The organism is Mongoliibacter ruber (genome assembly GCF_003003005.1).
GTDB classification, from domain to species: Bacteria; Bacteroidota; Bacteroidia; order Cytophagales; family Cyclobacteriaceae; genus Mongoliibacter; species Mongoliibacter ruber.
On record NZ_PVTR01000001.1, the window covers coordinates 173,015 to 286,382 of the forward strand.

General features: G+C 40.0%; 122 protein-coding genes, 2 tRNA genes and 1 pseudogene (2 of these 125 cut by a window edge). 37 read left to right on the forward strand and 88 right to left on the reverse strand.

Annotated elements, in window-relative coordinates:
• Nucleotides 1–1,253: the end of a S41 family peptidase gene (locus tag CLW00_RS00730; protein ID WP_106131733.1), read on the forward strand. 1,987 nt of this gene lie to the left of the window's left edge; the window shows 1,253 of its 3,240 coding nt (coding positions 1,988–3,240); its start codon lies beyond the left edge, outside the window; its stop codon occupies nt 1,251–1,253.
• Nucleotides 1,254–1,441: 188 nt separating this feature from the next.
• Nucleotides 1,442–2,521: a 3-oxoacyl-ACP synthase III family protein gene (locus CLW00_RS00735; protein WP_106131734.1), complete on the forward strand. Its 1,080-nt coding sequence runs from the start codon at nt 1,442–1,444 to the stop codon at nt 2,519–2,521.
• Nucleotides 2,522–2,568: 47 nt separating this feature from the next.
• Here the strand turns inward: CLW00_RS00735 and CLW00_RS00740 are convergent, their stop codons facing one another.
• From CLW00_RS00740 to CLW00_RS00770, 6 genes are all read right to left on the reverse strand, one after another.
• Entirely contained in the window at nt 2,569–3,918 is a 1,350-nt protein-coding gene (locus CLW00_RS00740) for a TolB family protein (protein WP_106131735.1), read from the reverse strand.
• Between the two features lie 93 nt (nt 3,919–4,011).
• On the reverse strand, nt 4,012–4,800 hold the full coding sequence (locus CLW00_RS00745; RefSeq protein ID WP_106131736.1) for a PhzF family phenazine biosynthesis protein: 789 nt from the start codon (nt 4,798–4,800) through the stop codon (nt 4,012–4,014).
• A 4-nt stretch (nt 4,801–4,804) separates the two neighbouring features.
• A complete protein-coding gene (locus CLW00_RS00750; RefSeq protein WP_106131737.1) occupies nt 4,805–5,329 on the reverse strand; it encodes an META domain-containing protein in 525 nt (174 codons plus the stop codon).
• Between the two features lie 119 nt (nt 5,330–5,448).
• Entirely contained in the window at nt 5,449–7,818 is a 2,370-nt protein-coding gene (locus CLW00_RS00755) for an ABC transporter permease (protein WP_106131738.1), read from the reverse strand.
• A 326-nt stretch (nt 7,819–8,144) separates the two neighbouring features.
• Entirely contained in the window at nt 8,145–8,843 is a 699-nt protein-coding gene (locus tag CLW00_RS00765; RefSeq protein WP_106131740.1) for an ABC transporter ATP-binding protein, read from the reverse strand.
• Between the two features lie 348 nt (nt 8,844–9,191).
• Nucleotides 9,192–10,442 (reverse strand): efflux RND transporter periplasmic adaptor subunit, encoded by a 1,251-nt coding sequence (locus CLW00_RS00770; protein WP_106131741.1) that lies wholly within the window; start codon nt 10,440–10,442, stop codon nt 9,192–9,194.
• A gap of 500 nt (nt 10,443–10,942) precedes the next feature.
• Here CLW00_RS00770 and CLW00_RS00775 point away from each other — a divergent pair, with 500 nt between their 5' ends.
• The 5 genes from CLW00_RS00775 (at nt 10,943) to CLW00_RS00795 (ending at nt 17,414) form a co-directional block, all read left to right on the forward strand.
• Nucleotides 10,943–12,331, forward strand: coding sequence for a sigma-54-dependent transcriptional regulator (locus tag CLW00_RS00775; RefSeq protein ID WP_106131742.1), 1,389 nt, complete (start codon nt 10,943–10,945; stop codon nt 12,329–12,331).
• Complete coding sequence (locus CLW00_RS00780; protein ID WP_106131743.1) at nt 12,321–13,676, forward strand: sensor histidine kinase; 1,356 nt, start codon at nt 12,321–12,323, stop codon at nt 13,674–13,676. Before CLW00_RS00775 ends, CLW00_RS00780 begins: the two co-directional genes overlap by 11 nt.
• 15 nt (nt 13,677–13,691) lie before the next feature.
• On the forward strand, nt 13,692–14,246 hold the full coding sequence (locus CLW00_RS00785) for a GNAT family protein (protein ID WP_106131744.1): 555 nt from the start codon (nt 13,692–13,694) through the stop codon (nt 14,244–14,246).
• A 457-nt stretch (nt 14,247–14,703) separates the two neighbouring features.
• Entirely contained in the window at nt 14,704–16,287 is a 1,584-nt protein-coding gene (locus tag CLW00_RS00790) for a PKD domain-containing protein (RefSeq protein WP_106131745.1), read from the forward strand.
• Between the two features lie 131 nt (nt 16,288–16,418).
• On the forward strand, nt 16,419–17,414 hold the full coding sequence (locus tag CLW00_RS00795; protein WP_170073153.1) for a bestrophin family protein: 996 nt from the start codon (nt 16,419–16,421) through the stop codon (nt 17,412–17,414).
• Here CLW00_RS00795 and CLW00_RS00800 read toward each other — a convergent pair whose 3' ends face one another.
• Nucleotides 17,415–18,410 (reverse strand): bile acid:sodium symporter family protein, encoded by a 996-nt coding sequence (locus tag CLW00_RS00800; protein WP_106131746.1) that lies wholly within the window; start codon nt 18,408–18,410, stop codon nt 17,415–17,417.
• Between the two features lie 17 nt (nt 18,411–18,427).
• Nucleotides 18,428–19,174: an RNA methyltransferase gene (locus CLW00_RS00805; protein WP_106131747.1), complete on the reverse strand. Its 747-nt coding sequence runs from the start codon at nt 19,172–19,174 to the stop codon at nt 18,428–18,430.
• A 17-nt stretch (nt 19,175–19,191) separates the two neighbouring features.
• Here CLW00_RS00805 and tamL point away from each other — a divergent pair, with 17 nt between their 5' ends.
• Nucleotides 19,192–21,603 (forward strand): translocation and assembly module lipoprotein TamL, encoded by a 2,412-nt coding sequence (gene tamL / locus CLW00_RS00810; protein ID WP_106131748.1) that lies wholly within the window; start codon nt 19,192–19,194, stop codon nt 21,601–21,603.
• 9 nt (nt 21,604–21,612) lie between these two features.
• A complete protein-coding gene (locus CLW00_RS00815) occupies nt 21,613–21,912 on the forward strand; it encodes a tetratricopeptide repeat protein (protein ID WP_106131749.1) in 300 nt (99 codons plus the stop codon).
• Nucleotides 21,913–21,993: 81 nt separating this feature from the next.
• On the opposite strand, the gene CLW00_RS00820 is transcribed toward CLW00_RS00815, so the two are convergent.
• The 4 genes from CLW00_RS00820 to CLW00_RS00835 form a co-directional block, all read right to left on the reverse strand.
• Complete coding sequence (locus CLW00_RS00820) at nt 21,994–22,914, reverse strand: YihY/virulence factor BrkB family protein (protein WP_106132197.1); 921 nt, start codon at nt 22,912–22,914, stop codon at nt 21,994–21,996.
• A gap of 7 nt (nt 22,915–22,921) precedes the next feature.
• Nucleotides 22,922–23,875 (reverse strand): aldo/keto reductase, encoded by a 954-nt coding sequence (locus tag CLW00_RS00825; RefSeq protein ID WP_106131750.1) that lies wholly within the window; start codon nt 23,873–23,875, stop codon nt 22,922–22,924.
• A 214-nt stretch (nt 23,876–24,089) separates the two neighbouring features.
• A complete protein-coding gene (locus tag CLW00_RS00830; RefSeq protein ID WP_106131751.1) occupies nt 24,090–25,481 on the reverse strand; it encodes an NAD(P)H-binding protein in 1,392 nt (463 codons plus the stop codon).
• A 1-nt stretch (nt 25,482) separates the two neighbouring features.
• Entirely contained in the window at nt 25,483–26,736 is a 1,254-nt protein-coding gene (locus CLW00_RS00835; RefSeq protein WP_106131752.1) for an NAD(P)/FAD-dependent oxidoreductase, read from the reverse strand.
• Between the two features lie 162 nt (nt 26,737–26,898).
• Between CLW00_RS00835 and CLW00_RS00840 the strand changes: the two genes are divergently transcribed.
• Nucleotides 26,899–28,134, forward strand: coding sequence for a serine hydrolase domain-containing protein (locus tag CLW00_RS00840; protein ID WP_106131753.1), 1,236 nt, complete (start codon nt 26,899–26,901; stop codon nt 28,132–28,134).
• 75 nt (nt 28,135–28,209) lie between these two features.
• Here the strand turns inward: CLW00_RS00840 and CLW00_RS00845 are convergent, their stop codons facing one another.
• Entirely contained in the window at nt 28,210–29,658 is a 1,449-nt protein-coding gene (locus tag CLW00_RS00845) for a DEAD/DEAH box helicase (protein ID WP_425437935.1), read from the reverse strand.
• A 4-nt stretch (nt 29,659–29,662) separates the two neighbouring features.
• Nucleotides 29,663–30,007: a DoxX family protein gene (locus CLW00_RS00850; RefSeq protein WP_106131754.1), complete on the reverse strand. Its 345-nt coding sequence runs from the start codon at nt 30,005–30,007 to the stop codon at nt 29,663–29,665.
• 110 nt (nt 30,008–30,117) lie between these two features.
• Between CLW00_RS00850 and CLW00_RS00855 the strand changes: the two genes are divergently transcribed.
• On the forward strand, nt 30,118–31,197 hold the full coding sequence (locus tag CLW00_RS00855) for a peptidase associated/transthyretin-like domain-containing protein (protein ID WP_245917135.1): 1,080 nt from the start codon (nt 30,118–30,120) through the stop codon (nt 31,195–31,197).
• Between the two features lie 3 nt (nt 31,198–31,200).
• Complete coding sequence (locus tag CLW00_RS00860; protein WP_106131755.1) at nt 31,201–33,045, forward strand: gamma-glutamyltransferase family protein; 1,845 nt, start codon at nt 31,201–31,203, stop codon at nt 33,043–33,045.
• 54 nt (nt 33,046–33,099) lie between these two features.
• On the opposite strand, the gene CLW00_RS00865 is transcribed toward CLW00_RS00860, so the two are convergent.
• Nucleotides 33,100–33,891 carry a hypothetical protein gene (locus CLW00_RS00865; protein ID WP_106131756.1) on the reverse strand — a complete coding sequence of 264 codons (792 nt, stop codon included), beginning with the start codon at nt 33,889–33,891 and terminating at the stop codon, nt 33,100–33,102.
• A gap of 220 nt (nt 33,892–34,111) precedes the next feature.
• Between CLW00_RS00865 and CLW00_RS00870 the strand changes: the two genes are divergently transcribed.
• The 3 genes from CLW00_RS00870 to CLW00_RS00880 are packed head-to-tail and all read left to right on the forward strand — an operon-like array spanning nt 34,112 to nt 36,454.
• Nucleotides 34,112–35,236: a pyridoxal phosphate-dependent aminotransferase gene (locus CLW00_RS00870; protein ID WP_106131757.1), complete on the forward strand. Its 1,125-nt coding sequence runs from the start codon at nt 34,112–34,114 to the stop codon at nt 35,234–35,236.
• Nucleotides 35,237–35,241: 5 nt separating this feature from the next.
• A complete protein-coding gene (locus tag CLW00_RS00875; protein WP_106131758.1) occupies nt 35,242–35,802 on the forward strand; it encodes a GNAT family N-acetyltransferase in 561 nt (186 codons plus the stop codon).
• Nucleotides 35,777–36,454: a hypothetical protein gene (locus CLW00_RS00880; RefSeq protein ID WP_106131759.1), complete on the forward strand. Its 678-nt coding sequence runs from the start codon at nt 35,777–35,779 to the stop codon at nt 36,452–36,454. The genes CLW00_RS00875 and CLW00_RS00880 overlap by 26 nt, the downstream gene beginning before the upstream one ends.
• Here the strand turns inward: CLW00_RS00880 and CLW00_RS00885 are convergent, their stop codons facing one another.
• Complete coding sequence (locus CLW00_RS00885) at nt 36,455–37,795, reverse strand: Gfo/Idh/MocA family protein (RefSeq protein WP_106131760.1); 1,341 nt, start codon at nt 37,793–37,795, stop codon at nt 36,455–36,457.
• A 223-nt stretch (nt 37,796–38,018) separates the two neighbouring features.
• On the opposite strand from CLW00_RS00885, the gene CLW00_RS00890 reads away from it, so the two are divergent.
• The 4 genes from CLW00_RS00890 (at nt 38,019) to CLW00_RS00905 (ending at nt 41,118) form a co-directional block, all read left to right on the forward strand.
• On the forward strand, nt 38,019–38,564 hold the full coding sequence (locus CLW00_RS00890; protein ID WP_106132200.1) for a ferritin: 546 nt from the start codon (nt 38,019–38,021) through the stop codon (nt 38,562–38,564).
• Between the two features lie 90 nt (nt 38,565–38,654).
• Nucleotides 38,655–39,059, forward strand: coding sequence for a DUF417 family protein (locus CLW00_RS00895; protein ID WP_106131761.1), 405 nt, complete (start codon nt 38,655–38,657; stop codon nt 39,057–39,059).
• A 173-nt stretch (nt 39,060–39,232) separates the two neighbouring features.
• A complete protein-coding gene (locus CLW00_RS00900) occupies nt 39,233–40,285 on the forward strand; it encodes a formylglycine-generating enzyme family protein (protein ID WP_106131762.1) in 1,053 nt (350 codons plus the stop codon).
• Nucleotides 40,286–40,479: 194 nt separating this feature from the next.
• On the forward strand, nt 40,480–41,118 hold the full coding sequence (locus CLW00_RS00905; RefSeq protein WP_106131763.1) for a hypothetical protein: 639 nt from the start codon (nt 40,480–40,482) through the stop codon (nt 41,116–41,118).
• Nucleotides 41,119–41,228: 110 nt separating this feature from the next.
• Here the strand turns inward: CLW00_RS00905 and CLW00_RS00910 are convergent, their stop codons facing one another.
• Complete coding sequence (locus tag CLW00_RS00910; RefSeq protein WP_245917136.1) at nt 41,229–43,775, reverse strand: glycogen/starch/alpha-glucan phosphorylase; 2,547 nt, start codon at nt 43,773–43,775, stop codon at nt 41,229–41,231.
• Between the two features lie 381 nt (nt 43,776–44,156).
• On the opposite strand from CLW00_RS00910, the gene CLW00_RS00915 reads away from it, so the two are divergent.
• Nucleotides 44,157–44,624, forward strand: a complete 468-nt coding sequence (locus CLW00_RS00915) for a copper resistance protein NlpE (protein WP_106131765.1) — start codon at nt 44,157–44,159, stop codon at nt 44,622–44,624.
• Nucleotides 44,625–44,703: 79 nt separating this feature from the next.
• Here CLW00_RS00915 and CLW00_RS00920 read toward each other — a convergent pair whose 3' ends face one another.
• On the reverse strand, nt 44,704–45,456 hold the full coding sequence (locus CLW00_RS00920) for a DUF2490 domain-containing protein (protein WP_106131766.1): 753 nt from the start codon (nt 45,454–45,456) through the stop codon (nt 44,704–44,706).
• 96 nt (nt 45,457–45,552) lie between these two features.
• Here CLW00_RS00920 and CLW00_RS00925 point away from each other — a divergent pair, with 96 nt between their 5' ends.
• Nucleotides 45,553–45,999, forward strand: a complete 447-nt coding sequence (locus CLW00_RS00925) for a hypothetical protein (RefSeq protein WP_146131349.1) — start codon at nt 45,553–45,555, stop codon at nt 45,997–45,999.
• 3 nt (nt 46,000–46,002) lie between these two features.
• Here CLW00_RS00925 and CLW00_RS00930 read toward each other — a convergent pair whose 3' ends face one another.
• The 5 genes from CLW00_RS00930 to CLW00_RS00950 are packed head-to-tail and all read right to left on the reverse strand — an operon-like array spanning nt 46,003 to nt 50,478.
• Nucleotides 46,003–47,298 (reverse strand): TRAP transporter large permease, encoded by a 1,296-nt coding sequence (locus CLW00_RS00930; RefSeq protein WP_106131768.1) that lies wholly within the window; start codon nt 47,296–47,298, stop codon nt 46,003–46,005.
• Nucleotides 47,298–47,783 (reverse strand): TRAP transporter small permease, encoded by a 486-nt coding sequence (locus CLW00_RS00935; RefSeq protein WP_106131769.1) that lies wholly within the window; start codon nt 47,781–47,783, stop codon nt 47,298–47,300. The genes CLW00_RS00930 and CLW00_RS00935 overlap by 1 nt, the downstream gene beginning before the upstream one ends.
• 14 nt (nt 47,784–47,797) lie before the next feature.
• Nucleotides 47,798–48,811 carry a TRAP transporter substrate-binding protein gene (locus CLW00_RS00940; protein WP_106131770.1) on the reverse strand — a complete coding sequence of 338 codons (1,014 nt, stop codon included), beginning with the start codon at nt 48,809–48,811 and terminating at the stop codon, nt 47,798–47,800.
• Nucleotides 48,808–49,464: a beta/alpha barrel domain-containing protein gene (locus tag CLW00_RS00945; RefSeq protein WP_106131771.1), complete on the reverse strand. Its 657-nt coding sequence runs from the start codon at nt 49,462–49,464 to the stop codon at nt 48,808–48,810. Before CLW00_RS00945 ends, CLW00_RS00940 begins: the two co-directional genes overlap by 4 nt.
• Nucleotides 49,465–49,482: 18 nt before the next feature.
• Nucleotides 49,483–50,478 (reverse strand): sugar kinase, encoded by a 996-nt coding sequence (locus CLW00_RS00950; RefSeq protein ID WP_106131772.1) that lies wholly within the window; start codon nt 50,476–50,478, stop codon nt 49,483–49,485.
• Nucleotides 50,479–50,584: 106 nt separating this feature from the next.
• On the opposite strand from CLW00_RS00950, the gene CLW00_RS00955 reads away from it, so the two are divergent.
• Nucleotides 50,585–52,231: a UxaA family hydrolase gene (locus tag CLW00_RS00955; protein WP_106132201.1), complete on the forward strand. Its 1,647-nt coding sequence runs from the start codon at nt 50,585–50,587 to the stop codon at nt 52,229–52,231.
• A 9-nt stretch (nt 52,232–52,240) separates the two neighbouring features.
• Here CLW00_RS00955 and CLW00_RS00960 read toward each other — a convergent pair whose 3' ends face one another.
• Nucleotides 52,241–52,528 carry a DUF1330 domain-containing protein gene (locus CLW00_RS00960; RefSeq protein ID WP_106131773.1) on the reverse strand — a complete coding sequence of 96 codons (288 nt, stop codon included), beginning with the start codon at nt 52,526–52,528 and terminating at the stop codon, nt 52,241–52,243.
• A 237-nt stretch (nt 52,529–52,765) separates the two neighbouring features.
• Between CLW00_RS00960 and CLW00_RS00965 the strand changes: the two genes are divergently transcribed.
• A complete protein-coding gene (locus CLW00_RS00965) occupies nt 52,766–53,224 on the forward strand; it encodes a hypothetical protein (RefSeq protein WP_106131774.1) in 459 nt (152 codons plus the stop codon).
• Between the two features lie 104 nt (nt 53,225–53,328).
• Here CLW00_RS00965 and CLW00_RS00970 read toward each other — a convergent pair whose 3' ends face one another.
• The 5 genes from CLW00_RS00970 to CLW00_RS00990 all read right to left on the reverse strand — a co-directional run bounded on the left by CLW00_RS00970 (nt 53,329) and on the right by CLW00_RS00990 (nt 58,090).
• Entirely contained in the window at nt 53,329–54,090 is a 762-nt protein-coding gene (locus tag CLW00_RS00970; protein WP_106131775.1) for a DUF2490 domain-containing protein, read from the reverse strand.
• An 85-nt stretch (nt 54,091–54,175) separates the two neighbouring features.
• The gene (pncA, locus tag CLW00_RS00975) at nt 54,176–54,787 is read right to left on the reverse strand and encodes a bifunctional nicotinamidase/pyrazinamidase (RefSeq protein ID WP_106131776.1); all 612 of its coding nucleotides are present in this window, start codon (nt 54,785–54,787) and stop codon (nt 54,176–54,178) included.
• A gap of 15 nt (nt 54,788–54,802) precedes the next feature.
• Entirely contained in the window at nt 54,803–55,720 is a 918-nt protein-coding gene (locus CLW00_RS00980) for a ribose-phosphate diphosphokinase (RefSeq protein WP_106132202.1), read from the reverse strand.
• Nucleotides 55,713–57,191, reverse strand: a complete 1,479-nt coding sequence (locus CLW00_RS00985) for a nicotinate phosphoribosyltransferase (RefSeq protein WP_106131777.1) — start codon at nt 57,189–57,191, stop codon at nt 55,713–55,715. Before CLW00_RS00985 ends, CLW00_RS00980 begins: the two co-directional genes overlap by 8 nt.
• A gap of 98 nt (nt 57,192–57,289) precedes the next feature.
• The gene (locus tag CLW00_RS00990) at nt 57,290–58,090 is read right to left on the reverse strand and encodes a DMT family transporter (protein WP_106131778.1); all 801 of its coding nucleotides are present in this window, start codon (nt 58,088–58,090) and stop codon (nt 57,290–57,292) included.
• 176 nt (nt 58,091–58,266) lie between these two features.
• Here CLW00_RS00990 and CLW00_RS00995 point away from each other — a divergent pair, with 176 nt between their 5' ends.
• Both CLW00_RS00995 and CLW00_RS01000 read left to right on the forward strand, forming a co-directional pair.
• Entirely contained in the window at nt 58,267–58,713 is a 447-nt protein-coding gene (locus tag CLW00_RS00995; RefSeq protein WP_106131779.1) for a peroxiredoxin, read from the forward strand.
• Nucleotides 58,714–58,800: 87 nt separating this feature from the next.
• Nucleotides 58,801–59,250, forward strand: coding sequence for a DUF6252 domain-containing protein (locus tag CLW00_RS01000; RefSeq protein ID WP_146131350.1), 450 nt, complete (start codon nt 58,801–58,803; stop codon nt 59,248–59,250).
• Nucleotides 59,251–59,255: 5 nt separating this feature from the next.
• Here CLW00_RS01000 and CLW00_RS01005 read toward each other — a convergent pair whose 3' ends face one another.
• Entirely contained in the window at nt 59,256–59,924 is a 669-nt protein-coding gene (locus tag CLW00_RS01005) for an ABC transporter ATP-binding protein (RefSeq protein WP_106131781.1), read from the reverse strand.
• A 139-nt stretch (nt 59,925–60,063) separates the two neighbouring features.
• On the opposite strand from CLW00_RS01005, the gene sucC reads away from it, so the two are divergent.
• The 3 genes from sucC to CLW00_RS01020 all read left to right on the forward strand — a co-directional run bounded on the left by sucC (nt 60,064) and on the right by CLW00_RS01020 (nt 62,656).
• Nucleotides 60,064–61,275: an ADP-forming succinate--CoA ligase subunit beta gene (sucC, locus tag CLW00_RS01010; protein ID WP_106131782.1), complete on the forward strand. Its 1,212-nt coding sequence runs from the start codon at nt 60,064–60,066 to the stop codon at nt 61,273–61,275.
• 33 nt (nt 61,276–61,308) lie between these two features.
• Nucleotides 61,309–61,382, forward strand: a tRNA-Arg gene (locus CLW00_RS01015).
• 104 nt (nt 61,383–61,486) lie between these two features.
• Nucleotides 61,487–62,656, forward strand: coding sequence for a tyrosine-type recombinase/integrase (locus tag CLW00_RS01020; RefSeq protein ID WP_106131783.1), 1,170 nt, complete (start codon nt 61,487–61,489; stop codon nt 62,654–62,656).
• A gap of 261 nt (nt 62,657–62,917) precedes the next feature.
• Here the strand turns inward: CLW00_RS01020 and CLW00_RS01025 are convergent, their stop codons facing one another.
• The 5 genes from CLW00_RS01025 to CLW00_RS21505 all read right to left on the reverse strand — a co-directional run bounded on the left by CLW00_RS01025 (nt 62,918) and on the right by CLW00_RS21505 (nt 68,077).
• Entirely contained in the window at nt 62,918–63,697 is a 780-nt protein-coding gene (locus CLW00_RS01025; protein ID WP_106131784.1) for a hypothetical protein, read from the reverse strand.
• A 25-nt stretch (nt 63,698–63,722) separates the two neighbouring features.
• Nucleotides 63,723–64,061 carry a hypothetical protein gene (locus CLW00_RS01030; RefSeq protein WP_106131785.1) on the reverse strand — a complete coding sequence of 113 codons (339 nt, stop codon included), beginning with the start codon at nt 64,059–64,061 and terminating at the stop codon, nt 63,723–63,725.
• A 52-nt stretch (nt 64,062–64,113) separates the two neighbouring features.
• The gene (locus CLW00_RS01035; protein ID WP_106131786.1) at nt 64,114–67,449 is read right to left on the reverse strand and encodes a phage tail tape measure protein; all 3,336 of its coding nucleotides are present in this window, start codon (nt 67,447–67,449) and stop codon (nt 64,114–64,116) included.
• Nucleotides 67,450–67,537: 88 nt separating this feature from the next.
• Nucleotides 67,538–67,771, reverse strand: coding sequence for a hypothetical protein (locus CLW00_RS01040; protein WP_146131351.1), 234 nt, complete (start codon nt 67,769–67,771; stop codon nt 67,538–67,540).
• 117 nt (nt 67,772–67,888) lie between these two features.
• Entirely contained in the window at nt 67,889–68,077 is a 189-nt protein-coding gene (locus tag CLW00_RS21505; RefSeq protein WP_211300129.1) for a hypothetical protein, read from the reverse strand.
• 308 nt (nt 68,078–68,385) lie between these two features.
• Here CLW00_RS21505 and CLW00_RS01050 point away from each other — a divergent pair, with 308 nt between their 5' ends.
• The 3 genes from CLW00_RS01050 to CLW00_RS01060 all read left to right on the forward strand — a co-directional run bounded on the left by CLW00_RS01050 (nt 68,386) and on the right by CLW00_RS01060 (nt 70,235).
• Entirely contained in the window at nt 68,386–68,646 is a 261-nt protein-coding gene (locus tag CLW00_RS01050; RefSeq protein WP_106131789.1) for a hypothetical protein, read from the forward strand.
• The gene (locus tag CLW00_RS01055; protein WP_106131790.1) at nt 68,633–69,385 is read left to right on the forward strand and encodes a hypothetical protein; all 753 of its coding nucleotides are present in this window, start codon (nt 68,633–68,635) and stop codon (nt 69,383–69,385) included. The genes CLW00_RS01050 and CLW00_RS01055 overlap by 14 nt, the downstream gene beginning before the upstream one ends.
• A 226-nt stretch (nt 69,386–69,611) precedes the next feature.
• Nucleotides 69,612–70,235, forward strand: coding sequence for a hypothetical protein (locus CLW00_RS01060; RefSeq protein WP_106131791.1), 624 nt, complete (start codon nt 69,612–69,614; stop codon nt 70,233–70,235).
• A 15-nt stretch (nt 70,236–70,250) separates the two neighbouring features.
• Here the strand turns inward: CLW00_RS01060 and CLW00_RS01065 are convergent, their stop codons facing one another.
• Genes CLW00_RS01065 through CLW00_RS21225 form a run of 4 tightly spaced genes read right to left on the reverse strand, consistent with a single transcriptional unit; the run spans nt 70,251 to nt 74,446 of the window.
• Complete coding sequence (locus CLW00_RS01065) at nt 70,251–70,565, reverse strand: hypothetical protein (RefSeq protein WP_106131792.1); 315 nt, start codon at nt 70,563–70,565, stop codon at nt 70,251–70,253.
• Nucleotides 70,552–70,947, reverse strand: coding sequence for a hypothetical protein (locus CLW00_RS01070; RefSeq protein WP_106131793.1), 396 nt, complete (start codon nt 70,945–70,947; stop codon nt 70,552–70,554). The genes CLW00_RS01065 and CLW00_RS01070 overlap by 14 nt, the downstream gene beginning before the upstream one ends.
• A gap of 2 nt (nt 70,948–70,949) precedes the next feature.
• A complete protein-coding gene (locus CLW00_RS01075) occupies nt 70,950–72,824 on the reverse strand; it encodes a hypothetical protein (RefSeq protein ID WP_106131794.1) in 1,875 nt (624 codons plus the stop codon).
• Nucleotides 72,821–74,446: a hypothetical protein gene (locus tag CLW00_RS21225; RefSeq protein WP_146131352.1), complete on the reverse strand. Its 1,626-nt coding sequence runs from the start codon at nt 74,444–74,446 to the stop codon at nt 72,821–72,823. Before CLW00_RS21225 ends, CLW00_RS01075 begins: the two co-directional genes overlap by 4 nt.
• Nucleotides 74,447–74,470: 24 nt before the next feature.
• Between CLW00_RS21225 and CLW00_RS21230 the strand changes: the two genes are divergently transcribed.
• Nucleotides 74,471–74,794, forward strand: a complete 324-nt coding sequence (locus CLW00_RS21230) for a hypothetical protein (RefSeq protein WP_146131353.1) — start codon at nt 74,471–74,473, stop codon at nt 74,792–74,794.
• Between the two features lie 144 nt (nt 74,795–74,938).
• Here the strand turns inward: CLW00_RS21230 and CLW00_RS21830 are convergent.
• From CLW00_RS21830 to CLW00_RS01115, 7 genes and pseudogenes are all read right to left on the reverse strand, one after another.
• Nucleotides 74,939–75,433, reverse strand: a pseudogene (locus CLW00_RS21830) (InlB B-repeat-containing protein); the annotation flags it as partial.
• Nucleotides 75,430–76,545, reverse strand: coding sequence for a hypothetical protein (locus CLW00_RS01085; RefSeq protein WP_106131796.1), 1,116 nt, complete (start codon nt 76,543–76,545; stop codon nt 75,430–75,432). The gene CLW00_RS01085 and the pseudogene CLW00_RS21830, both read right to left, overlap by 4 nt.
• 214 nt (nt 76,546–76,759) lie before the next feature.
• Nucleotides 76,760–76,981, reverse strand: a complete 222-nt coding sequence (locus CLW00_RS21310; protein ID WP_106131797.1) for a hypothetical protein — start codon at nt 76,979–76,981, stop codon at nt 76,760–76,762.
• Between the two features lie 1,021 nt (nt 76,982–78,002).
• Nucleotides 78,003–78,491: a hypothetical protein gene (locus tag CLW00_RS01100; protein WP_106131799.1), complete on the reverse strand. Its 489-nt coding sequence runs from the start codon at nt 78,489–78,491 to the stop codon at nt 78,003–78,005.
• The gene (locus CLW00_RS01105) at nt 78,472–78,852 is read right to left on the reverse strand and encodes a hypothetical protein (protein WP_106131800.1); all 381 of its coding nucleotides are present in this window, start codon (nt 78,850–78,852) and stop codon (nt 78,472–78,474) included. Before CLW00_RS01105 ends, CLW00_RS01100 begins: the two co-directional genes overlap by 20 nt.
• 12 nt (nt 78,853–78,864) lie before the next feature.
• Complete coding sequence (locus CLW00_RS01110; RefSeq protein WP_170073154.1) at nt 78,865–79,161, reverse strand: hypothetical protein; 297 nt, start codon at nt 79,159–79,161, stop codon at nt 78,865–78,867.
• A gap of 221 nt (nt 79,162–79,382) precedes the next feature.
• Nucleotides 79,383–79,751 carry a hypothetical protein gene (locus CLW00_RS01115; protein ID WP_106131802.1) on the reverse strand — a complete coding sequence of 123 codons (369 nt, stop codon included), beginning with the start codon at nt 79,749–79,751 and terminating at the stop codon, nt 79,383–79,385.
• Nucleotides 79,752–79,768: 17 nt separating this feature from the next.
• Here CLW00_RS01115 and CLW00_RS01120 point away from each other — a divergent pair, with 17 nt between their 5' ends.
• Nucleotides 79,769–80,080, forward strand: coding sequence for a hypothetical protein (locus CLW00_RS01120; protein ID WP_106131803.1), 312 nt, complete (start codon nt 79,769–79,771; stop codon nt 80,078–80,080).
• Between the two features lie 132 nt (nt 80,081–80,212).
• Here CLW00_RS01120 and CLW00_RS01125 read toward each other — a convergent pair.
• From CLW00_RS01125 to CLW00_RS01225, 21 genes are all read right to left on the reverse strand, one after another.
• A tRNA-Trp gene (locus CLW00_RS01125) sits at nt 80,213–80,285 on the reverse strand.
• Between the two features lie 240 nt (nt 80,286–80,525).
• Nucleotides 80,526–80,957, reverse strand: a complete 432-nt coding sequence (locus CLW00_RS01130) for a hypothetical protein (RefSeq protein ID WP_106131804.1) — start codon at nt 80,955–80,957, stop codon at nt 80,526–80,528.
• Complete coding sequence (locus CLW00_RS01135) at nt 80,954–81,490, reverse strand: hypothetical protein (RefSeq protein WP_106131805.1); 537 nt, start codon at nt 81,488–81,490, stop codon at nt 80,954–80,956. The genes CLW00_RS01130 and CLW00_RS01135 overlap by 4 nt, the downstream gene beginning before the upstream one ends.
• Entirely contained in the window at nt 81,487–82,341 is an 855-nt protein-coding gene (locus CLW00_RS01140; protein ID WP_106131806.1) for a hypothetical protein, read from the reverse strand. Before CLW00_RS01140 ends, CLW00_RS01135 begins: the two co-directional genes overlap by 4 nt.
• Complete coding sequence (locus tag CLW00_RS01145; protein ID WP_106131807.1) at nt 82,338–82,547, reverse strand: hypothetical protein; 210 nt, start codon at nt 82,545–82,547, stop codon at nt 82,338–82,340. The genes CLW00_RS01140 and CLW00_RS01145 overlap by 4 nt, the downstream gene beginning before the upstream one ends.
• Before the next feature lie 11 nt (nt 82,548–82,558).
• Entirely contained in the window at nt 82,559–82,897 is a 339-nt protein-coding gene (locus CLW00_RS01150) for a hypothetical protein (protein ID WP_146131355.1), read from the reverse strand.
• Nucleotides 82,897–83,151: a hypothetical protein gene (locus tag CLW00_RS01155; RefSeq protein ID WP_106131809.1), complete on the reverse strand. Its 255-nt coding sequence runs from the start codon at nt 83,149–83,151 to the stop codon at nt 82,897–82,899. Before CLW00_RS01155 ends, CLW00_RS01150 begins: the two co-directional genes overlap by 1 nt.
• A gap of 12 nt (nt 83,152–83,163) precedes the next feature.
• Nucleotides 83,164–83,355: a hypothetical protein gene (locus tag CLW00_RS01160; RefSeq protein ID WP_106131810.1), complete on the reverse strand. Its 192-nt coding sequence runs from the start codon at nt 83,353–83,355 to the stop codon at nt 83,164–83,166.
• Nucleotides 83,352–83,564: a hypothetical protein gene (locus CLW00_RS01165; RefSeq protein ID WP_106131811.1), complete on the reverse strand. Its 213-nt coding sequence runs from the start codon at nt 83,562–83,564 to the stop codon at nt 83,352–83,354. Before CLW00_RS01165 ends, CLW00_RS01160 begins: the two co-directional genes overlap by 4 nt.
• On the reverse strand, nt 83,543–84,241 hold the full coding sequence (locus tag CLW00_RS01170) for a glycoside hydrolase family 19 protein (RefSeq protein WP_211300130.1): 699 nt from the start codon (nt 84,239–84,241) through the stop codon (nt 83,543–83,545). The genes CLW00_RS01165 and CLW00_RS01170 overlap by 22 nt, the downstream gene beginning before the upstream one ends.
• Complete coding sequence (locus CLW00_RS01175; protein WP_106131812.1) at nt 84,231–84,728, reverse strand: hypothetical protein; 498 nt, start codon at nt 84,726–84,728, stop codon at nt 84,231–84,233. The genes CLW00_RS01170 and CLW00_RS01175 overlap by 11 nt, the downstream gene beginning before the upstream one ends.
• 2 nt (nt 84,729–84,730) lie before the next feature.
• Nucleotides 84,731–85,708, reverse strand: a complete 978-nt coding sequence (locus CLW00_RS01180; protein ID WP_106131813.1) for a DUF6712 family protein — start codon at nt 85,706–85,708, stop codon at nt 84,731–84,733.
• Nucleotides 85,698–87,059 (reverse strand): hypothetical protein, encoded by a 1,362-nt coding sequence (locus CLW00_RS01185; protein WP_106131814.1) that lies wholly within the window; start codon nt 87,057–87,059, stop codon nt 85,698–85,700. Before CLW00_RS01185 ends, CLW00_RS01180 begins: the two co-directional genes overlap by 11 nt.
• The gene (locus tag CLW00_RS01190) at nt 87,053–87,388 is read right to left on the reverse strand and encodes a hypothetical protein (protein WP_106131815.1); all 336 of its coding nucleotides are present in this window, start codon (nt 87,386–87,388) and stop codon (nt 87,053–87,055) included. The genes CLW00_RS01185 and CLW00_RS01190 overlap by 7 nt, the downstream gene beginning before the upstream one ends.
• A 352-nt stretch (nt 87,389–87,740) precedes the next feature.
• Entirely contained in the window at nt 87,741–89,363 is a 1,623-nt protein-coding gene (locus CLW00_RS01195; protein ID WP_106131816.1) for a hypothetical protein, read from the reverse strand.
• On the reverse strand, nt 89,350–89,991 hold the full coding sequence (locus CLW00_RS01200) for a hypothetical protein (protein ID WP_106131817.1): 642 nt from the start codon (nt 89,989–89,991) through the stop codon (nt 89,350–89,352). The genes CLW00_RS01195 and CLW00_RS01200 overlap by 14 nt, the downstream gene beginning before the upstream one ends.
• Complete coding sequence (locus CLW00_RS01205) at nt 89,991–90,257, reverse strand: hypothetical protein (RefSeq protein ID WP_106131818.1); 267 nt, start codon at nt 90,255–90,257, stop codon at nt 89,991–89,993. Before CLW00_RS01205 ends, CLW00_RS01200 begins: the two co-directional genes overlap by 1 nt.
• Nucleotides 90,229–90,822 carry a phospholipase D-like domain-containing protein gene (locus CLW00_RS01210; protein ID WP_106131819.1) on the reverse strand — a complete coding sequence of 198 codons (594 nt, stop codon included), beginning with the start codon at nt 90,820–90,822 and terminating at the stop codon, nt 90,229–90,231. The genes CLW00_RS01205 and CLW00_RS01210 overlap by 29 nt, the downstream gene beginning before the upstream one ends.
• Nucleotides 90,819–92,081 (reverse strand): P-loop nucleotide/nucleoside kinase family protein, encoded by a 1,263-nt coding sequence (locus CLW00_RS01215; RefSeq protein ID WP_106131820.1) that lies wholly within the window; start codon nt 92,079–92,081, stop codon nt 90,819–90,821. The genes CLW00_RS01210 and CLW00_RS01215 overlap by 4 nt, the downstream gene beginning before the upstream one ends.
• A 62-nt stretch (nt 92,082–92,143) precedes the next feature.
• Nucleotides 92,144–92,581 (reverse strand): DUF6943 family protein, encoded by a 438-nt coding sequence (locus CLW00_RS01220; protein ID WP_106131821.1) that lies wholly within the window; start codon nt 92,579–92,581, stop codon nt 92,144–92,146.
• A 238-nt stretch (nt 92,582–92,819) separates the two neighbouring features.
• Entirely contained in the window at nt 92,820–93,080 is a 261-nt protein-coding gene (locus tag CLW00_RS01225; RefSeq protein ID WP_106131822.1) for a hypothetical protein, read from the reverse strand.
• 32 nt (nt 93,081–93,112) lie between these two features.
• On the opposite strand from CLW00_RS01225, the gene CLW00_RS01230 reads away from it, so the two are divergent.
• The gene (locus CLW00_RS01230; protein ID WP_106131823.1) at nt 93,113–93,295 is read left to right on the forward strand and encodes a hypothetical protein; all 183 of its coding nucleotides are present in this window, start codon (nt 93,113–93,115) and stop codon (nt 93,293–93,295) included.
• Between the two features lie 310 nt (nt 93,296–93,605).
• Here the strand turns inward: CLW00_RS01230 and CLW00_RS01235 are convergent, their stop codons facing one another.
• The 11 genes from CLW00_RS01235 to CLW00_RS01290 form a co-directional block, all read right to left on the reverse strand.
• Nucleotides 93,606–94,292, reverse strand: coding sequence for a type I phosphoribosyltransferase (locus CLW00_RS01235; RefSeq protein ID WP_106131824.1), 687 nt, complete (start codon nt 94,290–94,292; stop codon nt 93,606–93,608).
• A gap of 46 nt (nt 94,293–94,338) precedes the next feature.
• Entirely contained in the window at nt 94,339–94,998 is a 660-nt protein-coding gene (locus CLW00_RS01240) for a JAB domain-containing protein (protein WP_245917137.1), read from the reverse strand.
• Between the two features lie 364 nt (nt 94,999–95,362).
• Nucleotides 95,363–95,710, reverse strand: coding sequence for a hypothetical protein (locus CLW00_RS01250; RefSeq protein ID WP_106131826.1), 348 nt, complete (start codon nt 95,708–95,710; stop codon nt 95,363–95,365).
• A 120-nt stretch (nt 95,711–95,830) separates the two neighbouring features.
• Nucleotides 95,831–96,067 (reverse strand): hypothetical protein, encoded by a 237-nt coding sequence (locus CLW00_RS01255; protein ID WP_106131827.1) that lies wholly within the window; start codon nt 96,065–96,067, stop codon nt 95,831–95,833.
• A gap of 2 nt (nt 96,068–96,069) precedes the next feature.
• Nucleotides 96,070–96,612, reverse strand: coding sequence for a hypothetical protein (locus CLW00_RS01260; protein WP_106131828.1), 543 nt, complete (start codon nt 96,610–96,612; stop codon nt 96,070–96,072).
• A gap of 10 nt (nt 96,613–96,622) precedes the next feature.
• Nucleotides 96,623–96,988 carry a hypothetical protein gene (locus CLW00_RS01265; protein ID WP_106131829.1) on the reverse strand — a complete coding sequence of 122 codons (366 nt, stop codon included), beginning with the start codon at nt 96,986–96,988 and terminating at the stop codon, nt 96,623–96,625.
• A 1-nt stretch (nt 96,989) separates the two neighbouring features.
• Nucleotides 96,990–98,060 carry a hypothetical protein gene (locus tag CLW00_RS01270; RefSeq protein WP_106131830.1) on the reverse strand — a complete coding sequence of 357 codons (1,071 nt, stop codon included), beginning with the start codon at nt 98,058–98,060 and terminating at the stop codon, nt 96,990–96,992.
• Nucleotides 98,061–98,109: 49 nt separating this feature from the next.
• Nucleotides 98,110–99,339, reverse strand: coding sequence for a head maturation protease, ClpP-related (locus CLW00_RS01275; RefSeq protein WP_106131831.1), 1,230 nt, complete (start codon nt 99,337–99,339; stop codon nt 98,110–98,112).
• Between the two features lie 62 nt (nt 99,340–99,401).
• Nucleotides 99,402–99,809 (reverse strand): hypothetical protein, encoded by a 408-nt coding sequence (locus tag CLW00_RS01280; RefSeq protein ID WP_106131832.1) that lies wholly within the window; start codon nt 99,807–99,809, stop codon nt 99,402–99,404.
• A gap of 39 nt (nt 99,810–99,848) precedes the next feature.
• Nucleotides 99,849–100,283 carry a hypothetical protein gene (locus CLW00_RS01285; RefSeq protein WP_106131833.1) on the reverse strand — a complete coding sequence of 145 codons (435 nt, stop codon included), beginning with the start codon at nt 100,281–100,283 and terminating at the stop codon, nt 99,849–99,851.
• A gap of 58 nt (nt 100,284–100,341) precedes the next feature.
• On the reverse strand, nt 100,342–100,626 hold the full coding sequence (locus CLW00_RS01290) for a hypothetical protein (RefSeq protein ID WP_106131834.1): 285 nt from the start codon (nt 100,624–100,626) through the stop codon (nt 100,342–100,344).
• Nucleotides 100,627–101,070: 444 nt separating this feature from the next.
• Between CLW00_RS01290 and CLW00_RS01295 the strand changes: the two genes are divergently transcribed.
• From CLW00_RS01295 to CLW00_RS01305, 3 genes are read left to right on the forward strand one after another with little or no spacing between them, the layout of a single operon-like run.
• Complete coding sequence (locus tag CLW00_RS01295; protein ID WP_106131835.1) at nt 101,071–104,301, forward strand: type ISP restriction/modification enzyme; 3,231 nt, start codon at nt 101,071–101,073, stop codon at nt 104,299–104,301.
• A gap of 11 nt (nt 104,302–104,312) precedes the next feature.
• Nucleotides 104,313–105,155 carry a hypothetical protein gene (locus CLW00_RS01300; protein WP_106131836.1) on the forward strand — a complete coding sequence of 281 codons (843 nt, stop codon included), beginning with the start codon at nt 104,313–104,315 and terminating at the stop codon, nt 105,153–105,155.
• 5 nt (nt 105,156–105,160) lie between these two features.
• Nucleotides 105,161–106,645, forward strand: coding sequence for a DNA/RNA helicase domain-containing protein (locus tag CLW00_RS01305; RefSeq protein WP_106131837.1), 1,485 nt, complete (start codon nt 105,161–105,163; stop codon nt 106,643–106,645).
• Between the two features lie 13 nt (nt 106,646–106,658).
• Here CLW00_RS01305 and CLW00_RS01310 read toward each other — a convergent pair whose 3' ends face one another.
• The 10 genes from CLW00_RS01310 to CLW00_RS01360 form a co-directional block, all read right to left on the reverse strand.
• On the reverse strand, nt 106,659–108,224 hold the full coding sequence (locus tag CLW00_RS01310) for a DNA cytosine methyltransferase (protein ID WP_106131838.1): 1,566 nt from the start codon (nt 108,222–108,224) through the stop codon (nt 106,659–106,661).
• A 53-nt stretch (nt 108,225–108,277) separates the two neighbouring features.
• Nucleotides 108,278–108,688, reverse strand: a complete 411-nt coding sequence (locus tag CLW00_RS01315) for a hypothetical protein (protein ID WP_106131839.1) — start codon at nt 108,686–108,688, stop codon at nt 108,278–108,280.
• Nucleotides 108,685–110,193, reverse strand: coding sequence for a DUF4942 domain-containing protein (locus CLW00_RS01320; RefSeq protein ID WP_106131840.1), 1,509 nt, complete (start codon nt 110,191–110,193; stop codon nt 108,685–108,687). Before CLW00_RS01320 ends, CLW00_RS01315 begins: the two co-directional genes overlap by 4 nt.
• 246 nt (nt 110,194–110,439) lie before the next feature.
• Complete coding sequence (locus CLW00_RS01325) at nt 110,440–111,027, reverse strand: DNA N-6-adenine-methyltransferase (protein ID WP_106131841.1); 588 nt, start codon at nt 111,025–111,027, stop codon at nt 110,440–110,442.
• A gap of 2 nt (nt 111,028–111,029) precedes the next feature.
• On the reverse strand, nt 111,030–111,272 hold the full coding sequence (locus tag CLW00_RS01330; protein ID WP_106131842.1) for a hypothetical protein: 243 nt from the start codon (nt 111,270–111,272) through the stop codon (nt 111,030–111,032).
• 11 nt (nt 111,273–111,283) lie between these two features.
• A complete protein-coding gene (locus CLW00_RS01335; protein ID WP_106131843.1) occupies nt 111,284–111,580 on the reverse strand; it encodes a hypothetical protein in 297 nt (98 codons plus the stop codon).
• A gap of 277 nt (nt 111,581–111,857) precedes the next feature.
• Nucleotides 111,858–112,421 carry a DUF2829 domain-containing protein gene (locus CLW00_RS01345; protein WP_106131845.1) on the reverse strand — a complete coding sequence of 188 codons (564 nt, stop codon included), beginning with the start codon at nt 112,419–112,421 and terminating at the stop codon, nt 111,858–111,860.
• A 44-nt stretch (nt 112,422–112,465) separates the two neighbouring features.
• Complete coding sequence (locus tag CLW00_RS01350; RefSeq protein ID WP_106131846.1) at nt 112,466–112,888, reverse strand: hypothetical protein; 423 nt, start codon at nt 112,886–112,888, stop codon at nt 112,466–112,468.
• A 13-nt stretch (nt 112,889–112,901) separates the two neighbouring features.
• Entirely contained in the window at nt 112,902–113,249 is a 348-nt protein-coding gene (locus CLW00_RS01355; RefSeq protein ID WP_106131847.1) for a hypothetical protein, read from the reverse strand.
• Nucleotides 113,250–113,260: 11 nt separating this feature from the next.
• Nucleotides 113,261–113,368, reverse strand: partial view of a primase-helicase family protein gene (locus CLW00_RS01360; protein WP_106131848.1) — the 3' end only. Its footprint extends 2,421 nt past the window's final position; only the last 108 of its 2,529 coding nucleotides appear in the window; its start codon lies beyond the right edge, outside the window; its stop codon occupies nt 113,261–113,263.

Sequence of the window (113,368 nt, forward strand, 5' to 3'; positions counted from 1 at the left end):
CACTGAGTGGGTTTAAAGTAAAAGTAAAACCGCAAGAAGAATGGCATCAAATCTACCGTGAAGGATGGAGGTACCAACGGGATTTTCTCTATGTGGACAATGTACACGGGGCGCCATGGGATGAGATATACGAATGGTACAAGCCTTGGGTAGACCATGTGAAACACAGGACCGACATGAACTATGTGATTGATATCCTTGGAGGAGAAGTAGCTGTAGGCCATAGCTATACATCGGGAGGAGATTTTCCATCCATAAAAACAGTCGATATTGGATTACTTGGTGCTGATTTCGAATTTACCAACGGAAAGTATAGAATATCAAAAATCTACAATGGAGAAAGCTGGAATCCAAGCATTAAAGCACCATTGGCAGTTCCTGGATTGAAAATAAAAGAAGGTGATTATTTATTGGAAGTAGAGGGAAAAGAAATCAAAGAGGGAGAAAATTTCTATAGTTACTTTGAGAATACTGCCAACAAACAAATCCGTATCAGAGTCAATGAAAAGCCCCAATATGAAGGTTCAAGAGTGCTGACTGTGGTGCCTGTTCCCAACGAGAACAGCCTTAGAATGATAGATTGGGTAGAAGGAAACAGAAGAAAAGTTGACGAACTTTCCGATGGCAAATTGGCCTATGTTTACATTCCCAATACGAGTCAACCTGGCTATACCTATTTTAACCGATATTATTTTGCACAACAGGACAAAAAAGGTGCTGTAATCGATGAAAGAAACAATGGTGGTGGATCGGCAGCCGATTATATGGTAGATATTATGGCAAGGGAGCTTCATGGCTATTTCAATTCACGTGCAGGTGACAGAAAGCCATTTACCACTCCTATGTCAGGTATTTGGGGACCAAAAGTGATGCTGATCAATGAAAGGGCTGGTTCAGGAGGAGACCTTCTCCCCTACCTTTTTAATAAAATGGAAATAGGTCCTTTGATCGGAACCCAAACGTGGGGTGGATTGGTAGGTACTTGGGATACACCTCCCTTTATTGACGGTGGAAGGATGGTAGCACCTAGAGGAGGTTTCTTCGATGTAGATGGAGAATGGGCTGTAGAAGGCGTTGGTATATCCCCTGATATTGAAGTAGAACAAGAACCTAAATTGGTCATTGAAGGGAGTGATCCCCAATTGGAAAAAGCTGTAATGGAAGCGCTAAGACTGTTGGAAACTGAAGGCGTGGAATTGAAACCAGAACCCGCTGCACCGATAAGGTATTTCAGACCTGAGAAAAAAGATTAAGTTTAGTTAAAAGCCAGTTCATAATGGACTGGCTTTTTTAATGATTATCATCAGGGAAATGGTCAAATATTTCTTTGAATGGTTAAAATTACGGTTAAGATTACGAATTTTTCAAAAGAGTGTAAAATCGATTGGATATAATTCGTTACTTTTCAAATTCAAAAATTTAACCACCAAGCATCTGATATATGAGTATCCGTTCTGTCATTACAGGGTCAGGAAAGTATATTCCTGAGCGTATTGTAAAAAATGAAGAGTTTTTAAAAAGGGATTTTGTCAACGACAAAGGAGAAAAAATTCCCAAGTCAAATGAAGAAATAGTCAATAAGTTTCAAGAAATCACGGATATTCAAGAAAGAAGGTATCTCACTGATGAGTACAACACTTCTGATATGGGGTATTTTGCTGCAAAGGGAGCTATAGAATCTGCTGGCATCGACCCAGAAACTCTTGACTACATTATTGTTGCCCACAACTTTGGAGATATCCTCTACAACAATAAAAAATCAGATATGGTACCGGCTTTGGCCTCTAGAGTCAAGCATTTATTGAGGATACAAAATCCGGACTGTGTCGCTTATGACCTTCCTTTTGGCTGCCCTGGCTGGGTTCAGGGTGTTATTCAGGCGCATTATTATATCCAATCCGGAGATGCCAAAAAAGTCTTGGTGATAGGGGCTGAAAGTCTTTCTAGGATTTCAGATCCACATGACATAGACAGCATGATCTATTCAGATGGTGCCGGGGCGATTTTACTAGAAGCAAAAGAAACTGAAGAGCAAGTAGGAATCCTTGCCCACAAAACTAGATCTGATACTTATAATGAAGCTCATTTTCTCAAAATGGACGTTTCGTACCATCCTGATTTCAAGGATGACACACTTTTCATGAAAATGAACGGGAGGAAGCTTTACGAATATGCATTGAATACAGTGCCTAATCTGGTGCTTGAAACAATAAAAAAATCAGGCGTTCCTTTTGAAAAAATAAAGAAAGTATTGATCCATCAAGCCAATGCAAAAATGGATGAAGCAATCATTCAGAGAGTCTTCAAGAATGCAGGTGTTTCAGGCGTAGAATCAAAGGATATTATGCCAATGACCATATCCAAACTTGGAAATAATTCTGTTGCTACTGTTCCAATTTTGTATGATATGATAATGAGAAATGAATTGAATGGCCATCATATCAAATCCGGAGACCATTTGGTTTTTGCCTCAGTTGGTGCTGGGATGAATGTAAATGCCTTTGTGTATTTGGTGCCTTAACTAAGTAAGTCCCTTGGTTTTTTTTAGACCAAGGGACTCATATTGATTTATTTTTTTGTTGCAGGAGACCATTCAGGATTAATTCTTATTGCTCTCTCTGGAAAATTAATATTTTGAGAAGAGCCATTGATCTTAGTTTTACCAAAGTAAAAATTCAACCCTTGTGCTACATAGAAAATCAAATCCTCTTTGTCAGGAGATATAGAGAATGATTGAAGTAATTCATTTTCAGCAAAGCCTAACTTTCCGCTAACATTTTTATCCTCAGTACCATCTAAATTCATTTGCCAAAATTCATTAAAAAAACCAGGACCATTTCTTCTTTGAAGATAGACAATCGTGTTTCCACTGAACAATCGAGGATTAAAAAAAACTAAATCAGTGCTTTCCTTTAAAAGCTTCAAATCAGAACCATCAGAGTTCATGGTAGCCACATATCGGATCACAGGCTCATTTGGAACGGAAACCATATATATCCCTAAAAATTTATTTCCATTTTCGAAGACCTCTGTCACTGAAAAAAAACGCCCTGGCTCTAGCTCAAATTCTTTCCTCTCACCGGTTTCAAGATCATACGTCACTGTTTTAAAACCACTTCTAAAAGTTAGTTTTTTACCATCTGGATGCCACACTTGGTTAAACTGATTTATTTGCCCAACATTTGCGGCTTGATCATAAGGAATCATTTCTAGATTTTGTCCATCGGCATCCATGACAAATACCTGAATCATATTTGTACCTTCTACCCTATCAGTAATTGAAATCCTCGTACCGTCGGGAGAAATCCTTAAAGAACTTGGAAAATTGATTACTTGATCTAATATCACCTTTTCATTTGATCCATCGAGTTTTGAAGAATAAAACTTAAACGCCGTAAAGTTATCTAAGCCTTTAGCATATGTAATTCGATCTTTCAAAATTGCTTTGCAGCTCACTTCGAACTCTACAGTGACAGTACTATCAGCAGTTACAGTGACTTCTTTGATCATATTTCCATTACCAGTACAATGTTGTGAGATATTTGTCAACTCTACATTGTACCTTCCTGCTTTTTTGTTGCCAATGCTGTACTCGCCATTAGCTTCCACTTGTCGAAGAGCTGAGCCTTCTACGTTCAGTGTGTACCCATCTGGCTCATCATCAAGCCCTATAGTTGAAATTTTAACCAAAATACTTCCTGTAGGTGCTGGTTCATTTGCAATTGGCGGTGTTTTTTCTTCTTCGGCACAAGAAAACAGAACAAATGTTACACAAAATAAAATTAAAAAGAATGCAAGTCCCTTTTGGATCCTTAGGTGAAGGAGTTCAATAGTTGAACCAAATGAAGAATGATTTTTTTTGCTCTGAACATTAAAATTAACCAATTGAAATGTTCCATTTTTTTTCACGGTTTTCATAAGTTTTAACAGTTAGGTTGAAAATTTAATCCAACCATACATCCAGCTTATGAAATCTTGTTACCTATATTCTTTAATTATTTGTTCAAATATTTATAAAAAAATATTCCCTATAAGATAAGTAATTGCTTTTCCACTTATAAAAACCCTATCTCCTTTGAGTTCACATTCCAAAACTCCCCCTCTATGGGAGACTTGAAGGGCATTGAGTTTTTCTTTGTTTAATTTTTCGGCCCAAAGTGGGGTCAGACTTGTATGGGCTGATCCCGTCACGGGATCTTCTGGAACTCCTACCATTGGCCCAAAGAATCTTGAAACAAAATCCACTTCATCTCCCTTGGCTGTCACGATTACTCCTCTGGCTTTTATCAATGAAATTTTATGTAAATCATAGTGCAATGTTCTGATGATCCGCTCATTTTCGAAAATCAAAATGACATCAGATTTCCCTTTATATGCCTCAACCGGTACAGGCTGGAATGGTGCTGTAAATGTAGGCGTCATGTCCACCTTTTCTAACTGATCAGTGGGGAAATCCAATTCCAATGATCCATCACCTTTTTTGCTCACAGATAATTTTCCTGATCTATCGGAAAAAAAAGAAATGTTGTCTCCTTCAAATCCCTCATGTTCAAAAAGTACATGTGCAGTAGCCAAAGTAGCATGCCCGCACAAGTCGACTTCAATACTCGGAGTAAACCATCTGATCAAAACTCTTTCCCCATCAATAATGTAGAATGCAGTTTCTGAAAGGTTATTTTCAAGGGCTATTTTTTGAAGGGTATCATTGTCCAGCCATGTTGTCAATGGTACAACAGCCGCAGGATTGCCTCCAAAAACGTGGTCTGTAAACGCATCAACTTGGTATATTTTAAGCTCCATTTTTTCAAGATTCTATTAATACGAAAATCATTTCTTCCAAATCACCATTAAAAGCTATCATCAACATATTGTTTTGTATCCTATAGCTTTCCATATTTCTAAGTCCCTGAAGATAGCGATTTTCGTAATTAGAAAGAACTTCATTTCCTGCAATTAATGTAATTGCAAGTCTATTTAAAGCTTCAATTCTCCCATTTCCAAATGTTCTATAACTTCCAGTAAAGCTGTTTACAACAGAGGCGCCAGCAAATTCAAAGAAACCGTTCTCCTGCGAAGATGGGTTTTGGGTAAAAGTGAGGTTAACCTTGCCTAAAGTGACCGCAGCACCTGCATAAGTATCACATGGGGGGAAATCTATCCCCCCAGCACCTTTAGTCCTGAATCCAACAAATGCCCAGGAATTGGTAAGGTCAAAATCTCCGGTTTTAACAGTATAGCTTAATGGACATCCTTCAAATTCGTCGGTATTACAAGCATTCATCAAAATTATAGCAAGCGACAATAAAAATATCCTGCGTAATGTTTTCATAGTTCATGGTTTTGTTTGCTTTCACAATTTTGATACCTAATTCTTAACCATATAGAAAATGAACGCTAGAGCTTTGCATATTAAAAAAAAAAGACCGGTAAACCCCGGCCTTTTTAAATTTATTCAGATTTCAGAGAGTTGACAGGATTGACCTGTGATGCCTTTAGGGCCTGCAAAGTCACCGTCATATAGGCTATAAGCAAAATGATACCTGCTGCAAATGGAATAAACCACCAGGAGAAATTTATCCTATATGCAAAATTAGAAAGCCAATCTTGTACCAGCCAATAGGCCAAGCCAGAACCGATCACTATGGAAATTGCAACAATGCTTATAAACTCTTTGTTGATAACATTAAGTATAGAAAAAGTCGAAGCTCCCAGCACCTTTCGGATTCCGATCTCTTTGGTCTTTTGCTCTGCGATGTGCGAAGACAAGCCCAGAAGCCCTAAACAAGATATCAAGATGGTCAAAATGCTGAAATATTTTGCTAAATCTCTTGTCCTTACATCTTCATTGTACATGCGGGCATAGTTTTCATCCATAAAACTGTAAGTGAAAGGAAAATCAGGGTTCAAGTTTTCGGCAATGTTTTGAATAGAGGCTATTGTTTTTTCGATGTCAGCTGTATTGATTTTGGCATAAGCCTGACTGGCAAAAGATGGGTCCAATAGTAATATTACCGGCTCCATGGACTGATGTAGGCTTTGGAAATGAAAGTCTTCTACCACCCCAGTGATATTTCTGTCCTCATCCCAAAGGGTAAATGACACCGCTTCTGAATGATCTTGGGTTACCAGCTCATATGCACGTCGGTTGAGAATAGCTCCCTGAATTGAATCAGAACCTCTATCACGTGAAAAATCCTCTCCTTTGATCAATTGAAATCCCATCGTTTCTAAATAATCATAATCTACACGCATGATTTCGAAAAGCGATGAAAAGTCAGGGTCTTTCCCCTCCCATCTCACATCTCCTGTATTGGAATTTCTTCCCATCATGCTGTGTGTTGATCTACTTAAGGAAACTACTCCGGGGTTATTGTCAAGTGCTGTTTTGAATACATCAAAGTTATCTATCAGTTTACCGTCCAATTCAATAAGAATCAATTGATCTTTATCATAGCCCAGATTCTGTTTCAATGCAAAATTGATCTGTTGGTACACAACTATAGTTCCCACAATCAAAATAGAGGCCAGAATAAACTGAAATGTAACAAGTCCTTTTCTCGCCCATACCACAGTACTTCCTGATTTCATATGACTCTTGAAAACAGAGACTACCTTTGTTGCAGAAAGGTAAAATGCTGGATAGCTTCCGGCAACTAAGCCTGTAAATAGTATTATAGTTGTCAATTGTACCCAAAAAGCAAATTCATCAAAAGGGATCGACATTGACTTTCCCGTGATATTGTTGAAAGTTGGCAAGGTCAATTGGACCAAAAGAAGTGCGAAAAAACCAGCAAAAACACTCAGAATCAATGATTCGCTCAAAAACTGACCAACCAAAGCTCCTCTCTCTGCACCCACCACTTTTCTTACCCCCACTTCTTTTGCCCTTTTCTGTGACCTTGCTGTAGAAAGGTTCATAAAGTTGATACAAGCGATCAGGAGAATGAATATTCCTATCACAGAAAACATCCTTACATATTCTATACGACCACCTTGCTGTAGTCCATCTGTGAATTTTCCATAGAGATAAAGGTCTGCTTGTGGATAAGCAAAAAGCGTAACGTTAGAACCTTCGTTTCTTTCCTTGATAAAATCCTGAATATTCTTCGAAAACACTTGGTAATCTGCAGATGGATTAAGTTTTAATATTGTGTTTGGTCCGTTGTTCCCCCATTGTTGTAGCCATGTATTAAATGGCTTATCAAACATAAATTGATAAGGTAAAATGTAATCGAACTTGCCTGATAAATCTGAAGAAAATGGCGCTAGAACAGCCTGTACAATGAATGAACTTTCTCCTTCTGTTTCTACAAGCGTAATGTCCTCTCCTATTACATTGGTTTTTCCAAACATGCGAATTGCTGCTTCTGAGGATAAAACCACGTGTGATTTACGAGATAATGCCAGATCACGATCCCCGTAAAGTAAAGGGTACTGAAGGATATGCAGGTAATCTTCTCCTGCGTAGAATCCATTTAACCTGTGACGGTTTTCCTCCTTGACAAAAAGAACTTCTTCATTCCAGGTATATGTTGCAGCTTTTTCAACCTCAGGATATTGTTCCTTCAGTTCTTTTGCCAAGATCCCAGGTGTAGAGGTAGTGGTAAAGATCTCGGAACCATAACGCTGATGTTCCATGATGCGATAGACTTGTTCGTTGTCTGCAAAGGTTCTATTCATCGATAGCTCTGAACGGACCCACAAACCAATCAGGATGGCGGCCCATAGGCCTAAGGCCAAACCAAACAAGTTGATAAAAAAGGTCAGCTTATGCTTAGAAAAGCCCCGGAGTGCGATTTTGAGGTAGTTTGTGAACATATGGAGAAGGTTGAATAAGGAATTTTGAGATACGGGCTATTAGATATTAGATGCGAGAAACGAGAAAAGAGATTGTGCTACACAAATATCCGAACCCTACACGCAATGCAGACTTTTGATTGTGTCATTTATACAAACTTGAAATCGGTACAATTTGCCTTTGTTACAAAAAGACTTCTAGGCAAGAAGGAATTCGCTATGATGTTAGGTTTTTATATCGCCGAAGGCTTATTTCAATTTATATCGCAAAGCATATATCAGCCAAAAACTAACCAAATGTCAGTTTAAATGAAACCTCAAGCTTCAATTAATCCTCTGATTTCAGACTACACGTGAAACTGCTCCCTGATATTCTCAGTCACTACTTTACCATCAAACAGATTGATGATACGGTGGGCATAGTTGGCGTCGTGTGGAGAGTGGGTTACCATCACTATCGTAGTACCTTCATTATTCAACTCTTCTAAAAGCCTCATGACTTCCTCACCATTTGCCGAATCCAGGTTACCAGTAGGTTCATCGGCAAGGATTACAGCCGGCTTGGCTACAATTGCCCGTGCTATAGCTACCCTTTGCTGTTGCCCCCCGGATAGTTGCTGAGGAAAGTGGTCTTTTCTATGCATAATGTTCATTCGGGTCAAAACTTCTTCAACCCTTCTCTTGCGCTCGTCTGAAGGTATTTTCAGGTATAAAAGTGGTAGTTCTACATTTTCAAAACAGGTTAGTTCGTCAATCAGGTTGAAGCTTTGGAATACAAAACCAATATTTCCTTTTCTCAATTGTGAACGCTGTCTTTCCGAGTATTTTGCTACTTCTTCGTTTAAGAAAAAATACTGTCCATCATCAGGGTTGTCAAGTAGCCCTATGATATTGAGCAAAGTAGATTTTCCGCAACCAGATGGACCCATTATGGCTACAAATTCTCCTTTTTTTATCTCTACATTGATGTCATCCAATGCAGTGGTTTCAACCTCCTCTGTGGTGTAGAGTTTTTTGAGGTTTACAGTTTTAATGATATTTTCCATATGATTGATGTTTGTATTGAGATAGTTATGTTGTTTTGTTTATTAGATGCTTTTTTTCTTAAAGTTGCTTGATGTGGGAAGTCCGAAGTTAGAAGTCCGAAGTCTGAGGATTGACTAATAATTTCTAAAATACTATTTATTTAAGGTTAGTTTCTCAAATTTAAATTTCATGTTTTCTATGGTTTAAATAGTAAATAGATTGAAACCTAATTTACATAAACCACTATTATGAAAATATAAACAGGTTAATCTTAATCGTTTATTTTCAGGAATAACTTATCATCAAATTATAACTGAATTGCTGGTTGATCTAAAATCACTTCCTTCTTCAAACTCCCCACTTCCAACTTACTTCAAATTAAGTACTTCATTTTTGCCAAAGTTTTCATATCCGCTGACTATCACTTTTTCTCCTACTCCAAGTCCTTCTATCACTTCGTAGAACTCAGGGTTTTTCCTTCCTAACCTGATATTTCTCCTTTCTGCTTTAGCTGTAGATTGGTTGACGACAAAAACCCAGTTTCCACCTGTATCCTTGTAAAATCCTCCGGTCGGCAGTAAAACGGCTTGTTCGCTTTCGCCCAGCTCCAATCTTATCCGGACTGTCTGACCCCGCCTGATGCCTGTAGGTACTTCGTCGGTGAAAAACATGTCTACTTCAAATCTGCCTGATGTCACATTTGGGTATATTTTCCCAATCTCCAACTCATAAGAGGACCCCGAAAAGTTGAATGTTCCTTTCAAGCCTGTGCCCACTCTTGGCAGATAAAGCTCATCAATCTGTACCCTTACCTTAAATTTATCGAGAATATCAATCTGACCGTAGCGCTGCCCGGGAATAATGGATTGCCCTACTTCAATCTGTTCTGTGGCCAATTGACCCGTGATGGGTGCTTTGACAGCAAGGTTATCCAAAATGTGTCCTACCCCATCCAGAGATTGATTCATTCTCCTTTCTGAATCAGAAAGTTGCTTTTTCTGAATACCTCTTGACATAGAATCATTTCTGTAGGCCTCATAGGTCAGTTTTCTTCTTTTTACATTGTATTCATATTGCTCCTTTACTTCCTCAAACTCCCTCTCAGATACCAGTTTTTTTTCAAACAATTCCTTGAAACGCTCATACTGAGGTTTCAATAAGCTGATTTGGTAATCAATTTCTGCCAATTGTGCTTGTTGATTTAGGTCGTTTTGATCTAGTTGAAGCCTCACCTGCCTGAGGTTATTGATCTGAAAATAAAGTCCCGATTCCCTTTCCATGACTTCCAATTGAAGTTTGGAGTTAGCCAATAAAAGGATGGTATCACCCGCTTCCACAAATGCTCCTGATTCACGGACAATTTTTTGGATGTTTCCTCCTTCAAGGGCATCCAAGTAGAATGTTTCACCAGGTTCTATATTGCCACTTACAGGAATGTAATCTGTAAACTCACCCTCTTTGACAGTTGAGATGGTAATCCTCTCCATATTGACATTCATGGTCGACCTGGCATCTGCAAAACCCAATTGGTACACAATAAAACCTACCAATAATACTCCCGCTGTAACGAGAGCAATTAATTTGGGTGTCCAAGTCTTCTTCTTAATTTTTCTATCCATTGTTGATTGACTCAATTTTCTTCTGATACTTATTTTCCAATATATATGCCATGCACAAAACAGCCTTTTTTAGGTCATTCGGGCTCTCATGCCAAAAAATGTCATAATTTTCCGAACAAGTTTGTCCGCCAGCGACCAAAAATGACATGTAGCAATACAGGTTCTAATTTAATCCCTACGGTATAAAAAAAGATAAAAATGCTTCTAAGTACTCATTTGAGGGATTTTGAGAGTTCATCTATAACTTGTATCAAAACGGTACAAGTTTTGGCTATTAAAAAGAGATTTATGATTGACGCCATACGAATTCGGATGACTTAATTAAACGATATTCAGCAATCGATATTTAGTATTAATATAAAAGATCAGATTCATGACCAGCAATAATTACCAGGTATTTGCGAGGTGCAAGAATATTGGTAAAGCCGATTTGGGTCTTGTATCTTTTGTCTTGCTTCTTGTCTCTAATCTCGTATCTCCACATTCTTTAAACCACTCCCATGAAAGAACAAAAATCAGGTAAAATTTTAATTGTTGATGACAATGAGGATCTACTTAAAGCTGCTAAAATTTTTCTCAAAAGGCACTTTGGGCAAGTAGATACCGAAACCAATCCAGGTTTACTGCCCGTGTTGATAGTCAATGAGCAGTATGATGTCATCCTCCTTGACATGAACTTCACCAAGGATGTGAGCAGTGGCCAGGAAGGTTTCTACTGGTTGGATAGAATATTGGAATTAGACTCATCAGCAGTTGTGGTTTTGATTACAGCCTATGGAGATGTGAATACAGCAGTAAAAGCGATAAAAGAAGGCGCCACTGATTTTGTTCTCAAACCTTGGGAAAATGAAAAACTGCTAGCCACCCTAAATTCAGCATTACAATTGCGACAATCTAAACTTGAAGTATCACAGCTCAAAAACCAACAACAACAACTTTATCAGGATATCGATAGCAAATACAAAGATATCATTGGTCAAAGTCCAGCTATGGTTAAAGTGTTTGAAACTATAGAAAGGGTGGCGGGTACCGATGCCAATGTGTTGATTTTAGGTGAAAATGGAACAGGTAAAGAATTGATTGCAAGGGCTATACACAGAAACTCCAAACGACATAGAGAGGCTTTTGTCGGCGTTGACCTTGGGTCAATTACCAGCACTCTGTTTGAGTCAGAACTATTTGGCCACAAAAGGGGCTCATTTACAGATGCCAAGGAAGATCGAGCGGGAAGGTTTGAACAAGCCAATAAAGGGACCTTGTTCTTGGATGAAATCGGAAACCTGCCTTTGGCGCTACAATCCAAATTGTTGGCGGCGCTACAAAATAGAGAAGTGACCCGAGTAGGTGCCAATAAGGCTATTCCAGTCAATATCAGGTTGATTTCAGCAACCAATATGCCCATTCATACAATGGTATATGACAATTCATTTCGGCAAGATCTGTTGTACCGAATCAATACCATAGAAGTCACCCTACCTTCTCTCAGAGACCGAATGGAAGACATTCCTTTACTGGCCAATCATTTTATTGAATTGTATTCAAAAAAATACAACAAAGAAATTCGCAAAGCAGGCGAAGCCTTAATCAAAAGGATGCAAAAGTACCATTGGCCAGGAAATATCCGAGAATTGCAGCATAGTATAGAAAGAGCAGTTATCATGACTTCTCATTCAGTATTGCAACCTGAGGATCTTTTTATGCAAAAGCAATTGGCTCCTGAAAAACAGGAGGAAATGGTAAGCTTGGACCACCTGAACATAGAGGATGTAGAAAAAATTCTCATCAGAAAGGCATTACAAAAGCACAATGGGCATATAACCCGGGCTGCGGAAGAACTTGGGCTCACAAGGTCATCACTTTATAGAAGGTTAGAGCGGTATGGGTTATAAAACGTTTGCTTTTGGTATCATTTGGAGAGTCAGCGCCATTATAGGAATTGCCTATCTGAGTATTTACTTTTTCCTACAGGCATACAACCTTGTTCAGGGACTTATGTTCTTGCTCATTGTCCTGTTTTTGACTTTCAATTTGATTTCCTACGCAACCACTACAAATAAAAAAATCACAAGGTTTTTAGAATCTATACGCTACTCTGATTTTTCTTCCTCCTTTACCAAAGACAGTAAACTAGGCACTTCATTTAAAGAAATGAATATGTCATTCAATGAAGTGATAGATGCATTTAAGAAGACAAGGGCTGAAAAAGAGGAGCAAATGTTGTTTCTCCAGATCATGATTCAGCACATCAATACTGGTATAATTTCCTTTGATAGTAATGGTAAAATCGGTGTGATCAATGGGGCTGCCAAACAATTATTACAAATCCCGCAATTCAAGGATATCCATGACCTTGGAAAACTTTCAGTGGATTTATTGAAAAAAGTACTGGCCCTAAAGCCAGGCGGCATATTCTCTTTGAAAATCAATTCGGAACTACACCTCAATGTGCAATCTGCTGCATTCAAGATGGAAGGCAATAGTTGGACTTTGTTATCATTTCAGAACATCAAATCTGAGTTGCAGCGCAATGAATTGGAAGCTTGGCAAAACCTTACCAAAGTGTTGAGACATGAAATCATGAATTCGATGACCCCTATAGCCAGTTTGGCAAATTCACTGGGAATCATTCTGGAAGAAGACACAAAAGAAAACGAAGACGGAACTTTGCATTTGGAAAAAGATAGCTTTTTGGACCTTTCAGAGGGATTGGAGACCATTTCAAAAAGAAGTTCCGGTCTAGTCTATTTTGTAAATGCTTACAGAGACTACACCAACATTCCCCAACCGGTATTGAAAAAATTCGAAGTCAAAAACCTCATCGAAAATATCTGTGTATTGCTCAAAGAGGAAATGCAAAAAGCAAATATCAAAATCATCCCTCAAATTCATCCTGAGGACCTCAAAATATTGGCCGATCAAGATTTGATACAGATGATATTGATCAACTTGATAAAAAATGCAAAAGAGGCAATGGAGCTTGCAAAAACGAGAGAGATCAGGATCTATGCTGGTAATGATAGTCAGACTGTCCCTTTTATTCAGGTTATTGATTATGGAGAAGGTATCGTCCCTGAAGCAGTGGATAGGATTTTTGTCCCATTTTTCACCACCAAAAAGACCGGTAGTGGTATAGGACTTGCCATTTCTCGACAAATTATGAATTTGCACAAAGGGAGTTTGGAAGTAGATTCAAAATTGGGTGAAAAAACAATTTTTACACTTAGATTTGGATGATCTTTTAATGACTTTATGAACAAAGCACTCGCCATTAAAACCTCCGATACTGAGGAAGAGCTTAAGGGAATTTTAGAGCTTCAAAAAGCCAATCATGCAGCTTCTTTGTCTTCTATTGCCGACGGCTTTGTGACAGTCAAACATAGATTAGTGGATTTGAAAAAAATGAATGAGATTGCCCCTCACATTATAGTCAAGGATGGCTCTAAAGTAGTGGCTTACATATTGGCTATGACTCCGGAAAGCAAGGAAGACATACCTGTACTCAAACCGATGTTTGAGCAATTCAATCAAATTCTATATAATGGTCATAAAGTGTCTGATTATGAATATGTAGTAATAGGTCAGGTTTGCGTAGATATTGACTATAGAGGTAAGGGATTGCTGGATATGGCTTATGCTTTTTATAGAAAAACCCATGAAATAAATTTTCAATTTGCAATCACTGAAATTGCCACTAGAAATCAAAGGTCATTAAGGGCTCATCAAAGGATTGGTTTCAAGGAAATCCATCAATTTACAGATGAACTTCCGGAAAATTGGAGCATTGTTCTTTGGGATTGGTCTTGATATACCCCTCACTGTCATTTTTTAGGGTCTGGAAAGAAGACTAGCTGTTACGTAATCTTCAATAACCAAATCATGTTCTAATGTATTTGTTTACTTATTTTTCTTCAATAAAAATTGAGACTTGACAAAGTAACAAATAGGAAATCAATCATTTGTTACTCTCATGTATCGTATTTTTTGTGAAATCTGCTTGAAAGAAGAAATTAGCCTGTAAAGTCCCCAAAAATATTTTGAAAAATCATCCAGCAAACTTCACCGTTTGAACTCAGTTTTTTGTTGCTCTAGTTTACAAAAAGGTATTTTATACAATTTTAAGTAATTCTTTAATAATACCAGTAGAAAATAACTTATAATTTGCATTATTATCTTGTTTACTATTACTATTTTTAAGGTGATAAACAGTCAAGTTGGATCACCCCAAATGCTGCTTTTCTAAACATACTGATTCCAAAGTGTGATGAAAACCCAATCATACATATACCGCTGCTTGCTCTTAGTTTTCGGATTTTTTCTGAATGCCTCAATATTGTTTGCGCAGAATTGTAATCAGAATAATGTTACTGTAGAAAGATTTGAACTTAGGGATGTAAATGGAAATCCTTTTACATCTGCCGATGACTATCAACTTGGGGAAGAAGTTTCTGGTACTCTATATGTAATACTCGGTGGAAGCAACTCAGGAAATGCTTATTCAACAGTTGCATTTTTTAACATATTGATTAATGAAACTCCAGTTTCTGGTAGACAAAGAGCATGTTTATCTGAATTAGTAAATCCACAATTTGGCACAGCAATATTTGCTTCAGATTTAACATGGAATTGGGGTGATAAAGTAACCTTAAATGGCTTATTAGTTAGGTGGTTTACGAATGGTAACGAAGGAAACACTTGTAATCAAATAACAGAAGACACGAATAAATCAGCGCAGTGTTTTGCCAGTCCCGATGATATTGAAGCTGAAATTCCCGTAGTTCCAAATCTTGACTTTGACGCAGAAACATGTAATCCTACTGTTGACTTTATCAATCAAACAATTGGAGGAAAACCTCCATACACCTATGCTTGGAATTTTGATGGGTATGGGACCTCTATAGAAGCTAATCCTACTTTTACTTTCCCAGGAATTGACAGTTATGAAGTCACTTTGTCTGTCACAGATGCAGATGATATTACTAATACTATCACCAAAACAATTACTATTCCTGCCATAGAAATAGAAATTGAGGTAACTCCTACCCGGATTAATGAAAGTACTGGTTCAATATTGGTTCAGCCTTCCGGAGGCACAGGACCTTACACCGTGGAATGGATCAGTACCGATCCAGAGGGTATTTCAGGTACAGTTACAGGTGTTGATAATACTTACTTGATTGATAACCTGCCTTTTGGTAATTACGAGGTATCTGTAACTGATTCTCAAGGTTGTCCAGGATTTGTAGAAACATTTATTGATATAGCCACCATATTATTTAGCCGATGGGGAGGGCTTGAGGTCACGCTTAAAGAGGATCAAGCTGGCGTAAGTTTGGATTGGTTTACCGAAACTGAGGGTGACCCAGGTGTATTTCAAATCGAGCGTGCTGATAATCCTGATTTAGATTTTTACAATGTTGCGGAAATTAAAAGTTCCGGGTTTTCTGACAATCCCATATGGTATTCACATGTTGACACCGAACTTCCTTCTCAAGGGGGAAGAATATATTATAGGATTAATTATATAGTCAACAATGAAATAGATGTCTTTTCTGATTTGGTTTCCATCGTAATTGAAGCCTCAGAAGAAGCCGTACATTTCAATACCTACCCTAATCCCACTACCGGAGAAAAGCTGACTTTACGCTTGCATAACCATAGAGCATTACATAACAAGGAAATCACTGTAAGCTTGTTTTCTGCCAATTATTTTGTGAATAAAGAAATGATTGTACAAGGTCAGTTTATTGAATTAGGGGATCTTATTCGGCCTTTTCCTAAAGGTGTGATCATTTTACAACTGAGAGGTGAGGGTATCCATCAGAACATTAAGGTTATGAAAAAATAGTTTTCTAGCCATTTTAGGTTTTTTCACCTTTATGATTTGGAATGGATATGTTTTCCCAATATTAATTTTTATCAATTAAAGAGTTGGAATATAAGATTTGCCCTCTTATTTTGACTTCAAATTTTTCAATTATGTATGTAAAAAGATATTACAGTCTTGGGATGACTGTACGTTGGTCAAGAAAATCACTTTATCTCGGGCTTTTGTACTCAACGATTATCATAATTATTTATGAACTGACATCCATCCCCTTTACCCTACCCTGGCAACCTATTTCAGTGATTGGTATTGCTGTTGCTTTTTATCTTGGCTTCAAAAACAACAGTTCCTACGACCGAACTTGGGAAGCCCGTAAAATCTGGGGAGCCATTGTTAATGATAGCAGAACCTTCGCTACAGGTGTGTTGAGTCTTTTGGATGGTGAAAATCAGGAAGATCTATCTCGTGTGAAAAAAGAGTTGGTCTACAGGCATCTGGCATGGTTGATTTCCTTAAAGTATTCACTTAGGGCAAAACGAAGCTGGGAGCACAATGAAGATCCTTATAAACTTACCTTTGCTCCTACTTTTGTAGCTGAATTCAAATCTGGTTACAAACCGGAAGTGCTTCAATATATTAGCAAAGAGGAGTTTGATAAACTTTCAATAAAATCAAATTTTGCTACTCAACTGTTGCATGAACAGTCCAAAGCGATACAGAAACTTAAAACAGATGGCATCATCTCTGATTATAAGCAAGTTTGGTTACATCAACTTATTGGAAAACACTATGATAACCAAGGTAAATGCGAAAGGATCAAAAACTTCCCTTTGCCCAGGCAATATGCATCTACTGCCCTATGGATGACATATGTTTTTTGTTCTTTGATTCCATTTGGTTTGTTGAGTTTATTCGAAGAATCTTCGGCATTACATGCCTGGTTGACAATTCCATTTTCTGGTTTGATCATCTGGGTTTTCTTTTTGATGGACAGAATAGGTGATTATTCAGAAAACCCTTTTGAGGCATCATACAATGATATACCCATAGCTTCTATCACTAGAACAATAGAAATAGATCTAAGGGAAATGTTGGGTGACAATGATATTCCTGAGCCATATCCTGTAGAAAACGGATTTTTGATGTAATCACGCTTTGGTTTCTGTTTGATTTCCAAGTTTTTGAGCAATTGCAGAACCTGCCAATAATTGTAGCGCATGGTAAATCATAAGCGGTAAGAGGATTATTCCAAAAACAGTTGGGTCCGGAAACATTACCCGACCCATTACAGCGCCTTGTACCAAGGATTTTTTACTTCCGCAAAACACAACAGCGATGGTATCTGCTCTTGAAAAATGTAGCATTTTGGAAAACCAATACATCAAAGCCATCATCACGAAAAAGAATAGTAACATCAATGCTCCCAACCTAACCAATTCCAACACTGAGTATCCCATAAACATATCCTCGGCAAAAGATTCGGCAAAAGCTGTGAATACTATCAGGAGTATTATCGCCTGATCAAAGTTTTTGAGACTTCTTTGAAACTTATTGACAAAGCTGATAAGATACTTGTGAAGCAATAAACCTATCAGGACCGGAAAAAGTACCTGCAAACTCAACTTGATGAATGTATCTGTAAGGTCAAAACTTACAGCAGTATCAGGGAGCAATACTTCCATCCAAACCGGTGTAATGAAGATTCCTACCATACTTGAAATACTGGCATTGAAAATTGCCGCGGGAAGATTTCCTCTGGCTATAGAAACCATGACAACCGAAGAAGACACAGTGGAAGGCAATGCCGCCAAGTAAAAGGTCCCCAACCACAAATAATTTCCTTCTTCCCCCCAAATGGCATATAGTACCAAAACCAGCAAAGGGAAGATCAAAAAGGTAGTAGCCTGAATAAGTAAATGTAGTTTCCAATTGGAGAGTCCTTTTACGAGTTTTTGAGGGCTGAGCTTTACACCATAAAAAAAGAAAATAATAGAAATCCCGGCCCCGGTAATAGTTTTAAGAGGCAAAGGACTTGACGCTGTACCCCATTCTGGAATTAGCCTTGCTAGCAAAATCATTCCGATCAGTAGGAGGAAAAATGAATTTAAGCCTGCACGGGAAAGCGTTTGTTTTAATCTACCCATTTTAGTCTTCTCGCAAATTAGCTATTGGATCGGATGATATTATCGCAAAATATAGCGGTAGCAATGGCAACATTCAATGATTCTGCCTGCCCTACTCTTGGAATAGTCACTTTGTGGGTTACCAAAGGTTCAAGGCCAGCTGATATCCCCTTTGATTCATTACCCATCAATAAGATTCCCCCTTTTGCAAAAGGAGTCTGATAAATAGTCGTGCCATTCAAGAAGGCTCCATATACTGGATTCACTGATTTTTGGATAAAATCATTGAGTGAAGTGTACCAAACCTGGGCTCTGGTGAAACTCCCCATGCTGGATTGTAAAACCTTGGGATTATAAAAGTCTGCTGATTCTTCAGAAAGGATGATTTTCCGGATGCCATACCAATCAGCAATACGGATAATAGTCCCCAAGTTCCCCGGGTCTCTCACATCATCCAAGGCTATCACCCACTCATCGCTTCCCACTTCCAAAGTATCGTTAGCTTTTGTTTTAGCTACAGCCAAAGCACTGTCATTTGTCTTGAAAGCACCAGCTGATTCCAGGATTTTCTGACTTACCAAATAGGATTCCCCTCGAAAATTATCTACCAACGCAAAATGATCCTGATAATACCGTTCGGTATAAATCAAATGTGTACTTTCATAATCAGATTGCAGAAGTTCCGTTACGTTTTTACTTCCTTCCACAAAAAAAGCATGTTCCAGCTTCCGGAATTTTTTCTGTTGTAAGGATTTAATAAACTTAAGCGTATTTTTGCTTAACATTCGGTAATTGCCAAATAGTGAATAAAGCCAAATATATAAACTTTCTTTTTCTGCTGTTTTTATTTTCTGCCTGTTCTTTGACAAAAGGACTGAAAGAAGGGCAATACTTGCTTTACGATGTAAGCACCAAAGGTGTAAAAGAGAGCGATAAAACGGAATTGCAAAACCTGATCAGGCAAACCCCAAATACGAGGATTCCATTGATCAATGCCTCTGTAGGGGTTGCCATTTATAGATTTGGTGAATGGACCTTTGACAGTGTCAAACACATCAACAGGCAGCATAGGCTCAAACTTGAACAAGAGACCCTTTATGCCATTCAGGACACTTCCAACCTATCCAACAAACAAGGTAGAAGGTTAGCCAAAATCACTGATAATCTTGCCAGCATTGAAAAGAAGCTGGAATTCGGGAATTTTTTCATGAGGACAGGAAATCCTCCCGTTGTATATGACAGTACGCTTACCGAAGACAGCAAAAGACAAATTACTTTTTACCTCTTTAATAATGGTTTTTTTGATGCTGAAACAGATTATGAGGTCGAGAAATCCGGTAAAAAAGCCAAAGTGACATATTTAGTGACCGAAGGAAGCCCCTATAAAATCGATACTTTTTTTACAAGATCAGATGATCAAAAAATCTATGAATTACTCATTCAACATGATAGAAAAACCAATATCAAAGCTGGAAATAATTACGATCAGGGGGTAATTTCACAAGAAAGACAGCGTGTCGAAGACTTGATGAAAGAAAACGGATATTTTACATTCACACGCTCCTACATAGAATATAATGTATACAAAGACACTTTGGATAAGACTGTACAAATAGAGCAGCTTATCAGAAAGCCTGTCTATGCCGATAATCATCAGGTCTATCGTTTGGATTCTGTGTATTTCAATATTGACCCCCCTTCTAATGAGTTTATAGACAATAGTATTAAGACGCGATATAGGGATATCAACTTTGAGTTATACGATGACAAGTACTCTGAAAAGATTATTGCTTCTAGGATATTTTTGAAAAAAGGAGGTCTTTACAGTAGGAATGATGTTATAGAATCACAAAGACAATTGGCCAATCTTGACTTGTTCCGATTTGTAAATATTGCGTTTGACACCATAGGGAATACATTAAGGCCAAAGATATTTACCCAACCCAACCAAAAATATCAAGTTACCAATCAATTGGGAGCAAGCATCACAGAACAATTGCCAGGACCATTTTTTAGCCATTCCTTAAGAAACAGAAATCTCTTTAGAGGAGCTGAGATTTTTGAATTCTTTTTTAGAGCGGGACTTGAAGGTGTGGTTTCTGCCACTGGTGAAGGCGGTGTGTTCCGAAGTAGGGAACTCAACACCTCTGGATCTGTTATCTTTCCACAATTTTTGGTGCCATTTGTAAGTACTTTAGACAAGTTTGGTCGCTACAATCCTAGAACAAGAACTCTGATTGGTTACAATTATGTGAACAGGCCAGAATACATCAGGGAAAGTATCAATGGTATTTTGTCTTACAATTGGAATACAAGAGATCTTAGACAACAATACACATTCAATGCTGTGGATGCTAACTTTATAAGGTCCAACTTGAGTGGAGATTTCAGAGAAATACTTGAAGATTTACAAAATCAAGGCAATAATTTGATCAACTCTTTTCTCCCCTCCTATGTCAGCAGTATTTCTGGCCAAGTGATTATCAATTTTAATCAATATGGGGCATTTAGTCGCAATAGGGCTTCATTACTTAGACTGTTCATGGAAAGTGGCGGCACATCTTTGAATTTCCTCAATAGAGATTTTGTGGATGACAGGAGCCTGGCATATTTCCAGTTTCTCAAATTTCAGGCTGATTTTAGAAGGTATATTCCTATCAATAGACAACACACCTTTGCCTACAGGTTGAATTTGGGTATGGCCAAACCTTATGGTGTCAGTGACGGGGTATTACCATATGAAAAATATTTTTTTGCCGGAGGTAGCACAGGTATACGGGCTTGGCAACCTCGGCGACTTGGACCTGGATCATATACCCCTGATTTGTTGGAAGATGGGAGTTTTGATTACCGCTTTGAGCAACCTGGGGAAATACTATTCGAAGGAATGTTTGAATTAAGGTCAAAACTCTATGGGTACTTTGATGGTGCGTTTTTTGTGGATATTGGTAATAGTTGGACGTTTGCAGAAGATCCCACAAGACCTGGAGCTAATTTTGAATTCAACAGATTTTATAATGAAATTGCAGTTGGCACTGGTCTCGGGTTAAGGATGGACTTTGATTTTCTTGTGCTTAGATTGGACATGGGTGTAAAAGCACTCGATCCAGCTAGACCACAAGGAGAGCGGTTTATTCTTGGTAATTTCTTCAATAGATTTTTGGGAGAAAGGGGTCAGACTGTATTCAACATAGGAATAGGTTATCCATTTTAATGATTAATTATGAAAACATACGAAGAGTTTCTAGATTCACTAAAAGAAAGTTCACCTCCAAAAGAATTGTCTACACAACTGCTTGCATTATGGTATGACGCCAATAATGATTGGGATAAGGCACACGAATATGTAGATGGCCCAACAGATCCAACTTCTCATTGGGTTCATGCTTATTTACATAGAAAAGAAGGAGATATGGCAAATGCTGACTACTGGTACAAAAGGGCAGATAAAAACCGACCGGATGTCTCTCTTGATGAAGAATGGACTTTGATTGCAAAAAAACTCATTTCTTTCACCAGATAAAAAGCAAGGATCATAAAAAAAGACTTTGGTCAGTAAAATGGCCAAAGTCTTTTTGTTTCAAAATGCATTTTTTAAAGTTTCCTAATTCTCCAATTCTTTGAGTTCTACTCTGACGGCTTGGGATTTAGGAATGACGCCACCACCGATTTTTTCAGCGATATAATAGGTGATTTGCGCACCAAAGAGAAAGATAACTACCGAGTAATACACCCAAATGAGCAGTATTACCAAAGAGCCTGCCGCTCCATAGGTAGATCCAAGGTCACTATTGCCCATATATATCCCAATCAGGTACTTTCCTACCCCAAAAAGTACCATTGTGACGAAGGCACCAAGCCATGTGTCTTTCCACCTTACTTTGGCGTCAGGAAGTATTTTATACATCAAGGCAAATACAATGATCACAATTACCTGAGCGACTATAAAACTTGCAAATGAGGCAAAATTGATCGGAAGGTCTACCAAGTACTCAGTAAGGTAATTATTGGCAATAACCAAAACAGCATCCAAAATAAGCGATATCAACATGATAAATCCTATTGATGCCACCAAAGAAAAGCTCAGCAACCTATTGATTACAAATTTTAAAATTCCCTTTTCAGGTTTGGGTTTGATGTGCCAGATATGATTGATGGCGTTCTGTAAACTCACAAACACAGTGGTTGCACTAAAGGCCAAGATCAAAAATGCTACTGCATAGGGAATACCTGAATCCTGCTCTACAGTGAAATTGTCCAGTATTTCCTCCAAAGTTTCCCTGCTTTCTGTACCTGCCAAATTCTCAACTTGAACTAAAACTTCTTCCTGAAAATCGGATTCTGAAATAAATGTAGTTCCGATATTTAGGATAATTATCAAAAGTGCCGGTAAGCTAAATATGGTGTAAAAAGCAGTTCCTGCTGCCAAACCACTAGATTCACCTGAAGTAAAATCCTTAACACTGTCGATTATGATTTGAAAAAATGTAAGCTCTTTAAGCTTATTAAATTTCTTTTTAAACATCACGAATTTATTTTTCCCATAAATCAGATAAGCTGTAAGGGCTTTTACTGCCAGTAAAAAACCTTCCATCTATGAATCTGAACTCCTCCCCTATATTCAAAAGTCTTTCCATATCTTCTGGATCTAACACCACATCCACCGAACTCAGGTTTTCTTTGATTCTACCTTGATTGGTAGATTTTGGGATTATAGCAATATCTCTATGGATAGAAAATGCAATCAGCACCTGTGCCGCTGAGACTCCATGTTTCTCTGCAATTGCATTGACAACTTCATGCCCAAGTAGGCTAGGTTCATTTTCTTTTTTGATAGAAGTTGCCCGATCTCCTGAACCCAGTGGTGAATAAGCGGTAACCAACATGCCATGGGATTTGCAAAATTCAACCAGTTTTTTCTGTACCAAAAATGGATGAAGTTCAATCTGATTCATTTCGGGTTTGATCTCGGCATTTTTAAAAACTTCCTCTAGTTTGGACACATTGAAGTTTGACATTCCAATATGCCTTGCCAATCCTTGTTTGTGTGCTTCTTCCATTCCAGCCCATGTCTGACGCAAGGGAACATCTTGGTAAGTATAAAACTCTTCTCTGGTCTGCGCAAAGCCCACACCGTTTTTAAAAGCTATAGGCCAATGAATCAAGTAAAGATCCAAATAATCCAGTCTCAAATCTTGTAATGTTTTTTTTAATGCCGGAACGACATCCTCAAACCTGTGGGAGTTGTTCCAAAGTTTGGATGTAACAAAAATATCCTCACGTTTGACAAGCCCATCGGTAAAAGCTTTCTCAAAAGCTTTACCCACTTCCTTTTCATTATCATATATCGCTGCACAATCAATATGCCTGTATCCGGCTTCAAGTGCCCATAAAACTGCATTATAAACTTCTCCTGGCTTAGATTTCCAAGTTCCCAAGCCAATGATCGGCATTTGATCTCCATTTTTAAAAGTAATGTATTTCATGTGTTTATATTTTGTTTTTTAAAGGCCACCCCGATTATTCGGGGCAGGCTATGGAATCTCGCTATGATAATCATCCCACTGTGCTAAGTTTTCATCATGTCTGTCTGCTTCAGGCAGGCCTGTCAGTTTCAGGCAGGCTCGATGTCATATGATAGTGAGTTTGAGCTTTGCTTTCTTAAAGTTACGAATTAATGAGTGAAGGTCATGTATTGCATCAGTCTTCTTCCTTGAATTTTTGCAGGTATTTCTTGAACCTATTCATGACCCAAAGGTGAATCCTTGCTTGGGTATTGACATATACATACCAAGGAAGTCTAGGTACAAATTCATGAATAGCTGATATGATATGTTTTCCATCCATTACATCTCTAAATTCTAGCCATCCATAATCAAATCTCTTCACCAACCATCCACCTGATATATAGAATAATTGCCTTTGAATATCACTTCTGTCCTGTATCCAAGTCAGTTGGAGCATTGGCTTGTTACTTTTTATAAAAAAATAAAAGCTAACCTCCCCTTTATTGGTTTCTTCTGCATTGATCAAAAAGCGAAAGAAATTTGGAAGCCATAGTTTGTACCTATTGGCTACCCATATGGCACTTTTATGCCTTGTGTTTGGTAGTCTTTGAATACTCCTTACTGTGTTCCTTACCTCGTTTCCGCCTTGAAACTTTGGCATTTTAGGCTTGTCAGCCTCTGGATCCAAAGCATACTGAACAGCTTCTTCATAAGATTGATAATCTATTTTTACCTGGTCAAATTTCAAATCCTCTCCCACAGTCAAGGTATGTTTCAAGCTTTGAACCAAAGGCGATACCAAGGTATACGGAGTTTCTCCGAAAAAGCTTACCCATAACTTTGATAGCCCTACTGAAAATACGGGAACTGAAAAAATCCACCTCTTTTTCCCCATTACTTTGGCAGTTTTTTCCAACATGCCTTTATAGCTCAGAATTTCGGGAGAACCTATTTCAAAAGCCCTATTGTAGACCTCTTCATTTCCTATACATGAATCCATTATGGTAAGGGCATCCCTTAGTGAAATAGCCTGTGTGGATGATAAGGTCCATTTGGGACACATCAAAGCAGGCAATTTCCTCACCAAGTTATAGATCATATCAAATGATGAGCCTCCTGGACCTACGATAATCCCAGCCCTCAAAGCAGTCACAGCCACGCCTTTTGACCCTAAGGTATTTTCTACCTCAAGCCTACTTCGCAGGTGAATGGAAATTTTGCTCTCTTCTACCTCTTTGGGTAGTATTCCACCCATGTAGAGTATCTGCTTTATGCCATTAGCGGCGGCGGCTCTCGCAAAATTATCAGCTAATAAAAGATCCGTATCTTCAAAGCTACCTTGATTGAGCCTTGTGGAAGCACTCATGGAGTGAATAAGGTAGATGGCATAATCTACACCTTCCAGAGCCTCGGTGGTAGAGGTAATAGAGAATAGTTCTACTTTGCGCCATGTTACTTCCGGGTGTGGATTGTCATAAGCTTCTCTCCTACTCAAAGCTACAATATTGTATTTGTCTTTGAATTGATGGATAAACCAACGGCCTACATATCCTCCGGCGCCTGCTATGGCTATAGTTTTTTTCAATTTAATGTATGGTTTGTTGTGAAAGTATCAATGCTTCAGCCGCTTTGCGACCCGAAGTCATCGCTGCATTTAATGAGCCATACAACATGTGGTCACCTGCCAAGAAGACGTTGTCATAAATTTTACTGCTGGTAGCAGGGAGTGTGACACTCATATCTTCTACATCAGGCAAAGCATCGTGGATTTCATAGGTTTTGACATGCTCGAAAAATTCAGCATTGATATTGGTGATGGCTGAAAGTTCAATGGCTACTAGTTTGGCTAGCTTGTCATCTAAGGTAACTGGTTTTGTAATGGAAACAGATAGCAATGCCCTATCATTGTTGGAATAAGATTTACTTACATCAGTCATAAATACCAGGTTATTGGTCAAAAACTGATCATCTGGCAAAAGACCAATCATAGGTTGGGCGATAAAGGACTTAGCAAGAGAGTAATAGATATTGATCACTTTCTTGTAAGGCTTTGTCTGTCCTTGCAACTGGGGAATAAGTAAGTCGGGCCTGCACGCTACAATTATTGCATCAGCTTGAATCAATTCACCTGACTCAAGTTCAATATTAGTACCCTGTAGACTTTCTACTTTCTGACAGAACCTGATTTGGGTTCTTAAAAGACGGCTTTTCAACTGCTCAGGAATTACCTGCATTCCCAAAGCCGGTACCGCTGCCTGGCCTTCAGCAAACATTTTGAATACAAACCTAAACATCCTTGAAGATGTAGAAAGGTCATTTTCAAGGAATATTCCTTTGAAAAAAGGCTTGAAGAAATTATCAATTATTTTGGAAGAAAAACCGTAATCGGACAAGAATTGAAGGGTGCTAGTATTTGGGCCGGTAAATATTTCAGCGTCAGTTTTCTTCTTTAGCTCTTGGGTAAGCAGAAACATCTTGACTTTATCCTTCAAAGTACCTACATCAGAAAAAGCCATGCTGATAGCTTTCGAAGGATTTCGCAAAGGATCGTGGATTTTAAGTGTACTGCCAGGCTTTAGGATAATTGCCCCTGGGTCAAAATACTTTAGGTTCAAAAGATCATAATCAAGATACCTTTGTGCTTCAGGATAAGCTGTTAGCAATACCTGAAAGCCCCTATCCAACAAAAATCCATCGACTTTATCCGTCCTCACCCGACCACCTACTTCGTCTGATGCTTCAATAATAACAGGGGAAAAGCCCAACTTTTCTAGCTCTAATGCTGCTATCAAACCTGAAATCCCTGCGCCAATAATGTAAATATTTGATTCTTTCTCCATAACAAATAGGTGTATATTAATGACCAATTAAAACTTAAATTGTTTTGAGTAACATTCCATAAAACCATTAAACCAGTTAAAACTTAAATAAAGAGAGCCCTATATTTAATGTTCAATTTACTCATTTGAATGACTAACTTCCAATTTCAAATTTAATGCAACATGAACTTCTATAGAAAAATCACCCTAATTACAGCTTTTTGTCTGATGTACATCTCCACTCAGGCCCAATCTACCTACTTTCCGCCTTTTGGCGAATGGGAAGAAAAGAAACCACAAGACTTGGAGGTAAATGCTACAAAACTTAAAGCTGCCATTGATTTTGCCATTCAGGAAGAAAGTACTGAAAACAAAAATCTCAAACTGGCACATTATCAAAGCGCTTTTGGCCGTGAACCTCTTGGTTTTCCTGTAGGTCCACTGAAAGACCGTGGGGCTGCTGCAGGATTGATTGTTTATAAAGGCTATGTGATCGGGAAATGGGGAGACCCTGAGCGTGTAGATTTAACTTTTTCCGTAGCCAAAAGTATCCTTTCCACTACTGTAGGACTGGCCATTGATAAAGGATTGATCAAGAGTGAAAAAGACTTAGCCTACAAGTATATAGGTCCAATCATCCCTTACGAGCCTCAAAAGGCTATGATGAATAAATCTGACCACCTGATGGAAGAAGATATTATTGATCTTTTTGCTACAGATCATAATAAAAAAATCAGCTGGGAACACTTATTAAGACAAACCTCAGATTGGGAGGGTACACTTTGGGGAAAGCCTGACTGGGCTGACAGACCACAGGGAGACTCTAAAGAATGGTTGACCAGAAGTCGAAATGAGCCCGGTACTGTTTACAAGTACAATGACACAAGGGTCAATGTTTTGGCTTTAGCAGCACTGCATGTATGGAGAAAACCTCTACCTCAAGTACTCAAAGAACATGTCATGGACAAAATTGGAGCTAGCCACACATGGAGATGGACTGGATATGAGAATTCCTATGTAGTTCTAGATGGACAAATAGTACAGTCGGTAAGCGGTGGGTCTCACTGGGGCGGTGGAATGTTCATCTCTGCCTATGACCAAGCGAGATTTGGATACTTGACTATGAATAAAGGGAACTGGAATGGCACTCAGGTGATTTCTGAGGATTGGATCAATAAGTCAAGAACACCTACTTCTGTTCAAACCAACTACGGTTTTATGAATTACTTCTTGAATACAGATAAGAAAGAAATTCCTTCAGCTCCAGAAACTGCATTTTTCCACCTTGGAGCGGGAGTGAATATGATCTACGTAGATGAGGAAAATGATTTGGTCATCGTAACCCGTTGGATTAAGAATGATAAAAAAGCCGATTTGGTTAAAATGGTCTTGGAAAGCATTCCAAACGCTAAAAATTAGGTTTCTTAAACTATATAAAAAAGGGATGGCTGATCAATCAGCCATCCCTTTTTACAATCATTCACTGGAGAAAAATCAATTATCTCCCGGATCATCTACTACATTTTTCCTACTTCCGAACTTGGACTTTGATTTTGGGGTAGTTTTCACTTCCTGTTGGACAGGATGGTTTTCCCTTTTTGGAAGATTGCTTTTTGGCTCTTCTTTCTTGGTCTGATTATTTTCCCTCTTAGGCAGTTGAGTTCTGTTTTCATTTTCTCTTACCTGGTTTTCTCTCACAGGATTTTCTCTTTTGGGAGGACCTTTCTTGAAGTTTTTCTTCTTATCAAATTTTGGTTTTTTATTTCCTTTATCAGAGGAATAACCACCTTTGGATTCCTTATAAGTAGGACCTTGTTCAAACCCTTCAGGCAATGCTTTTTTATCAATTTCCAAACCGATCAAGGATTCAATTCTTTTGAATTTGAATTGATCTTTGTCATTGACAAACGTAATGGCTTCGCCTTTGCTATCGGCACGGGCGGTACGTCCTACCCTGTGCACATAATCTTCTGGGTCGTTAGGCGTATCAAAATTGATAACCAATTCAATACCTACCACATCTATTCCTCTGGAAATAATGTCTGTTCCGATGAGAACCTTAACACTTCTATTCTTAAAGTTAGACATTATCTTTTCTCTCTCAACTTGTTCTAGGTCAGAGTGAAAAGCCTCAATTTCAAATTGTTTCTTCAATGTTTTGAAAAGACTTTTGACCTTTTCTTTGGTACTGGCAAAAATGATAACAGCCTCATAATCCTTTTGACTCAGGATATGCTTGACCAATTCTTCCTTTTGGGTGTCATATACCAAATAAGCACTTTGGGTAACTCCTTCTGCAGTCTTCCCCAATGCCAAGCTGATTTCTTCAGGTTCATTTAGTAATTTTTTAGAAAACTGCCTGATTTTTGGCGGCATGGTGGCTGAAAAAAGCACCGTCTGACGGTCTTTGGGAAGGTAATTGACTATGGTGAGGATATCATCCATAAATCCCATATCCAACATCCTGTCCGCCTCATCCATGATAAGGTGTTTCAGGTTGTCTAATTTTATCTTACCTCCTGCCAACAAAGCGATCAACCTGCCGGGAGTAGCTACAATTATTTCTGCACCTGATTCCAGGGCTCTTTTCTGTTGTTCCCAAACGACACCATCACCACCTCCATACACAGGGATAGAACTGACTCCTACAAAATAGGCAAATCCTTGTATCTGTTGGTCAATCTGAATGGCAAGTTCTCGGGTGGGTGCTAGAATCAGCGTGTCCAAACCAGTAGAACCTGATTGAGCTATTTTATTAAGAACGGGTAAAATGAAAGCTGCTGTTTTTCCAGTGCCTGTTTGGGCACAAGCAATGAGGTCTTTTCCCGCAAGAATGGCAGGAATCGCCTGTTCTTGTATAGGGGTAGGTTTATCGAAACCCATCGCATCCAACCCTTCATTGAGGGAGGATTCAAAATTAAACTGACTGAAATTCAAAATCATTATATTAAGTGTAAACAAAAGCCCAAGCCATAAGTGCAAACTGCAAAGGAAGCCTAACCAATAAAATCCATTTTGGGATGCCTTTGCTGCCTTTTTGGTACATATAAATATTGGCTGGAAATACCGCCAATAAAAGAATAATGATACCGTAAGCTGCCAATGACCGGGTTGATTCAAATAACAAGCCCAAACCGAAAATAATTTCAATTAGACCTGCAATTGCATTTAGTAATGCCGGATATGGCAAATATGGTGGAATTATTTTGATATACATCCTTGGTTTGATAAAATGCATCACTCCAGCGAAAATATAAAAGGCCGCCATCATGTAAAGAAAAAATAAGTACATAGTTTTTTTTCAGTTTTTTAGAAATCAATAATTATATTACGACTAAAGTAAGGTAATTTCTTTTATTCCTTCACTTCTATATTTCCATATTCAAATTGAATGATATGTGTATGATTACCTCAAAGTTGAGATTAAGCCTAACTACTTTATTTTTTGTCTTGTTATTTACCCAACATTTTTACCTATTAGCACAATCCGGTGATGAACGCTATTCCATTAAAGGCCAATTAAAAGATGGTTTGACTGAAGGTAGGATAAATGGTGCAGTGATTACATTAAAAGAAACAGCTTTTGCGACATCTTCCAAAAACGGCGGGAATTTTTTATTGGAGAACGTTTACACCAACAGGTTTATATTGAACATCAATGTGCCCGGCTATCAGTCTTATCAGTCTGTGCTCAATGTACGTGATAATGTTGACCTTGGGATGATTACACTTTTTCCGATAGGTTATGAAAACCCTGATGAAAACGCCTTACAAAAAACAATTCGGGCGACCAATATTTCAGAATTATTTACCAAGCGTCCCAATTTCATTGGTGGCAATCAGGTGTTCGGTATTCCTCCTGAACCCAAAAGGTTGGAGGGAAACTTTTATTTAGATCCCAAATGGAACAAAGCCTCTATCCTACTCTACAGGGATTTCGAGGTTCTTGAAGGGTATTATGCAAGGTACAATATCAGCACCAATACGTTTGAACTTAGAATGGATGCCGAGGACGGTGTCACCACACTTCCTGGATTACGTGTACAGAATATTGTTTGGGTAGATGAAGATGCCAATGTCCCTAGGTATTTTGTCAATGGCATGGACCTCAAAGACAGCGGCATTCCCATTTCAGGTTTTTTTGAAGTACTTGTCGACGGAGAAATGCCATTGGTTCGTAGAACTATTGCGTCTATCAGGGCCTCTAATTACAACGAAGCGTTGATGGTAGGAGAAAGAAACGATCAGATCAAAAAGAGAAATACCTATTACTACCTGAAGGACAAAAATATTCATAAAGTACCTTCCAAGAGAAAAAAAATTGTGTCCATTTTTGAAGGCAAGGAAGATGAAATGGAGAAATTTATCAAAGAGAATTCAATCAATTTAAAAACACCTTCAGGATTATTTGTGCTCTTCACCCAATACAACAGCATGTTTGAAGGATATGAACCTTTAATACCAAAACTGCTAGATGAATAAATTATGAAAAAACTATTTACGATTTTCTTATCTATGTTGATTGTCCTTTCGGCACAATCACAAAGTACCCAAAAACCTCCCTTACATGGCAAAAATTGGATGGCTATAACAGGAAAGCCATTAGGCGCTACGGCTGGTGCCATGATTTTTTCCCAAGGCGGCAATGCTGTAGATGCTTCCTGTGCCATGCTTGCAGCAGTATGTACCATGTGGGATGTCCTGAGTTGGGGAGGTGAAACACAAGCCTTGATTTACAACCCCAATACCAAAGAGGTACTTGCCATCAATGCAATGGGGATAGCACCTAGTGGGGCAACTGTAGATTTCTTCAAAGAAAAAGGAATGGAATACCCTCCTGAATTCGGTCCGCTAGCAGCTACTACCCCCGGTACTCCTGGAGGACTGATGACCATGTTGGCTGAATACGGAACTATGAGTCTCAAGGAAGTCTTGATGCCAGCTATGGAAATGGCTAAAGGCTACCCTATTGAAGCCCAAACAGCCAACATGATAGAAGGAAGGAAAAACCTGATCAAAGAATGGCCCTACAGTAAAAAGGTATTTCTTCCCCATCTGGGAGAAGAGCGAGAAGCACCTCATGCAGGCGAAATTTTTATTCAGGAAGACCTTTACAACACGCTAAAAAAACTGGTTGACGCAGAAGCCGAAGCGCTTTCAAGTGGAAAATCCAGAAAAGAAGCTATTTATGCAGCATACGAGAGGTTTTATTCTGGTGATATTGCCGAAGAAATTGTGAGAGGTACCCGCGAACAAGGGGGACTCTTTACCATGAAAGATCTTTCGGATTGGAAAGTGAAAATAGAAAAGCCTTCCAGTACAAATTACAAAGGAATAGAAGTATACAAACTTCAAGAGTGGACACAAGGTCCAGCACTACTTCAGTCATTAAATATCCTGGAGAATTTTGACCTAAAGTCAATGGGTTATAATTCTTCACAATACATCAATACCCTTTACCAGGCCATGAGTCTGGCATTTACAGATAGGGATTTCTATTATGGTGATCCTTCATTTGAGCCAAAAAGCCCTATGCAAGGTTTGCTTTCTAAAGAATATGCAAAAGAAAGGGCAAAACTCATCAAAGATAAAAATGATCCGGAAATAGGTCCTGGTGATCCTTACCCTTTTCAAGGAGAAACCAACCCGTTTTTGGACTTATTGAAAAAAAGAAAGGATGCTATGGCATACTACCAGCCTGAGCTCCCCATACAAGGGGCAGATGATCCTTTCTTATTGAATTTTCAGTCCGGGACTACATCTATTCAAGCGGCAGACAAAGATGGCTGGGTCGTGTCAATTACTCCATCCGGTGGTTGGGTACCAGCAGTGATAGCAGGGAATACAGGAGTTGGTTTGAGCCAAAGAATGCAAAGTTTTGTATTAGATGAGCGCTTAAATCCTTACAATTTGGTAGAGCCAGGAAAAAGACCTAGGGTGACTTTGACTCCAAGTATGGCATTGAAGGACGGGAAACCATTCCTTTCCTTTGCTGTACAGGGAGGTGATACCCAAGATCAGGATTTGTTGCAGATGTTCCTAAATATTGTTGAATTTGACATGACAGTGCAGGAAGCTGCTGAGGCGGCAAATATTCATAACTATCATATGCAGTCGTCCTTTGGTGCCCATGAATCCAAACCAGGATCAATTACACTCAATCAGGAGATTCCTACTTGGATAAGGAGGGAATTGGCAAAGAAAGGATACAAGATGAATTTCTTAGAAAGAACATCAGGTCCACTGAACGCTATTTGGTTTGATTGGAAACACAACAGTTTCTGGGGAGGATCAAGTAATCACGGGGAAGATTATGGCATAGCTTGGTAAAACGTAAAAAGCCCGGAAAATTAAAATTCCGGGCTTTTTTATTTCTATTGAAGCCTATCTTATTGCATTCTCTAAAGTAGCCAGGTAAACCCATTTTTGATCCCTGGATTTTAAGCCTTTTTCAACGGCCTGCTGTTGCTCTTTTGTAGATTCCATATCCTCGTATTCCTGAGCATTGAAAAACTGAAGATAGTCCTTATAAATATTCATTGTCAAATGAGTGGTTTTGGCTTCGCTTCCAAAAGGCAGGGCAGTCCTCAGCAAACTCCAGGATCCCATCAGACCTTTGTCAATCCTACTCTGATGTATAGATTGGAAGACTTCCCTTTCTGCTTTTTCATACTCTTCAAATTTACCTTCTAGAGCCTTCATCATATCAAAAGAAGCCAAGGTTCCTTTCTTGTATTGGAAAGTATCCTTCGTTGAAGCGATTTCTTTCATATAAACCCTTTGTGCCAAATCCCTACTATTGAGTGCATCATTGAATATCTTTCTGGCTTGACTTTCATTCAAGTGGGGATGTGCAATCATAGCATATTTGATCAAATCTTCCTCTTCTAAGCCATTCATCATACTTACGGGATCATTATAATAGGTAATCGTGATGTATTGAAATTCACCAACATCAGCTCCGGACTGAAGAGACCAGAGGTCCCAGCCCGTTATTCTTTTGTCATTGATCGCTGTTTGATAAACTTTATCCATAAACTCCTTAAACTCCATAAAATCATATGTTTGATTAGATTCTACTTTGATAAATTCAAAGACCATAAACCGTTGCTGCTGGGCTTGTATTGCTACAATTACCCCTAAAGTGAGGATTGCGGAAATGAGTAACTTTTTCATGTATGGTTATTTTTGGTTTCGGAAATCTTGTTTCTGACTTCTTAAAATTTAGGAATTAAATTTTGTTTTTAATAATTAATGCATGGTTTTTTTCTCTCATTTTTACGATTTGGCAATTATTACCCCTTAAAGGTCATTTTTAACAAAATCCTATATCAAAGCAAAAAGGATTAGGATAAAATTCATATTGTGACTAGATTTTGAAAAATTTGATATTGGTATGAAACTTTCAAGAAGAGATTGGTTGAGAAACGCTTCCTTATTTGGGGGGATGACTTTATTGACAGGTGGTGCGGCAGTATCTGAATTGTCTGCTGAAGAAGTTAAAAAATTCAATCCCAGACCTTTCAATACTCCAATAAGGTTAGGTTCAAATGAAAATCCATATGGTCCCTCTGCCGCAATGCGCAAAGCCATGACGGATTGCTATGACAACAGTTGCAGGTATCCATGGTCCTACAATTCTGTACTTCAGGATATGATTGCTAAAAAGGAGGGTGTCACAAGTGACCATATAGTACTAGTGGCAGGATCTACTGAAGGCCTTAAAATCACCGGAATCACTTACGCTGGAAAAGGTGATGAAATTATATCTGGCTTACCGACTTTTTTATCCATGATGGAATACGCCAAAGTATGGGGAGCTGATATCAATTGGGTGCCTTTAAATAAAGATTTGGATTATGATCTGGAAGAAATTGAGAAAAGGATTTCATCTAAGACCAAATTGGTGTTTCTCTGCAATCCCAATAACCCAACCGGAAAGCTTCTTGACAAGAAGGCAGTAATGGACTTTTGTGAGAGTTCTTGCAAAAAGACAATGATTTTTAGCGATGAAGCCTATTATGATTATATAGAAGATCCTGACTACCCCTCTATGATAGAATTGGTCAAAAAAGGCGAGAATGTAATTGTATCCAAAACCCTATCCAAAGTATATGGTTTGGCAGGAATTCGAATGGGATATTTGGTAGCCAAACCGGAAATCGCACAAAAACTTAGAGAAAGAGTTGTCGCAAATACCAATATAATGGCAATAGAAGCCGGCAAAGCTGCACTTAAAGACGATGATTTTTATAAATTCTCCCTGGCGAAGAATCTTGAATGTAGAAAAATGATTGAATCGACACTTGATGAATTGGGGCTTGAATATATTCCATCACAAGCTAATTTCGTGTTTTTCCATGCCAAACAAGATGTTTCTCAACTCGCCGCCAAAATGCTTGATAAAGGCATAATTATTGGGAGACCCTTTCCGCCAATGAACGACTGGTGCAGGGTAAGCACAGGAACGGTAGAGGAAGTGGCTTTTTTCAATCAAGCGCTCAAAGAAGTATTGGTTTAATCAACATGATAGATTTTAGTATCAGATTGGAAAATGAGCAAATATTACTCAGGCCAATCGAAGAATCAGACCTGGAAAAATTTCTGGAACTTACCGCCGAACAAGATATGTGGCGCTTTTATACTCACGACTTGTCCACAATTGAGGGATTGGCAAATTGGGCAGCTCCTGCATTCAATAAAGTCAGGCTCCAATTCACAGTAGTGGATAAAAGTACTGGAAATCTGATTGGATCAACAGCTTTTGGAAATATGTCAGAGCGTGATTCCAGGCTTGAAATTGGCTGGACATGGCTTGGTAAAGAATATCAAGGGACAGGTATAAATGCCAAAGTTAAATCATTGCTTTTGAACTATTGCTTTGAGGTATTAAACCTAGAAAGGGTTGAATTTAAAACTGACGTACTAAATCTTCAGGCCAGGCGTTCGCTTTCCAATATCAATGCTATAGAAGAAGGTGTTCTCAGAAGCCATACGCTGATGACCAATGCACGGAGGAGAGATACAATTTATTTTAGTATCTTAAAAAGTGAATGGCCTTATGTCAAAAGGGAAAACGATTGGTAAAGTCGAAAAAGTACACAAAAAAGCACTTATGGACAGGGAAAGATTTTTAGGTAATTATTTTGAATTAATGTCTTTGAAAGTCGCTGCGATCATTTTATTGCTTCAAAGCTGCACTTTTCAACCTGTTGATGAGCCACCGCTCCAACTTGTCAATAATGTTTTGATTGATGGGCAGAGGTTGGAATTTAAAGCTGCAAGATTAAACCTTACAGGACCTGTGACTATCAGCAGCGAAGACTCCCATATTCAAGCTGTGCTAGAACTATCGACAGATGAAGAATTTGAAATTCCTGCCAAACCTGGCAGCAGCCTGTACAGAATACCTATTTATGGAAAAAATGAAGGTTTTAACTTACCCTCATTCCCTTTGCAAAATGGAAACTTCGAAGTTTTCAATGCAGGATTATTGGATGAAATGGATTTAAGCTTTTTGAATGAAAAGAATTTCACCTCTCCTATTCAACTATTAATGTCGGCAAACAATGATGGAGAATGGTCTAGTGAAATCACTGGTGATGAAGGAACTGTACAGATTCAATTTGACATCAATAATGAGTTGGTAAGTATCACCAACAATTGGAGTTCAGAAGAAGGAAGGCAAATCAGTGGTGCTGTCTCCCTTCTTTTGAACCTCAGCAATTTTAGACCTTAGTTAAATTTTGGGTAATTGCCATCCATTATGGTAATCAGCCTTGATGAGTTGGTTGGCTTCTTCATCTGTAAATTGACCTTTATCGGCATTCCAATATATCTTCTTCCCAGTCTTATAAGCTATATTTCCCATTTGGGCATTGATAGCAGCAATACTTCCGGTTTTTATACCGCAGGTCAGTTTGGAGGCGTCATTGTTTGTAATTGCATCTACAAATCCCTGAGCATGTAATTCCAAAGCATTCCCTTCGGGTTTTGTATGTGTCACTTCCTCGACTTTGTTTTTGCGTTGACCATCTACTGTCTCAGTTTCGGGAATAACTTTCCACCCTCCCCTGTTTACAACCAATGTAGCATTGTTTCCTATAAATGCTATACCCTCAGTAGTACCATAATTTCCTCCATCAATCCCTGTTGCATGTTCCCAAAGCATATTAAAACCATCGTATTCATAGACAGTCTGAAGCGTATCGGGAGTTTCTGAGGCATCATTTGGATAAGCAAATTTACCACCAGATGCCATTACGGATTTAGGTGCTGTCACTCCCATTGCATGAAGTGCAATGTCAATTTCATGCACTCCCCAGTCTGTCATCAAACCACCTGCATAGTCCCAAAACCACCTGAAATTGAAATGAAAACGATTATCGTTGAAAGGTCTTTTGGGAGCTGGTCCCAGCCACATGTCATAATCGACACCTTGTGGGACAGGTCCATCAGGCACTACAGGTACAGGTTTCATCCAGCCTTGATAGGCCCATGTTTTCACCAACCGAATCTGTCCAAGTTTGCCTGATTTAACATAATCTATTGCTTGTGCATATTGGGAACCACTCCTTTGCCACTGACCTACTTGCACCATTTTACCGTACCTTTCTTGCGCTTTCACCATTAGGTTGCATTCTTCAATCGTATTGGCAATGGGCTTTTCGACATACACATGCTTGCCTGCAGATAAGCTGTCTACAAGATTAAGACAATGCCAATGGTCCGGAGTACCCACGATAACAGCATCTATATCCTTATTTTCAAGCATTTTTCTATAGTCAGAATAAACTTTGGGTTTTTTGCCCCTTTGATTCTCTACATCGGTGGATCTTTGTGCCAATACCGATTCATCAATGTCAGCAAGCGCTATACAATTGACATTCGGGATTTTTAGGTGAGCATTCATATCTGACCAACCCATTCCCTTGCAGCCAATCACGGCAAAGTTGATGGTGTCAGAAGGCGAAATTTTATTGGCAAGGTTTCTCAAAGCTTCGGCTTGAAGATAAGAGGGGACACTCAAGCCTGCGCCAGCCAGCAAGCTTGTTTGCAAAAACTTTCTTCTAGAAGTCATAACGGTTCATTAGGTTTAGGATAATTGTAAAAGTTTAAATTAAAAGTTTTCAGGGTAAGTAAAAAGGCGAATTATCTTAAACATAACTTTTTGATGATTTTTAAACTGAAATACGGACATCTATTTAGAACTTAACTTATACTAATTCCAAATTTCGGTTTAAGAAATTCAAATAATGTCAATTAACTTTTTTATAGTTAAATTTGATCAAATGCCAAAAATTATGAAAACACGAGAAATAGTAACCTTACAAAGGTCCTTATTGCACGATACCGAAAAATTATTGAATCAGCAGGTAGAGATGGAAGGGAGATCCTCAGCATCCTATTTATCTATGGCTTCTTGGTGCCATATGATGGGATATGAAAATGCCTCCAAATATCTTTATACCCATGCTGACGAAGAAAGAATGCATATGATGAAGCTATTTCATTATATCAATGAAGCTGGAGGTCACGCAATTCAGCCTGAAATCTCAGGTATAAGACATAATTTTAATTCCTTGAGAGAAGTCTTTGAGTTGATTTTGGAACATGAAATCAAAGTCACAAAATCCATCAATGCTATTGTTGACCATGCCTTTGGCGTGAAAGACTTTGCTACTTTTAGCTTTATGCAATGGTATGTCACAGAACAGAGAGAAGAAGAAACCATAGCAAGGAGAGCTTTGGAGCTTTTTGAAATTATTGGTGAAGAAGGAATAGGGCTATGGACCATTGATCAGGAATTGGGAAAATTACATGCCATTTCTGCTGAGGGAGGTGCTTAAATCTTTGAAGAAAATTATAAGGAAAAAATTACGGTTAAATTGACCGTAATTTTTTTGCCTATATTTATTACTCACAAATCCCAGTCGCTCATGGTAAATAACATTTTGAAAGTAGAACAAGTAGGGAAATTTCTATTGAGGTTAGGAATCGTTGCTTACATCTGGTCAATAGTTATTTTATCCTTTCAGTGGGACAAAGATAGAGTTTGGATGGCATTCATTATGATTGCCTTGGTCATTATTCCTTGTCTTCTCTTATTGCATTTCAAAAGCCCAAAAATAGGAGCAATTGGAGGTGTAGGTGCCGCGATATTTTTTCTTACTTCGACAATAGTAATATTAACTTCAGATATTCAGTTAAACGCTCCAGGAAAACTGATTTACCTCCATGTGATAAAGGATATCCTTTTGTTTTTGGCTTCTATAGTACTGACAGGAGAATCACTAAAGGAATTGGTAAGAGAGAAAATTACCCAACCATTTCCGAAGGTATGATGCATGATTACCTTAGCTATTTACCTTTCCCACTGATAGCGCAGTGGAAATTATCAAAGCACTTATGAAACCTGATCATTTTTTTAAGTAATTCAACCTAAAGGTATTTGAATTGATAATATAGGATTTTATGATCTGATCACTTAAGTTTAAGAATCAAATCAGCCATATTCATGCATTCAAAATTATTGATCAAACTAATCATTTTTTCTATACTTCTGCACTCTTGCTCTACCAAGGAAAGTGAGACAAAAGAAGCTCCCATTTCCTCCCAGCATGAAGTGGTCTACTCAGAAGATGGAATGGTATTGATCCCAGCCGGAGAATTTTACATGGGTACTGATGAAATGGAATCTTACCCCGTGGAGCGACCTGCTGTCAAGCGTCAAATCAAGAGTTTCTGGATGGATGAAACAGAGGTGACAAATACTCAATTTTCCCAGTTTGTGGAAGAAACTGGATATGTTACCCTTGCCGAAAAGATTCCTGATTGGGAAGAAATGAAAAAACAACTGCCTCCCGGAACTCCAAAACCTTCAGATGAAGATATGCAGCCCGGTTCATTGGTTTTTTCCCCTCCATCTCACGAAGTACCGCTTCAGGACATAAGCTTATGGTGGAAATGGGTCTTGGGAGCCAGTTGGAAGCATCCAGAAGGGCCCGGATCAAACATTGAAGGAAAAGAAAATCATCCCGTGGTTCACATTGCATATGAAGACGCAGAAGCCTACGCCAAATGGGCGGGAAAAAGACTTCCAACTGAAACAGAGTGGGAATATGCCGCCAAAGCTGGAATCGACCATCAGCGATATGCTTGGGGAGATACATTCAAACCGCGTGGAAAATTTATGGCAAATACCTTTCAGGGAAAGTTTCCCCATGAAAACTTATCAGAAGACGGTTTTGAGGGTACCGCACCCGTAAAGAGTTTTGCTCCAAATGGTTATGGGCTCTATGACATGATTGGAAATGTTTGGGAAATGACCTCGGACTGGTTTGATGCTATCAAATTCCAACGTTTATCGGGAAATGCACCTGCATTGGATTCCAGTATTTCTTTATGCTACAATCCTAGTAATCCTTATGCATTGGAAAAAGTGATCAAAGGTGGATCATTTTTATGTGCAGATGATTACTGTATCAATTACCGTCCATCTGCGAGGCAAGGTCAGGATTACGAAAGTGGGACAAGCAATATTGGCTTCCGATGTGTAAGAGATTTTTAATATATTTTTCTCCCCAAATAAATATTCGGTATAGTATTCGTATATTTTTGTATACAATCTGCGATACATATATTCAAATGAAGAAATTTTTACCGCTTTTTTTATTACTATTCTCTTTTAAACAAATCTGTTTTGCTCAGGATTACTCCTCTAGGTGGTTGTTTACTTCAGAAATTTCGCCATCATTTCCGACAATGAAAGATAGGGTGGTCGAAAATGCTGATCGTTACTCAAGTTTGGAATGGAGAAATAGATTCGGAGTCAGAACATTTGGAAATCTTTTTATTGGAGTTCAAGGAAGCGTCAGAAATTATAGTGAGACATTAAGCCTTGAAAGTTTGGACTCACAAATTAGCAGCACAATTGAATCAAAACTTCAAAATACCATGCTTGGGTTTGGACCATTTTTTAATTACTACCTAGAGATGAGCCCTAAGTTTTACTTGCTTGCTTCTGGTTTCATTGGTTTAGAGAAGGGTGTTGGAAACTTTAAATATGATTTGGTGAATTTTAATTGCCCAACCTGTGAAATAGGTGGAGTAATTGGTGAATACCCACAACGACTGGGGCAAACTTCTTTTAAAGACGTCTTATTGACATATAGTAGTGATTTTGGTTTTGGTTATTTGATCAATGATGCCATTGGGGTGCAGCTTATGGTCAATTTGTTGAGATATGAAAGATCAAGTTTTATGTCAAGAGAATACATAGGTGAAAATTTTAACAACCCAGGATTCAGAATGTCCTACTCCGAAAGTGTAAGGGGATTCTCTGCAATCAATGACCGTATGATATTTCACCTTGGAATTTTCATGGCCTTAAACCTTGAATAGTATTCAAATGCACTCAAATAAAAAAACCTGTCAACAAAAATTGCTGCCAGGTTTTTTTGTTTAGACTTGATGTTTATCCGCTTTTAAATGATCTCATCCACGAACACTTTCTAGTTTTTTAATTTCACAGGTACTGGTTTAACTTTCCAGATTTCATCACAATAATCTTTGATACTTCGGTCGCTGGAGAATTTGCCCATACGAGCTACGTTCAAAATAGACATTTCTGCCCACTTGGATTTGTCTCTAAATGTTTCGGCTACCTTATCCTGAGCATCAATGTATGACTGGTAATCAGCCAACACCAAATATTGATCATCAAACATCAGTGACCTTACAAGGGTCTTGAATGTATCTGTATTAAGGTGTGAGAAGTAACCATCATTGATCTGGTCAAGTGCCAGTTTCAAGTCAGGATTATCGTTGTAATAGCTATATGGATCATAGCCATTTACCCTTACTTCTTCTACTTCATCTGCATTGAGGCCGAAAAGAAAGAAATTCTCCTCCCCTACGCATTCTCTTATTTCCACATTAGCTCCGTCCAAAGTACCTATGGTAAGTGCTCCATTGAGGGATAACTTCATATTTCCTGTTCCAGACGCTTCTTTTCCTGCTGTAGAAATTTGTTCTGACAAATCAGCAGCAGGATAGATTTTCTGAGCATTGGTTACGTTGTAGTTCGGATAAAACACAACCTTCAACCTATCTCTCACATCTGGATCATTGTTTACTATCTCTCCGATGGAAGTAATCAATTTAATGATTTGCTTGGCCATTTTGTATCCAGGTGCAGCCTTTCCTGCAAAAATCACAGTTCGGGGAACCATGTCAATATCAGGATTGTGCTTGATCCTATTGTACAATGTAATCACATGAAGGGCATTGAGCACTTGTCTCTTATATTCATGCATTCTTTTGACATGCACATCAAAAAGAGAATCAGCATCAACCCTAAGTCTTAATCTTTGCAGAATTTTTTTACTCAAACTGACTTTTTGTTGATGCTTCACATCCATCCAAGCCTTTTGGAAATCCTGATCCTGAGCGAATTTTTCCAAACCTCTTAATTCATCTAGGTTTTTGATCCATCCTTCTCCTATTTTATCAGAAATAAGGGCTGTCAACTCTGGATTACTAAGAACCATCCACCTTCTTGGAGTGACACCATTGGTCTTGTTGCTGAATTTTTCAGGAGACAATTCATACCAGTCTTTAAGTACTGTTTTCTTCAACAATTCTGTATGTAAAGCTGCCACGCCATTGATAGCAAAACTTCCCAATGAAGCCAAATTTGCCATTTTAATATATTTTTTAGGACCTTCACCTATTAGAGATAGGCTTGCAATCTTGTGATGATCACCATAAAACTTAACGGTGACTTTATCCATAAACCTCCTGTTGATTTCATAGATCAATTCGAGGTGCCTAGGCAGTACTCTTCCAAATAATTCAAGATCCCATTTTTCCAATGCCTCCGGCAAAAGGGTGTGGTTGGTATATGCAAAGGTTTTGGTCGTTATGTCCCAAGCTTCTTCCCATTCCAGCTGATATTTATCCAATAGGAGCCGCATCAATTCAGCAACACCAATAGCAGGGTGTGTATCATTGAGTTGTACAACGAATTTTTTATAAAAATCCTGGATTTTGTCTCCTTGTCTCAAATGTATACCAAGCATATCCTGTAGTGAGCAAGACACAAAGAAATACTGCTGTTGTAACCTCAAGATTTTACCTTCTTCCTGTTCATCATTCGGATACAAAACCTTAGATATATTTTCACAGACAATCTTTTGCCTCACCGCATCATTGTAACCTCCAGCATTAAAAAGCTGAAAGTCAAATGATTTAGGTGCCTCAGATTTCCAAAGTCGTAAGGTATTTGTGGTATTTACATCATATCCCAAAATAGGGGTATCATAAGCCACTCCTTTAACAACCAAGTCAGGAATCCAATTGCTACAAAACTTGCCATTATTGTCTGTATAATGCTGAACATGCCCACCAAATTTAACTTCGTAATTCAATTCACGACGCTCAATCTCCCAAGGGTTTCCTCTTCTTAACCAATTGTCGGTATCTTCTACTTGCCAGCCATCTCGGATGTCCTGCTCAAAAATCCCAAATTGATAGCGGATACCGTATCCAATAGCAGGGACCTCTAGAGTAGCCAATGAATCCATGTAACATGCGGCAAGCCTTCCAAGACCTCCATTTCCCAATCCCGGTTCGATTTCTTTATCAATCAACCATTCAAGCTCTTTTCCTAATTCCTTTACAGCTTGTCCAGTCTCTTTATAAATACCTAGGTTTATAAGATTATTTGCTAGATGAGGTCCAAGTAGGTATTCTGCTGAGAGATAAGAAACTACCCTATGCTTTCCATCCAAATATTGCTTTACAGAGGCTACCCAACGTTTGAGAATTCTATCTCTAACTGCATAGGAAACAGCCATATAATAGTCATTTCTAGTTGCGATTTCAGGGAATTTTCCCTGTACATAAAAAAGATTGTTTGATATAGCTCTCTTCAAAGCTTCCACACTCAAACCTGTACGCGCATCTTCAATAAGTATATTTTGTATCTCTTGCTTGTCAAGGCCTTTTTCTTGAAGCTTTGATTTGACCTTGGAGATAGGATTATTTTTTTTCATCATTTCTGGATTTTTATAAAATCTATTCTGCCCGAAAGTTAACTAAATACAAGGCTATATAAAAGTCAGGACGAATTATATAAGGTTTACGGTTAAATGCTTTAAAGAAAAGCATTCAAACTATATTTCATTTAGAATTTTATGTCGTTTCTTTATCGTTAATCTGAATATCCGATTTTTTACCATTAGAATTTACATAACAGAATTAACCTATGATTTTCAACCAATATGAGTGTATAAATTGTATCTGTTAGCCACGGTTTGCCCAAAAACCTTTGTTTAATTGGTTAGTGGCAAGATTGAGGATAATCATAATTATTAATTTGTTCGAATTGGTTTCAAACTGTATCTTGTTTATTATTTAACATTTTATTTGATAGAATTATGAAAACTAATAACGCAATGCTGATAATGGCAATCGGCTGTCTTTTTTTACTTTCTTGTGAACCTTCCTCAACAGACAACAATGAAGAGACGGAGGAGCTTTTAGAAAATAATGAGCAATTTGCCAATGAACATACAGCCAGATTATCATTGGACTATGAAGGCATATATGTGGGAACATTGCCTTGTGCAGATTGCGAAGGAATCGAAACTACACTTGAAATCGGACCTTCCTATTCTTATGTCAAAAAGATGGTTTACCTAGGTACAGATAACGATAGCATCGATGAAGCCTCGGGAACTTTCCGATGGAACGACGAGGGAAATACAATCACTCTTGTAGGTGTGGATGCTCCTAATCAATATTTTGTCGGTGAAAATGTGTTATTCCACCTTGATATGGATGGCAATAGAATTTCAGGTGATTTGGCTGATAATTATTCATTGAGAAAAATAATGAACAACTAATATTTTCTGAAAGTGATAAATAAAAAAGGGGGCTGAATTTAGCATTCAGCCCCCTTTTTTAATACAAAATAGGCAAATTTCATATATGGTCACCCGGAAATTCTCTGAGCAAATGCCTTCTGAAATTTTTCAATTGATAGTTTAAAGTTATCCATAGAAATGGTCCATGCAAGAACCTGACTACATTAGGTTGAGGGGTCGAAACTCGAAAGTGATATCCGGGTGAAATTGTAATGGAATTTTTTTGGAAGTTTAAAAGAGCAAACACCCTATGTTCAAAAGGGTTGTCAGCTGCTGAAGGTCCCACTGTAATCAATGACTCATTAAACAAAGTAGTGGAGAAATTAAAATTTTGGTTTAAAGCATTCCCACAGTTATACCGCATGCTGGCATTGAATCTCATTCTATGATTAAGACCAAAACCTTCGGTAATTTCATCGGTATCGAAGTTTGCTCTATATCGCATATCATGGCGGTATCGAAAGTTTACAGAAAACTTATTATTACTTGGAACACGGTAGACAATTTGAGCCCAAGGACGATTTTCAGGTCTGATCAACCTTCCTTCAGAAAATGGAGTTGTAAGTCCCAATCGGGCATATCCTGCGGTAAAAGCTAATTTTTGGTCTTTGGTATGAAAAGTAATGCCACTTCTGACTATTAAAAACAATTCAGGAACATGGTGGGTGTCTAACCATAATGACCAATTTGGTGCGATTTGACCAGAGGTCATCAATCCCCACCACATTTCAGTATCAGTGATTACCTCCCTTTGGGCTTTGGCATCAAAACAAAAGAGTAAAACAAAAGTCAGGATAAAAACCTTTTTCATACAAACTATGGAATGGCTCTAAAGATAATAACCTTAATTATTTAGGACAAAAATACACTGACAATCGTTACCTCTGTGAAAGGAAAATCAATTATTATGGCATCATCTAAAAGATCCCAGAAAAATAAAGTACAGTTTATACTTCTTTTTAGCTTATTAAGCCTATTCATTTCCTGTCTAGAAAACGAACCAAAGCTGCATTACGTTGAGCATGACGTTTTGATCAATACAGAATTATTTGAAGAAGATTTTCTTGGCAGTCTAACCATTATTGAAGCCAAGGCCAAGAATAGAATACTCTATCTCAAAGTTGGTTACAGTGGTTGTGGAGAAGCAGATGTCTTTACTTTGGTTTTTTCTGAAAAGGTTATTGATACTGCCCCTCCCTCCCTGGAAGCGAAACTTATATTTGAACCAGTTACCATTTGCGCAGCATACTTTACTTCTGAAATCCAGTTTGATCTAAATCAGATCAACCAAATCACCTCGAGACCTTTTAGGATCATATTGAATGGATGGGAGGATACAATTGAAGTCCGCTAACCCTTACAACCCAAATAGTCTAGGCAACCAAAGCGTCAATCCTGGCCACAAGGTCACTACTACCAATCCCAAAATCATCGCTAAAAAGAAAGGTAAAAGAGGCTTTACGGCTTTTTGGATACTGATGCCAGCTACCTGAACACCCAGAAACAAAACAGAGCCTACAGGAGGGGTACAGAGCCCAATACATAAATTTAAAATCATGATAATCCCGAAATGAACAGGATCCACTCCCAGTTCCGTCACTACAGGTAGAAAGATAGGGGTGAAAATCAAAACAGCAGGAGTCATGTCCATGAAAATCCCTACAAAAAGAAGCAGCAGATTGATGATAATCAAAATCACAAAGATGTTGTCACTTAAGGATAGCAATGACTCACTGATCCCTTGTGGGATATCTTCTGCAGACATCACCCAAGACATACTCATAGAAGTGGCAATCAGGAGCATGACAATAGCGGTAGTTTCACTGGATTTTAATAAAATGGCAGGTATTTCTTTCCATTTTAGTTCTTTATAGAAAAAAGACAATGCCAAAGTGTAGACTACTGCTATTGCAGAGGCTTCTGTGGCAGTAAATATCCCTCCTACTATTCCGCCAATCACAATCACCAATAACATCAAAGATGGAAAAGCCCTTACAGTTTTGTTCAAAAGCTCTTTTGTCCCTGTTCTTTCTCCAGCGGGAAGTTTATGTTTTCTTATAAATATAGCGGCAGTAAGCATCAATACAAATCCAATAAATAAACCAGGCAAATACCCGGCAACAAAAAGTGCTGCGATAGACACGCCTCCTGAGGCCAATGAATAAACGATCAAAATATTTGACGGCGGAATAATCAATCCAGTAGTAGACGATGTAATATTTACAGCAGCCCCTAGCCCTTTTGGGTATCCTTCCTCATCCATCCTTTTCCCCAAAATACTGCCAATAGCGGACACAGCGGCGGCGGCTGAGCCTGCAATTGCGCCAAACAGCATGGCTGCAATCACGTTTACATATAACAATCCACCCGGCAGTTTTCCCATCATAGCCTTTGCCAATTCGATCAATCGATTGGCAATACCACCTCTATTCATGATTTCTCCTGCAAGAATGAAAAATGGAATTGCCAATAGAGCAAAACTGTCCAGACCCGTCCCCATTCTTTGGGCAATAGTTGTCGCCGAAGGTACAGCTGCCACGGATACCAGAAGAGTAAGAAAACTTGAAATCCCCAAACTCCAAGCTACCGGTACCCCAATCCCCATGAGTGTGATAAAAGTCAGAACCAAAATAAGTATGCTGATTACTTCCATTATCCTTTTTGGGTTTTAAGAGTGATGAAAATTTGAAAAACATTATAGTACATGACCAAAAGTCCACTAAAAGGAATGATGATGTAAATAAATGCCAATGGAAGCTGTAAAGTGGCTGACTTTTGTTCAAGTATATAAGTGATGTAGACCAAATTACTTCCTCCAAGCACCATAGCAAAAAATGCAAATAACATCACTATCACATTGATGAAGACAATCAATCTAGTTTTAGCTTTCCCTTTAAGTTTTTGGGGAAGGATATCTATAGCAAGGTGTTGATCTTTTCCAGCCACATACGCCGCACCGAGCATTCCCAGCCAGATCAGCATATACCTTGAAAGTTCATCTGTAAATGAGGAAGGACTCTGAACCACATAGCGGGAAAGTACCTGCCAGGTAACATTGAGCACCATCGCAGCCATCAAAAACATCAATGCATTGCTCACAATTTTATCAACAAGAAATTTTGTTTTGACTTGAGTCATATCGTCTTCAAATTTTAATCTATTGATCTGATTTTTTCTATGATGGAAAATAATTCAGGCTGACTTGTTTGGTAGGCGTCATAAATTGGCTCAACCGCTTCTCTAAAGGAATCCGTATTGGGATATAGAATTTCTACTCCTGCTTTTTTCATTTCAGTGAAAGACTCCTCAACAGATTTGGCCCAAAGATCATATTGGTAGTCAGCTGATTCATCTGCAGCTTCCTGCAGCCAAATTTTTTCTTGGTCTGAAAGAAGGTTCCAGACTTTAGTACTGATAATGACCATGTCAGGCACTGCAGTATGTTCGTTGATGCTGTAGTACTTACAGACTTCGTAATGCTTTGAGGTAAAAAGGCTTGGGGGGTTATTTTCGGCGCCATCTACTATTCCCTGTTGCAATGCAGTGTAGAGCTCTCCATAAGACACCGGTGTGGGTGAACCACCGAATGCTTTTACCATATTGATTGCTGTATTGCTTTCCATTACCCGCATCTTGAGCCCCTTTAAGTCTTCAGGGTTCTCTATGGGTTTGTTTTTTGTATAGAAACTTCGTTTTCCTGCATCATAGTAGCATAAGCCTCTAAGCCAATATTTCTCACCCTCTAACAAAAGTTGCTGGCCTATTTCTCCCTTCAGAACTTTATCCCTATGCTCGTCATCTCTAAACAGATATGGTAGCGAAAGCACTTGTATTTTTGGAGCAAAATTTTCCATTGCTGCCGAAGAAACTTTCGTCATTCCAAGACTTCCTATTTGCAGTAATTCAACCAGTTCTCTTTCAGTTCCTAACTGTTGATTGGGGTAAATCCGGATTTCCATTTCCCCGTTTGATTTTTCATGTACCAAAGTGGCCATATACTCCATGGCCTCGTGAACTGGGTGGCTTATGCCCAAACCATGTCCAAGCTTGATGATCCGCACACCACCAGGGCCTTTGCAGGTGGACAAAAGAAGACAAGCCGAAAAGGCATAGATAAATATACAAAAGGGCTTATTCAAAAGCTTGCTATATACTTTGGATCTCATTGCTTAATTTTTTGAATCGCATTCAAAGAGTCAATAACCCTATTTTTCAACCCTTCAAAGTTTCCGGCCTCCATTTCTTTTGAATCAAAAAGTTGTGAACCCATTCCTACGCAAAAAACTCCTGAATCAAACCAAGCCTTCAAATTTTTATCATCAGGACTTACTCCACCAGTGGCCATCAATTTGACATCTGGCAGAACGGATAGTACTGATTTGACAAAAGCGGGTCCAAGTACATTTCCGGGAAAAATTTTAACCAAGGCTGAACCTGTGGTAATAGCTTGATACACTTCTGAAATGGTGGCACATCCGGGAATGTAGGTGACACCGCGCTGAAAGCAATAATGTGCTACATCTGGAATCATGGCCGGTGAAATTATAAAATCAGCCCCTGCATAGAGGTAACGTTCCGCATCTTTTACTGTGAATATAGTGCCAATGCCAAAAATCAAATCCGGGTATTTTTCTGCGTACAACTTCAGTGATTTGAATACCTCGAATGAATTTGGAAGCCTGTTAGTATATTCAAAAACCCGAATGCCAGCTTCATAACAAGTATCGACTGTTTTTTTGGCAATTTCTAAGTCTTTATGTGTAAATAATGGGACCAAACCGGCTTTCCCGATTTCATCCAAGATTTTTTGTTCATTCATAGTTTAATAGGTTTAATGTTATCTGAGCAATTTCCCTACATTTTTGTCATGAACCAAATCCATGACTTCTTCGACTTTGACCAAATTGGCATCTCCGGGAATGCTATGTTTCAATACAGAAGAAGCTGTCGCAAACTCTAAAGCTTCCTGTTCTTCTAAATGTAAAAAACCGTAAATAAGTCCTGCAATGTAGGCGTCTCCCCCTCCCACCCGATCCACAATATGGGTGATGTCATAGGTTTTGGAATTCAACACCTCGGAGCCATTCCATAGGATACCTTTGAGTTGATTATGTGAGGCTGAAATTGATTTTCTTTTTGTTTTGGTGATGTATTTGATTTTTGGAAAATCCTTTTGTGCTTGATAGCAAGCATCTATCCAATCATTGGCCTGAATATCCATGCAATTTTCAAAGTCAGTATTGTCACCAACGATTACATCGCAGTACCTGATCAATTCAGGCATAATGTCCAAAGGACTTTTCCCATACTGCCAAAGGTTGCGTCGATAATTGATATCTCCACTGATTTTAATTCCTTTTTTATCGGCTATTTGTAGGGCTCTCAATAACATATCAGCTGCATTTTGCGAAATAGCTGGTGTGATGCCAGTCCAGTGAAACCAATCCACCCCTTCAAATACAGTCTCCCAAGGAATATCTTTTCCATCAAAATTGGAGAAAGCAGAGTCAAAGCGGTCATAGATAATTCTAGAGGACCTTTGCATGGATCCATTTTCTAAAAAATATAATCCCATCCGACCTTCATAATAATAGACAAAATCGGTATCAACCCGCATTTGTCGCAAATAGGCAGTTGCTTTTTTTCCAAGATCGTGATCAGGAAATGCAGTGACATGAGAAGTAGACATGCCAAATTGTGCAAGGGAGATCGCCACATTGGCCTCAGCTCCACCAAAAGTAACCTGATAGCTGTCAGATTGAACAAAACGCTCATGTCCTGACGTGGTCAACCTCATCATTATTTCTCCTATGGTGGTAATTTTTTTGCTCATCTTGATTTTTAATATAAAACCTTAAATTAAAACCTTAAATTTTCATTTACTTGTTTTGGGACAAGCTTTACGCAATCGTTTTCCACTTATTCAATCTGAAACTACAATTTTGAGAAAGACAATCAAAATCCACCCCGCTGACAATGTACTCGTGGCCTTGGTAAATCTAGAAAATGGCGAAACGATACATCATGAAGATAGCACTATTACTTTGATACAAGAAGTGCCGGCTAAACATAAGTTTACAATACAACCTGTCAAACAAGGTGAGGAAATCATTATGTATGGCATTATTGTAGGAAAAGCCTTGGAAAATCTTTCTAAAGGATCAGTGATTACCACCGAAAACATCAAACATGCCACCAATTCCTTTGGAAGAAAAACAGGCGTTTTTAACAGCATCAAACCTGATATTTCCAAGTTTGAAAAGCGAAAATTTCAAGGATTCCATAGAGATGATGGACAGGTAGGAACAGCAAATTATTGGTTGGTCATCCCTTTGGTGTTTTGTGAAAATCGTAACGTAGAAATTATCAAACAGGCATTTTTAGAGGAACTTGGTTTTAGTAAGCCAAACCCATTTAAAAATTTGGTAAAACAAATGAAAAAAGCTTTGACTCTAGGTGGCCCCTCAGAAGTAGAAGCCCTTTCACTTGATGAGGCTAAGAATACGACAGAAAACCGTTTTTTTGAAAATATTGATGGCATCAAATTTCTAACCCATCAAGGTGGCTGCGGGGGTACCAGACAGGATTCTGAAATGCTTTGTTCGCTTTTGGCAGGTTATCTTAATAATCCCAACGTGGCAGGTGGTACAGTCTTAAGCCTTGGATGTCAGAATGCTCAAATCTCCTTGCTTGAAGAAAAGTTAAAGGTAATAAATAAAAATTTCAGTAAGCCACTAATAGTCTTGGAACAGCAGCAGGAAGGAACTGAAATAGCACTTTTGACCAAAGCAATAAAAGCTACTTTTGTTGGTATGGCAGAGGCAAATAGCCAAGAAAGAAAGCCAGCACCTTTAAGTAAATTATGCATTGGACTGGAATGTGGAGGCTCAGACGGTTTCTCTGGCATTTCTGCAAACCCTTCTGTAGGCCATGCTTCTGATTTGATTGTAGCTTTGGGCGGGAAAACAATTTTATCCGAATTTCCAGAATTGTGTGGTGTTGAACAGGAATTGATCAACAGGTGCGTTGATGAAAACACAGCCGAAAAATTCGCGCAACTTATGAAAGCCTATTCAGCTTCGGCTGCAGCTGTGGGTTCCGGCTTTGACATGAATCCCTCACCAGGAAACATTAAAGACGGATTGATCACAGATGCCATTAAGTCTGCCGGTGCAGCCAAAAAAGGGGGAACTTCCCCAGTTTCAGATGTCTTGGACTACGGTGAATATGTGAATAAAGCTGGTCTTAACCTGCTCTGTACGCCAGGAAACGATGTAGAAAGTACTACGGCAATGGCTGGCTCTGGAGCAAATGTGATTTTATTCACCACAGGCTTAGGCACACCGACAGGAAATCCAATTGCTCCTGTAGTCAAGATTTCATCTAATACTACACTCTCTCAAAGGATGCCTGACATCATTGATTTCAATACAGGAGAGATTATCACCGGTGAAAAAACCATTGAAGAGATGGGAGAAGAATTGTTGGAAATGATCATTAAGGTTGCTTCAGGAGAAGTCGTCCCAAAAGCAGTAGCATTGGGTCAAGATGATTTTATTCCTTGGAAAAGAGGTGTTTCCCTCTAGTTTGATAGGTCAATTGCTCTCGACTACCAACATCTTCGAATTGGCTGCTTCATACCGGATAGCTTTCGCTTTGGAATACTCCGGTGAAGCCCACCAATTCTTAGCAGTTTCCACATCTGGAAATTCTAAAATAACGAGTCTTTCAGGATTCCAGTTACCTTCTAAAGACTCTGTTTTGACACCTCTGACTACAAAGCGGCCTCCATATAGTTGGATAGTGGCAAGTGTATGTTTTTTGTATTCTTCATACAATTCTGGATTGTGGATACTGACTTCCACCAATACTAGTGCAGGCATGATTATGTATTTAAGATATTACTTTTAAACTCTGAATAGACAGCACTTCAAATTTGTGATTATTAAAATGGAAAAAAAAGATATAATTCAAATTGGGTTGATAAATTTTAGAAGAGGTTAAGGAGATTGAAAGGTGAGATAATCGAATTCATTGATTATCAAAGCCACAACAGGATTATAGAAAATTGAACCAATCTAAAAAGTCATAAATTCATCAATTTGCCTTTACTTTGCAAAATGGAAACGCAATCAGACATCAAGGAAAAACTTCTTCAGGCAGCAAAATCTTTGCTGAAAGAGCAAATAGTAAGTTTAGAAAGAGAACTTAAAGAACTTCAACATTCCTCAGAGGCAGAGGAAAAAAGCTCAGCAGGTGACAAATTTGAAACCCATCAAGAAATGCTCAATCAAAACAGGTCCATACTTGAAAAGAGGAAAATCAGTTCTAAAGCCATGCTGAATCAATTGAATGCAGTTCCTGTGAAAGAAACCAAAACTGTAGAGGAAGGCAGTTTACTTAAAGTTCCAATGGGAAATATTTGGGTATCTGTTCCATTTGGCAAGCTAGATGTGGAAGGAGTAGCTTACCAGTTGGTTTCTCCTGATTCTCCATTGATACAGGCTATTTGGGGGCAAACCGAAGGAAGCACAGCAAATTTTAGGGACAAAAGCTTTACGATCGAAACTTTAATTTAGATAGTTTGGTCAATTTCTTTATGATTTATATACTAAAAAGGATAAAATCCATGTCTTTCAATTTAGTATAAAAAACTGATTTAAAGTACTTTAAATAAACTTACTTAAAGTTTAAAATTTGTGTTGACAATCAATCCACGGTTGTACTGAAGTATTTGTTTTCCGTCTACCAAACGACTAAACAGCAAGGTCTGAGACAGGTATCCCGCTTCAATTCTCAAGTTTCTTTGAAGATCTATTCCGGCAAGAAACCCAAACCTATTTTGATCAAAAATATTCTGTCCTATATTTTTTCCAAAACCAATCATGATCTCATCATAAGCAGCAAAATATGGTACTACAGTTGCTGTGCTGAGTTTTTCAAGAGGATATTCTAACCTTGCCATGTACCTTATTCTATTCAAAAAAATGAAACTATCGGCTTTAGACTTCATTGGATCCATGTATTGGCCTAGCCACCTTTGTTCCAACATAAATCTATGGCTGATGATAAACTGATCGATTGGATTTGAAATTTGAAGCATTTGAAAAGTCCTGTATTCAGGAAACAACTTAGCGGCTGCCTGAAGAGGAACTTTTCCGTAAGGGTAAGTATCAGCATACGCTGCACCTATTCTAAAGACTACTAGATCGTTAACCTTGTAATTGACCCCAAATCTATACAGGTTTTGCTGAGGCTCTGCCAAAAATTCAGATCTTCTCCATTGAAACTCTCCGTGAGTACTCCAGTGCTCCGAAACCTTATGATTAATCGTAAAGGCATTCCAGCTGATGGTATTGTAATCAGCAATTCTCAGATCTTGCCCAGAAAGGATAAACGGATAAAGAAAGATAAGCAGGAAGAAATAGGATGAAGTGATTTTCATATGTTGCGCTGAAACCAATTAAATACACTTCAAAATTACCTATTTGGCTTTGATAGTTTTGTAGCCGAAGTTACAAAGCAAAAATTTAAATCGAAGAAGAATCCAGCAAGATGGCGCCGTGATCTTCCATTTCCTCCAATGCTTTCTCGAAGTCATCTTCTTGAAGATTGACTGCCTTTGTGGCATCAGTAATAAGGTATGTCGTAAAGCCTTCATCTATACCGTCAATAACTGTGAACTTGACGCAATAGTCTGCAGCTAATCCACATACATAGAGCTCTCTTACTCCTTCTGACTTGAGAAAATCACTCAACCCTGTGTCACCATTTTTATTATTGTCAAAAAAACCACTATAGGAGTCTACGAGTGGGTTTGTACCCTTTTGAAATATCCTGATCCACTTTTCCTTATCCAAGTCTTGATGAAACTCCGCACCCTGACTCTCCTGAACACAGTGTACAGGCCAAAGGATTTGCTTTACACCATTCAATTGTACAAATCCACCTATTTCGTGTCCCCCGTGGTTAGCAGCAAAACTTCCATGGTTTTCAGGATGCCAATCCTGCGTGGCTACAATAAATGAGAATTTTTTTTGAAGTTTATTGATTATTGGAATAATTAGATCTCCATCTTTTACTGGAAGTGCTCCTCCGGGAAGAAAGTCATTTTGTACATCGACTATTAACAGTGCTTTCATAACAATTTAGAATTTTTACTTACTGATTTCATGAATGATTAAAGGAGCAATACTCTTTGTTTGCAGAAAATCGGAATTCAATTTGATGCTGTTTGGATGTGTATTGGTAGAGACTACCTTTTTGATTACTCCCGATAATTGAATCTTGTTCAAAGCATCGTTCGAAAACAGACCATGGGTAGTAATGGTGTAGATATTTTTAGCTCCTGCATTTTTGTAGGCTTTGGCTGCATTGATAAGTGAACCTCCAGTACGTACCATATCATCGTAAATAACAACATCCTTTCCCTCTACATCTGCAGAAATACTTGTAACTTCAGTTTTATCACCTGACACCCTTCTTTTGAACACAAAAGCAGCATTTACTCCCATTTCATTGGCTAAAGATTCAACCCATTTTGCTCTTCCTGCATCTGTACAGGCCATCACGAAGCCATCATCGGCCAAATTCCGGGCAGCTTCAATAATTATTGGTTTACAGTAGACATGATTGATCAATGCTTGCCCTTCAAAATAATGAGGTATGCCTTCAGAATGTAAGTCAAAAAATGTGAAGTAATTTCCCAAGCTGGTTCGGGGAAGTGATGAAAACATGACAGCCCTAGATTTGGCAGTCACAACTTCGCCTTCTTTCACCGCACGCTCCATTGTAGAGTATCCGAAATAGGGAAAGAAGAGCTGAATAGATCTTGCTCCATATTTGATCAATGCGTAAGCCAAGTCATATATTTCCAAAGTATCACTGTCCGAGATAGTGCCACCAATAAGGACTACATCTCTGCCATTGACTGCTGTCAGAATTCGCTGGTAACGTTCACCATCCGGAAACAAACGAACTTCTATTTCCCCCCTCTCAAAACTTCCCAATTCAATTACTTCATCTAGCAAATATTGATAGTCAGGTGTGCTGAAAATTATCTTTTTATTACTCATCATAGTTTTTCATCTTCAATACCAAATCCGTTCTGAGGTTATACAATCCCTCCTCCAGTCCCACAGGATAGATGTGGGGATTGACCAGTCTTTTATGTGCCTTGTCGAAAAGCTCCAAATTCCTTTTTGCATTTTCTCGGATTTGGTGGATATCAGGTCTTAAATAGACTTTTTTTCCTTTTTCAAAAATCGGCTTGAGTAAGTTATCCTTTTCAAGTCCATTTATATTTATTTTCTTCCTCTTGGTGGGATCATTCGGGTCAATAATTACATAATTGTTTTTTTCGACAGGATTTCCTGTAAGGTAAATCATGTCTGCCAGTGCTTTCCCGCTTTTTACAAACCTTACCACATCATGGTCACCTGGAATATTGATCTTAATTGATTGTTGAGACACCTTTACTTTAGGTTCCCATTCTCCGGAAGACTTTCTAATAGCCGCTAATTTATACACTGCCCCTAATGCCGGTTGGTCATATGCAGTTACCAGTTTGGTTCCCACACCCCATATGTCAATACGTGCATCTTGAATTTTCAAAGAAGTGATAATCTGTTCATCCAAATCGTTTGATGCTACAATCTGTGCTTTTGGAAAACCACCCTCATCCAACATGTCACGGGCTATTGTACTATAATAAGCCAAATCACCAGAGTCTATCCTTATACCAACCATCTCTTTTCCTTTTTCTCTGAGAGACTTACCGACTTCAATGGCATTTTTCACTCCGTTGATCGTATCGTAAGTGTCTACCAAGAACACGCATTTGTCTGGAAAAGCATCGGCATAGGCATGAAAGGCCTCAAGCTCGCTGTCAAATGACATGATCCAACTATGCGCATGAGTACCAGAAACCGGGATGTCAAATAGTTTCCCTGCCATGACGTTGCTGGTGGCCGAGCAGCCTCCAATATAGGAAGCCCGACTTGCTGCCAATGCCCCATCAATACCCTGAGCCCTTCTCAGTCCAAACTCAAGCACAGATTGCCCTTTGGCAGCTTCGGTAATGCGGGAAGCTTTGGTTGCAATCAATGTCTGAAAGTTGATGATGTTGAGCAATGGGGTTTCCAATAATTGACATTGAATAAGTGGTCCTTTTACCTTGACGATTGGAATATTAGGAAATACAACTGTCCCTTCCTCTACAGCTTCTATATCACAGGAAAAATCAAGGTTTCTCAAGTACTCGATAAACTCTTTTTGAAAGGTCGGTGAGCCATCGCTGTTTTGCATTTCCTCAAGGTATTCCAGATCAGCTTCATCAAATCTGAAATTCCTGCAATAGTCTATAATGTAATCCAAACCTGCTGCAATGGTATAACCTCCCTGGAATGGATTTTTTCGGAAGAATAAATTGAAAACGGCCTCTTGTTCTGCTTTTCCGGATTTCCAATAGGCATAGGCCATGGTTAATTGGTAGAAATCAGTTAAAAGTGCGAGCGAACTCTGGTATAAGTCTTTGGTAATTTTCATGAATGTATCAATAAAACTCAAAAATAAGCTTTTGCAATTATAATCATGATCATTTTAAACCTTGATTTAAACCATCAAAAAAAGAAACATACTTGAATTTATTTTCTGATATTAAATATAACGCCAGCCAGCACAAACGACATTCCCAAATATGTCATTATATTATATGTTTCTCCGAAAATCAAAAATCCAAAAGAAAGTGCATAAATGATACTCAAATAGCTGAGACTTGAAATCTTAGCAACATTGGCATTCTGATAGGCAAGGGTCAGGAAGTATTGTGCAAACTGAGTCAAAATACCGACAGCAAGCAAAATTAACCAATCCCATCCACTAGGTTGGACCCAAACAAGAGAACTTACTATCGTGGCAATGGGTAAGGTGATCATTGGGAAATAAATCATGATAACCAGTGGGTGCTCTGAGGTATTGAGTTTTCTTATAATATTATAGGCCAAACCCATTGCAAGAGAAGCTACCAAGGCTATAGAAAGGTCAATGACAGAAATTCTGGGATCAAAACCTTCAATGATCAGTACACCGATGAATGATATTCCAAAATAAAAAAACTGTTTCGCCCTGACTTTTTCTTTTACGATGAAAATACCCATGATTGCTGTAAATACAGGGGCCAGGTAATTGAGTGTCACAGCACTGGCCAAAGGGATGCGCTGTAGGGTATAAAAAAAGGCAATGAGCCCTATTGAACCTACTATTCCCCGCAAAACCAACAACTTTTTATTGTGGCCCAGCACAGCTACTTTTTTCTGTTTGAGAAGTAAAAAAGTGAAAACAAGACTAAATGCCGACCTAAAGAGGATGATTTCAATAGCGGGGATATGCGACACCAGCTTGACTGCAACATTCATCAAAGAAAATAAAAATCCTGCCAACAGCATATGTTGGACGCTCTTATTGATCAAAATTGTCTGTATTTTTTTGTTCTAATGAGTAATGGATTTTTAGCATTAAGGGTTCAATTCAAATGCTCATTTTTTTGCCTATTCGAACTTTAATCGATCTAAATGCTTTAGTATTCATTATAATTATTTAAAAATGCTGAAATTATAACTATATGGCCCTCAAGAAAGGAACAAAAGCACCGGACTTCACACTTTCGTCTACTTCAGGAGAAAAGTTCACTTTAAGTCAAGATTGCAAAGATCAAGCCTGCATCATCTACTTTTATCCAAAAGATTTCACCAAAGTGTGCAGCAAAGAAGCCTGTGATTTCAGGGATCAATTTGCAGCATTCAGGGCCTTAGACATTCCAATTTATGGCATCAGTCGGGATGATATGAAAACCCATATCAGGTTTAAAGAAGAATATAGCTTGCCTTTTGACCTTTTAAGTGATTTGGATGGTAGGGTTTGCAAATCTTACGATGCATTGATACCTATTGTGAAGATGCCAAAAAGGATCACCTACTTTTTAGACAAAAACCATATTGTGGCAGGAGTATATGCTGACATGTTTGAATCAAAGGCACATGTGGAAGAGATGTTGAAGCTGATCAAATGAAGATATACCCAGTAGTACGGATATAGAAATACAGTTTTCAGGGTATTTCCTCTACTTCTGACATTCGTGAACTTTGTTAAAAAAAACATGAAAAAGTTCACAACAATTATCCTACTGTCGCTTCTCATTATGTCCATGTCTCTTTCGTCTTGTGACAACGATGATTCACCAAACGGAAACTACAATGTTGAAGCACAAATCGATGGTACAGCCTGGAAGGGTTCTGGTAATTCACAGGTAGTAGCTGTCGCCGGAATCACTAGCACAAGTATAGCTGCCGGAGCTTCAGACAGGTCCGCTTTTTCCATTACCATTATGGATGACAAGCCTGGCAATTACCCTCTTGCTAATGTGGCCAGTTATACAGATTCAAACCAAACTGTTTACATGGCTACTTCAGGGAGTATGGTTATCACCAAATTTGAAGGAAATCAGATTTCTGGAACCTTTAGTTTTACAGCAAGGCCGGCGTTGGGAACAGGTAATGGCATTACCATAGCTGAAGGGAAATTTACAAATGTGAATGTTAGAAGATAAGATAATTAACCCTTTTTGATATCAGATAGGATCTTACCGTCTTGCATGGTCAAGGTTCTATCTGCCATTTGGGCCAATTCTTGATTATGGGTAACGATTACGAAAGATTGCCCAAAATTTTCCCGTAAGTCAAAAAACAATTCATGAAGCGCCTGGGCATTATTCGAATCTAAGTTACCACTAGGTTCATCGGCAAAAACAATCCTAGGATTGTTGATCAGTGCTCTTGCCACCGCCACACGCTGCTGTTCGCCTCCTGATAGCTCTGAAGGCTTATGTCCTAGTCTAGGATTAAAACCAAGCATTTTAGACAGTTCTGCTGCTCTTTTCCTTAGCTCAGATTCAGGCTTTCCTGCAATCAGACCTGGAATCAATATATTTTCTTCAGCGGTAAACTCAGGCAATAAATTGTGGAACTGAAAAATAAAACCAATCTGGCTGTTTCTAAAATCTGCAAGTTTATCCCCTTTAAGTTTAGTGATTAGCGTCTCTCCTATCCACACCTCACCACCATCAGCTTGGTCTAAAGTGCCTAAAATATGAAGTAGAGTACTTTTACCTGCGCCTGAGGCTCCGACAATAGAAACAACTTCATTTTCAGCAATTTCTACATCTACTCCTTTAAGGACTTGTAATTCCCCGTAGAACTTTGTGACATCTTTAGCTTTTAGCATGTATTTTTAAACTGGTGTGATGAGAATTATAAACTTAGACAAGACCGCGCAAAAATGCCATTTATTTCCCAAAAAGAGCTAAGCTTAATTTGAAAAATCAATATGTAGGGCTTAACTTCGGGCAAAAATTTTCTCAAGGATGAACATACACGAATATCAAGCAAAAGAACTTTTGAAAAGCTACGGTGTGAGAATTCAGGAGGGTATCGTCGCAGATAGCCCTGAAACTTCCCTTAAAGCAGCAAAAAAACTTAATGCAGAAACAGGAACTTCCTGGTACGTAATCAAAGCCCAAATTCACGCAGGTGGTCGAGGTAAAGGTAAAGTAAAGGAAACCGGTTCAAACGGTGTAGTCCTTGCCAAATCACTCGAAGAGGTGTCTGAAAAAGCCAAAAATATCCTTGGAGGAACTTTGGTAACCATACAGACAGGAGAAGAGGGTAAAAAAGTAAATAAGATTTTGATCGCTCAAGATGTCTACTATCCAGGTGCTTCTGAGCCAAAAGAATATTACCTTTCAATCTTACTTGATAGAGCCAAAGGTTGTAATGTGATCATGGCTTCTACAGAAGGTGGAATGGATATAGAAGAAGTAGCTGAAAAAACACCTGAAAAAATCATAAAAGAATGGGTAGATCCTAAAGTAGGTTTGCAGGGATTCCAAGCTAGAAAAGTCGCTTTCAAACTTGGCCTTGAAGGTAATGCTTTCAAGGAAATGGTGAAATTTATCAATTCTTTGTATAACGCTTACATAGGTTCTGATGCTTCTCAATTTGAGATCAACCCGGTTCTTAAAACTTCAGATGACAAAATCTTAGCCGTAGATGCTAAGGTAAATATTGATGACAATGCCCTTTACAGACACAAGGATTTGGCTGAGTTGAGAGATTTGGCAGAAGAAGATCCTTTGGAAGTAGAAGCAGCTAAGTCTGACCTCAACTATGTCAAGCTTGACGGAAACGTAGGCTGTATGGTAAATGGTGCAGGTTTAGCAATGGCTACCATGGATATGATCAAGCTTTCAGGTGGTGAGCCTGCCAACTTCCTAGATGTAGGTGGTGGTGCAAATGCCACAACAGTGGAAGCTGGTTTTAGAATCATCCTACAAGACCCTAACGTAAAAGCCATATTGATCAATGTATTTGGCGGAATTGTAAGATGTGACAGAATAGCCAATGGTGTAGTTGAAGCATACAAGTCAATTGGAGACATTCCAGTTCCTATCATTGTAAGACTTCAAGGTACCAATGCTGAAGAAGGTGCAAAAATCATAGATGAATCAGGACTTAAAGTTTCCTCAGCCATTACTTTGGCAGAAGCTGCTGCCAAAGTGAAGGAAGCAATTTCATAATTATTGGACTAAGGGACCTTCCCTTAGTCTTTCGCACTCGTAGTTCAACTGGATAGAATATCAGATTTCGGCTCTGAGGGTTGAGGGTTCGAATCCTTCCGAGTGCACAAAACCGCCTTTAAACAGCTTTAAAGGCGGATTTTTTCATTCTGAAACAGATTTTGAAACAGTAACTGTTCAAAATCTGGGTTTAATCGGTCGCAAGACCACCATGACAGTGGAACTCGGAAAGCCAGTTTTTCCCTACAAATTGGCACACCTTAATGACGCAAATGGCGACATCTCTAAAAGGTGGTGCATTAGTTTTCATGTTTATTCTACTGTAGAGAATAATCTTATCAGAAAACAACTTTGGATCTCGGCAAAGATCAAAAACAAACAAGAGCGGTACCGCATTGCCAAAAAGCAAATTGCCCAGATCAATGCTCTCCTTGCTGAAGGGTATCATGTCGGGCAGGAACCGGCGAAGAAAGAAAAGGTCAATGGATCATTGCTTACCTGGTTGGAAGCTTTTGACTGGGTGTATGATCACCGTGAACCCAATCTCCGGAAAAGGTCCATCCAATCGCTCGAACTCATCAGAAAAGAACTTAAACTCTTTCTGCAAGAGCGTAAACAGGAAAACCTTGCTTTGGTGTTGGTTGATCATGCAATCTGTGATGCATACATGCAGTGGATCCGTAAAAGAAGAAAACTGGGAAATTCCAGTTACAATAACAACCTGACCTACCTCAAGATCAATTTCAATTACCTGGTCAAAAATCAAAAGTTGCTCGTCAATCCTGCCAAGGCAATCGCACCACTGAAAATAGAAGAGCCGGCAGTATATAGCTTTCCCAAGGAAGTAAAACTCAATTTGATGAAAGCTTACGAAGAGGAAGAGCCCCCACTGAAAATTTTTGCCCAATTTATTTATTACACTTTCATCAGACCGGGAGAGCTGAGGAGGCTGAAAGTTCGTGATGTGTTAGAAAAAACGATCAACATACCCGGTACAGCCTCGAAAAATAGAAGATCAGAGCATGTTATTATTTCTCCTGCTATGGAGAGGCTATTGGTAAAACTTAAAGTCAGGGAATTTCCGCCCAATTATTTTTTGATTGGGCCTGAAGGAATTCCAAGCACGAAACAGGTTTACATCAACAATTTTACCCGAAGGCACCTGATCATACGAAAAAAGCTAGGGCTGATATCCGAATACACATTGTACTGTTGGAAGCATACCGGTGTAGTGGATACCTATCAGGCCACGCTTGATATTGAGTTTGTCAGTCGTCAGTGTCGTCATTCGAGCCTTGATATGACAAAGCGCTATCTGCGGGGTTTGGGTCTTTTGCCTGAATATCCTCGGCAGCAGTTTCTGCCTGATCTGGGTCTTTGATCTTCCAAAGGTTGTAGATGATGGAAGCTGCACGGTAATGCGTGGCATTGCCGTAGTCCAGATCCAGTTCAAAATTTTCGTTGACAGCTACCAGCTGATTTTGTGTCAGTATGGACATAAGAAGAGGGGTTAATGGTGGTGCTGTTCTTACTACGCAATGCGCAAAAGACGTAGGACTTCCACCTACGCTCCATCAACCCCAATACTGGGGTCTTGCGCATTGCATTTTGGTTAATAAGAACAGCGTTGTAAAGATACGGATTAGCGCATTTTAAGAAAGCATTTGGCAGTAATCCTGGTCTTTTCCTCAAAATCATCCTCTATTTCAGGATCAAAGTCTTCAGGGTCTTCTTCGGGGAAAAAGAGTTTGGTGAGAAGCTCGTTAAATGTGGGCCACTTCCAGTCATTATTACGGGAATTTATTATAGCAACAATAGGTGCTCCTTCTACCATAAGACAGTGAAAATTTTTGTTGAAGATTGACATTTTATAGTCGTTTCTCAGAAAATCGGCCTTTATTGCCCTCCCAAGAAAATCCATATTAAAGGCTACAAGCATTTTGACCGGACGCATATCATTAAGAAAGGCTGAGTATTTTTCCGAATTATTAAGTTGGGTTTTTCTAAAATCAAAAAAGCGGTGATTTACATATTTGAAAGATTCATCAAAAAGGTAATAGCCTAATTTTGAGACTTCAGGCCAGCTTTCAAATTGATATGATGCGGATTCATAGTCCTCTGGATCATTTTCCAGTTCAATATTTAGTACTGCATAATAAGCCTTTTGTCCTTCGCTTTTTTCAAAATTACTTTCAAGGTCAACTTTTCTTTTCGGTACTGCACGTTTTTGGGGAAGTTCCTTTTTACCCGCTTGGTAGTAATAGGTACCATTCTTATTGATAAATGGTGTTTTTTGAGAAGTAAGAATTTGATCTTTAATAAATTTAAGATTTGCTTCTTGCTTATTTTTTTCAAAAATATTCAAAACGAACAAGAAGAGGATGAAACCTGTCGAGATAAGAAATAAAATAACATATGCCATAATTTTAAAATTGAGGTGAACAATATCATTTTTTAAAAAGGTAAAGTGTCTCTTTGCCACGGCCATCCCTTTGGGACAGGAATATTTCATCCTTCGACCATGTTTTAATTGTGTAATCTGCCTCCAGATCATCTCCATAGATCAAAAGTCTGGATCCCTTTTTCTCGTACTTTTTGGGAGTGCCGTCTATGATGATGCTGTCTTTTTTTACTTCCCAGGCCAAAAAGGGTTTGTCCTCTTCTTCCATTCCAAATTCGGAATTGTAGTCTTGGCTGTAGGCTTGCTTGAGGTAATAAATATTCTGTGAAGGGGTGGTATCACAGGAAAAAAGAAGTACTAAAAAGCCGATTAAGATTTTTTTCATTTTTAAAAATAATTAATCCTCCCAAAAAATCAATTTTAGGAGGATTAATTATTTAGGCCTTATACCTCTTTTTGATCATCTCGGCTTCTTCCTGTATTTTTTCGAATTCGGAGTAGACCAGGTAGGCTTTAATCCTCTTGGGCATATTGTCCATTTTGAACACCAACAATCTCAACAATTCCTTTACTTCTGGATCCGAACTGCCTATTCCACCTGAAGCAACTCCAGAGGAAGTACTTCCCCCATCTACAAAGCCTCTGACCTTATCTTTTCGGATGGATTCAATTGCAGGCAATAGGTTGGCAATGCGGGGATCCTTGGTCAGGATTTCGGGAACGACATATTCATGTTTGTGGACAAATCCCGCAAACTCCCCAAACTTATCACCAAACCCCATCCCTGCATTATCAGTGCCACCACCTGCCCAGTAAGACTTGACGGCAGTGGTGCCCCTTCTTCCTCGGGTAGGTACAGATTGCACATCAGGGGTTTCGGGAGCATCAGGAATGCTGGTCCTGTTGGCTACCCGCATGGCGGCATTGATATTACCCAAGATGATACCTGTACCCGCTGCAATCTTGGCAGCCAAGTCGATTGGTGTGAATGAGGTAGCGGAAAACATCTTGATCATATTGGCAATCGCCTCGGCACTGCCAATCGCGGCTTTTGCAATGGCCATAGTCTTGTCATACTTGGCGATGTCTCCGGAGAAGTTGGCTACCAAGCCCATTGTACCCGTAGCCACGGAAGCGAAGTCCATAGCCATCAGCTTTTTGGCTTCATACTTTTCAGCCTCATCCTGTATTTCCTTCTGCCTGTATTTGTCTGCTAGCTGGCCTAGTGCTTTTTGTCGTTCGGCTATAATTCCCTGTTGGTCAATACCAAACTTGCGGGCAAGTTCAAGTAATATATCATAGTGCTCTTTGATCTTCAGCTCTGCAAGAGCCCTCTCTTCCATAGTGGCCTCGCGGATCTTCTTTTCAGCGTCCAGCTTTTCCTGCGCTTCCTGTTCACGGTGCTTCTTATCAATTTCGCCAATCTCAAGGTTTCGCATTTCAGCGAGTTCTTTCAGACGGTTGATGAATTCCTGTTCCGAGATTACCTTATTGTCAAAATGGCTGGCAAGTTCGAGTTCAAGGGCTGCGTATTGGTCTTTAACCTTTGCAATTTCCCTCTCCTCACCTTCCATCTGTGAAAGCTCAAACTCCCGCTTTTTGCTCTCAATGTTTTCCTTGTATTTTTCCCACAGCTTGCGAAGCTGCTCCATTTTATCTTTGGTCTTCTCTACGGATGGCAATCCGTCTGAAGTAGTGGTCTCTACAGGGTCGTCGGGGATATCAAAATCACCTCCTGAACCTGTCGCTGCATCCATTGTGATTCCAAGACGTTCTATAAGCCGTTCTCTTTCAGTAATCAACATATTGGAATCTTCATCCAGCTTATTGTTGATCTCTATGTTGGTGCGATACTCTGCGAGTAGGTTGCTGAGCTTGGCGGTAGTACCCAAAAGCTTACCATCCCTACCTTCACGTAGGTTATCATAAGATTGGGCCCGTGCAAATAATGTCTGTGCCTGATCCTCCAAGCTGAGACCTTCAAATATTTTTAGATTGAATTTTTCAGCAACCTTAAGCATTTCCTCCCTGAGATGATCCTCGGCTTTGAGCATATTCATCCTTGCTCTAGCGGTATTCTCCGCAGCTGATTGAATCTTTTCGTCTTGCTCCTGTAAGATGATTTTATTGACCAACTGGTCATTGACAAGTTTGATCGCTTCACCAAGTTTCTTGTTGGATACCTTCTCAGCATTTAGATTTCCCAGGTAGGCCGGATATTTTTCCTGAAGATTCTTGATCAGCTTGATCCTATCTTCAGTGCCGGTATTGGTAGAGATAATCTGCAAATACATTTTGTTAAGCTCAATCCGCTCTTCCTGAATTTTCTGGCTGATGGGTATTTTTATCCATCTCGCCCAAGCACCTACAAACTCATTCAGCCCATTCATCACCTCTGAATTGACAAAAAGACCTGCCATCCATTTTTGAATCTTGGCAAGGTTGGCTGCCATATTCTCATTTTTGAGATTGTATTCATTTACTACTGATGTGCCTTCTCTGAAAGCGGCATTGGCTATTTCCTGCTGTTTTCTTAAGGTTTCGGTATTGTTGGCCAATGTACCCAAGACACCCACTACCCTACCGCCATCTTGTTTCAAGTCACCCAGTGTGGAAGCAAGATCCGTGATACCGGCAGAATTGTCCTTCACCCCTTCGAGCATTCGTATAAATGCCTCGTTGGCGTCTGTATTCAAAAGGTCCACAAAGTCCTTCACCTCCATTTTGGCATATTTGGCATATTGGTCAGCGTTTTTTGCCATGCCGATAAATAGCTTGGACAGTGCTGTAGAAGATACTTCGGAAGTTTGTCCTAAACTGTCAAGCGTAGCTCCAAGGCCTAGTACATTCTCAATGCTGATTTTGGCAAGTGGAGCAATACCACCCATCCTTTTGGTGAACTCCACCAGGTATCCTTCGTTGGCCGTGGAAGCCATGCCGAGTTCGTTGATGGCAGAACCGACCTTCAAGAGTGCCTGCTCTATGCCAAATTCCTTTGTCACGCCAAAAGTACTGGTCAGTTTACCCAACTGTCGCATGACCTTTTCCGGATCTCCAAGCTGATCACCAAGGGACACGTTGATTTTGTCAGCTGCATTGACAAACCCCTCGATGTCTTTGATGGATTGGAGTCCAAGACGACCTGCTATTTCTGCAAGACCACGGAGTTCAGACCTCGCAGTCCTGGTGTCCATGTTGCGCAGGGTATTGTTGAGCTTAGTGAGTTCCTGATCTGTAAGACCTGTTGTTTTTTGGACATCGGACAATTCATCGGATAACTTGGCAGAGCCTTGGACCATAGATTGAACCTGTCCCATAAATGCTCCGGCGCCCAAATAGCCAATTGCCAGTAATCCAAAAGTGCGGAGCTCTTTGCCCATTTTGTTAAAAAATCCAGCCGTACCGTTCAACTCTGCCCTTTGCTGACGGATGGCAACATTTACTTTTTGGATTTCAGCATTCAATTCCCGATACCTTTGCGTGCCTCTGGTGGTGGTATTGGTGAGCTCTGTTCTGAGGTCGCGCTGATAGCGGGTCAATTGGCCCATTGTCATTCCGGCAAGTCCCAGTTCCTTTCTTACATCGGTGATTCTTTTTTTGACCTCATTTAGTCGCTTGTTGGCATTTATATAGTCATCCGTTCCCTTCTTGGCTGCCTTCATATCGGAGACTAGCTCTTTGGACTCCATCTCCAGCTTTCCGAGTTCGTTGATGGCCTGTTTACCATCCACTTCCAGACGGACGCGGGATTTGTCTTCTTTTAATTTGCTCATGGCTGTTGGTTTAGCTATGGACAAATTCGGGAAGTCGGTTGGGAGACCTTAGGACAGGGTAAAAGCTGGGAAGTAGGGTTGTAGGAGGTTAGGGATGTGAAGAGCAAAGGCCTATCCTCAGGGTATCTCCCTTATGAATCGGGTATGGATAGTGGATAAGAAAGTGGCTGCTGGTAGTAGCTTCTTGGGTGGATGAGCTGTACACTTTCACATAGTCATGAAAGACTTCTGAGACTATCAGGGTATTATTGATGGCAAAGTGCCTGAGGGTGGAAGGACTGCAGGAGGTGATAAGAAAGAGGGAAAGGATCAGCTTTTTCATTTTGTTTGGCTTTAAGATGTGAGTGAAGACACTCACATCGGCGTCTCTTGAGCCTAAAATGAAAAATACCATCCGGAAGGGATGGTACAGATATTTGATGAAATTCCGATTAGAGGATTAATCCTCTAAGCCGTCTGGATGGGGTTCGTTGAAGATCCAAGTTGTTTGGTACACATATGATGGTTCAATGACCCATGGACCTGTTGGGTTTTTGTATTGTTGGAAAATAAGCTCTGCCTGTTGCACATCTGAAAGAGATGGGATGATTTGGTCAAAGTTCTGCGGAGTAACTGTTAGATTTTTCATGGCTTTTTGATTGAGGGTTTGAAATTTATTTGCCGGTGAAAAGACCGGCTGATCAGCTACCCAAGCCAAGTACAGCGATAAAAAACCAGGAAGGCTTCCTCTGGAAAACCTTGTTTTGATATTGATGGCAGCGCGAATACTTTGCTGTAGAAGACAGTCGGCCACCTTTGCAAAGAAATATTTCTACAACCCGTCAATCTTCCGAAAAGCCAAGTAAAAAGTATATTCGCAGACAATCCAAGTCAACCGTATCAGAAAAGCACAGGCATACTTTTCCATATAAAAACAATGGTCTATATTATTGACATATGAATGACAATCAAATCAACAAAGAAGCCCTAAGGAAGGAACTGGTGGAAATCCGTGACCGGATATCTGCCAAGATTACCAACATCGTCTTTACTAATCAGAAATTACCATTTGACAGGCTATCAAATGGAAGGCAACTGAAGGAGCTGGTAATTATATCTATCAATGCAATCGATCAGGGTAAGGATAAGGAGTTGAATGATTATATTAGGGAGTTAAAAAAAAGAGGAATTCAAATTAAATGTAATGAAGAAACCTAAATTCTTATTTGCTTTGTATAAGTTTAGTTGGGTATGGGTAACAATTTTTGGCTTATCTATAATTGGGTCTGCTTTTATAGCTTATTTTTCAGAAGTTCCAGAGGTATGTCCATTTGGATATGAAACTGGTTTATTCTTAATGCCTCTATTCAATTCTTTGTTAATAACTATCCCAGTTTTCTTTTTCACTTCTCATTTGCAAGATTCAAAAGTAAAAATAGAGGCTTTAGAATTTATGGAAGCTTTCAGGAAGAGTGTATTAGAAATTTTAGAATTCGCTCATAAATGTTCAGAAGATAATTCTAGGGAATTAAACTTAAATGAAGAAAATTTAATGGACAAAATTACAATTTCTGTATCACCTTCATTATTAAACAAATCCTATCAAAAAGGAAAAAATGGTGAACTATTGGAAAATGAAGAGTGGCTTTTAATTCTTATCAAATCTTCAGCCTTTTTGATTTCTTCAGACAAAAGTTATACAGTTTATAAAGGATTTTTCCAAACAATAAGCTTTTTTGAAATGATCGAAAGCGATTTAACTAAGCCATTCAAGATTATTTCAAATGATTCAATTGAAGCAGCCCAAAATTCTTTAGAACAGGAGAAACTTATCGCGATAAATATTTTTTTAAAGAACCTTCTTCACGTTTTAGATAAAATTAATGAAGATAGAATGGGGAAAAACGAGGATTACATAAAATTTCTAGAAATTTTGTCAAAATTGAAAAAAGATTAATTCACCCTAGTATGCGAGATAATCTTACTCGGTTTTTTTATGCGGATTTTGAAGGTTACCTGGTCACCTTTTTTCACGGGAATTTTTTCCGGATAATTAAAAATCGTCAGCTCCGTATCACAGGGAGCAGTGAAAACTACAATGTTGCGCTTGTGTAGAGGTTTCATTTAAGAAATTTACAAATAATATTTTGTCAATTATATTTTTAATCGGATATTATCTGGGGATGGAAGAACTACTCAAAAATGAATTTTGGACTGTTGTAATCAATGGGGGTGCCAATTTGGTTATTGCTGGAGCTATGGTTCTTCAGACAATTATATTTTTGGTGACTTTTTTCATTGGTTTCAACTATCTTAAAGACCATGACAAGAAATTAAAGATTGAGAATAGACAAAAAATCATCATTGAATCCTTAATCATAGTTTCAAAATTAAGCCAAGATGTTATTAAAATCTATCAGGTTGAATTCAAAGATTATTTTGATGAATCAGATAATTATGAACTTCATGAGGCATTAAAAGAGGTCAGATCTGATTTAATACAAAAGCGAAAATCTGAAAGTATATTGGAAGAAAAGTTTGAACAACTTGAAATTTATGCAGGTATTCTAAAAAGTCCGGAATACGATGAAGCTTTACTAAAGTGCACAGATTTAATGATGGATCTAAAAGAACATATTGATTATTTTTTTGATTTACTTGAAGATGTTCTACTTAAAAATGCATACATCCAAATATTGGAATTGACTTACAATTATACAGACAATATGCCTTCACCAAAAATCAATGAATTTTTATTTCGAATCCATAAATTAAAGATACAGTTATTGGGGCTATACCATTCATAATTTATAGACTCATTTCTACTTAATCTGAGCTTCAATTTCTTTTTCCACCTCATATATTACAAGGTCAGTAAGGTTATTGATTTTTTTGATTGAGGACTTGAAAAATTCCAAATCGCTTTCATCCAATTCAACCTCACCTTTGTCATGTAGCCTCAGAGCTATTGACATATTTTTTGCTGCATTGCCGGAATTGATCTGACACAATGCAGATGCGATAGTATCATTAAGGAATATTGGATTTCCTTGATCATCAATAGCTGGCTTTCCAAATACCAAAAGCTGTTTTTTAAGATTGATTTTTTTATGATTGTAAGTTTTAAGCTTTGTCAAATCTGTTATATGAATCTAATATTTGTGCAGCCTGCATGATGATCGCAGGCAATGGAGTAGATTGAATCGCAGTCATCCAAAAGGTATATTCTGGAATTCCGCTTTCCAAAGCAGATTGGTAGTCTTCATCGTTTTCGAAGTTTTCGGGAACAATAAGAACACCTTGCTGAGTGACTAGATTATTATCAGAAATTGGGGTGATTACTCTTCTATCCTGATTTATGTCAGGGTCATCAATAAGATTATCTTCACTGTCAAGGTGCCTGACTATCCAAACTATGTTGGCAAACTTACCTTGATTGGTCATCGAGTTGATTCCCTCCCAAATGACAATTCTTTTTTCACCTGCTCTACTGCCTGATATTTGAATCTGTAGTTCCATAATTATCCCGCTGAAATTTTTACAATACCTCCATCATTCCAAAGTGCTCCAGCAATTAGAGGATTCGTAGTGGGCATATTACTAGAAATCATCATACCATTTCCTCTAAACTCAAATCTACTTAAACCCTGTAAATTAATAAATTCAATAATAGGTGCTGTCGTAGAATTTGCACCTCCTGCAAACGTGTTTGACCCAGTAGTACCAGCTTGCCCTCCTGCTTTTATTATCTGAAAACCTTGCATAACCCATCTGTTTTGATTTTTGTCATACATGAAATCAATGTAGTAACCACTCAAAACCCTTCCATTTCCGTTCAGTCCAATAATTCTGTTGTTTGCACTTGAAAAAGTACTATTTCCTCTAAATGTGCAAAATGTGCCATTCGAAACAATAACCCTTAAAAATTCACTTATTGTTGGTAAAAAACCGGTAATATCTGTACTGGCAGTAATGATCAAAACATCTGTAGGCGTTTCTAAATTATCCAATCTTCCAACCGTTGAAATGATTGTTTTTTCTGTCAAATTAATTCCACCCCCAGAACCACCACTGGGACCTTCCGCACCTCTAATGTTGGTAGCTTCCGCTATATCAGTCACATATCCAGTAGAGCCTATATACAACCCAGTGGTTGGCTTTGGTCCCGAACCACCAAACCAATCTAGAACTTGTTGAACTACCCTTTCCCCATCTACTAGATTTGCGATTATCGGATTCCATGCATTTTCCCCAGCCTCACCTGGAATCAAATCAGCAATCGTAGCAAATGGATTTGAACCTGATGGACTGTCAGCAGCCTCAAGCCCATCAACAATATCCTCATCCAGTTCCAATCCCACTTTTAATTCCTCAAACTCATACTGATCACCATCAGGCAAAGCCTCTAAATCTGGAGGCAAGTGATTGTAAGTGATCCGGCTGGCTACATTGGCTATAATCGGTACCCAGTGTCGATTCTGGGATCGGTTGGTTCGGATGAAAATCCCGACATTCTCCGCTGCGTCTACTGCTTTGATCTCTGCATTCTGAAGCTGTCCATCATAGTTGAATGAGTATCCTACCAGATTTCCGGAGCTATTGATATTGACATAACAAAAACATTCAACATAGACGATCTCATCTGCTGAGTTGGTGGCCATGTACAGGAATGAAAACCGAACCTGTCCGGAGACTGATTTGGTTACCTGGCATATCTGATTCCATTGATTGTTGACTCCAACAGAGTTGTAGACGTTAAGGCGGTCTTTTCTCCAAGACCTTACACGGCCATTGACATCAAATACTGCGGGGAGGGGAATGCCTTCCTGTGAGGCTTGCTTTTTGACCCTAAAATCTGATTCTATGGATTGCTCGGATGTGGCTGACTTGGAGATGAAGTCGGAGAGATCGGGAGCGCCCGGATCTACATCGTTGCTGCCGTCAGGATTCCTGTTGACCGTGGCCAAGAGGATATGTCCATCGGGAATATTGGGGAAAAGGCTGTTTCCTTCGTCATCCACTATGCCCGGAACATAGATAATCTTGGCTACATTCTCGCCTCCTACCTCTTCGAAGTAACCCAAGAAAACATCCGGTCGGGTGACGTCAGGATGTGGGGCTTCGATGGCTACTTCCGTGAATCCGGGCTGGAATATCTCGAATTCTATTACCCAGGCGTATTCATCCAGTTCCGCGGTGGTGGCACTGGTGATGTCAAGTGTACCTGCATTGAGCAAGCCGTTTCTCGGGCGGTTGTCCTGGTCGATCTGGTTGCGGATGGATCGGGCAAAGCCTGTGGAATTGTTTCTCGCCAATAATATAGCCGCACGGATACGCTTGTACTGCTCTCCTGGAAGGAGCCTGTGAAGTTCATCAGAAAAGCGGGCATTGCTCATATCTTAATCTTGTATAGTTTGGCTTTGGCGAGTGCAAATTCCTCAAAGGTGTTGGTCACTTCATTTTCCTTGATCAGGTAATCAATATTAACGATTCGGATCTTGGAAGTGCTGGACAGCCTTCTGAGCATGGATTCATTGAGTTTGAGGGTGCAGCCGAGCAGCTTTCCGCCTTTGAGTGTGCTTTCGGTATATCTCCAATAAGGATAGATATCGGGGCCTCTCAGGTCTAGGTCGTACTGATCCGGAGTGGCCAGTTCCTTGGCATTGTAGCGGGTCGATGAGGCGAATGCATAGGGATAGTCATTGCTGTCGGGCTGTGCTCCGTAGAATGCGGTCAGGCGAAGTCCTGTCTCACGGTTGAACAGGTTGATCTCGGGTTGCCAGGCGGTCATTTCTATGGACGGCATTTTCCGGTTGTTGAAATAGCCGTCGACCATGGGCACGGCTCCGCATTCCCAAGCAACCCTTTTTTCCGTATCATCATCCTGCTGCACAAAGGCACGTATCTTCCATGAAGGCTCTTCCTCATTGTTGGGCGTGAGACGGAAGTAAGCCTTGAGACTGCGGACAAAGCATATCTCGTCTATCTCCGCATCCAATACCAACATGGCCATGTAATTATTGACCGTGTACTGAGGCGTGGGCAGCTCGCCGATATTGCCGTCCTGCATGATGGGATCGGGATTGGCGTAGGTGAAGCCGATTCCGTTTTCTTTGCCGTATTCGATCTCATATACCCTGCCGGCATGTTTGCTGAGGTCTAGGATCTCGGGAGCGCGGTATATGGAGCGGACAAATCGGATTTCCACTTTGTTTTGCAAAATATTGAAATCATACCTGAGGTTGAGCCAGTTTTTGAGGCCTTTCAGAAACTCGGTGATGGACATGTCCGGCACATGGTTACGCAACCTGATATTGAAATCATGCACGTTTTCGTAGCGGTATATGATCTGATCCGGCTCTGCGTCGCCCATGTGAACCCTAAGGCCTGTCCGTCGGGTTTCCACACCGTTTTCGCTTACCTGGACATAGTCCAAAGTCCTGTTGTTGTACACCAGTATTTTTTTGACGAGATCCGATTCAAAGAATTCTCCCGTGACTTCTATTTTGAGATGTTCAAAAACAGTCCTGACGATATCGGTCAGGTAGATCATGGGAATGAGGGTATTGGCCCAGAGGAAGGATTCAGAGAAAGTCTGGTAGGAAATATTGGAATAGTATAACCTGCCCAGCTCATCGTACCTGTTGACTATGCCGTCAAAAATGGGATTGCTGTCATCGTATAGGTTACGGTTGTAGAATTGCGGGAAAGCGATCCTGTTGGCTTCGTCAGATTCATTGTAAGCGCCCATGTCGAACCGTCTTGAGGTCAGTCTTCTGGCGCGTGTGAATCTGCTGTTGGCGTCTGTAGGCTGTAGGGTCATCGTAGTGGGGGTGGTGGTATCCCATGCGATGATCTTGGACAGTTCATCCTCCAGGTCATCAGAATACTGGATGGTGACCTGAAGGTTGAATCCCAAGCCTTCGAGGTAGTCGGCCATGGCCTCTAGCATTTCGATATGCGTTTCAAATTCAGCTTTGAACCATATTCTGACGATTCCATTCACAGAAAGTCTCACGTCGGTATAACTGAAGCGGATCTCATGTCCACCTACAGCGACGCTGGGTCTGTCCAGTTCGATGATGTCGTCCTCTTCGTAGCATTCTGCCAGTTTTTTGGTTTTGTTCTGTTCGATGAAGAAACCGGACTGAAAGACAAAAACCGCCCGGATGGTATTTTCCTGACCTGTGAGGATATTGAGAAAACCACGGTAGAGCCGGTTGCCATGTCCCCAGAGTTCGGCAGGAATGTCATTGGAAAAATCGCCCTTGCTGGCAGGATCATCCGGAAGTTTGAGGGCGAGCCTTATTTTTTCCGAAAGTGTAATCGACACCGGGAAGGAATATTCACCTTCGAAATCAGCTGAAAAGAGGTTGGTCACCAATCTCTGCGTGATGTTGGGAAGGGAGATCTGCACGCCTCTGATGCGTATTTCAAGCGGATAGGCATTGTCGGCGATGAAAGTCTCTATCTCTTCAGGTTCGGGTTCCGGAGGTGTCTCCTGCTCAAAGTTGGCGACCAGAATCGAACTGGCAGCAGGAATGGTATAGGTAAAGAAATTGTTTTCGGATATAATGTCACCATTGCGCGTCCAGTTGACAAAATTCCATCCTGTGTTGGCTGTTGCCTGAATATTGACTGTATCTCCTACCTCATAAGGAGCTCCACCTGTGAGGTTGGCGACCGTGCCGCCACTGGAAGGGCTGGCCTGAAGGATAAGGGAATAAGTCGGAGGTCCGAGAGGGGGGATGTTGTCGGGAAGAAAGGTGACAGAAGGCGGGTCTACATCAGGGCCATTATAAAACCACTGGTCGCCCGTGAACCTGTCCGTAAAGACAAGCTGGTTGAGTGCCATCTCAAATTCCGATCCACCGACTATGGTCGTTTGCTGTACCGTCTTGGATACCGTGTCAAAGTACCAAAGGTCGAAAATCTCGTTTTCGGGGATTTCTGGCGTGGTGACATAATTGCCGGTTCCGCGTTGCTTGAGGTATCTCCAGGTCATGATCGGCTAAGGGCGTGGTTGATGTGTGCAAATCGGGCAGAAATGGTCAGGCTATAGAAGAAATCACGGTCTTTGGCCAGTTGGTAGGAGGCATTTTCTATGACCAGCTTACGGAGATCAAGCGCGTCCATCAGGTAGGCCTGATTGCGGAGCGTGAGGTCTTTGAGGGCTTCTCTTTCCTTCAGTCCCATAAAACCGCTTCGGAGCACAAAGGAATCAGAGGAGCTTTGGTTGAAGGATTCAAAATTGCCTTCATCGAAGGCGGTGGGATCCAGCAACTGTCCTTCGAATACCTGTCCGTCATCGGTGTGGTTGGATTCGTTTTTGCCCAAGAGCGCCAAGGTGTCGAAGCCTCCGAGGCTGTTGGCATAGATCAGCTGGGCTTTGGCAGGTCGGGAAATTAACTTATAGGTTAATTTTTCGGCAGTGCCCGTGAGTCCCGTGATGGTGAATTCGATATTGGCGATGGTCTTGGCCACCGCTGGAATCCCGTAGTAGATGGCCACGGGACGGTTGGCCGTGAGTGCTCCGAGGGCTACATTTCCGGCTTGATCGGTGCCATCCGTGAAGTTGATCGTAGCGGCCAAAGTAGCTGTGCCAGTGCTCAGCGGCAGGATGGACAGGAGTATCTTTTCATTCTGACTGTAATGTCTGGATAGTGGTTTGGTGGTCTGAAAGAGGTAGGCTTTGCCCGTCAGGTCTATGCCATTGTCCAGGTAACTGGATCCCGCAAGCCAGGCGAGTGCCGTGCTGCTGGTGGTGTAGGATTCCGCGCCTTCGCCATCTATGACCAACCGGTACCGTAACCTGTATTGCAGGATACTGTTGGCAATGGGCTGTACTCCCGATACCGAAGGATGGGGAGGAGTGGCTTTGAGTGCCCCGATCAGGGCACGGTTGATGACCACGGCCGCTTCCTCTGTGGTCTGGTCAAAGGGATTGAGATATTCGGCTACCGCTTCCCAATCGGCCTCTCCAAAAGTCCGCTCTACTTCAAGGATACATTCGATTTCGGCAGGAAGATCAGCGGGAAGGCCGGATGTTTCGAAAATGACTTTGAGTACATCTCTGACGGGATGGATGGCAGGGAGAGGGGATTTGAGAGAAGGCATATCTTTTTAAGAATCAAGAGACAAGAATCAAGAAACAAGACCGGGTCTGTGATACTAAGATATTGAGGTGGTGGGGGGAGGTGTAGGACAGGGGGGGATTGTAGATTTATGATCTAAGAATTAAGATTGGGGGGACCTTTGAGGTCTTTTTTGACCTCGAAGGTCTTGAAGAAAAAATGATTGAAAGATTGAAAAAATGGGGGGGGGGTGTAAATTACAGCCTATGAATTTCGGTTCCAATCCATTCAAAATTAGGAATTAGGTCGTCGTTTGTTGGTTCCTCAAATCTTTTTGTCAAATAGATTTCTGGAGCTCCGAATTTTTTATAGAAAAAATCTTTCATCTGTGAATGATCCCTGACGCTAAACCAAATGCCATTATCATTGGCTTGATAAGTTTGGTGAACATCTTTTATGGAGATAGTATTTTTAGTCATTTTTCTAGTAGTGAGAAACTTGAATGTCAACGTATCATAGAGTTTAAATGCTTATAAATGTTAAGTAAATAGAAAAATAAGTTTTAAAACTTAACAATTAGATAACATTAACTAGGAAGTGTTAAATTATCTTTACGGGAGATGCAAAAAGTAATACAAAATCGAGCCCTTGAAGTCGATTTCGTATTTTAGAAAGGACTTCAAGGCTCTGATCTGTCAAATTTAAACGTATAAAGTATGTTTAAACATGAACTGTTGCTGATTTTAATTCATGCAACACTCCAATTTTTTATTGAAACATGGAAGATTTTGTTGAAGAAAATCAAATGAATCATTGAAAATTGGAATTAGAAAACAATTTAGCTTTACAATTGAAAAAGGGTGAGGGTTTCCTTCTCCCTTTTTTTACAAGCGAAATATAGTATTTTTTTATATAACAAGAAATTTTATTATACGATTTGTAAACTTTTTGTAGACGATTAGTAGACTTTTTGTAAACGATTCGTAGAATTTTTGCATACGATAACTAAACTTTCAGCATCCCATTCTTGAACTTTTAGCATTTTACTAGCTAGTTCGATACTATTTTTTTATAAATATTCGGTATCGTAAATAAAAAAAGCCCTGATCGAATCAGGGCTCTTAATGTGGAACCTTAGGGTTTTGCACCCTACCATTTAAATGATTTGAGAAATAAAATTTGTTGGGTATTCCTCAGGTCCAGTTATCCCAACAAATGCAGCTATCGAAAAAATACTACCGAAAAAACCTAGTCTTTTTAATATTACATCGTTTTCTTCTATCATATCATTCCTCCTTTCTTCGTTATTATAATTGAAAATAATTAAAAGTATAGTAGAAATGCCCAAACCTATACTAAATGGCCCTAAAGGAATTTTTTTTGGCCACTTTTGACCACAACCTATAAACTGAAAAAATAAATATTAGGTTACATATTTCTACAGATTATTTTGGTCTTAATTATTTAAACAACTGATAACCAGTAAAAAAAATGAATCAATCATGATACTTTCTTTCTCCATTGTCCCTGACTATAGACACATATCCCATAGATATAAAACATATCTATATCTGCGCTATACTTGAACTTCTCTGGGATCCACTTTTCTATCTTGTTCACTTTTTCCCATTGGTCCAAGAATATGTCTCCCACCTTGACTTCTCCAAATCTCTGTATGGATTCTGATATCAGCTGTTCCAGGAATTCTTCACCACTACACTGTATCGCACCACCCCACTCAATGTACATGCGGTTTTGCACTTGTATTAGGTCTCCTGACAAATCACGTACTCTGAAAATCCGTGGTTCCCATCCTCCTTTTACAAAAAGAAAAGGACCATGATCCACTTCCCAGTGGTGGGGGTTCAGCCAAATCCATTCCTGAACGCTCGTACCGGTCATCGGATCACGAAGATCAAGTGGGTATGATTTTCCCTCTTCAAAGTACCTGTAGTGTGGATATAGACATTTAAATGAAACCTTTTTCACTTTTAAAAGGGTTAGGCTGTCGTCCGATCACTCTAAATTCTCTGGTAAGTGTAAGGTTTAAGTTAAACATACCTTCGAAAGCCACAACGTGCTTTTCCTCAATCTGGTAATTATACATTTCATCGATGATTTCATCTTCATGTAAATGGTCCAGAATCTTCAGTACTTCGCTGATTTCTTCCCATTTTTCTTCTGATATGACTTTTGTGTAGTAGCCATGAAACGCCTCAGTAAAGCATGTAGGGGGATAATCTTCGATATTCTGTATGACCTTTGTTTTATAATCGCTGAAGTAGAAGTATACAGAAGCACTGAGTAATGCATAAAGTAGAACACCAAGAAGAATATAAGAGAAGATCATAGAGGGAGGGATTTAGGATTTACTGGCCTTTGACTTTTCCATTGCCTCTTCAAGCTTTTGCTGGAACTTGGACTTTTTTATTTCCTTTTTGGGCTGGTCATCGGCGATGATCAGCCCTGCAAAGGCCATTGCTGAATTATTGAGGTCGTCACGTGAGAAGGTCTCTTCAGCTTTGACCAGTAAGGGATCTCTATCAAAAAACTTAGCAGTGATTTCTTCATCACTCATGATATCATCAGTGAGCATAAACACCGCTTTGCGGATGGTCTTGATATCGAATTGGAATTGGATGGCAAAGGTTTTATTCATTTCAGCGGTCATTTGATTAGGTTTTGAGTCTAAGGAATAAGATAATCCAAATGATCTGAAGCCAGAAGTAAACAGAAAAAGCTATGTTAAGATTGGTTGAACTTTGAGCCCAATCTTTTAAAGAAACAGGAGATTCACCAAATGGATGTGTATTAGGCCAAATCCATATAAATAACATGGTTATCAAATATGTAGGTAATACTATTATCTTCTTCATAGCTTTAAGTTTGATCCGTCAATACCTTCCTCTCTTTGCTCTCTGCTAAGTAGGTGATGATATATTCAGTTTTTTGTTTGGTGTCGATATCTATCGCGTAGAGATGTATGGGATTGAGATTGACACCATGCTTGTTTTCATCCCAGAGGATATCCATATACATCTTGAGGTTTTGGCAGAAGTTTGCTTTCCAGTTATCGTCTTTTCCATCCCAAAAAGCTTCTTTGATAATCCACACCTCTCGTTTTTCACGGTCGAAGTGCATGGCTTGCAATTCAATGAGCTTTTGAAAGGACTTGATGATTTCAAGTGCTTCGTCAAGTGGCTTGATGGCTTTGGGTTTGGAGCGGCGGATCTTGCGAAATAGGGACATGTAGGAAAGGATGAAGGATGAAAGTGCCCCGAGGAAAGGTTACAGGCTTGGATAAATCCCCGGGACGGGAGACCTTGTGTCTCCGGGTAGGAATGCTTTTAAAAAGCCCCTTCCATTTCAAAAGGGGCAGGCTTATTGGTCGTGTAGATTCGGCTTCAATCCCACATTGGGAGCTAGAAGGTTTAGCCGCTTCATCGTCTGTAATGGTGCCTATCTCCACCCTTGGACTCCACTGGCATCTCTTCGCCATTTATATCTTTGGGTTGCCCTATTCCAAAGCTTCCGGCCGGAACTCCGGAAAATTCCCGAGCATGAAAGAAACCATTTAAACTTCCAAGCTCAGGAACTTTCGGGCAACCCTTCTCTCTGTTGGTTCGAATTTCAAATCGCCCTCCCGCTTATCGGGAGGGCTCTCTAGCTAGATTGAGTCTGGCGACTCTCATTGAACAGGTTAACCTTTGCACACAGAGATGGGATCGAACCACCGACACCCGGTTTTGGAGACCGGTGCTCTTCCTGCTGAGCTATCTGTGCATTTTGGCTCCGAAGGCTGTGCGGACCTCCGGAGCCGATTTGAAAAAGAACTCAATCGCTTATGGATAAGAAAGTAAGTGATTAATACTTATTTATGCAAATATCACGTATAAAAATAAGTGGAATTTGTAATATAACTACCTGATGATCATTTGGGAAATGATGCGGCCACAGGTAGTGCAGACTTCAGCGTCGATTCTTCCACGGGCGCAGGAGGAAAATTTTTCTATCATCATTGGCTTACAACCTTGGTCTTCCGATGGTGCCCATGCCGGGTCGCTCTTCGAGCACGTCTTTGACGGATCGGATGGAAGATTCCATAAGCTTAAAGCCGAGGACACCCTGCAGCGCATTGATTCTTCCCCAGTAGATGCGGGAATACCATTTCTTGGGCTTTCTCGGTTTGTTTTTCCCTCGTACAAGTCTTCCATTTCCATCTCGTGTTTCTATTTTTCTGGATCCTCTTCCTGCGCCCATATCCACCATACGGCCTCGAACAAGAAATTCAAGTTCTGATTCCAGTAGGGTTTCTGATTTTTGGAGTACCCTTTCGGCCTGGGATTGGTTGAGGGCGTTGGTGTCCCCAATTTCTAGGCGCTTTTGCTCCATCTTCATCAGAAAGGAAGTACGCTCAGTCCATCGGGTCAGTATTTTGTGGATTTCTAAATTCATCCTCCCTCCTCTTCTTGATGCCAATCGTCGGGATCGTAGGTTTTGCTCAGGAGATCTTCCTGTCCAAGGTTGAATTCAAATCTCCATCCATGACAACCGGCAAAGACATTGGACACTTTTTGATACTTGACCTGAGAGAAATCGAAGTACAGGATCATCTTAGGAATATTTGGGACTCCTTTGTGAAAGTCGATTTTCATTTTTTGAAGCTTGCTGACGATCTTGACCGCATGGGTTTTGGTGTTGGTCATGATGGTGCGCTTCTTCTCGGGATCGTTTCGCGGTATATGTTGCAGGATGTAGAATGCTCCGTATGTCTCATCCAATACTCGGTCATGTTTCCATTCGAGTTCGCCTTCGAAGTTTTCCAGAATCATACATGGATCCACAAAGTCCAAGGTGCCACGCTGTGCGCTGAGAATATCATCAATGTCCATTGTGGCAAATCTGGCCTTGGTATCGGAATGGGATATCGGTTTGTATTTTTTGGCGATATCCTCAAAGAAGTTTTCGTATTGTGAGAAGGTGATCATTTTTTACGGCGTTTGTTTTGTGCTGCTTCGATTTTGGCCTGTTGGTTCTTTTTGATTCTGTGGGAAATATCCGTGAAGGCTGTGAAAAGATTGGTATTGCCAATCTTGTCATAATTGTCCATGGATCCTGCGAGCTCGGATATCATCGGCATCCAGTCGGGTTCTGTGGATTTCTTTTTGATCTGCTGCAGGGGGTTGGTTTTTTCCTGAGCAGGAGCTTTTGGAAAGATCAGCGGGAAGTGTTTGATGATCTGCTCACGGCAGTTGTCAAACCAAGCGAGTATGCTAAGTTTGGTTTCCAGGTCGATCTTCTCCACATAGGGAAGAAATTTTTTGATTACGGCATCATTGAGCGGAACACGGATGTCTTCGTGTTCGAACTTGCTGTACTTCTTTCGCTGTGGTCGGTAGAGCGTAGCCACCAAGAGATCAAGCCATTCGGATTTGTTGGTAGATGAATATCTGAGGTAGTATTTTTCAGCTTTGATGTACTCCCAGAGGGTGGCATTTGCAAGTCCTGAGTCAGGGCCGTGCAATAGGACAAATAAAGACCTTATTTTTTTGAACTTTTGGCTGGTAAATCGGCGAAAATCCTGAAAAGTAAGGGTTTGGTAGAGAATATCTGCTCTTTCTATGGTGCTGGCCGTGAAAAAGTAAAAGAACTGGAATCGGATTCTTTTCCAGAATGGAAGTGAAAGCGATTGCACCAGAACAATGAGCTTGGCTTTGTCAATGGGCAGTTTTTTGATGGACAATACCCACATCATTTTCTTCAGCTGGGAAGGTGTCAGTTCTTCCATGCGGGAAGGAAGGCTGAAAGTCACTTTCTCTGAGATGTGGATTTGGTTCATGGCTTGCTGATCTTGACATTGTCGAGAATGAGGGAAAGCTTTTGGAATAGTTTGGGTTTTGCCTGGCGTAGCTGGTTCCAGGTAATGCCTTTGTTTTCCATCGTCTGAAAAATCCTTGAGAGGCGATCACGGAGGAAATTCTCCTGCCTACGGACATCGTCCAAGGCAGGAGAACATTCTTCTGCAATCCTTTCTATTTCCTCCATGCATCTGCATTTTATCGCTTTGGCATGTCATAGATTTTAATAGAGCTTATGGGAATTTTGATCCTTTTGGTTTCGGGATCCTTGGAAGGTTCCAAGGTCGTGTCTCCGGATCCAAAGGTGAAGTCCATCACAGGCTTGAATACTATGCCTTTGACATGCTCTAATTCTATGTATTCCAGTTCGGGCATTTTCATGGCTGCCCTGATGAGAAGATCAGGATCTTTGATTTCGATGACCTTATCCTGATAGGGTGCCTGGTACCAATCGGTGGCTGTCGTCAGAATATCTTTGCAGGATGTTGCCGCAAAGATGAATAATGACATGAGGAGAATGTAAAATAGATTTTTCATTACTTCATGTTTTTGATTTCATCGAGCGTTTTCTGAATCTCGGAAGCTTGGCTTTCGATCTTCCCTACCCTGGCGAGGATGATTGGAAATATCCTAAGCAATGTCTCGGTAAGCTTTCCTTTGGATAGCTTTCTGAAAAGTGCGAACACTTTGTCAAGGAACTGGCCCGCACGGGTCTTTTCTTTTGGTTCGTCGGAGGTGACTCCGGTGAGTTTTTCAATTTCTTCGAAAATCTCAAATTCCTGTTGTGTCATGATGATTTGGTGTTAGTGAATGAATTTGTTTTGTGTTCGGTTTGGTTGTGCTTCGGCAAAGAACTTGACACTGGTAACCATTGCGCTTCCATCAGAGAAGTATCTTTCCTTAAGGTATGCTGTGGCTTTGTCACGGGCTTCAAATTCATCTCTGCCAGTGGCATATACCTTTCCTTTTGTGGTTTCGACTTCAAATAGGTTCATTTTTTATTGGGTTTGGTGGACAGATATTTGCTTTTGGAATGTGCTGCTCCTTTTTTCAAAAGGCCATCCAAAGCTTTTCCTATAGACTTGACATTGTCGACGGCTTCATGGATTTTGGCAGCTTTTTCACCGTAGCTCTTTTGAGAATCTCTTGAGGCCTGATTGATCTTCGAGCGGAGTTTATCTTCTAGGTCTTTGGATTGAGCCATGTTGCTATTCTTTTGGTCTGTCGGATACGGTCATCAAGGCCATGCGTACCTCCATTGATCCTTCTTGTGAGGGTGTTGATGGTGTCGTTGGACAGATCCGTGCACAGGTGGTAGAGCTTGTTTTTCTCAAAGAAATAATGAGCAGAGTCGAGCGGATACCTGGTGGATATGAGAGAGGGATTTTTGATGATCTCGGGATCACCGATCCATTTGGCGAAGTCGGATTGGTTGACCTTGCCCGTGAGTTGGATGGGTCCAAATCCACGGTGCTTCCATCCGTCGCCACTGGCTTCATTGCCATTGCCCATGCGGTTGGCATAGACACGGTTTGCGATCTTCTGCGGATTGCGGTCGTATGAGCGGGCGAGTTCTATCTCACGGAAGCGGGTAAGGTCTTTGATCTGTTGATCCGTTTTTCCTTCCGTCTCCTCTTTGGAGAGCTGGACACGGAAATGCCTTGGAAAAACGAGCAGCAATCTTTCCCATGAATAGTTGAGGTTTTCTTCAAATACCCTGAACCCACCGCTTTCGTGATGACACTGTCCAAGGAAGTGCGCTGCCTCTAATGGATTCAGCTGGAGGTAATGCATGATTGCCCGTGCAGTATCTTCATTGAAGGAATCGGAGCGGGTTACACCCACTTTTGATTGGATGATATGGAGTGGGTTATAATTCATCGTCTATTTCAAATTTTTTGCGTTTATCGATCCACTTTAGAAGCTTTCCGAGCCATTTCCATTTTTTGAATATGTACCACTTGAGTACAATTGACCGGAATTCTACGAGTGAAAACAGAGAGTAGAAAGGCAGGTTGAAGTATCGTATGGCATTGAATTCAGAGCCATCGACGATCACTTTGGTGATGACCGAGAAAGAAATGATGATTGATCCGTAAGCGATCATCTTGTCCATAAGCTTTTCTCGGAATATTTGCCCTGAAAAGGTATTGGTACGGTAGGCGATGTATGAACCAGAGAGCGTATCAAAGAAGAATATGATCAGAAAGGCCAATGCAAAGTGCCATTCTGAAAATATGTATTGCTCTACAAATAAGATCAGGCCCTGAAATGTCAAAATATTGACCAGTGATATGATCAACAGCCCTTTAAAATTGTGAGCTGATTCATAGATTTTTTCGAAGTAGGTAGTGATGTAATTGAACATGATTAGAAGAAGGCAACACCCCAATCGGGGTCAGGTCTAGGAATATGGTTCTGTTCGGCTTCGGGGTCGCCGATGTAGTTGCCGGATTCCTTGAATTCTACAAGTTCATCTGCATTGGTCTGGCAGAACTCTACAAGTTCTCTCAATGCTCCGGCTGCTCTTGTTTTGTAGTTTTCGGCAATGATCAAGACGACGTCCGTAGGTGCTGATCGCTTGGCTTTGGGTTGTCTCGACACCATGCCATCAATGACCAGTGGTCCATTGTCGGTTAGTATCAGCAGCGTATCCATAAATCCCACGGCCATGGTTTTGAAGGCAAGGGCTTTGGATGCCAGTTTTCGGGTTTTGATCAGCAAGTCGGATGCTGGGTTAAGGTCTTTGGTGATCTTGAGGAAAAGCGGTTTACCAATCGCCTCCTTGATGACTTCTTCCTGTTGGTCGCTGAGTACCGGCAGGAGTTTGTTGAAGAGGATGCGGGAGTGATTGAGATTGACAAACTTTTCAAAAGTGCGCAGGTTGCTAATCAAGGAATCCTGGGCAAGTTTGTAGGTGTCCGTTTCTTCCCAGATATCTCTCAGCTGAGTAATTTCAGAATTCTCGATGAATTCAAGTGCCGCTTCGACAGCTGACCAGCCTTGCTTTGTACATTCATCTTCCAGCTTGTCTATCTGCCATTCGAAAGCAGTTTTCATGTTTTCGTTGGTGACAATTCGGATTCCTCCAGAGTCAAACTGTACCTGACCAAAAGGAAGGTATTGGACTAAAGCCAGGTGTGCCACGGCTTCGGCTAAGATTTCACGAAGCTTAAGAAAATCACCGCTGGCACCTGAAGCAATCACGGCGTCATAGAGCTCTGAAGAGAATATCCTTTGGATCACTTCACGCTCTACCAGCCTGATTTTTGGCTTTATGTCGTTGAAATCAAGGGTAACAGATGCGGGGATCTGTTCTCTGAGTTCGGCTATGTTATTAATCAGCATGTTGCTCTAGGGTTGTTTCTCGCTGAGAAGGTGAAACTTGGTTGAGGGTCTGGAGGTGGGGCTTATTGGTGTACCAAAGGCATTCGTGGTCTTCGGTATTCCACTTGTTCCACCATGAAGCGTATTGCCATGGATCGAGTACAATATCTTCGTGTACCTGAGTCAGTGACATGTAGATATTGAGAGCTTCGCGCTTGTCAGATCCTGAGCGGTTGGAGCCTCCTTTACCGGGTATCATGCCATGCAGGGAAGGATCGATGGAGTTGGCAGAAAGAATCTTCATGACACCTTCCGAGGAATCCGCGAGCAAAGCACCGTCTTTCATTTTGTCATCTACTGCAGTGATCTTCCATCCGCCATATTCTTTTCCTGACTGTGTGAAGGTCTTGAACATGGTATAGACAGACTTGCCATGGTTTTCAGGCTTATGCAGGACATCATTGATGATTTTGAACTCTGCGACAATTGCCTTTTTCTTTTCTTCATCCTTCATCGTGCCCCAGTTCTTGTACCTCTCCGACATCCAATAGTCAGGCATTTCGATATGGTATTGGATTCGGGCCATGTTTCTGACTATGGCGGCCTTGGCCTCCGGAATCATGTTGGTGAAGTCAAGCCATTTTGATTGCTTGACCGCCCACCAGAATGGGTGTTGGTAGTAATTCTTACCTGTGGGGTAGTTGACTGGATAGATATACCTAAGTGCACCGCCTTCCTGCTCTTTCAATTCCTCCGGAAAAGAGTTCAAGGTGTCGATGACTTCGAGTTTGGTTAATTTCTCGTCCTTTTCGGTGTTTCTCCACTCTTCCCAGTCGGGATGGATAAAGGCGTGGGTGAGGTCACCCGCTGAATTTCTTCTTTTATATCTGCAATTCTTGGCTTCGGCAGCTGCTATTCTGGTGATCTTCTCCCTGTCTTCGCTGATGATGATCTGGGCAAAGACATTGTTCAGGTCATAGAAGTCAACTGAAGCCTGCGCGAGGTAGTGACGGTTTCGGAATTTGAACTGGTCAATTTCGAAGACCATTTCTTTGAATTTGGGATCATCCCTGAGGTCTTTTTTAGTATGTCGATCTCTCAGGATGTAGTTGAGTCCACCTGCATAGAGTGCACGAGCTCTCCAATCAAGGGCAGAGACGAGATCTGGATTTCCTTCCTTTGCGTTTCGGGCTTGAATGGGGAAGTCATTGTTTTCACCCCATTCGGCGATGATCTGGGATTCCATTTCCTCTCCATCAGAAGGTTTTTTCTTGACAGGCTTCGTATGGTTGATACCGGGAGACGAAAATAGTACAGGCCCTCCTTCGAAGTAGGTTATTGAAGCGTCCTGATTGATGTTAGGCTCTACCATATTATGTTGTGTCCGTTGAATTTTTTGATCAATCTGATATGGACCTTGGTAATACTGCCATCTGGTGACTGTACATTTCTGGTGGAATTGGCATAGTGGGAAGGTTTTTTACTTCCGCCGAAACCATCCACTCTTCTCATGTGAAGAGGAAGAGCTTTGTTGTGCTTGGAAAGGATTGCACCATCTATCTCAATGAATTTTCCTCCGGTATCTTTTCTGCGGTTGGCAGTGAAGAAACCTATCGAAAATGGAATGGCTTCACCTTTATGGTTGAGCCTGTCCATCAGCTTCAGAGCATTACGCAATTCGATAGTTTTGTCCCATATCATGCCTTCAATATGGCAGTTGGGTATAAATGAGCGTAGGACAAAAAATATTTTGCTCTTTTAGTTGACAAAAACAAGAGAGATAGCCAAAAAGGAAGCTCTTATTGAGCAATACACTTTGGGAAGGAGTAGTTTTTCCTTTGATATAGGGGTTTTTGACACACCTAAATTCAACTTTATATTTATAAACCTCTCTTAATCATCGGATTGGGCTTTTTTACAAAAAAGTCCAATCCGATGGCCCGCGCCGCGGTAACTACGCACCCTGTCCGCAAAGTGCAATTGCAACGGCGCACCGCACCCGTATGTGACAAGCACATTTAGTTTAAACTATGAAATTCAGAGATTTATTTTTTTACATTGTTACAGCTAACATTGTGGAAGTTCCTTGTGATAGCTTAGGCTTATAGACTCCCCATATTAGTGTATCGCATGCCTCTCCCCCATGGGTAGCGAACTCAGGAGGTACAGACTTTTTAATTTCAGATGTTTTATCCTTCTCAAAGTTCCCATACTTATCTTTTTTGGTTTTAGTAGCATGCATTGAAACCATTAGCTCTTGGTTATTAGCCACATTAAACCTAAAGGGCTTTAAACCTTCATCACCCCCTAAAACCCATTCCCAGATTTTGTATCGCGCGCGATGGTTCGAGGCCTTCCCTATCCAAATGGCATTGACATTCCATCCTTTATCAGATAGCTTATTCACCCATTCATCATAGAAGGATATCTCACTGATGGCATTCTCGCCTATTGCAGTATGGTCGTAATAAAAGTTAATTGTATTGTTGTACCTTTTCTTGTCTGCGTAATATTTATCAAATTTATTCACCAAGTGTTTGATCTTCTTTGGTTTCAATACAAACATGGACTTAAGGATATCATAACTCTCTTCCTTCTCCTGCCCTATTACCATCCAGTTGATGGCAGAGTTGTAATCACATGCAATATCTATTGGCGCCTCAAGGATGATATCACCATCCCATCGGCTGTCGGTATCCCTCACCTTGTTATCTAAGGAATCTATAAAGTCAATGTTGGGTGCATAGTAGCCGTGCTTATCCTCACTGAGCAAATAATAGAAATCATTCTCACCCTTGCTCTGCTTCTTATTGAGGACAGACAAGGCAAACTCATAAGGAGTCAAAGTCTTTTTATAATTCTCAATTACATTGATACCCAGTGCATGCACATTATCAATGGTGCTGGCACGGCTTACAAAGTTAAGGCCACGCCTTAACTCATTCATATTGTCTAGATACCTGTCGATTTGTCTAGCAATCTCCTTCTGCCGCCTCTTGCTCTTTGTTTTGTTAAGCTCTTCCGATAATTGCGATAGTTCATATTGAATACCTAGTATAACTGATGTAGTCTCTGGATCGTGGTCTTTTTCCAATTCAAAAACCCAATCACCTGGCATTTCTGGTCTTGGTTGATCTGTAGTGATCAATAAAGACTCACAGCAGGACAGATGTCCATATAATGCCGCCTGTCCCCTAAGCGTAAGTAAAACCTCTTTGAATTTTTCTCTTGGGAAGAACTTCACTTCATCCGCATAGATATAAGCAAGTGAAGCACCATTGGCAATGTGTATACGGTCTATGGATATCAGTAATTGAGCAGAACCATTAAACCATTTAATGATATGCTGATTGGTATCAGGCTGTCTGTATGCTTTAGGAATATTCAGGTGTTCAGGCGGTGCCTTTCTAATCCAATAGTGAACATTCTCCTTATAACCCATTCTTTCCCAACCAATCTTTAGGGCAGGAATTATCATATTCAAAAGCTTGTCATAGGTAATTGAAACAATACCACCTAGTGATCCTGGCATATCCATCGCATTTCGGACTATGAACTCTGATCCGGGACCTTCAGTCTTTCCGGTACCACGTCCCCAAATGCATGTTCCAATCTGAGGCCTGACGAGAGAATATTCCAGCTGTGGAATGTTATAGTGAATCTTAGTCTTCGTCATCGTCCTCGGTATCTAATACAATTGCATCCTCAATCTCATCACTCCTTTTTTCCTCCAATAGCTTTTTAATCCTAGCGTCAAGCGAAGCTTGAGGGGGAAGTTTGGTTTTTAATTCTTCAGGAAAGAAACCTACAACAAATGGAGGAATGACGATTCTACGGTACAATTCATCTTCATTTGTGCCCATAAATTCTTTGATGGCTTCCTTGTATTCCTTCAGAAGTGCAGCATACGATCGAAAATCTCCAGAGTCTTTTGCGAGATTTATGCCTTCTAAAATCTTATTGATATAGATATCTACATGATATGGCCTATTGAAATGGGTAATATCACCGAAAGCATCTTGAGCCCCCTTGTATAGCCTATTTGCAGTTGAAAAGGAAATACCATAAATCTCCTGAAGTATAGGAATCACTTTCTTTGCACCACCATACTTGGAGATCAATTCAGATGCTCTTTTAAGCCTGTTCAATTTCTCCTCAAGTGCTGGAGTCAGTTTTGAATTTGGGTATTTACCTTGGAGGTGCAGAACGATCTTTTCCTCATCAGTCCTGAGACTGAGTTCTTTTTCTTTTCGCTCAGGATATCTGTCCTGCAACACATTATTATTTTCAGTATTAGCTGCCATCAGTATTCTTTTCTTTTATCAGCTTCTATTATTTTGATTGCAAGTGTTTGGGCTGGAGAAGATCCGGCCAATGCCTGTTCAAATACAGCTGCTCTGGTATCTGCTTCTGATTTGAGCTTGTACTTGCGAATGGCTCTTTTCATATCAGAAGTCAATTCCTTGACTTCAAGAATCTCCATGATCTCTTCTTCGGAGAAGAAAGTACTTGCCAGTTTTTGAATTTCGAGTTCTGTTTTCTCATCCAGCACGGAATACCTCCTTTCCATCAATCACACCATCAATCCAATTCTTATGAAATTCAGCGGAAGCCAGATCAGTGAAAATCACTCCTGCTTCAATCCTTGGATTTTTTGAAAAATTTGAAGTGGTCACTACTGCTATGTTCCAATTATCATTTTGGATCACCAGCACCTTTGCATGGCACTTGGTAAGCTTAATCCGGGTAATCAGATTGGAAGCAAGTTGGAAAGCCTCTGGCTTTCGCTTTTCAATCCTATAGTCCAACACAGCATTCAATTCAGTAATCAATCCTTCCTTGATCATGCCGAGTAATGCCCGCATGGGCAACTCGGTAATGGTCCAGGTAGTGAGCCAAATCTTGGCAGGTCCTGTCCTGATCAAAAGGTAATTCAACATCTGATGCATTGACCACTGCCCCCCTGTGCAGAACTGGTATATCATATCATGTTCAACTTCACCGATTGTCTGTTCCAGCTGTTTAAGTGATTTCCCAATCACCATTTGAGATTTGACACTCATCTTAAGTCCGGAAGGACTGAGGTAATTGCTGATTTTCTTGGTACCGATTTCATTTACATCAAAAAGACTCATCCTTTGACCCTCCTTTCCAATTCGGCCATTTCAGATTCCCACTCGGGAATCTTGGTATCACTCAATATTCCTTTTTTGGCTTTTGATATGTAAGTCCTGATTGTTCTGATCCTTGTGGCCATCTGCTCTACTGTCATCTGATCAGGGCCAGCCAAATCATAGTTTGGCAACTGGCCGTGCTTCTGTAAAAAATCTTTTTGCGCCCAGACCTTCTCTACATCATCCATGAGGTCAAGGATTTTGAAAGCCAGATTCTTGCAATCTTCTGGAGATTTTTCAGGATCCAGTAAGGTGAAGTAGTGATAAGCCTCTTTATAGACAGGCTTCCATTCAGTATCCAATTTTAATTCTTCCGGGCTTGATGAGGCCTCCTCTACTATTTTGGGTGCTTTCGCCTGCTCAACTTTTGTTTCAAGATCAGCGACCAAATCTTCATAATGCTCATCCAATGCAGCCGTGATTTCTTGGATTCTATCCTCTAAATCTTCCTCAGCTGGTGTACTTAACTTACGAGGTGGTGTACTAAGAGAAGGAACTGGTGCACTTACAGGGACAGGGACTTCTTCCTGCAGAAGGTTTTGAAGCTCTCTTTTGAGCTTCATCACATTGAAAGCATCCGAGGATGAGGACAGCATTTCTTTTAAAAAGAATTTTCCTTCCACATGAGCCTTGAACCATTCAAGAGCCTTATCATAATTGAATTCTTTGAGTAATTTCTTGACATCATCTTTGCCGGGATCACCAAAATATCTGGACTTAAAGATTGTTAGCATCTGCTCTACCGAATACATCTCAGAATCGAGTATCAAATCAGGTTTGATCCAATTGGCTTTGGCTTCAAACCATTCAACCATTTCGGCATCTGTTTTTTGATTCTTGAACTGAGGTATGATGTGTGCCCTGCCAGATGCTTTTCTTTTGAGGTGGCGATCAAGGCAAGTTTTAGCATTGCACTGGATTTTGACGGTAAATACTTCCTGCTTTTCCCTGAGAAATGCGCTGTATTTTTCCCTAAAAAATCTAGTGGCTCCAGTAGCTTCATAGATAATATTATTGGCAGCACTTAGCGCATTGGCTGTTTGATTTGCTACCTCTTTTTCAAAATCAAAGTTGTTTTGTTCGAGGTATTGATCTTTAAGCTTTCTGCGAAAATCATCCAGACAGATATACTCAAACTTTGAAAGTACTTCTTTGAGCTTTTTTGAAAAAGTGGATTTGCCACTCCCCATATTGCCATAGACCACAATTATTTTCTTCATGCTGTCAAGATATTGCAATGCAATTGCAAAGGGTTGGACACAAAAAAAGGGGATTGCTCCCCTTAGAATTCCACCTTTTGAGTTTTCAGCACATCGATATATGCAATCGCCTTATACTGGTCCAATAGCTTGTTCAGACCATTGATTTCATTCTGAAGTTTCTCTATGGCAGCAAAAGCAGTTACCAACCTTTCTACTCTGTTTTCAGATTCATGAATATGCTTCCAGTACCGGTTGATGGTTTTGGAAAATTCATGAACGTGGAGAAAAGGAATTACAGATCCTACCAGTTGCATTCTGAAAATCTGTGACCTCCAAAGCCCATCAAGCAGGAAAAACATCTTGTCCGCTTCGTCCTGTGTATGGCAGGTGATCAGAAAGCAGTTTGGACATTCTGTCTTCATGGGCCGTCCTGCATTGTAGCCTTTGGAGAGGGCAAAGAGATGGGGCTTTGATGGTTGAAATCCCGGAGTGTGTGTTTTGATGACATAATTGATCATGATTAGGAATGCAGTTTTTATTCTCCCGCAGCGAGATTAAGATTTGCAATCCCTACAGCTTCAATCATCCACTAAAGGCAAGGTGGAGCGGAATAAAACCTCTCCTTTGCTCTCTCCTATTTATGCTGCAATACCTTGAGGCATGTCTTGTTTACTTCAGACCTGTGTGGATGGTGAAGCTAAATTTGGCAAGTCTTAATAAGTGCACGACCAAAAAAAAAGCCCCTGAGGGCCTTTCTTATGCTTTGGCAGTTTTTCTCTTGCTAGGTTTTTTTTCCTCTTCCACTTTTTTGCTGATGTAGGCAGTGTGGGTTCTTTTGTAATCGTCTTCCTCTTTAAGGGCTGCAACTTCAAATACCAGGTATTCATTGTCGCCGTATTTAACCAAGTCATTTGCAATCAATTCTTCCAGCTTGGCTTTGCTGATGGTTACTCTCACGATGTCAAGGTTTTGGATTTTTTTTCCCTTTCCGATGTAGTTTTTCTCAAAATTTTTCATGGTTTTGTTGTTTAAGGTTTTTGAATTTGATTATGCCTGAGATCAGGGGGGTGATTGGACACCAAGACAAGAGCATTTTTCAAAAACTGGGAAGGCTTCCTCCGGAAAACCCTGTTTTTGAAAAATGGCGTAGCGCACTCTTGGCAGGTGGCCTGAGCCCCCCATCTTTGCATATATCAAAATTCTCAAAAACCTGGACCAAAACCGAAGAATGAAAAACTACCGGAAAGCAGAAAATCAACCTTTTTCCGTGAGCCATCAGGCCAGTGCAGAAGAGATGTAAAGACTTGGTAAACGGTGAATGAAGTATGGTTTGAAATTGCCCGAAAGGAAGACCAAAAGAAAAACCACCCCTCATCTAAGAAGGGTGGTGAAAAAAAATCAAAGTAAAAACCCCAAGTAGGAAAGACTTGGGGCTGTATGATGGGGAATGCACGAGCAAAAAAAGAGGACTAAGCCTCTCCTTTGTTTGATTTCAAATGATGTTCAATATCATCATGAGCTTTCTCAAATACCTTTTTGATTTTATCTGTATTTGTTGCTTTGGAAGATGAAGGATTGGATTTGGGCTCCTGTGAGTTTTTCTTCTGTGCTGCCATAAAGCTTGATAAGTTGATATTTGAAGTTAGGTATTTTTTGAAGATTTGACAATTGATAGTTAGCAGGTTTGAATTGCTTTCCATACCGACTCGCGGATATTGTAGTGATGCAGGCTACTATTCCACCCTGAGAAGTGACATGATCAGCCAGTGATTTGATTGTTTTTCCGGTAGTATAATTATCATCTACAAGAATGTACTGAGCTCCAGACTCTGGAATCATGCCATCAAACCGGATATTATTACAAGCTCGTTCCCTTAGACTTACTCCTGTATTTGGGAATCCCTTTGTCCTGTAGATGTTTTTTACAATCTTGAATCCAAATCGGAGCCTGATACAGTAGGCTAATCCAAGTGGTATAACATTGTATCCATTCTTTTCTTCCTGCTGAACGGGAATGATGTAACAGGGTAAATCCAGATCTATACAATGAAATATTTTCTTCATTGATTCATTTTTAATGAGTCGCTTTGCCATTTCCAAGGCGTAAACTCCATTGGCGAAGTATTTGGATTGGAAGTATTCAGGTTGCTTTTTCAATTTGGCCAAACTGGTATGTGTAATTACTTCCGTTGCCGTTTCTGGATATATATTTATTTTTAGATTTTCCATTTTGTTATGAGTTTGAGTAAAAAAAAAGAAGGCTTGCGCCTCGTCTCTAAATCAATCCTTCATCAGCGAAACTGAAGTAGGCTATGTCTGTGAATATCACATGATCCAATACAGGCACTTCCAGAAACTTGCCTACTTCCTTCAACCTGGTGGTAAGCCTTCTATCCTGTTCTGATGGCTTGAGATTGCCTGATGGATGGTTATGCACAAGTATGATACTGCTGGCAAGGTGATCAAGGGCGTGTTTGAAAATCAGTTTAGGATCAGCCACCGTTCCTGATGTGCCCCCACTGCTGATCTTAATATGTCTCATGATTTCATTATTCCTCTTCATTAAAAGGATGTAAAAATGCTCTACTACTTCATCTTGTAAGAAGGGTTTGAAATAGTGAAAGACGGATGCTGATGAATGTACTATTACCTTTTTTACAGGCGGTTCCATTTTCCTTCTGCGACCAAGTTCTAAGGCTGATATTATTGCAGAAGCTTTTGCTATGCCCATTCCTTCGTATTTCAGAAGATTGCTTGCGCCCATTCGTGCCAGTTCTGATATCTGGTAATTACAATCTGCAAAAATCCTTTGGGCAAGTGGTACTTCTATCTGCGCGATAATCGACAAAAGTTCAGAGTCAGACAGTGCGCTTCTTCCTTTTTCGTAAAGTGTAGCTGTCGGTTCATTCAAGGCATTCCAGTCAATCCTTTTCATAATCATTTTGCAGTCTTTACCCTCCCGCATCGAGCTCTAATGTGAGCCGGACTGACATGGGGAGGGGCAACTGAAAGCAAGGTGGACCGGAATAAAGCCTCTCCTATTTACTTTCTATTTATGCCGGAATACCTTGGATGATCTATGGAAAAAGTTCGGACTTGTGTTGCCCTGTACCCATAACTTTGGTGCACATTATAGGCTCGGGTCTACTCGGCTTAGGGATAGAAGCGGTAGCCCACAGGCCGTAAGCGAAGCGAGCGGACGAGGACTACAAGCGGATAGCCCGACCTTTGGGAAGCCCCAAATAAAAAAGCCTTCCATAATGAAAGGCTTCTTAACTTATAAGTGAAGTGTGAATCTGTTACAATAAGAAGACGTTGCCGCACGAACCAGGATCATAATGTTTATCTAGCCTTGCGTTGCTTTCTAAGCTTCGTCTCAGATTGTTCAGTTCATCAGCATTTGTCGCCATTCCTCTGATAAGAGTCTCAGGAAAGAGGGCCTCGCAATACTGGTGAGCTGTGGTGTTAGATAGGTAAGCGGTGGACTTGACGGTAACATCGAAGCCAGCAATTGCCAACACATTCATGTGATGGTCATGTGATACATCGATACTGGTCGTCTGGTCATCAAAATCCGCTGCCAGTCCCGGGCTGAAATTCACGATCATCCCGATCGCAAAAATCATCAATAGAAGTAGTTTTTTCATTGATAGAGGTTATGTGAATTATGTGAGACTCTAATTTGGCTAAGAAGTCCAAAAAGGTGTAGGACAAAAAAAAGCATCCCTATTGGAATGCATTTTAAGAGTGATAGCCCCAGTAATTATTTACTCATTCGAGTCTTTTTTATCAGTTCTCCTGCGGGTGGTCTTGGCTGGCTCTGCCTTGGCGGGTGCTTTCCTGAGGTAAGGAAATCCGATGGCCAGCAGCTGCTCTGCCTTCGCCGCATTGATTTTGCTAAGATCCACCATTCCCAGCTTAGTGCCGCAAAGCCCCGGAACGATGCCTACTACAAGGTAGGCACCGTCGAGGATAGGGGTGGTTTTTGGCTTTTTAGCTGACATGATTAGACAGCAGGGGTGAATGGAAGCGCATCAATAAACAACGGCGGGTAGAATATTGACCTTACGGTGAACATCGTCATCTTTTCCCCGGCTACTTCGCCTGGTACTTCGATGCTGCCTTCATCTATCTCTGCCCACAATCCCGGTGTACCCAAGATCAGGAACTGTCCTCCCATCAATGGCTTGAATCCCACTACCAAAGGTCTGTTCCTGTTGGCTCTCAACCATCCGCAAAGGTGGCTGTTCATGGCATTCTTCATGATGGTAAGCGTATTTTCAAAGCTTTTCGCTCCTCTGGCTCCTACGAGTTGAGAAGAGAAAGCATTTTTTTCAAGAGATCCTTCAAACTTGTGGAATTGCTTTGTTGATTTCATCACAAAGGCAGAAGCGCCTAAATCAACATAATCCTTGGACGCTGTGCCGGCACTCAGGTCGGGAAGGTCAGGAAATGTTTCAATGTCGTGATATGCAGCAATGGCCACTTCTACCTGTAAACCGGCAGATTCCTCAAGCTCAATCTCTCCTACAAAATCGTATAAGTTCATGGCTGTTGGATTAAAGTTTGACTACTATGGTGGAGTTTTTCTCTACCAGTTTTTTGCAGAGTGCCAGGTCTGCTGCGATGTCAGATGGAGACAATGCCCCATCTTTGGTGCGCATGCCTTTGGTGACCCTGTACTTTTCTTTACCGATGGTGATCACCGGACCTTTGTTTTCTTTGGAACCGCTATCCTTAAGCTGATCCTTCAATTCCTCGACATACTCTTTCGCATCAGCTACCTCATTTTTGGCTTCTTCGAGTTCTTTTGCAAGCTTCTCGTTTTCGGCTTTAAGGGCAGTATTTTCTGCGGTAAGGGTGTCGATTATTTCTTCTGGAGAAGGAGCGGCAGTTGGTGCCGCTCCTGTTTTTTTATTGCTCATCTTAGGCTTGGTCGTTTACGTACAAGTTTTCAAGGTCCCTGAACTGGAAGCCGATCATGTACTTGACGATCGCTTCGTATCCGTGCAGGTTCTCTACTATTTTACCGACTTTGTTGGCGTCAGATACCTGGTTCATACCAAGGATCATGTTGCCTTTGTGGGTCATGATGATCCTTCTGGAATCTTTCATCCAAGTCACAGGCTTGATGGTCAATCGACCTCCTGTACCTTTGAGGATAAATTCTTTTCCTTCCTCGATATCGCTTTTCGCGATTCCCTGACCGGTACCGAATAGCTTGTTGACATTGATGGCCAAATCTTCCTGAGCACCAAAGCCCACAGTCGCTACCATGCCTTTGTTTTTGTGTACTTCTGGAATGACAGACCACATGTCCAAGAATGCATCATAGGCAGTCGTCTGGTCGTAAGCACCACCAGATCCAGCCACCAAAAGGTTGGTAGCAGCCAGTTCAGATTCGATGATGTGGTGAGGACCGTCGCAGATCACTTTGTTATCCACATCTTCCCACTTGACGCCGTGTGTCTCTGGAGATTCACCCGCTAGGGTTTCAGCTTTAGCTCTGTACACGATCTCGTCGAAATATACCAAGTCCCCAATAGCATAGGTCTCAGTGCCATCGAAAGGAGCAATCGTGCCCGGATTGAAAGACAGGTAGAAGTTGTCATTGATCTCTTGCGCGATCCTTGCAAACTCCTGTTCCCATACCCACTGGCCAAATGGAATTTCCTTCGCATTTGGATCCAGCATCTCAGCCATAAAGGATTCTCTTACTTCTTCCGGGATGATCTCGATGATCTTCATCGCACCCTGAGGAGTCAAGATCCTTTCGGACCATTTTCTACCGCCCTTGGCTGTTTTTATGTTCGTGTTCAGACGCCTTACGCCTCTGTCCACTACCATCTTTTTCAGCGTCCTGGGCGAGCGAACGTTTCTAAGGACATCGATGTCCTTGGCTACGTCCAAGCCGTTCAGCATCTGATGGATCAATTTTTTGTCGTATATCTCGACATACTTCTTGATCGCTTCGATGTCAGTTCTTACTTGTGACATGTTGGTGGTTGTTAGTTGGTTTAGTTTTCAAATGGATGTAGGGAATGGCTTATTGGCCTATTCCCATTTCTGCTCTTTGTCTTTTGATTTCCACATCTGTCTCAGAAGTGAAATTGACAGCGCCTTCTTCTCCATCGATCTTGTCAGGATCATCGGATTTTGCGTTGACTGGCTTCACGCCGCTCTTGCGATAGGCTTCGACAGTTACCTTGAGGTTTTTGACCTCAGTGTCCAGCTTTCCTTTTTCGGTAGAGAGCGTCTCTTTTTCCTCAGTCAATGAAGAGACAAGTGTCTCGGCGTTGGCTTTTTCGGTAGAGAGGTTTGTGATCTCTTCGGAAAGTGTGGCAGTGGCTTCGGTAATCCTGTTCTGGACTTCCTCATCGGTGAATTTTTCACCGGCATCGTGGTACGCCTGAAGCTCGGCCTTGATGGCAGCGAGATCTTCGGCGGTCACAGTCTCCTTGGAAAGGAGAGAAAGTGAGTTTTCGAAATTCATATCTGTATTGGTGGGATTTGGTGTCGGAGTGGGTGCAGGCGGATCCTGCCCTTCCTGCTTGGCAGGGGTCAGCGTGAAAGTCTTTCTGAGGTGGTTGGTAATGCGGGTGATCAGTGACTCTTCGCTGTGCTGTTCTTTTTTGTAGAGATTCATCACCTCCCCAAAAGCCATGTTGGTAATGTTTGAAGGAGGCGCATCCTCAGACTCGTAGTCTTCTATCTCGTTTACAAATCCTGCTTCCTTGGCTTCTTCAGCAGTGAGGAAATGATCTTTGCCATCGAAATATTTGTCTTGGATGTCCTCTTTGGACTGGCCGGAGATGGAGGCGAGGCGATCAATGATCACTCCTTCGTACTTTTCCATCATATCTGCGGTATCGCGCATCTTGTCAGCATTACCAAAGGCAATTCCGCTGGCGCGGTGGATCATCAGAAAAGCATTCTTCGCCGTGTGGATAGTCTTACCTGCGAGTAGGATATAGCCCCCAGCGGAAGCGGCCAGACCGTCATTGTAGGTATGGACATCCTTCTTGCTGTTGGCGATGACATTGAAAATCGGGAAAGCGTGGTACAGGTAACCTCCAGGGCTGTTGATGTAGATGTTGATCCTATCGAAGTCTTTTTCAAGCTTCTTGAATTCACTGACAAACTTGTCAGCCTGGTTTTTCATCTTATAGGTGTCCAGATCAAAGTCGGGAATCGCACCGTATAGCATGATATCGACAGAGGACTTGTCTTCTGCCTTATTGAAAATCTCGTAAAAACCGGTAGTCTGCTTGCTCATCTTGCGCTTTGTTTAGCACAAGATGTGGATTGATAGGGGTCGGGTATAGGACGTTTTTTGGCCTAAATGAGGGGAATCTGAAGGGAAAGGGAGATAATAGTTTCGCGGTTGTCTGCATTGCCGGCACCGGAATCACGGGTGTATTGGAAGGTCATCGGTGTATCGTCCGAACCTAAAAAGTGCCGCTCTCCGTTGGCGGTAGTGAGGTAAGCCATCACTTCTTTTCCTGCAAACTGAGAGTGGTAATCTGAATCCCTGGGAATGGTACTTCTCACAGCAAAGGAAATGACATCACCCTGATCAGTGTCGTTGGATTCTTCTCTGATATCGGATCGCTCTAATACCAGTGGGGCTTCTTTGAAAAAATCAATCAGGTCCTGTGCAGATGGAAAGCCATCCGTCAAGGTCAGCTGGGGATGGTGGGAAGCGAGTCCTATATATAAGGAGGTGATGAGGGATATTCTTTCCATGAGGGAAATTTACAAAGTGTATTTTTTTACCTCTTGACACTACCAAAGTGGCAATATGTTGCGCATTTGCTCTTTATTCTTGTAGCGTTGCCATTGCTTGTAAGCAGTATCAGGTTCCAGTTCTTCAAATGAAATGTCGTATTTGTCCATAAACTTTCTGATGGCTTCGGTTGCTTCCATCCCCCCTTCCACAGCTGCCTCTATGTAGAGCAGCATTTTTGTTTTGAATTCGTTTTCCATCATTCGGGAAAGAGTGTACAACTTATATATGGAGAGGTATTTACATACGACTGTTATTCTGACTTGACTATCTGTGGTATTTTCTATGTATTGGCGGATCTGATCGGGGTTGCGTTGTTTGTAGGGACTGCAAAAAATCATCTGGGTGATGTTGAGGTGTTTGGAATAGCCATAGTCCCGCTTGAGCATTTTTTTCACAGGCTTAGATACCGGAATTTCGTAGGCTTTCATCATACGTGAAAAATACTTTGTATTATCATAAGAATGTAGGACAAATAAAGACCCTATTTTATTAGAGATTATACGTCTTGATAAATGCTTCCCTTACCTTCTTGTCGATGGCAAAGTAATCTTTGAGCGCAGTCAGGTAATCATCCTCCGTAGCCGGGACAGCGATGGTCTCCATTATTTCGAGTGCGGTAGATTCGTGTTTGAATACATCACATCCCCTGGCATGTAGAAATGAACCGTCATTCTGTGCAGTCACAGAGACGAAATAGAGTAATGCTTTTCCCGAAATAGACATTTCTAATTTGTAGGTTTTGCGTTGGGAATCGCTACGGAAGTACTTTGCCATAAAATTGTATTTTTCCAATGAGGTCAAAAAATGGGGTAGTAAGTAATAATTACATGTAAAATAAGTGATTTTTTCGTGAATTAAAAAAACGTGTTACAAATGTTACATTTGTAGTATTTCCCCCTATCCTATTGATATTCTGAAATTTAGGTATGTAACATTTTTATCAAAAAATGTTACAAGTCTGTAGTATTTGTTGACATTGTTACATGCAATATGATTGCAGGTAACAAACATTTGTTGACAAGACTGTCATTTTGTTGACATGTGTTGACATGGAAAACCCTTGTTTATTGGCTTTATTACCCTATTTTTAAAAAATGTAACAAATGTAACAAATGTAACGCCTTTTTTGAGCGGTGAAATTTGGTCTAAAACCAAAGCAGACATTTAACATTTTAGTTATAGTACTTTGTAAAGATTGTAACCTTTTTACCTTAACAGATGAGTTTGGAATTGAACGATTACATTGGTAATCTGAATAGGCGTTACCGTTTGGGCAATGCCACAGAGCATACTTTTAGAGGAGACCTGCAAAACCTGATCGAAACCCTCGTTCCTGGTGTAGCTGCTACCAACGAACCAAAGCGGATCAAGTGCGGTGCTCCGGATTATGTCATCACCAAAAAAGATATTCCCATTGGATACATAGAAGCCAAGGATATTGGAGTCGATCTCAGGTCTAAGGTTTTGAAAGAACAGTTTGACCGGTATAGGGAATCTTTGGAGAACCTGATCATTACAGATTACCTCGATTTCCATTTCTATATCAATGGCGAATTGGTGAAGACCATTGCCATAGCAGAAATAAAATCGAATGGGATATCCCCTCTTCCAGCCTTTTTTGAAGAATTTACAGATTTGATCAGGAGTTTCTGTTCATTCTCCGGACAGACCATCAGAAGTCCGAAGAAACTTGCCGAAATGATGGCGGGTAAAGCAAAGCTTCTTGCCAGGATAATAGAGAACTCTCTGAATTCGGATGCATCTGAAGAAGTGGACAGTTCATTGAAAGATCAATACACTGCCTTTCAGCAGATATTGATCAATGATATCAAGACAAATGAATTTGCCGATGTATATGCCCAGACGATTGCCTATGGAATGTTTGCTGCACGGCTGTATGATCAGACCTTGGATACCTTCTCCAGAAAAGAAGCTGCAGAACTTATTCCAAAATCCAATCCTTTCCTACGGAGGCTCTTCCAATATATAGCTGGATATGATTTGGATGAAAGGATTGTATGGATAGTGGATGCATTAGCGGATATTTTCCGTGCCACGGATGTTGCTTCTCTGCTCAAAAACTTTGGGAAGTCAACCAAACAGGAAGATCCTATCATACATTTTTATGAAACTTTCCTTGCCAACTATGACCCAAAGCTAAGAAAGGCCCGTGGAGTCTGGTACACACCAGAACCGGTGGTAGATTTTATCGTGCGGGCAGTAGATGATATTCTCAAGACTGAATTTGATCTTCCTGATGGACTGGCCGATACCAGTAAAACAAAAATTAAGGTAGCCATTCCTACTCATGACCACAGGTTTAAGGGCGGTATGCGTGAAATAGAGCAGGAATTGCACAGGGTTCAGATACTGGATCCGGCCACTGGCACGGGTACTTTCCTCGCAAAGGTGATAGACCATATCCATCAGACGAAGTTTGCGAATCAAAAAGGAATATGGTCCCAGTATGTGGAAAATCACCTTATCCCAAGGCTTAACGGATTTGAGTTGCTCATGGCTTCTTATGCCATGGCCCATCTTAAGCTTGACCTTTTGCTGATGGAAAGCGGATATAAACCAAGCAAGAGTCAAAGATTCCGAGTATATCTGACCAATAGTTTGGAAGAACATCATAAAGACACAGGAACTCTTTTTGCCAGCTGGCTTAGTGCAGAAGCCAACGAAGCCAATCAGATTAAGCGGGATACTCCTGTGATGTGTATCATTGGAAACCCTCCCTATAGTGGTGAGAGTGCCAATAAAGGCGAATGGATAATGAAGCTTATGGAGGATTACAAAAAAGAGCCCGGAGGAAAGGAGAAGCTTAAAGAAAGAAACCCTAAATGGATCAATGATGATTATGTAAAGTTTTTACGCTATGGTCAGCATTTTATTGAAAAGAATGGAAGTGGCGTACTAGCCTTTATCAATCCTCATGGATTTTTGGACAATCCAACATTTAGAGGAATGCGTTGGAATCTGCTAAAAACCTATGATAAGATTTATACTATTGATCTTCATGGGAATAGTAAAAAGAAAGAAACAGCACCTGATGGATCGATTGATCAAAATGTTTTTGATATTCAGCAAGGAGTCTCAATAAATCTCTTTATAAAAACAGGTAATAAAAAGTTAAATGATTTAGGTAAACTATTTCATTTTGATCTATTTGGTAAACGAGAGATGAAATATGATTTTTTGAAGAAAAATTCCTTGAGATCTATTTCTTATAAAGAAATACCAATAAATATTCCTTTGCATTTTTTTGTTGATAAAGATTTTGAATCGAAAAAACAATACGACAATGGATTTTCCATTTCAAAAATTTTCGAATCAAATAGTGTGGGTATTGTAACGGCAAGAGATCATTTTACCATTCATTCAACAAAAAATGAGTTGAAAAGTACAATAGAGCTATTTATGAGTTTAGAGGATGAAATAGCTCGTACAAAATTTAAATTGGGAAAAGACGTTAGGGATTGGCAAATTAATTTTGCAAAAAAAGATTTAGAAAAAAACTATCCTCATCAAGGGGTAATAACCCAAATTAGCTATCGGCCATTTGATTTAAGATGGACTTTTTACACTGGGAAATCCAAAGGATTTCATTGCTATCCGAGAACAGAAGTAATGAAAAACTTCACAAAAGAAAATATTGGATTAGTATATAAATTAGGTAATAGCGAAGAAAAGTCCGCCTCAGTCATGGTTTCAAAAAACATGATTGATTTTAGAAGTTGGTCAAGACCTGGAATGCAAGGAGGAGATTACATTGCTCCGTTGTTTTTATATGACGAAATTGACGATCTTTTTACTAAAAGTAAGTTTTCAAGAGAACCCAATCTTAACCCCAAAATCCTTAAAGAAATCGAAAAGGCATTAGGCTTGGGATTTATAGCAGAGCGACCTGAAGGAGATGGAGTTTGTTATGCAGATAGTGGTGAACTGCGAACTGAGTATAGACAATCATTTGCACCAATTGACCTTCTGGATTACATCTATGCAGTATTGCATAGCCCTGCATATAGGGAGAAGTACAAAGAGTTTTTAAAGATTGATTTTCCGAGAGTCCCCTACCCTACGGATCAGGAAAGTTTCTGGAAGTTGGTAGAGCTGGGAGGCCAGATCAGAAAACTCCATCTGATGGAATCTTCCGATCTACAAAGATTGGATACCGGATATCCGGAGGATGGAGATAATGTGGTAGAAAAACCACATTACAAGAATGGCCAGGTACATATAAATGCTACCCAATATTTTGAGAATGTACCACAGGTGGCTTGGGAATTTTACATTGGAGGATATCAGCCAGCACAGAAGTGGCTTAAAGACCGTAAAGGTCGGCAGCTATCCTATGAGGATATCCTTCACTACCAAAAGATCATTAAAGCCCTTCAGGAAACAGATAGGTTGATGAAGGAGATTGATGAGGTTGGGTCGGTTTCTTAAAGTTAAATTTCATGAATAAAGATCAATTGTTAAAAGTGATAGAATCTACAATTGTATCTATCTCTGCCTCTATCCCAATAGCAGCTACTTTTGCAACTGGATATACAGAATATAGAAACAGTTTACAAGAGCGAAATGTAAAAGAGATAATTTACACCCTCTTTAAGAGCCTTAAATCTTTAGAGGAAAGAGTTGATAAGGAATATCTAAAATCAGGAGATTTTAAGTCTTTAACAATGAAAGTATGTTTGCATGGTATGGATGAGATTCATGAAGAAAAAAGAAAGTATCTATCTTATTTTTTAGCAAACTCTTGTGTTGTTGAAAATTCAAAAGATTTGATTAAAAATTCAGTTTTAGAAACCTTAATGAGGTTGAGCAAATTTGATTTAATAGTTCTTAATGTATTATTTGAAGGAGTTAAAGGGGATTTTGGCGAGGTAATTAGAGGGAAAAAAAAATTCGATCTAAACTTTGCCTTTTTGATTTTTGAAGAAAGCTATGTTACTGGACTTTTACCTCAATATAATGAACTAGATATAAGAATTACCCTTCATTATTTAGAATCAATAGGTGTTATCGAAAATGCAATTTCAAGAACATTCAACAGAAATTTTTCAATCGATATCGATGATTATCTTCGATCTAAAAGATTGGATGAAATAATGAATCGGATCCTTGAATTACAGTCAAGTTTGATGACAACTAATAAAAAAATCGAATTAAGAGAATTAGAAAAGGAACAAAAAGAACTGGTCGGTTTTAACAATCAGATTGAAAAGAATTATAATAAGCCATATATTATAACAAGTCTTGGGGTTAAAGTTCTGGATTATATTTCCATGATTGAATAAAAAAAATGAAAGAAGTCAATTTACTTTCAGTACTTAATGCGGATAAAAGTTTGTCAGAGCCTTTACGATCTAATTTTTTTGAACATTACGGAATAAAAGAAAAATTAGGTGAATTCCAAGATTTAGATGTCTTAGTCAATGAATTATTGGTTCATAGATTGGAAATATCCATGTTAGATTCATTTTATTTGGGATATTTAATTCCTCAAATAAGTAAAGAATTTGATTTATTAAGAATTGGTGATTCAAATATTATTAACATCGAATTAAAGTCTGTAAATACTGGAGAAGCTATTTTAAAACAACTTCTAAGAAATAAATATTATTTGAGTTTTTTTAAAAAAGATATTAGACTTTTCAGTTTTGTTTCGAGTGAAAAAAAATTATACACACTAGAAAGAAATTCCGAATTAAAAGAATTTGATATTAAAGAATTAGCAAAATTATTGCATCGGCAAAAAATTGAAGAAGTTGAAAATATTGATAAACTTTTTAATCCCTCAAATTATTTAGTCTCTCCGTTTAATTCAACAAATAATTTTTTAGAAAAGAAGTATTTCTTGACTGGGCAACAGGAAGAGTTCAAAAAATCAATTTTATTAGGAATAAATATGGCAGAAGCATCCTATTTCTCCATTTCTGGTGAGGCAGGAACTGGAAAAACTTTGTTGATTTATGACATAGCGAGAGAATTGAAGGAAAATAATAAAAGGGTTTTAATTGTTCATGTTGGAAATTTAAATGAAGGCCACTTTTTTTTAATCGATGCATTTCAATGGGAAATAATTTCAATTAAACAGTACAAAGAAACGGATTTTAGCACCTATGACTTAGTCATAATTGATGAAACTCAGAGGATTTATCCTAAACAATTAAGGGATATTATTAGCAAAATCGATGCAATTGGAAATAATTGTATTTTCTCTCATGATATTAAACAGGTATTGCAAAAAAGTGAAGAGGAAAATAATATTCCAGAACTAATAAAAAAAGAAACTAAAGCTCAGTCTTTTCGACTTTCAAAAAAAATACGAAGTAACCTCCATATAACATCCTTCATAAGTTCACTTTTTAATAAAAGCATAAATAATAAAGCTATAGATAAAAGTTGCATTGAGATAAAGTTTTTTGATAGTTATCAAGTAACAAAAGCTTATTTAAATTTTAAAACGGAAAAAGGATGGAAAGCTATAAATTACACACCTTCAAGTTTTAATAAATATCCATACGATTCATATGCTATAGATTTTACAGAAAGTGTTCACGGTGTAATTGGTCAAGAATTCGACAAAGTAATAGCAGTAATTGACGATCACCTTAGTTATGAAGGGAATGAGCTGGGAACTGTAAAAAGAGGGAAAAAATTTTATTATAGTTTAGATAAAATGCTTTTTCAAACAATGACCAGAGCAAAAAATAAGTTGTGTATTGTAATAATTAATAATCCTTCGGTTTTGGATAGGTGCTTGTCAATTTTAAATGGACAATAAAATTCATGTTACTTCAAGATAAACTTTTAACGCACTGTCCGATTATCCACTCCTGCACCGGTGGTGTGACGGCATTGCCACATTGCTTTACCTGGTCACGCTGATTGCCGAGTATGATGTAGTCAATATCGAAAGCCATGGAAGCCTTGACCTCAGGAGCTTTGATCATTCGGTAATAGCAATCTTCAATCAGGGGTTTTTGGTAGTTGATGAGGTAGGATCTGTCACGGGTGTTTACTGTACCGATTGGCTCAGATATCTTGGAAGCCTGATGACTGCCGTAATAGTATTGGATAAAGCTGCTCCAAGATTCATGTGTGACTATGCCATTGTTGATATTACTCGTCTGTGCCGGCATAGATTCGGTTGAAGGTTTTGACATGGATTTCCCTTTGTTCTGGACAACCAAGGGAACTCCCATCAGCGAATGGTTGATTCCTCCTGCAGTAATGGTTGACATGGGATGATTGGCGGGTTTTGCTTCACCCGTTTTGTTCATCTCAATTATCCATGGAGTCACTAGAGCTGAGGTTTGTCTGGTAGTTTGGGTAAGAAAAGGATCTGTTACCTTTTTGGCATTTTTCATTTGAGATCCATTTTCTGTTTTGATGACCATTGGAGTGGCTAAAGAATGACTTAAGTCAGTGCATTGAGTTCCTATAGGTGATTCTATTGTGCTTTTTACCCTTCCGTTTACTCCGCTTACCTGACGTGTTTGAATTAAAAGCGGATCCACTCCGTACCTGTCCAATCCCCACTGAATCCTTTTGAGGGTATTGGGTGAAAGCGCCTTTTTCCTTTCTCCGATCTTTGTACCCAAATCGCTCCAATCAATGGCATTGAATGCCGCATAGTAGTAGGGTTCTACCACTGTGCCATCTTTCGGGCATTTATATTGATATTGGAAGCGGTATTTCCCGAATTTTTTTTGAGGGTTTTTCCAAACCTGCACGGCGTGGACATCCTTTCCGCAACATGGACAATGTGCCAATGGACGGTAATCAAGGTCAGGAGCTTTGTTTCCTTTCTTCCAGAAAACGACATACATCCTATCCCTACTCTGGGGAGTTGGCCAGAAGTGCATGGAATTCAGGTAAAGACATTTGTGCTCATATCCAAGTCGGTGCATGGCTGCCAACCAAACATCGAATAGTACCCACTGAGTACGGGCTTCCACCACATTTTCGACAATCACAATTTCATAATCATGGTATTCTGCAAATCTGCATACGTCCCACATCGTGGCTCTGCTCCGTTCGGTGGATGGGTCAATGATTCCCTTGTCAAAAAGGTCGATTGTTGCTTTTACATTTTTGTGACGATTGCCACCTGCTGGACTGTGGGTGGTGCATTCTGGAGAAGTGATCAGAATATTGGTGCTTGGGTATCTTCTGGGATCACAGGCAGATATATCAGTGCAATCGTGAAGCGTATCGGGAAAATTGCTGTTGTGGGTATCAATGGCAAGTTTCCAGTGATTCAAAGCCATTTTGACTTCTACTCCTGCTTTTCTTGCTCCCTGCGAACTGCCACCGGCACCGCAAAACTGGTCTGTTGCTGTTATATATGAGTTCTTCATTTTGATTTTAGATTTTAGATTTAAGAATTAAGATTTAAAAAGGGATAATCTTTTCAGAGGTCTGCCTCCATTACTTTAAGCTCTGCTTCGAGGCTTGCAATTTTATTGATGGTATTGATATAGCGTTGATCCTCCTCAATTGGAAAAAGGGAATCCCATTTGGTGACTACTTTTGCCAGTTTGTTTTTGTATTCTGTGACCTTTCCTTTCTTTGCTCTGAGCTTATTAATCTTTTGCTGATCAAGCGTTTTTTGGCTGGATTCACAATGTCCCCACTTGAATTCTACATGGGCTTTGGGGTGTTGAACCTGAGCTAAAGCAGCCCGGTATTTGAAATACCAATCCCATTTATTACGGATTTCAAATCGCATATCATCCCATCTGATGATTTGAAGGAGGTTTCCCCCCTTCTTATCAAAAACCTTGATTAGGACAAAGTGGGCATTATCATATACTGTAATCATGATTGCCCTCCTTTCTTTGGCTCAAACAATGGATATCCTTTGATTCGGGATATTTCCTGATTGAATCTGGCCCATACGTTTTCGTCTTTGAACTTGAAGTGGATGGTGCCTTTTTTGTATCCTTTGATCTCGAAAAATTCCCAGTCAAACCACTGCCCAAATTCTACCTGTGGCAATCTTTTGCAGTCTGGATTTTTCTCCAAGTAGGAAAGCATATCTGATTCATTTCTGAAATAGACCGGATATGCCCTGAATTTTACGCTTTGATCCAGTAGAACTTGGCCCTCTCTTTCCACCATAAATTCATGGTTGCACCGATCATACAGCGATATGGATTTGTTGTAATCCTTTCCTGTGATGTAGCATAGGGCTTTGAGTAGGTCCTCTATTTTTTCCAAGTTGTGTGAACCGTACCTAACAGCAAATTTTCCACTCCAGCTTATCTCGGTCAATCCGTCCAGGATGAATTTTTGATTGACCAGGTAATGGCTATTGGTTTTCCATCCTTCGACTGCATACCTGTTTTCATGGTAGTGCTTTGTGATGCGGTCAAATACATCTTCCAATGCCCGATCCATTCTTGACCTTTGTGTACCCACTATCATTTGGATCATGGCATAGATATTCTTCATCGTGAAGGGTATCTTTTGCTGCGTCTCTACAAATTTGTTGATGTCATCCTTCACTGATTTGGTGACATACTTCCCCATGTTCATCTTATCCAGCACATAGTTCCAAGCGGATTTTTGCAGATCTTTTTTGAATTCCTCACGGGTGGTCTTGGCTTCGTCTGTGGTCAGGTTGAGACCTATTTTGGATTTGTAGAAAGTTTTGGTAAGCTCATTCATCCGGACAGCAGCATTAAGCTGTTCATCGAAGATTTTGACCGATCCGACATACCTTCCTACTATATCCCGGACAAAGTTGTAGCGCTGCAATCCTTCCACTTGCGCTTCTTCCTCCTCATCCATAAAGAATCCTTCAAACTCGCTTTCTCCGGATTTTGGTTTTCTGAGGATGATATAAGCCACTTCCACACCTGTCTTTCGTTCCGCATTGGAAAAGCAGTCACCCAGATAATCCATCTGTCCATAATCATCTATGATCCTCTTGAGCACTTTTCTTGTTCTGTTGTAGATGTTGGCCACGGTTTCCCAATTGCAAAGTGCCCTGATCTCGCAGCCTTCGGGAGCAATTTCCCAAGCATGAAGGATATGCCGTGCATCTTCACTAAATGGAGGATTCATTATTATGTGTGAAATATGGCTTATCTGAGCGCTTTTAACTTTGAAGAAATCATCCTCGATTACCCTGCATTTGAGCATAGCGCGGAGTTTGGGTTCTTTTTCAGAGGCAATTACTTCTGCGCCTCGGATAAGACAATAATCCACCATATTTCCAGAACCTGCATGAGGCTCCAGTATTTTGGATTCTGGGAAAGCAATCCCTTCGGTGATCCGCTCGATGACTGCTTCGGGTGTTGGGTAAAAGTCTGAGTTAAACATATTTTTTGTAATGCCTGCTTTATCCTCCCGGCATGGAGACTAAGTGATAAAATGAAAGCACCTTATCACGAAGTCTCAAGGACTGAAGGCAAGGTGGAACGGAATAAAACCTCTCCCCCGAGCTATCGGGGCCCTTCCTATTTATGCCGTAGTACCTTGTGTGGATTTGATGTCAGTTAGGACCTGTGTCCTTGATGCGAGTAAATTTGTGTGTTCATAGTATCACCACTTTCTTGATTTCAGATTTCAGATTGGGTTCAGTTCAGAAGTTTCAAATGATTCTTCATTGATAGGTTCAATAGTTTTCAGATATTTTTTATTGAGATTTAAATTGATAATCTGACCTTTTATTCCCGATTTGATCAGAGAATTGAAATTTGATTCGTTGAAAGCAATAAGTACTGAAGGGCCTCCAGAATTTGCCTTTGCCTTAATTCCTTCAACCGTATAAAAGCTTAGTCTACCTCTGATGAAAAGCATACCATAAGCTTTTTCCCAAGCCCAATCAAAAAAGGTAGTTGTTTCAGTTCTTGCAAAAATTAAAGCAATACCATTTTTGTGAGCTGCCAGCTTTTCTAGCCAAACTTTTGATTGGTCACCGTACGGGGGATTACACCATACTCTTCCAAACCAGTCTTTAGTAAGCCCATTTTCCACTTTGGAAAAATGGGTTGAAGCAGTATCCCATGGTCGGTTAATAGGCGAGCATGGATCAAGATCAAAAGGACCTAATGCATTAATAATTTCGGGTGGTGTTAGCCATTCATCATTCTTCATTTTGGAAGATTGATGAGACCCTATTCCGTTTTTTTTCTTGTTTCTTGGCTCTAGCATTTTTAAGTTCTTTTCTTCAGAGTATCCAATTTTTCCTTTAATTCTTTGAGGGATTGTAATGCGTCAATCACTTCGTTCATACCGTTGATGGCATCATTTAACTCACTATCTTTGGCAGCTTCGACTTTGTGAAAGTTGACTTTATCAAGGATTTGTTCTTTGGCTTGTTCGATACTATTGGCGAGTACTTTTGACTTCATTTTCTTTCCAAAAAACTCGAAGTAAACTTCATATTCCTGTAGCATGGTATGGGATTTTAGAGGGTAGACGAAAGTTTCTTTAGTCCTTCATTGAAGTCTTTCATCATTGCTTCGATGTTCTGATTTATATCAGCATCTCTCTGAACCTCCAGTTCATCTATGTACAGATCAAGGGCGCAGATATATCGGTAGAGTTCAGGGCTTTTTGTAAACATTCTGTGAATGTCTCCCAAGCCAGTTTCTCTGGGCACAAAGTCCTCAATCTTTGGTCTTGGTGGATTTGAACAGGTTGTATTGTTTTTCCTTGTGGTATCGTCCATATTTTCTATTTGTGATGTGCTGTGAGCGGTCATGGTTTAGATGGCATCGCTGACAGAGAGCCGCCAAATTGCTGAACCGGTTGTTACTTCTGTCCCGGTCGATGTGAGCTACGGTCAGGATCACTTTGGATCCAGTGTCTGGGTGAGGCTGGTAGTTAACAGCGCCACACCATTCACAGTGATTCTTTGCGCGTTGAAACCGTATCAGTCTACTGATCAGGCTCCATTTGGGATGGTATTTGGAGTAGTCTATGGGCATGTTCGATTTTAGATTGGGGTGGTTAGTGAAGACAAAACCACGGAGTTAATTTTAAGAATCAAACAACTGCCAGTCCTCAGCAAGCATGTCAGTCTGGGATGCGAGCCAGCCATTGACCATGGTGCCATCGGCTGCTTTCATGCAGATGTAGGAGGTGAATTTTACTTTTGAATTTGGCAAGGCTTGGCTCTTTGATATCACGCCTGTTTCCTCATTCATCCATGGGTCTCTTTTGGCATAATAATTTTTGAGACTTTGAGGAAGAGACTTTACTTTCTCAACTATAAAATCAACATCCAATTCATCCTCCGGCCTAATGAAGAGGAACATCCCTTTGCCGTTCCATCCTTTTCGAGTGACCAGTTTTCCTGCCTTTAGTGCGCAGATGGCCCAACCGAAGTCAAGACCTTCAGCTATTTCCCAGTCCGTCCTTTGTTGTAATGCCAGGCGATGTGCAGCAGTATGGTTTTCCGATATCCAAGGGATAACTATGTCACCTTCCTTGGTCAGCCCCAAGACTTCGCCGTCTTCGTCCATAAACCAGTATCCTCTCCATTCTGGGAGTCTTACTTTTTTTCCATCTTCGAGGGCATTCATTATTCCTTCGTAAGTCATGATTTTAAAATTTAGATTTAAGATTTAGTGTTGATAATAATTTGTCAGTTCAAAAGCTTGAAGCCGCCTTTTTCTATTTCTTTATAAAGGGTATTGCCAGATTTGGTGACGGTATATGGTAAGAATACCTCAGCCATAGCAGCTACTTCTGCCTCTACTATTGCGACTTGGGCTTCTACCCAATCTTTCACTATTCGCCATGAGACTTTGATAGCTTGTTCTTTTGTGCAGAGATTTCTGGGCACCTTTTTATTTTTCTCCATTGCTCTCAATACTCCACTATAGTTTGCAGGAAGTGAATAGACTGTCATTTGATCATTCACAATCAAACAAAAGGTGACAGCGATAGGGATACCGTCTTCATAGTCACATACTATTTTATTTGCCCCATGAGCAACCAGTATTTTCTGTATCTCACCAATGGTTTTGATCGAATCTATTTTAGTGGTGTAATTGAGTATGGCCATTTAGATTTGAGGTTTAAGATTTTGGAAACTCGACTTGATCTTTATCGACTATCAGGATTTTTTCTACCTGATCGGGGCTCAACTCTGAGTCGAAGGATTCTGTCCTGATCTTGCTGGTCAGTTTGTCCCGCATTTTCTTGACATTGAACAGTCTCCTGACGTTTTGCCCGTAGGACTTGGTAGGTCGGCGGTCAAAGAACTGGGGGTACTTTTTGAGGATCTCCATTTTCTCTTTTTCATCCATAGGGATTTTTTTCACGGTGGAGATATAGACCTTTCTGACATCTTCGGGAAATGTCTCGTAGGTTTCCTGTGAGATGTCTTCCCTCAGGTGGTAGGTGTAGTGTTTGAATCTGCTCATTGAAATTATTTTTAAAATGGTGCTGGTCCTTTTCTTTGATCCCAAAGCTCTTCCTGTTTGTACTGCTTATTGTCAAGGGGTTGGGCTTCGGCAAACTCCTTGGTTTTCTTTTCTTCTTT

What these genes read in the sequence shown, in the direction of transcription:
- CLW00_RS00735 (WP_106131734.1), top strand. Translation starts at nt 1,442, where the DNA reads ATGAGTATCCGTTCTGTCATTACAGGGTCAGGAAAGTATATTCCTGAG.
- CLW00_RS00740 (WP_106131735.1), bottom strand. Translation starts at nt 3,918, where the DNA reads ATGAAAACCGTGAAAAAAAATGGAACATTTCAATTGGTTAATTTTAAT.
- CLW00_RS00745 (WP_106131736.1), bottom strand. Translation starts at nt 4,800, where the DNA reads ATGGAGCTTAAAATATACCAAGTTGATGCGTTTACAGACCACGTTTTT.
- CLW00_RS00750 (WP_106131737.1), bottom strand. Translation starts at nt 5,329, where the DNA reads ATGAAAACATTACGCAGGATATTTTTATTGTCGCTTGCTATAATTTTG.
- CLW00_RS00755 (WP_106131738.1), bottom strand. Translation starts at nt 7,818, where the DNA reads ATGTTCACAAACTACCTCAAAATCGCACTCCGGGGCTTTTCTAAGCAT.
- CLW00_RS00765 (WP_106131740.1), bottom strand. Translation starts at nt 8,843, where the DNA reads ATGGAAAATATCATTAAAACTGTAAACCTCAAAAAACTCTACACCACA.
- CLW00_RS00770 (WP_106131741.1), bottom strand. Translation starts at nt 10,442, where the DNA reads ATGGATAGAAAAATTAAGAAGAAGACTTGGACACCCAAATTAATTGCT.
- CLW00_RS00775 (WP_106131742.1), top strand. Translation starts at nt 10,943, where the DNA reads ATGAAAGAACAAAAATCAGGTAAAATTTTAATTGTTGATGACAATGAG.
- CLW00_RS00780 (WP_106131743.1), top strand. Translation starts at nt 12,321, where the DNA reads ATGGGTTATAAAACGTTTGCTTTTGGTATCATTTGGAGAGTCAGCGCC.
- CLW00_RS00785 (WP_106131744.1), top strand. Translation starts at nt 13,692, where the DNA reads ATGAACAAAGCACTCGCCATTAAAACCTCCGATACTGAGGAAGAGCTT.
- CLW00_RS00790 (WP_106131745.1), top strand. Translation starts at nt 14,704, where the DNA reads ATGAAAACCCAATCATACATATACCGCTGCTTGCTCTTAGTTTTCGGA.
- CLW00_RS00795 (WP_170073153.1), top strand. Translation starts at nt 16,419, where the DNA reads ATGTATGTAAAAAGATATTACAGTCTTGGGATGACTGTACGTTGGTCA.
- CLW00_RS00800 (WP_106131746.1), bottom strand. Translation starts at nt 18,410, where the DNA reads ATGGGTAGATTAAAACAAACGCTTTCCCGTGCAGGCTTAAATTCATTT.
- CLW00_RS00805 (WP_106131747.1), bottom strand. Translation starts at nt 19,174, where the DNA reads ATGTTAAGCAAAAATACGCTTAAGTTTATTAAATCCTTACAACAGAAA.
- CLW00_RS00815 (WP_106131749.1), top strand. Translation starts at nt 21,613, where the DNA reads ATGAAAACATACGAAGAGTTTCTAGATTCACTAAAAGAAAGTTCACCT.
- CLW00_RS00820 (WP_106132197.1), bottom strand. Translation starts at nt 22,914, where the DNA reads ATGTTTAAAAAGAAATTTAATAAGCTTAAAGAGCTTACATTTTTTCAA.
- CLW00_RS00825 (WP_106131750.1), bottom strand. Translation starts at nt 23,875, where the DNA reads ATGAAATACATTACTTTTAAAAATGGAGATCAAATGCCGATCATTGGC.
- CLW00_RS00835 (WP_106131752.1), bottom strand. Translation starts at nt 26,736, where the DNA reads ATGGAGAAAGAATCAAATATTTACATTATTGGCGCAGGGATTTCAGGT.
- CLW00_RS00840 (WP_106131753.1), top strand. Translation starts at nt 26,899, where the DNA reads ATGAACTTCTATAGAAAAATCACCCTAATTACAGCTTTTTGTCTGATG.
- CLW00_RS00845 (WP_425437935.1), bottom strand. Translation starts at nt 29,658, where the DNA reads ATGATTTTGAATTTCAGTCAGTTTAATTTTGAATCCTCCCTCAATGAA.
- CLW00_RS00850 (WP_106131754.1), bottom strand. Translation starts at nt 30,007, where the DNA reads ATGTACTTATTTTTTCTTTACATGATGGCGGCCTTTTATATTTTCGCT.
- CLW00_RS00855 (WP_245917135.1), top strand. Translation starts at nt 30,118, where the DNA reads ATGATTACCTCAAAGTTGAGATTAAGCCTAACTACTTTATTTTTTGTC.
- CLW00_RS00860 (WP_106131755.1), top strand. Translation starts at nt 31,201, where the DNA reads ATGAAAAAACTATTTACGATTTTCTTATCTATGTTGATTGTCCTTTCG.
- CLW00_RS00865 (WP_106131756.1), bottom strand. Translation starts at nt 33,891, where the DNA reads ATGAAAAAGTTACTCATTTCCGCAATCCTCACTTTAGGGGTAATTGTA.
- CLW00_RS00870 (WP_106131757.1), top strand. Translation starts at nt 34,112, where the DNA reads ATGAAACTTTCAAGAAGAGATTGGTTGAGAAACGCTTCCTTATTTGGG.
- CLW00_RS00875 (WP_106131758.1), top strand. Translation starts at nt 35,242, where the DNA reads ATGATAGATTTTAGTATCAGATTGGAAAATGAGCAAATATTACTCAGG.
- CLW00_RS00880 (WP_106131759.1), top strand. Translation starts at nt 35,777, where the DNA reads ATGTCAAAAGGGAAAACGATTGGTAAAGTCGAAAAAGTACACAAAAAA.
- CLW00_RS00885 (WP_106131760.1), bottom strand. Translation starts at nt 37,795, where the DNA reads ATGACTTCTAGAAGAAAGTTTTTGCAAACAAGCTTGCTGGCTGGCGCA.
- CLW00_RS00890 (WP_106132200.1), top strand. Translation starts at nt 38,019, where the DNA reads ATGAAAACACGAGAAATAGTAACCTTACAAAGGTCCTTATTGCACGAT.
- CLW00_RS00895 (WP_106131761.1), top strand. Translation starts at nt 38,655, where the DNA reads ATGGTAAATAACATTTTGAAAGTAGAACAAGTAGGGAAATTTCTATTG.
- CLW00_RS00900 (WP_106131762.1), top strand. Translation starts at nt 39,233, where the DNA reads ATGCATTCAAAATTATTGATCAAACTAATCATTTTTTCTATACTTCTG.
- CLW00_RS00905 (WP_106131763.1), top strand. Translation starts at nt 40,480, where the DNA reads ATGAAAGATAGGGTGGTCGAAAATGCTGATCGTTACTCAAGTTTGGAA.
- CLW00_RS00910 (WP_245917136.1), bottom strand. Translation starts at nt 43,775, where the DNA reads ATGATGAAAAAAAATAATCCTATCTCCAAGGTCAAATCAAAGCTTCAA.
- CLW00_RS00915 (WP_106131765.1), top strand. Translation starts at nt 44,157, where the DNA reads ATGAAAACTAATAACGCAATGCTGATAATGGCAATCGGCTGTCTTTTT.
- CLW00_RS00920 (WP_106131766.1), bottom strand. Translation starts at nt 45,456, where the DNA reads ATGAAAAAGGTTTTTATCCTGACTTTTGTTTTACTCTTTTGTTTTGAT.
- CLW00_RS00925 (WP_146131349.1), top strand. Translation starts at nt 45,553, where the DNA reads ATGGCATCATCTAAAAGATCCCAGAAAAATAAAGTACAGTTTATACTT.
- CLW00_RS00930 (WP_106131768.1), bottom strand. Translation starts at nt 47,298, where the DNA reads ATGGAAGTAATCAGCATACTTATTTTGGTTCTGACTTTTATCACACTC.
- CLW00_RS00935 (WP_106131769.1), bottom strand. Translation starts at nt 47,783, where the DNA reads ATGACTCAAGTCAAAACAAAATTTCTTGTTGATAAAATTGTGAGCAAT.
- CLW00_RS00940 (WP_106131770.1), bottom strand. Translation starts at nt 48,811, where the DNA reads ATGAGATCCAAAGTATATAGCAAGCTTTTGAATAAGCCCTTTTGTATA.
- CLW00_RS00945 (WP_106131771.1), bottom strand. Translation starts at nt 49,464, where the DNA reads ATGAATGAACAAAAAATCTTGGATGAAATCGGGAAAGCCGGTTTGGTC.
- CLW00_RS00950 (WP_106131772.1), bottom strand. Translation starts at nt 50,478, where the DNA reads ATGAGCAAAAAAATTACCACCATAGGAGAAATAATGATGAGGTTGACC.
- CLW00_RS00960 (WP_106131773.1), bottom strand. Translation starts at nt 52,528, where the DNA reads ATGCCTGCACTAGTATTGGTGGAAGTCAGTATCCACAATCCAGAATTG.
- CLW00_RS00965 (WP_106131774.1), top strand. Translation starts at nt 52,766, where the DNA reads ATGGAAACGCAATCAGACATCAAGGAAAAACTTCTTCAGGCAGCAAAA.
- CLW00_RS00970 (WP_106131775.1), bottom strand. Translation starts at nt 54,090, where the DNA reads ATGAAAATCACTTCATCCTATTTCTTCCTGCTTATCTTTCTTTATCCG.
- pncA (WP_106131776.1), bottom strand. Translation starts at nt 54,787, where the DNA reads ATGAAAGCACTGTTAATAGTCGATGTACAAAATGACTTTCTTCCCGGA.
- CLW00_RS00980 (WP_106132202.1), bottom strand. Translation starts at nt 55,720, where the DNA reads ATGAGTAATAAAAAGATAATTTTCAGCACACCTGACTATCAATATTTG.
- CLW00_RS00985 (WP_106131777.1), bottom strand. Translation starts at nt 57,191, where the DNA reads ATGAAAATTACCAAAGACTTATACCAGAGTTCGCTCGCACTTTTAACT.
- CLW00_RS00990 (WP_106131778.1), bottom strand. Translation starts at nt 58,090, where the DNA reads ATGCTGTTGGCAGGATTTTTATTTTCTTTGATGAATGTTGCAGTCAAG.
- CLW00_RS00995 (WP_106131779.1), top strand. Translation starts at nt 58,267, where the DNA reads ATGGCCCTCAAGAAAGGAACAAAAGCACCGGACTTCACACTTTCGTCT.
- CLW00_RS01000 (WP_146131350.1), top strand. Translation starts at nt 58,801, where the DNA reads ATGAAAAAGTTCACAACAATTATCCTACTGTCGCTTCTCATTATGTCC.
- CLW00_RS01005 (WP_106131781.1), bottom strand. Translation starts at nt 59,924, where the DNA reads ATGCTAAAAGCTAAAGATGTCACAAAGTTCTACGGGGAATTACAAGTC.
- sucC (WP_106131782.1), top strand. Translation starts at nt 60,064, where the DNA reads ATGAACATACACGAATATCAAGCAAAAGAACTTTTGAAAAGCTACGGT.
- CLW00_RS01020 (WP_106131783.1), top strand. Translation starts at nt 61,487, where the DNA reads ATGACAGTGGAACTCGGAAAGCCAGTTTTTCCCTACAAATTGGCACAC.
- CLW00_RS01025 (WP_106131784.1), bottom strand. Translation starts at nt 63,697, where the DNA reads ATGGCATATGTTATTTTATTTCTTATCTCGACAGGTTTCATCCTCTTC.
- CLW00_RS01030 (WP_106131785.1), bottom strand. Translation starts at nt 64,061, where the DNA reads ATGAAAAAAATCTTAATCGGCTTTTTAGTACTTCTTTTTTCCTGTGAT.
- CLW00_RS01035 (WP_106131786.1), bottom strand. Translation starts at nt 67,449, where the DNA reads ATGAGCAAATTAAAAGAAGACAAATCCCGCGTCCGTCTGGAAGTGGAT.
- CLW00_RS01040 (WP_146131351.1), bottom strand. Translation starts at nt 67,771, where the DNA reads ATGAAAAAGCTGATCCTTTCCCTCTTTCTTATCACCTCCTGCAGTCCT.
- CLW00_RS21505 (WP_211300129.1), bottom strand. Translation starts at nt 68,077, where the DNA reads ATGAAAAATCTAACAGTTACTCCGCAGAACTTTGACCAAATCATCCCA.
- CLW00_RS01050 (WP_106131789.1), top strand. Translation starts at nt 68,386, where the DNA reads ATGAATGACAATCAAATCAACAAAGAAGCCCTAAGGAAGGAACTGGTG.
- CLW00_RS01055 (WP_106131790.1), top strand. Translation starts at nt 68,633, where the DNA reads ATGAAGAAACCTAAATTCTTATTTGCTTTGTATAAGTTTAGTTGGGTA.
- CLW00_RS01060 (WP_106131791.1), top strand. Translation starts at nt 69,612, where the DNA reads ATGGAAGAACTACTCAAAAATGAATTTTGGACTGTTGTAATCAATGGG.
- CLW00_RS01070 (WP_106131793.1), bottom strand. Translation starts at nt 70,947, where the DNA reads ATGGAACTACAGATTCAAATATCAGGCAGTAGAGCAGGTGAAAAAAGA.
- CLW00_RS01075 (WP_106131794.1), bottom strand. Translation starts at nt 72,824, where the DNA reads ATGAGCAATGCCCGCTTTTCTGATGAACTTCACAGGCTCCTTCCAGGA.
- CLW00_RS21230 (WP_146131353.1), top strand. Translation starts at nt 74,471, where the DNA reads ATGTCCACCTACAGCGACGCTGGGTCTGTCCAGTTCGATGATGTCGTC.
- CLW00_RS01085 (WP_106131796.1), bottom strand. Translation starts at nt 76,545, where the DNA reads ATGCCTTCTCTCAAATCCCCTCTCCCTGCCATCCATCCCGTCAGAGAT.
- CLW00_RS21310 (WP_106131797.1), bottom strand. Translation starts at nt 76,981, where the DNA reads ATGACTAAAAATACTATCTCCATAAAAGATGTTCACCAAACTTATCAA.
- CLW00_RS01105 (WP_106131800.1), bottom strand. Translation starts at nt 78,852, where the DNA reads ATGATCTTCTCTTATATTCTTCTTGGTGTTCTACTTTATGCATTACTC.
- CLW00_RS01110 (WP_170073154.1), bottom strand. Translation starts at nt 79,161, where the DNA reads ATGAATAAAACCTTTGCCATCCAATTCCAATTCGATATCAAGACCATC.
- CLW00_RS01115 (WP_106131802.1), bottom strand. Translation starts at nt 79,751, where the DNA reads ATGTCCCTATTTCGCAAGATCCGCCGCTCCAAACCCAAAGCCATCAAG.
- CLW00_RS01120 (WP_106131803.1), top strand. Translation starts at nt 79,769, where the DNA reads ATGAAAGTGCCCCGAGGAAAGGTTACAGGCTTGGATAAATCCCCGGGA.
- CLW00_RS01130 (WP_106131804.1), bottom strand. Translation starts at nt 80,957, where the DNA reads ATGAATTTAGAAATCCACAAAATACTGACCCGATGGACTGAGCGTACT.
- CLW00_RS01135 (WP_106131805.1), bottom strand. Translation starts at nt 81,490, where the DNA reads ATGATCACCTTCTCACAATACGAAAACTTCTTTGAGGATATCGCCAAA.
- CLW00_RS01140 (WP_106131806.1), bottom strand. Translation starts at nt 82,341, where the DNA reads ATGAACCAAATCCACATCTCAGAGAAAGTGACTTTCAGCCTTCCTTCC.
- CLW00_RS01145 (WP_106131807.1), bottom strand. Translation starts at nt 82,547, where the DNA reads ATGGAGGAAATAGAAAGGATTGCAGAAGAATGTTCTCCTGCCTTGGAC.
- CLW00_RS01150 (WP_146131355.1), bottom strand. Translation starts at nt 82,897, where the DNA reads ATGAAAAATCTATTTTACATTCTCCTCATGTCATTATTCATCTTTGCG.
- CLW00_RS01155 (WP_106131809.1), bottom strand. Translation starts at nt 83,151, where the DNA reads ATGACACAACAGGAATTTGAGATTTTCGAAGAAATTGAAAAACTCACC.
- CLW00_RS01160 (WP_106131810.1), bottom strand. Translation starts at nt 83,355, where the DNA reads ATGAACCTATTTGAAGTCGAAACCACAAAAGGAAAGGTATATGCCACT.
- CLW00_RS01165 (WP_106131811.1), bottom strand. Translation starts at nt 83,564, where the DNA reads ATGGCTCAATCCAAAGACCTAGAAGATAAACTCCGCTCGAAGATCAAT.
- CLW00_RS01170 (WP_211300130.1), bottom strand. Translation starts at nt 84,241, where the DNA reads ATGAATTATAACCCACTCCATATCATCCAATCAAAAGTGGGTGTAACC.
- CLW00_RS01175 (WP_106131812.1), bottom strand. Translation starts at nt 84,728, where the DNA reads ATGTTCAATTACATCACTACCTACTTCGAAAAAATCTATGAATCAGCT.
- CLW00_RS01180 (WP_106131813.1), bottom strand. Translation starts at nt 85,708, where the DNA reads ATGCTGATTAATAACATAGCCGAACTCAGAGAACAGATCCCCGCATCT.
- CLW00_RS01185 (WP_106131814.1), bottom strand. Translation starts at nt 87,059, where the DNA reads ATGGTAGAGCCTAACATCAATCAGGACGCTTCAATAACCTACTTCGAA.
- CLW00_RS01190 (WP_106131815.1), bottom strand. Translation starts at nt 87,388, where the DNA reads ATGATATGGGACAAAACTATCGAATTGCGTAATGCTCTGAAGCTGATG.
- CLW00_RS01195 (WP_106131816.1), bottom strand. Translation starts at nt 89,363, where the DNA reads ATGACGAAGACTAAGATTCACTATAACATTCCACAGCTGGAATATTCT.
- CLW00_RS01200 (WP_106131817.1), bottom strand. Translation starts at nt 89,991, where the DNA reads ATGGCAGCTAATACTGAAAATAATAATGTGTTGCAGGACAGATATCCT.
- CLW00_RS01205 (WP_106131818.1), bottom strand. Translation starts at nt 90,257, where the DNA reads ATGGAAAGGAGGTATTCCGTGCTGGATGAGAAAACAGAACTCGAAATT.
- CLW00_RS01210 (WP_106131819.1), bottom strand. Translation starts at nt 90,822, where the DNA reads ATGAGTCTTTTTGATGTAAATGAAATCGGTACCAAGAAAATCAGCAAT.
- CLW00_RS01215 (WP_106131820.1), bottom strand. Translation starts at nt 92,081, where the DNA reads ATGAAGAAAATAATTGTGGTCTATGGCAATATGGGGAGTGGCAAATCC.
- CLW00_RS01220 (WP_106131821.1), bottom strand. Translation starts at nt 92,581, where the DNA reads ATGATCAATTATGTCATCAAAACACACACTCCGGGATTTCAACCATCA.
- CLW00_RS01225 (WP_106131822.1), bottom strand. Translation starts at nt 93,080, where the DNA reads ATGAAAAATTTTGAGAAAAACTACATCGGAAAGGGAAAAAAAATCCAA.
- CLW00_RS01230 (WP_106131823.1), top strand. Translation starts at nt 93,113, where the DNA reads ATGCCTGAGATCAGGGGGGTGATTGGACACCAAGACAAGAGCATTTTT.
- CLW00_RS01235 (WP_106131824.1), bottom strand. Translation starts at nt 94,292, where the DNA reads ATGGAAAATCTAAAAATAAATATATATCCAGAAACGGCAACGGAAGTA.
- CLW00_RS01240 (WP_245917137.1), bottom strand. Translation starts at nt 94,998, where the DNA reads ATGAAAAGGATTGACTGGAATGCCTTGAATGAACCGACAGCTACACTT.
- CLW00_RS01250 (WP_106131826.1), bottom strand. Translation starts at nt 95,710, where the DNA reads ATGAAAAAACTACTTCTATTGATGATTTTTGCGATCGGGATGATCGTG.
- CLW00_RS01255 (WP_106131827.1), bottom strand. Translation starts at nt 96,067, where the DNA reads ATGTCAGCTAAAAAGCCAAAAACCACCCCTATCCTCGACGGTGCCTAC.
- CLW00_RS01260 (WP_106131828.1), bottom strand. Translation starts at nt 96,612, where the DNA reads ATGAACTTATACGATTTTGTAGGAGAGATTGAGCTTGAGGAATCTGCC.
- CLW00_RS01265 (WP_106131829.1), bottom strand. Translation starts at nt 96,988, where the DNA reads ATGAGCAATAAAAAAACAGGAGCGGCACCAACTGCCGCTCCTTCTCCA.
- CLW00_RS01270 (WP_106131830.1), bottom strand. Translation starts at nt 98,060, where the DNA reads ATGTCACAAGTAAGAACTGACATCGAAGCGATCAAGAAGTATGTCGAG.
- CLW00_RS01275 (WP_106131831.1), bottom strand. Translation starts at nt 99,339, where the DNA reads ATGAGCAAGCAGACTACCGGTTTTTACGAGATTTTCAATAAGGCAGAA.
- CLW00_RS01280 (WP_106131832.1), bottom strand. Translation starts at nt 99,809, where the DNA reads ATGGAAAGAATATCCCTCATCACCTCCTTATATATAGGACTCGCTTCC.
- CLW00_RS01285 (WP_106131833.1), bottom strand. Translation starts at nt 100,283, where the DNA reads ATGATGAAAGCCTACGAAATTCCGGTATCTAAGCCTGTGAAAAAAATG.
- CLW00_RS01290 (WP_106131834.1), bottom strand. Translation starts at nt 100,626, where the DNA reads ATGGCAAAGTACTTCCGTAGCGATTCCCAACGCAAAACCTACAAATTA.
- CLW00_RS01295 (WP_106131835.1), top strand. Translation starts at nt 101,071, where the DNA reads ATGAGTTTGGAATTGAACGATTACATTGGTAATCTGAATAGGCGTTAC.
- CLW00_RS01300 (WP_106131836.1), top strand. Translation starts at nt 104,313, where the DNA reads ATGAATAAAGATCAATTGTTAAAAGTGATAGAATCTACAATTGTATCT.
- CLW00_RS01305 (WP_106131837.1), top strand. Translation starts at nt 105,161, where the DNA reads ATGAAAGAAGTCAATTTACTTTCAGTACTTAATGCGGATAAAAGTTTG.
- CLW00_RS01310 (WP_106131838.1), bottom strand. Translation starts at nt 108,224, where the DNA reads ATGAAGAACTCATATATAACAGCAACAGACCAGTTTTGCGGTGCCGGT.
- CLW00_RS01315 (WP_106131839.1), bottom strand. Translation starts at nt 108,688, where the DNA reads ATGATTACAGTATATGATAATGCCCACTTTGTCCTAATCAAGGTTTTT.
- CLW00_RS01320 (WP_106131840.1), bottom strand. Translation starts at nt 110,193, where the DNA reads ATGTTTAACTCAGACTTTTACCCAACACCCGAAGCAGTCATCGAGCGG.
- CLW00_RS01325 (WP_106131841.1), bottom strand. Translation starts at nt 111,027, where the DNA reads ATGCTAGAGCCAAGAAACAAGAAAAAAAACGGAATAGGGTCTCATCAA.
- CLW00_RS01330 (WP_106131842.1), bottom strand. Translation starts at nt 111,272, where the DNA reads ATGCTACAGGAATATGAAGTTTACTTCGAGTTTTTTGGAAAGAAAATG.
- CLW00_RS01335 (WP_106131843.1), bottom strand. Translation starts at nt 111,580, where the DNA reads ATGACCGCTCACAGCACATCACAAATAGAAAATATGGACGATACCACA.
- CLW00_RS01345 (WP_106131845.1), bottom strand. Translation starts at nt 112,421, where the DNA reads ATGACTTACGAAGGAATAATGAATGCCCTCGAAGATGGAAAAAAAGTA.
- CLW00_RS01350 (WP_106131846.1), bottom strand. Translation starts at nt 112,888, where the DNA reads ATGGCCATACTCAATTACACCACTAAAATAGATTCGATCAAAACCATT.
- CLW00_RS01355 (WP_106131847.1), bottom strand. Translation starts at nt 113,249, where the DNA reads ATGAGCAGATTCAAACACTACACCTACCACCTGAGGGAAGACATCTCA.